The sequence below is a fragment of the Streptomyces sp. NPDC048411 genome (assembly GCF_040704695.1).
GTDB lineage: Bacteria > Actinomycetota > Actinomycetes > Streptomycetales > Streptomycetaceae > Streptomyces.
Genome location: NZ_JBEZKL010000010.1, coordinates 1 through 104675 on the forward strand (window position 1 = coordinate 1; position 104675 = coordinate 104675).

General features: G+C 68.6%; 93 protein-coding genes and 5 pseudogenes. 70 read left to right on the top strand and 28 right to left on the bottom strand.

Annotation, left to right across the window (positions count from 1 at the left end; all coding sequences use genetic code 11):
• Positions 1-127: 127 nt before the first annotated feature.
• The gene (locus AB0915_RS05995; protein WP_366689981.1) at positions 128-610 is read right to left on the bottom strand and encodes a DUF6542 domain-containing protein; all 483 of its coding nucleotides are present in this window, start codon (positions 608-610) and stop codon (positions 128-130) included.
• 291 nt (positions 611-901) lie between these two features.
• Here AB0915_RS05995 and ychF point away from each other — a divergent pair, with 291 nt between their 5' ends.
• From ychF to AB0915_RS06015, 4 genes are all read left to right on the top strand, one after another.
• On the top strand, positions 902-1990 hold the full coding sequence (gene ychF, locus AB0915_RS06000) for a redox-regulated ATPase YchF (protein ID WP_358861420.1): 1089 nt from the start codon (positions 902-904) through the stop codon (positions 1988-1990).
• A 398-nt stretch (positions 1991-2388) separates the two neighbouring features.
• Positions 2389-3303 (top strand): hypothetical protein, encoded by a 915-nt coding sequence (locus AB0915_RS06005; protein ID WP_366689900.1) that lies wholly within the window; start codon positions 2389-2391, stop codon positions 3301-3303.
• Positions 3304-3349: 46 nt separating this feature from the next.
• The gene (locus AB0915_RS06010; RefSeq protein ID WP_366689901.1) at positions 3350-4117 is read left to right on the top strand and encodes a hypothetical protein; all 768 of its coding nucleotides are present in this window, start codon (positions 3350-3352) and stop codon (positions 4115-4117) included.
• A 319-nt stretch (positions 4118-4436) separates the two neighbouring features.
• On the top strand, positions 4437-4838 hold the full coding sequence (locus AB0915_RS06015; RefSeq protein ID WP_366689902.1) for a hypothetical protein: 402 nt from the start codon (positions 4437-4439) through the stop codon (positions 4836-4838).
• An 11-nt stretch (positions 4839-4849) separates the two neighbouring features.
• Here the strand turns inward: AB0915_RS06015 and AB0915_RS06020 are convergent, their stop codons facing one another.
• The gene (locus AB0915_RS06020; protein WP_366689903.1) at positions 4850-8116 is read right to left on the bottom strand and encodes a type ISP restriction/modification enzyme; all 3267 of its coding nucleotides are present in this window, start codon (positions 8114-8116) and stop codon (positions 4850-4852) included.
• Positions 8117-9274: 1158 nt separating this feature from the next.
• Positions 9275-9460: a hypothetical protein gene (locus AB0915_RS06025; protein ID WP_366689904.1), complete on the bottom strand. Its 186-nt coding sequence runs from the start codon at positions 9458-9460 to the stop codon at positions 9275-9277.
• Between the two features lie 798 nt (positions 9461-10258).
• On the opposite strand from AB0915_RS06025, the gene AB0915_RS06030 reads away from it, so the two are divergent.
• From AB0915_RS06030 to AB0915_RS06055, 6 genes are all read left to right on the top strand, one after another.
• The gene (locus tag AB0915_RS06030) at positions 10259-10597 is read left to right on the top strand and encodes a hypothetical protein (RefSeq protein ID WP_366689905.1); all 339 of its coding nucleotides are present in this window, start codon (positions 10259-10261) and stop codon (positions 10595-10597) included.
• Between the two features lie 1589 nt (positions 10598-12186).
• Entirely contained in the window at positions 12187-12375 is a 189-nt protein-coding gene (locus tag AB0915_RS06035; RefSeq protein ID WP_366689906.1) for a helix-turn-helix transcriptional regulator, read from the top strand.
• Positions 12376-12462: 87 nt separating this feature from the next.
• Positions 12463-13260: a hypothetical protein gene (locus tag AB0915_RS06040; protein WP_366689907.1), complete on the top strand. Its 798-nt coding sequence runs from the start codon at positions 12463-12465 to the stop codon at positions 13258-13260.
• 244 nt (positions 13261-13504) lie between these two features.
• Positions 13505-14032 (top strand): NUMOD4 domain-containing protein, encoded by a 528-nt coding sequence (locus tag AB0915_RS06045; RefSeq protein ID WP_366689982.1) that lies wholly within the window; start codon positions 13505-13507, stop codon positions 14030-14032.
• Between the two features lie 43 nt (positions 14033-14075).
• Positions 14076-14234, top strand: coding sequence for a helix-turn-helix domain-containing protein (locus tag AB0915_RS06050; RefSeq protein ID WP_366689983.1), 159 nt, complete (start codon positions 14076-14078; stop codon positions 14232-14234).
• 97 nt (positions 14235-14331) lie between these two features.
• A complete protein-coding gene (locus AB0915_RS06055; protein WP_366689908.1) occupies positions 14332-15540 on the top strand; it encodes a tyrosine-type recombinase/integrase in 1209 nt (402 codons plus the stop codon).
• A 229-nt stretch (positions 15541-15769) separates the two neighbouring features.
• Here the strand turns inward: AB0915_RS06055 and AB0915_RS06060 are convergent, their stop codons facing one another.
• Together AB0915_RS06060 and AB0915_RS06065 are read right to left on the bottom strand one after the other, a co-directional pair.
• Complete coding sequence (locus AB0915_RS06060; RefSeq protein ID WP_366689909.1) at positions 15770-16162, bottom strand: DNA-binding protein; 393 nt, start codon at positions 16160-16162, stop codon at positions 15770-15772.
• Complete coding sequence (locus tag AB0915_RS06065; protein ID WP_366689910.1) at positions 16162-16413, bottom strand: hypothetical protein; 252 nt, start codon at positions 16411-16413, stop codon at positions 16162-16164. The genes AB0915_RS06060 and AB0915_RS06065 overlap by 1 nt, the downstream gene beginning before the upstream one ends.
• 140 nt (positions 16414-16553) lie before the next feature.
• Between AB0915_RS06065 and AB0915_RS06070 the strand changes: the two are divergent.
• Together AB0915_RS06070 and AB0915_RS06075 are read left to right on the top strand one after the other, a co-directional pair.
• Positions 16554-16781, top strand: a pseudogene (locus AB0915_RS06070) (ATP-dependent helicase); the annotation flags it as partial.
• A 180-nt stretch (positions 16782-16961) separates the two neighbouring features.
• On the top strand, positions 16962-17666 hold the full coding sequence (locus tag AB0915_RS06075) for a Crp/Fnr family transcriptional regulator (RefSeq protein ID WP_366689911.1): 705 nt from the start codon (positions 16962-16964) through the stop codon (positions 17664-17666).
• Here AB0915_RS06075 and AB0915_RS06080 read toward each other — a convergent pair.
• On the bottom strand, positions 17646-18200 hold the full coding sequence (locus tag AB0915_RS06080) for a Pycsar system effector family protein (RefSeq protein WP_366689912.1): 555 nt from the start codon (positions 18198-18200) through the stop codon (positions 17646-17648). The two genes, AB0915_RS06075 and AB0915_RS06080, sit on opposite strands and share 21 nt — an antisense overlap.
• A gap of 241 nt (positions 18201-18441) precedes the next feature.
• Here AB0915_RS06080 and AB0915_RS06085 point away from each other — a divergent pair, with 241 nt between their 5' ends.
• The 7 genes from AB0915_RS06085 to AB0915_RS06115 all read left to right on the top strand — a co-directional run bounded on the left by AB0915_RS06085 (position 18442) and on the right by AB0915_RS06115 (position 26183).
• On the top strand, positions 18442-19260 hold the full coding sequence (locus AB0915_RS06085) for a hypothetical protein (protein WP_366689913.1): 819 nt from the start codon (positions 18442-18444) through the stop codon (positions 19258-19260).
• Between the two features lie 88 nt (positions 19261-19348).
• Positions 19349-21562, top strand: a complete 2214-nt coding sequence (locus tag AB0915_RS06090) for a hypothetical protein (RefSeq protein ID WP_366689914.1) — start codon at positions 19349-19351, stop codon at positions 21560-21562.
• The gene (locus tag AB0915_RS06095) at positions 21559-23313 is read left to right on the top strand and encodes a hypothetical protein (RefSeq protein WP_366689915.1); all 1755 of its coding nucleotides are present in this window, start codon (positions 21559-21561) and stop codon (positions 23311-23313) included. The genes AB0915_RS06090 and AB0915_RS06095 overlap by 4 nt, the downstream gene beginning before the upstream one ends.
• Positions 23303-24652 (top strand): DUF4407 domain-containing protein, encoded by a 1350-nt coding sequence (locus AB0915_RS06100; protein ID WP_366689916.1) that lies wholly within the window; start codon positions 23303-23305, stop codon positions 24650-24652. Before AB0915_RS06095 ends, AB0915_RS06100 begins: the two co-directional genes overlap by 11 nt.
• A 240-nt stretch (positions 24653-24892) precedes the next feature.
• Complete coding sequence (locus AB0915_RS06105; RefSeq protein ID WP_366689917.1) at positions 24893-25105, top strand: hypothetical protein; 213 nt, start codon at positions 24893-24895, stop codon at positions 25103-25105.
• A 413-nt stretch (positions 25106-25518) separates the two neighbouring features.
• The gene (locus AB0915_RS06110; protein ID WP_366689918.1) at positions 25519-25770 is read left to right on the top strand and encodes a type II toxin-antitoxin system VapB family antitoxin; all 252 of its coding nucleotides are present in this window, start codon (positions 25519-25521) and stop codon (positions 25768-25770) included.
• Positions 25767-26183, top strand: a complete 417-nt coding sequence (locus AB0915_RS06115) for a PIN domain nuclease (RefSeq protein ID WP_366689919.1) — start codon at positions 25767-25769, stop codon at positions 26181-26183. Before AB0915_RS06110 ends, AB0915_RS06115 begins: the two co-directional genes overlap by 4 nt.
• 402 nt (positions 26184-26585) lie before the next feature.
• On the opposite strand, the gene AB0915_RS06120 is transcribed toward AB0915_RS06115, so the two are convergent.
• Positions 26586-27167 carry a Uma2 family endonuclease gene (locus tag AB0915_RS06120; RefSeq protein WP_366689920.1) on the bottom strand — a complete coding sequence of 194 codons (582 nt, stop codon included), beginning with the start codon at positions 27165-27167 and terminating at the stop codon, positions 26586-26588.
• Positions 27168-27253: 86 nt separating this feature from the next.
• Between AB0915_RS06120 and AB0915_RS06125 the strand changes: the two are divergent.
• From AB0915_RS06125 to AB0915_RS06135, 3 genes and pseudogenes are all read left to right on the top strand, one after another.
• A pseudogene (locus tag AB0915_RS06125) lies at positions 27254-27384 on the top strand (tetratricopeptide repeat protein); the annotation flags it as partial.
• A 174-nt stretch (positions 27385-27558) separates the two neighbouring features.
• A complete protein-coding gene (locus AB0915_RS06130; RefSeq protein WP_366689921.1) occupies positions 27559-27906 on the top strand; it encodes a CU044_2847 family protein in 348 nt (115 codons plus the stop codon).
• Positions 27903-32297, top strand: coding sequence for a trypsin-like peptidase domain-containing protein (locus tag AB0915_RS06135; RefSeq protein ID WP_366689922.1), 4395 nt, complete (start codon positions 27903-27905; stop codon positions 32295-32297). Before AB0915_RS06130 ends, AB0915_RS06135 begins: the two co-directional genes overlap by 4 nt.
• A gap of 201 nt (positions 32298-32498) precedes the next feature.
• Here AB0915_RS06135 and AB0915_RS06140 read toward each other — a convergent pair.
• Together AB0915_RS06140 and AB0915_RS06145 are read right to left on the bottom strand one after the other, a co-directional pair.
• Positions 32499-32795, bottom strand: a pseudogene (locus AB0915_RS06140) (DNA-binding protein); the annotation flags it as partial.
• 97 nt (positions 32796-32892) lie between these two features.
• Positions 32893-33624 (bottom strand): carbonic anhydrase, encoded by a 732-nt coding sequence (locus AB0915_RS06145; RefSeq protein ID WP_366689923.1) that lies wholly within the window; start codon positions 33622-33624, stop codon positions 32893-32895.
• Between the two features lie 467 nt (positions 33625-34091).
• Between AB0915_RS06145 and AB0915_RS06150 the strand changes: the two genes are divergently transcribed.
• The gene (locus AB0915_RS06150) at positions 34092-34574 is read left to right on the top strand and encodes a cupin domain-containing protein (protein WP_366689924.1); all 483 of its coding nucleotides are present in this window, start codon (positions 34092-34094) and stop codon (positions 34572-34574) included.
• 34 nt (positions 34575-34608) lie between these two features.
• Here AB0915_RS06150 and AB0915_RS06155 read toward each other — a convergent pair whose 3' ends face one another.
• Positions 34609-35709: a threonine synthase gene (locus AB0915_RS06155; protein ID WP_366689925.1), complete on the bottom strand. Its 1101-nt coding sequence runs from the start codon at positions 35707-35709 to the stop codon at positions 34609-34611.
• Positions 35710-35877: 168 nt separating this feature from the next.
• On the opposite strand from AB0915_RS06155, the gene AB0915_RS06160 reads away from it, so the two are divergent.
• From AB0915_RS06160 to AB0915_RS06180, 5 genes are all read left to right on the top strand, one after another.
• Positions 35878-36630 carry a GntR family transcriptional regulator gene (locus tag AB0915_RS06160; RefSeq protein ID WP_366689926.1) on the top strand — a complete coding sequence of 251 codons (753 nt, stop codon included), beginning with the start codon at positions 35878-35880 and terminating at the stop codon, positions 36628-36630.
• Between the two features lie 838 nt (positions 36631-37468).
• On the top strand, positions 37469-37669 hold the full coding sequence (locus AB0915_RS06165; protein WP_366689927.1) for an SPOR domain-containing protein: 201 nt from the start codon (positions 37469-37471) through the stop codon (positions 37667-37669).
• A 68-nt stretch (positions 37670-37737) separates the two neighbouring features.
• On the top strand, positions 37738-38187 hold the full coding sequence (locus AB0915_RS06170; RefSeq protein WP_366689928.1) for a (deoxy)nucleoside triphosphate pyrophosphohydrolase: 450 nt from the start codon (positions 37738-37740) through the stop codon (positions 38185-38187).
• Between the two features lie 140 nt (positions 38188-38327).
• Positions 38328-38756, top strand: coding sequence for an ATP-binding protein (locus AB0915_RS06175; RefSeq protein ID WP_358861431.1), 429 nt, complete (start codon positions 38328-38330; stop codon positions 38754-38756).
• Positions 38757-38950: 194 nt separating this feature from the next.
• A complete protein-coding gene (locus AB0915_RS06180; RefSeq protein ID WP_366689984.1) occupies positions 38951-41509 on the top strand; it encodes a SpoIIE family protein phosphatase in 2559 nt (852 codons plus the stop codon).
• Between the two features lie 51 nt (positions 41510-41560).
• Here the strand turns inward: AB0915_RS06180 and AB0915_RS06185 are convergent.
• From AB0915_RS06185 to AB0915_RS06205, 5 genes and pseudogenes are all read right to left on the bottom strand, one after another.
• Positions 41561-41704: pseudogene (locus tag AB0915_RS06185) on the bottom strand (PspA/IM30 family protein); the annotation flags it as partial.
• Between the two features lie 153 nt (positions 41705-41857).
• Positions 41858-42631 carry a succinate dehydrogenase/fumarate reductase iron-sulfur subunit gene (locus tag AB0915_RS06190; RefSeq protein WP_366689929.1) on the bottom strand — a complete coding sequence of 258 codons (774 nt, stop codon included), beginning with the start codon at positions 42629-42631 and terminating at the stop codon, positions 41858-41860.
• Entirely contained in the window at positions 42628-44544 is a 1917-nt protein-coding gene (locus AB0915_RS06195) for a fumarate reductase/succinate dehydrogenase flavoprotein subunit (protein WP_366689930.1), read from the bottom strand. The genes AB0915_RS06190 and AB0915_RS06195 overlap by 4 nt, the downstream gene beginning before the upstream one ends.
• On the bottom strand, positions 44545-45327 hold the full coding sequence (locus tag AB0915_RS06200; RefSeq protein WP_366689931.1) for a hypothetical protein: 783 nt from the start codon (positions 45325-45327) through the stop codon (positions 44545-44547).
• Positions 45328-45530: 203 nt separating this feature from the next.
• A complete protein-coding gene (locus AB0915_RS06205; RefSeq protein WP_366689932.1) occupies positions 45531-45779 on the bottom strand; it encodes a hypothetical protein in 249 nt (82 codons plus the stop codon).
• 284 nt (positions 45780-46063) lie between these two features.
• Between AB0915_RS06205 and AB0915_RS06210 the strand changes: the two genes are divergently transcribed.
• From AB0915_RS06210 to AB0915_RS06265, 12 genes are all read left to right on the top strand, one after another.
• On the top strand, positions 46064-48418 hold the full coding sequence (locus AB0915_RS06210) for an ABC transporter family substrate-binding protein (protein WP_366689933.1): 2355 nt from the start codon (positions 46064-46066) through the stop codon (positions 48416-48418).
• A gap of 692 nt (positions 48419-49110) precedes the next feature.
• A complete protein-coding gene (typA, locus tag AB0915_RS06215; protein WP_366689934.1) occupies positions 49111-50982 on the top strand; it encodes a translational GTPase TypA in 1872 nt (623 codons plus the stop codon).
• Positions 50983-51387: 405 nt separating this feature from the next.
• A complete protein-coding gene (locus AB0915_RS06220; RefSeq protein WP_366689935.1) occupies positions 51388-53028 on the top strand; it encodes an ABC transporter substrate-binding protein in 1641 nt (546 codons plus the stop codon).
• 167 nt (positions 53029-53195) lie between these two features.
• Positions 53196-54128: an ABC transporter permease gene (locus tag AB0915_RS06225; protein WP_366689985.1), complete on the top strand. Its 933-nt coding sequence runs from the start codon at positions 53196-53198 to the stop codon at positions 54126-54128.
• A complete protein-coding gene (locus AB0915_RS06230) occupies positions 54121-55065 on the top strand; it encodes an ABC transporter permease (RefSeq protein ID WP_366689936.1) in 945 nt (314 codons plus the stop codon). The genes AB0915_RS06225 and AB0915_RS06230 overlap by 8 nt, the downstream gene beginning before the upstream one ends.
• A gap of 11 nt (positions 55066-55076) precedes the next feature.
• Complete coding sequence (locus AB0915_RS06235; RefSeq protein WP_366689937.1) at positions 55077-56135, top strand: ABC transporter ATP-binding protein; 1059 nt, start codon at positions 55077-55079, stop codon at positions 56133-56135.
• Positions 56128-57270, top strand: coding sequence for a dipeptide ABC transporter ATP-binding protein (locus AB0915_RS06240; protein WP_366689938.1), 1143 nt, complete (start codon positions 56128-56130; stop codon positions 57268-57270). Before AB0915_RS06235 ends, AB0915_RS06240 begins: the two co-directional genes overlap by 8 nt.
• 243 nt (positions 57271-57513) lie before the next feature.
• A complete protein-coding gene (locus AB0915_RS06245; protein ID WP_366689939.1) occupies positions 57514-59145 on the top strand; it encodes an ABC transporter substrate-binding protein in 1632 nt (543 codons plus the stop codon).
• Positions 59146-59237: 92 nt separating this feature from the next.
• Positions 59238-60161 carry an ABC transporter permease gene (locus tag AB0915_RS06250; RefSeq protein WP_366689940.1) on the top strand — a complete coding sequence of 308 codons (924 nt, stop codon included), beginning with the start codon at positions 59238-59240 and terminating at the stop codon, positions 60159-60161.
• A complete protein-coding gene (locus tag AB0915_RS06255) occupies positions 60154-61128 on the top strand; it encodes an ABC transporter permease (protein WP_366689941.1) in 975 nt (324 codons plus the stop codon). Before AB0915_RS06250 ends, AB0915_RS06255 begins: the two co-directional genes overlap by 8 nt.
• A gap of 13 nt (positions 61129-61141) precedes the next feature.
• Entirely contained in the window at positions 61142-62119 is a 978-nt protein-coding gene (locus AB0915_RS06260) for an ABC transporter ATP-binding protein (RefSeq protein WP_366689942.1), read from the top strand.
• Positions 62109-63284, top strand: a complete 1176-nt coding sequence (locus AB0915_RS06265; RefSeq protein WP_366689943.1) for a dipeptide ABC transporter ATP-binding protein — start codon at positions 62109-62111, stop codon at positions 63282-63284. The genes AB0915_RS06260 and AB0915_RS06265 overlap by 11 nt, the downstream gene beginning before the upstream one ends.
• A gap of 79 nt (positions 63285-63363) precedes the next feature.
• Here the strand turns inward: AB0915_RS06265 and AB0915_RS06270 are convergent, their stop codons facing one another.
• Complete coding sequence (locus AB0915_RS06270; RefSeq protein ID WP_366689944.1) at positions 63364-65496, bottom strand: alpha/beta fold hydrolase; 2133 nt, start codon at positions 65494-65496, stop codon at positions 63364-63366.
• A gap of 204 nt (positions 65497-65700) precedes the next feature.
• Here AB0915_RS06270 and AB0915_RS06275 point away from each other — a divergent pair, with 204 nt between their 5' ends.
• The 9 genes from AB0915_RS06275 to AB0915_RS06315 all read left to right on the top strand — a co-directional run bounded on the left by AB0915_RS06275 (position 65701) and on the right by AB0915_RS06315 (position 73857).
• A complete protein-coding gene (locus tag AB0915_RS06275) occupies positions 65701-65895 on the top strand; it encodes a hypothetical protein (RefSeq protein WP_358861943.1) in 195 nt (64 codons plus the stop codon).
• A 121-nt stretch (positions 65896-66016) separates the two neighbouring features.
• Positions 66017-66955 carry an N-acetyl-1-D-myo-inositol-2-amino-2-deoxy-alpha-D-glucopyranoside deacetylase gene (gene mshB / locus AB0915_RS06280; protein ID WP_366689945.1) on the top strand — a complete coding sequence of 313 codons (939 nt, stop codon included), beginning with the start codon at positions 66017-66019 and terminating at the stop codon, positions 66953-66955.
• The gene (locus tag AB0915_RS06285; RefSeq protein ID WP_366689946.1) at positions 66952-67398 is read left to right on the top strand and encodes a DUF6113 family protein; all 447 of its coding nucleotides are present in this window, start codon (positions 66952-66954) and stop codon (positions 67396-67398) included. The genes mshB and AB0915_RS06285 overlap by 4 nt, the downstream gene beginning before the upstream one ends.
• Before the next feature lie 175 nt (positions 67399-67573).
• Positions 67574-69697, top strand: a complete 2124-nt coding sequence (locus AB0915_RS06290; RefSeq protein ID WP_366689947.1) for a hypothetical protein — start codon at positions 67574-67576, stop codon at positions 69695-69697.
• A 139-nt stretch (positions 69698-69836) separates the two neighbouring features.
• Complete coding sequence (locus AB0915_RS06295) at positions 69837-70775, top strand: ABC transporter ATP-binding protein (RefSeq protein WP_366689948.1); 939 nt, start codon at positions 69837-69839, stop codon at positions 70773-70775.
• Positions 70769-71524, top strand: coding sequence for an ABC transporter permease (locus AB0915_RS06300; protein ID WP_366689949.1), 756 nt, complete (start codon positions 70769-70771; stop codon positions 71522-71524). Before AB0915_RS06295 ends, AB0915_RS06300 begins: the two co-directional genes overlap by 7 nt.
• Positions 71521-72699 (top strand): sensor histidine kinase, encoded by a 1179-nt coding sequence (locus AB0915_RS06305; protein WP_366689950.1) that lies wholly within the window; start codon positions 71521-71523, stop codon positions 72697-72699. The genes AB0915_RS06300 and AB0915_RS06305 overlap by 4 nt, the downstream gene beginning before the upstream one ends.
• Positions 72696-73307 carry a response regulator transcription factor gene (locus AB0915_RS06310; protein ID WP_366689951.1) on the top strand — a complete coding sequence of 204 codons (612 nt, stop codon included), beginning with the start codon at positions 72696-72698 and terminating at the stop codon, positions 73305-73307. Before AB0915_RS06305 ends, AB0915_RS06310 begins: the two co-directional genes overlap by 4 nt.
• Before the next feature lie 94 nt (positions 73308-73401).
• Positions 73402-73857, top strand: a complete 456-nt coding sequence (locus AB0915_RS06315) for a GNAT family N-acetyltransferase (protein WP_366689952.1) — start codon at positions 73402-73404, stop codon at positions 73855-73857.
• Positions 73858-73870: 13 nt separating this feature from the next.
• On the opposite strand, the gene AB0915_RS06320 is transcribed toward AB0915_RS06315, so the two are convergent.
• Entirely contained in the window at positions 73871-74623 is a 753-nt protein-coding gene (locus AB0915_RS06320; RefSeq protein ID WP_366689953.1) for a class F sortase, read from the bottom strand.
• A 151-nt stretch (positions 74624-74774) separates the two neighbouring features.
• Complete coding sequence (locus tag AB0915_RS06325) at positions 74775-75944, bottom strand: hypothetical protein (protein WP_366689954.1); 1170 nt, start codon at positions 75942-75944, stop codon at positions 74775-74777.
• Positions 75945-76314: 370 nt separating this feature from the next.
• On the opposite strand from AB0915_RS06325, the pseudogene AB0915_RS06330 reads away from it, so the two are divergent.
• The 8 genes and pseudogenes from AB0915_RS06330 to AB0915_RS06365 form a co-directional block, all read left to right on the top strand.
• Positions 76315-76869: pseudogene (locus AB0915_RS06330) on the top strand (aminotransferase class III-fold pyridoxal phosphate-dependent enzyme); the annotation flags it as partial.
• A 20-nt stretch (positions 76870-76889) separates the two neighbouring features.
• Positions 76890-78116: an ATP-grasp domain-containing protein gene (locus AB0915_RS06335; protein WP_366689955.1), complete on the top strand. Its 1227-nt coding sequence runs from the start codon at positions 76890-76892 to the stop codon at positions 78114-78116.
• Positions 78117-78328: 212 nt separating this feature from the next.
• Entirely contained in the window at positions 78329-79624 is a 1296-nt protein-coding gene (locus tag AB0915_RS06340; RefSeq protein ID WP_366689956.1) for an MFS transporter, read from the top strand.
• On the top strand, positions 79621-80877 hold the full coding sequence (locus AB0915_RS06345; RefSeq protein WP_366689957.1) for an ATP-grasp domain-containing protein: 1257 nt from the start codon (positions 79621-79623) through the stop codon (positions 80875-80877). The genes AB0915_RS06340 and AB0915_RS06345 overlap by 4 nt, the downstream gene beginning before the upstream one ends.
• Positions 80867-81217: a hypothetical protein gene (locus AB0915_RS06350; RefSeq protein WP_366689958.1), complete on the top strand. Its 351-nt coding sequence runs from the start codon at positions 80867-80869 to the stop codon at positions 81215-81217. The genes AB0915_RS06345 and AB0915_RS06350 overlap by 11 nt, the downstream gene beginning before the upstream one ends.
• 33 nt (positions 81218-81250) lie before the next feature.
• A complete protein-coding gene (nudC, locus tag AB0915_RS06355) occupies positions 81251-82147 on the top strand; it encodes an NAD(+) diphosphatase (RefSeq protein WP_366689959.1) in 897 nt (298 codons plus the stop codon).
• Between the two features lie 5 nt (positions 82148-82152).
• Positions 82153-82593: a rhodanese-like domain-containing protein gene (locus tag AB0915_RS06360; protein ID WP_366689960.1), complete on the top strand. Its 441-nt coding sequence runs from the start codon at positions 82153-82155 to the stop codon at positions 82591-82593.
• 245 nt (positions 82594-82838) lie between these two features.
• Positions 82839-83015 carry a hypothetical protein gene (locus AB0915_RS06365; RefSeq protein ID WP_366689986.1) on the top strand — a complete coding sequence of 59 codons (177 nt, stop codon included), beginning with the start codon at positions 82839-82841 and terminating at the stop codon, positions 83013-83015.
• On the opposite strand, the gene AB0915_RS06370 is transcribed toward AB0915_RS06365, so the two are convergent.
• Positions 83012-83848, bottom strand: coding sequence for a transglutaminase-like domain-containing protein (locus tag AB0915_RS06370; RefSeq protein WP_366689961.1), 837 nt, complete (start codon positions 83846-83848; stop codon positions 83012-83014). The genes AB0915_RS06365 and AB0915_RS06370 overlap by 4 nt on opposite strands.
• A 10-nt stretch (positions 83849-83858) precedes the next feature.
• Positions 83859-84860 carry a GNAT family N-acetyltransferase gene (locus tag AB0915_RS06375; RefSeq protein WP_366689962.1) on the bottom strand — a complete coding sequence of 334 codons (1002 nt, stop codon included), beginning with the start codon at positions 84858-84860 and terminating at the stop codon, positions 83859-83861.
• Positions 84861-84977: 117 nt separating this feature from the next.
• On the opposite strand from AB0915_RS06375, the gene fdxA reads away from it, so the two are divergent.
• Together fdxA and dapC are read left to right on the top strand one after the other, a co-directional pair.
• Positions 84978-85298 (top strand): ferredoxin, encoded by a 321-nt coding sequence (fdxA, locus tag AB0915_RS06380; RefSeq protein WP_037688837.1) that lies wholly within the window; start codon positions 84978-84980, stop codon positions 85296-85298.
• A 150-nt stretch (positions 85299-85448) separates the two neighbouring features.
• On the top strand, positions 85449-86546 hold the full coding sequence (gene dapC, locus AB0915_RS06385; protein ID WP_366689963.1) for a succinyldiaminopimelate transaminase: 1098 nt from the start codon (positions 85449-85451) through the stop codon (positions 86544-86546).
• 72 nt (positions 86547-86618) lie between these two features.
• Here the strand turns inward: dapC and AB0915_RS06390 are convergent, their stop codons facing one another.
• On the bottom strand, positions 86619-87044 hold the full coding sequence (locus AB0915_RS06390) for an ATP-binding protein (RefSeq protein ID WP_366689964.1): 426 nt from the start codon (positions 87042-87044) through the stop codon (positions 86619-86621).
• Between the two features lie 474 nt (positions 87045-87518).
• Positions 87519-88460 (bottom strand): hypothetical protein, encoded by a 942-nt coding sequence (locus AB0915_RS06395; RefSeq protein WP_366689965.1) that lies wholly within the window; start codon positions 88458-88460, stop codon positions 87519-87521.
• Positions 88461-88627: 167 nt separating this feature from the next.
• Here AB0915_RS06395 and dapE point away from each other — a divergent pair, with 167 nt between their 5' ends.
• A complete protein-coding gene (gene dapE, locus AB0915_RS06400) occupies positions 88628-89707 on the top strand; it encodes a succinyl-diaminopimelate desuccinylase (protein ID WP_366689966.1) in 1080 nt (359 codons plus the stop codon).
• Between the two features lie 85 nt (positions 89708-89792).
• The gene (locus tag AB0915_RS06405) at positions 89793-90551 is read left to right on the top strand and encodes a TIGR00730 family Rossman fold protein (RefSeq protein WP_366689967.1); all 759 of its coding nucleotides are present in this window, start codon (positions 89793-89795) and stop codon (positions 90549-90551) included.
• Positions 90552-90677: 126 nt separating this feature from the next.
• Here the strand turns inward: AB0915_RS06405 and folP are convergent, their stop codons facing one another.
• The gene (gene folP, locus AB0915_RS06410; protein WP_366689968.1) at positions 90678-91550 is read right to left on the bottom strand and encodes a dihydropteroate synthase; all 873 of its coding nucleotides are present in this window, start codon (positions 91548-91550) and stop codon (positions 90678-90680) included.
• Positions 91551-91653: 103 nt separating this feature from the next.
• Between folP and AB0915_RS06415 the strand changes: the two genes are divergently transcribed.
• Positions 91654-92163 (top strand): hypothetical protein, encoded by a 510-nt coding sequence (locus AB0915_RS06415; protein WP_366689969.1) that lies wholly within the window; start codon positions 91654-91656, stop codon positions 92161-92163.
• On the top strand, positions 92160-92747 hold the full coding sequence (locus tag AB0915_RS06420; protein ID WP_366689970.1) for a DNA-3-methyladenine glycosylase I: 588 nt from the start codon (positions 92160-92162) through the stop codon (positions 92745-92747). Before AB0915_RS06415 ends, AB0915_RS06420 begins: the two co-directional genes overlap by 4 nt.
• 269 nt (positions 92748-93016) lie before the next feature.
• Here AB0915_RS06420 and AB0915_RS06425 read toward each other — a convergent pair whose 3' ends face one another.
• The gene (locus AB0915_RS06425; RefSeq protein WP_366689971.1) at positions 93017-93832 is read right to left on the bottom strand and encodes an enoyl-CoA hydratase-related protein; all 816 of its coding nucleotides are present in this window, start codon (positions 93830-93832) and stop codon (positions 93017-93019) included.
• A gap of 312 nt (positions 93833-94144) precedes the next feature.
• Here AB0915_RS06425 and AB0915_RS06430 point away from each other — a divergent pair, with 312 nt between their 5' ends.
• Complete coding sequence (locus AB0915_RS06430) at positions 94145-94312, top strand: DUF3117 domain-containing protein (protein ID WP_003966491.1); 168 nt, start codon at positions 94145-94147, stop codon at positions 94310-94312.
• Between the two features lie 159 nt (positions 94313-94471).
• Here the strand turns inward: AB0915_RS06430 and AB0915_RS06435 are convergent, their stop codons facing one another.
• Entirely contained in the window at positions 94472-95137 is a 666-nt protein-coding gene (locus AB0915_RS06435; RefSeq protein WP_345510608.1) for an O-methyltransferase, read from the bottom strand.
• A gap of 184 nt (positions 95138-95321) precedes the next feature.
• On the opposite strand from AB0915_RS06435, the gene sigE reads away from it, so the two are divergent.
• The 5 genes from sigE (at position 95322) to AB0915_RS06460 (ending at position 100274) form a co-directional block, all read left to right on the top strand.
• Complete coding sequence (gene sigE, locus AB0915_RS06440; RefSeq protein ID WP_366689972.1) at positions 95322-96083, top strand: RNA polymerase sigma factor SigE; 762 nt, start codon at positions 95322-95324, stop codon at positions 96081-96083.
• Entirely contained in the window at positions 96080-97075 is a 996-nt protein-coding gene (locus AB0915_RS06445) for a zf-HC2 domain-containing protein (RefSeq protein WP_366689973.1), read from the top strand. Before sigE ends, AB0915_RS06445 begins: the two co-directional genes overlap by 4 nt.
• 110 nt (positions 97076-97185) lie before the next feature.
• Positions 97186-98919, top strand: a complete 1734-nt coding sequence (locus tag AB0915_RS06450; protein ID WP_366689974.1) for a trypsin-like peptidase domain-containing protein — start codon at positions 97186-97188, stop codon at positions 98917-98919.
• Positions 98920-99018: 99 nt separating this feature from the next.
• Positions 99019-99495, top strand: coding sequence for a sec-independent translocase (locus AB0915_RS06455; RefSeq protein WP_366689975.1), 477 nt, complete (start codon positions 99019-99021; stop codon positions 99493-99495).
• A 119-nt stretch (positions 99496-99614) separates the two neighbouring features.
• Entirely contained in the window at positions 99615-100274 is a 660-nt protein-coding gene (locus tag AB0915_RS06460) for a hypothetical protein (protein WP_366689976.1), read from the top strand.
• Positions 100275-100558: 284 nt separating this feature from the next.
• Here the strand turns inward: AB0915_RS06460 and AB0915_RS06465 are convergent, their stop codons facing one another.
• From AB0915_RS06465 to AB0915_RS06475, 3 genes are read right to left on the bottom strand one after another with little or no spacing between them, the layout of a single operon-like run.
• Positions 100559-101692 carry an Mrp/NBP35 family ATP-binding protein gene (locus AB0915_RS06465; RefSeq protein ID WP_366689977.1) on the bottom strand — a complete coding sequence of 378 codons (1134 nt, stop codon included), beginning with the start codon at positions 101690-101692 and terminating at the stop codon, positions 100559-100561.
• Between the two features lie 44 nt (positions 101693-101736).
• Entirely contained in the window at positions 101737-102294 is a 558-nt protein-coding gene (locus AB0915_RS06470; protein WP_366689978.1) for a DUF1003 domain-containing protein, read from the bottom strand.
• Positions 102284-103558 carry a CBS domain-containing protein gene (locus AB0915_RS06475; RefSeq protein ID WP_366689979.1) on the bottom strand — a complete coding sequence of 425 codons (1275 nt, stop codon included), beginning with the start codon at positions 103556-103558 and terminating at the stop codon, positions 102284-102286. Before AB0915_RS06475 ends, AB0915_RS06470 begins: the two co-directional genes overlap by 11 nt.
• 201 nt (positions 103559-103759) lie before the next feature.
• Between AB0915_RS06475 and AB0915_RS06480 the strand changes: the two genes are divergently transcribed.
• Positions 103760-104524, top strand: a complete 765-nt coding sequence (locus AB0915_RS06480) for a hypothetical protein (RefSeq protein WP_366689980.1) — start codon at positions 103760-103762, stop codon at positions 104522-104524.
• The last annotated feature ends 151 nt before the right edge of the window (positions 104525-104675 follow it).

A 104675-nucleotide genomic window follows, 5' to 3' on the forward strand; every position in this document is an offset into this window, starting at 1 on the left:
GCTCGTCGCACGGCACCGCAGGACAGGTGGCTCCGCCACATGACCTGCGACGCCGCACGCCGATCGCACGCACCGACCACCGCTGCGCCCGCGCTGCGCGCGGACGACGGGGAACTCAGAACAGGCCCTAGCCCTTCGGACGACGGGTCCGCGCCGCCCGTGCGGCCAGCAGCATCCGCCGCCGGCGCTGCCGCATCAGCCGGACCTTGCGCACGGTGGCGATGAGCCCCGCGACGAGCGTGCCGCCGTACAGCCAGCCGGCATGGACGGCGAGCGCGGTGACGACCGCCATCGTCTGCCCGCCGAAGCCGCCCGTGCCGCCGGAGATCGGAATCACACCGACGGCGAACGCGATCGGCACGCTGATCGGTGCGGTCACCAGATCCGCCGGCCGCACCCACAGTGCGGTCAGCGCGCTGACCGGCAGGAACAGAACCCCGTACACCACCGGCGAACCATCGAACAGCAGCCAGTCGAGGCACGCCAGCGAGAACATGGCGGCGGCGGCGAACAATCCGGCACCGATGCCGGTGAGCCGAGGACTGGGCAGCCGACGCAGCGCGAGCACGGCGGGCGGCACCGGGCGTGCCCGCGGGCCTGGCGAGCCCACAGCCCGATAGACGGTGTCGGCCTCGTCGAGGGTGCCCTGCGGGAACTGCTGCGACGACTGCCGGTGCCGAGGGGGACGTGTTCTGGGCTGCTCCACCGGGACAACGTAGGTCGCGGAGCGGGAGGACGGACGCGTTGGACACGCCCTTTGGGTGACCTTGGCGATGAGTTCGATGCCACATGGCCGAACGGGAACCGGATCGCCCCCGCGCCAGACCTGTGATTACCCGCTTGCCCCCGCCCGTAAACTGGAGAATCGGCCCATCCATCCTTACTGCAGGAAGTCGCCAACGTGTCGCTCACGATCGGAATCGTCGGTCTGCCGAATGTCGGCAAGTCGACCCTGTTCAACGCCCTGACCAAGAACGACGTGCTGGCGGCCAACTACCCGTTCGCCACGATCGAGCCGAACGTCGGCGTGGTCGGCGTCCCCGACGCGCGTCTGAACAAGCTCGCGGAGATCTTCAACTCCCAGAAGCTGCTCCCGGCCACCGTCGACTTCGTGGACATCGCCGGCATCGTGCGCGGCGCGAGCGAGGGCGAGGGCCTCGGCAACAAGTTCCTCGCGAACATCCGCGAGTCCGACGCGATCTGCCAGGTCATCCGTGCCTTCAAGGACGAGAACGTCGTCCACGTCGACGGCAAGGTCTCGCCCAAGGACGACATCGAGACGATCAACACCGAGCTGATCCTCGCCGACCTCCAGTCCATCGAGAAGGCCGTCCCGCGTCTCACCAAGGAGTCCCGCCTCCAGAAGGAGAAGGTCGCGGTCCTCGCCACGGTCGAGGAGGCCCAGAAGATCCTGGAGTCCGGCCAGACCCTCTTCGCCGCGGGTATCACCGCAGGCACCGAGAAGGGCAAGCTCCTCCACGAGCTGCACCTCCTCACCACCAAGCCCTTCCTCTACGTCTTCAACGTCGACGAGGACGAGCTGGTCGACGAGGACTTCAAGAACGAACAGCGCACCCTGGTCGCCCCCGCCGAGGCGATCTTCCTCAACGCCAAGATCGAGTCCGAGCTCATCGAACTCGACGACGACGAGGCCCTCGAACTCCTCCAGTCCATGGGTCAGGAAGAGCCCGGCCTGGCCACCCTCGGCCGCGTCGGCTTCGACACCCTGGGCCTCCAGACCTACCTCACGGCAGGTCCGAAGGAAGCCCGCGCCTGGACGATCAAGAAGGGTGCCACGGCCCCCGAGGCGGCCGGTGTCATCCACACCGACTTCCAGAAGGGCTTCATCAAGGCGGAGATCATCTCCTTCGAGGACCTGGTCGAGACGGGCTCGGTCGCCGAGGCCCGCGCGAAGGGCAAGGCCCGCATGGAGGGCAAGGAGTACGTGATGCAGGACGGCGACGTGGTGGAGTTCCGCTTCAACGTGTAGGGCGATTTCCCTTGATCACTAAGAGGGCTGGTCAAGGCGCATAACCCCAGGTCAGAGGCCAGGTCTTCGGATCTGGCCTCTGCTCGTTCATCCCCGTTGAAACCCGTTGTTACGCGTTCCCGTAGTGACTTAGTGGTGACTCTTCGACGGAGCCCGGATAGCTCTGACCAGGGGTTTCTTCCGAAGGCGGTGCAGGCGTCGATGCGGTGTCCTCCGCGGCACCGACGCATCTTCGAGACTTCCGAGAATTATTACTGAGGGTGACAGTATTGGACGTTTGTCATAACGTCCTGTAAGTTTCCGGCTCGCAAACGAAAAACCCCCAGGGGGGCAACCCTGGGGGCACGCGCCCGGGGGCAACCGGGCGCTGACACACAACTGAAGGGTCAGCTTCAGCTATGCGCGTCCATCGTACGCGGCAGACTTCTGCCTATGTGCAAGTCTCCAACGCCATCGCTCGGCATGGCTCCCTGAGCCTTGAAGCGGTCGGCCTCCTCGTTCGTCTCCTCTCCCTCCCCGATGGTTCGGGCGCAACGGTCGAGAGGATCACTGATCTCGTTCCCAACGGCCGGCGTGCAGTCGCCAAGGCCATGAACGAGCTGATCGAGGCCAGCTATGTCTCCCGAACCAAGCTCCAGGACCCCGAGACCGGCAAGTGGGTCACCATCACGACCGTTACGGACACTCCGGAAGCTGCGGTCTCTCCGACTGACCACATGTCGGCGGTCGGTGAGTCGAAGGCCCGTACGTCGGCGGCTATCCCTAACGGGATAAAGAAAGAGAGCAAGAAAGACACCACCCCACCCCAGGAACCTGAGACTCAGGAAGTCGCTGAACGGCCGTCTGAGGACTCCGAGAAGGGTGGGGAGGGAGAAGCCTCCGAAGCCACTTTCCTGCACAAGATCGGCCGCGAGATGGCCCGTGAGGCCCGCCGAATCCTGGAGCGGCTGAGCCTTCACAAGAGCCTGCCCCTCTCAGACCAGGAGATAGCCCGCCTGACCCCGCGGGTGGTGCCATGGCTGCGTGAGGCGTACACCAGTGACGAAATCCTTCAGTGCCTCACTGCTGCCCTTCCTGAGCAGATCGACTCCGCTCCTGGCCTGATCTCTCACCGGCTGAAGCACTTCACTCCGGAACGCATGCCCAGTGCTGCGGTTCCGGCGCCCCGTCCTGTTGCCCCCGTGCGGGTCGAGTGCGGCGGGTGTCAACGGCCCATCAAGAACGGCGCCCCGGGCGACGTTTGCTCTGACTGCCGGGCCGAGATGACCCGTGCCGCCGATTTCCTCGGCGTTGAGCTTCAGCCCTCCCTCTGAGCTGAGAACCCACCCCCTTCATCTTCCCTCGGCTGAGAGGACACCCATGCCTACAACCGTCATGCCCTGGTATGTCAAGGCGATTCTGAGAGTCGCGCTGCCCGCGGCCTGCCTCGCGGCCCTGTACCTGTCCATTCCCGGTGAAATCTCCCTCGCTTCCACTGCGGGATGGTCAGCCAAGTACGCCCCTGCCATGCCGGTCTGCCTGAGCGTCTACGCGCTCTCGGCCGGCGCTATCGCCACGTACCGAAGGAAGATGAGACTCCCCGGACAGGCGACGGCCCTTGTAGGGGCTCTGGCTGCCCTGGTCTTGGCCATGAGCGCGCAGTCCATCTCTCACCTGATCGAGCAGACCTACATGGGGGGCTCTGCTCTCCTCACCGTGGCTGTCTCCTGTATCCCGCCTCTGGTGATCGGTCACCTGATCCACATGGCCGAGACTCCCTCGCAGGCCCGCTCAGCGTCGGAGGAGATAGGCGACCTGAGAGAGGTGAACTCTCACCTGCTCACGACCTTGATCGAGCATGAGGGGAAGGCTCTCATCTCCCGTACCGTCGCCCTCCTGGGTGTGGCCAAGCGCCTTGAATTGGAGGCCGGCGAGGCTGCCGAGGAAGCCGCGGCGACCGTCGACCGCATCGAGGCGGACATGACCCCGAAGAAGCGGGGCGGGGCCAGGGTGACCGTCCAGGACATCGAGGAAGCCCGCGAGAGGCTGGCCAGGGATAGCGGAGAGAAGCCGACCGTGGCCCGTGTCTGTGAGTTCCTGGGGATCTCTCCGGCCACCTACTACCGGCACCATCCCCGGACTGCCTGAGGCCCCCTCACAGGCCCGTGTACAGCCGTGTTTAGAGACAACGCGCATAGTCGCCAGAGTGCATAGACGGCCGTGCATAGGCCTCGTACCGTCGTACTCGACGGCCCAACCGGGGCAACGATTCTGGGGGTTTCGCATGGCACGCGAGAAACTGACTCGCCTCACCGGAAACGGGGAGTGCGGATGGACGGCCATAGGGAACGGCCGCCGATGATCAGTTGTGGCTGTATAGACCCCCATCGGTCGAACAAAGTAGCGAGATAGTCGACACGGAGCTCCGCTCAAGGCGGGACACCATATGACGTGCTAGGCATGGTGCATGGCTGTGCCACAGGTTGCTCTTACCGAGTCACAACATCGGCTGCTGGCCGAGCTGGTACTCGGCCCTCTTCCCATCTCCGCCAATGAGGAAGCTGCCGTAGCCCGTGGGCTTGCTCCGGATCAGATGCAGGCCGACATGCCGACCTTGCAGTGGATGGGATTGATCAAGGAATCAAGCCAGGCGATCGTGGCAACCGCCCAAGGATCGGCTGTGTTCCATCGCGCTGAGCAGGAGAAAGCCGAGGGCCGGTTGGCCGACGTGGCGGCGTTTGCCGACGCTGTCGAATCGGATCAAGGAGCCGAGATCGACCCGTGCCGTATTGCACCCGCCTTGCGTCGCCTAGCGCAGGGCACCTATTCCCTTGAAGAAGCCATCAGGCATGCTAGTTCGAATGCTTGACCTCGACCAACTCAACTGTCCAGGAAGAGGGCCTCTTCCTGGGCGCCGTTGCGCCGTGGATTTCGGGTGGCCTTCTGAACGGGAAGGATCCCCTCATTCCGTAGATTCTCTTCCGTAATGACAGGGTTAGCCAACACTTCGGCCAGCAGCTCTCTCTGAGCAGGGAGCAGGTTCACCAGACGCCGGAGCATGGAGAGCAACTTGATGAGTTCCTCCGTCCACTCACCAGGCCAGACATCAACGTGGCACTTATCCAGAGGGCTTGTCTTCTTGTTGTTGGGGGAATCCTTGCGGTACCCGAACCAATGGCGCAGGACCAGCATTCCTCCCACGTCGAAATTCCACACTTCCTGGGGAACCGGTCCGAACGAGCTTTCGCCCACATGCAATGTCTCGGTTGCGGCCTCGTACCACATCTTCTCCGGCAGCTTCGCGCCGATGTGAGTTAGGTACCGGACCTGACGAGGATCACCAACTGGGAACTCGACCTCCCCAACTGGCCAGGGGGCTTCCGGGGACGTCAAGTATTCGCCGTAGGTCATGACCCATAGGGCCTCAGAGCCGATAGTAACGGCCTTCTGCCAAATTTGCCGATCTCGCGTCAGCGGAAGTCGAACACCGGCAGTCAGGAGCTCCTCGGAGAAATGTTCAGTGAACAGAGTGTGCCCGGCTACACCAATCGTGTATGCGGCCATATCCTGGACGGTGACGGCATCTAGGCCAAGCACGGACGCCATGTAAGTGAGCAGGCCCTTTGGAACATTGGCGGTTCCGTCGGGGTGGAGCAAGGGCATGTTGCGGCCACCACGCCCATTGAAATGATCGGTGTCAGGTATCAGAGTCGTTGCCATGACAGCCGGCCCCGACTCGATCACATGCGTTGATTGCTGATTAAGGAAGAGTTGATTCTCCCGGAGGGCGGCCCACAGGTCGGGTCGCGGGAAGTCGATGACGCGGTTGTCTGCGATAAGCCACTGTCGATCGAAGCTCCGCCTAGCTATGCGCGCCATATCTGGCGAGGTGGAATTTTCCTCTCCGATCGGAAGGGCATGCGTTCGCCGCCCCGGCAACGAAGCCCTCTTCCGCTCGAGATCACGGTCTCGCGTCTTCTTGAATAGTTCTGCCTTCTCCGCTGGGTCACTTTCCCCGATCAAACGGGCCCATCGGTGCCGAAGAGTGTCGGCGGAGGGCGAGCTCACCCAGGAGCGATTCGACGTTACACCCAGACTCCCCCAGGGGAAGAGATCCCCCAGCTCAGGGAAGTCGTCCCATCCTGACTGAGTGGCTGGAGTGAACGGCCGAATGTCAGCATCGTGCGTGTCACGCCAGCCCTCGTCGTCTAGACGTATCTCCTTGAGTTGCCGAAACTTTTCCTGCTGTTTTCCGGAAACAGACCGGTAATGAATACGAGCGGGCCGTTCTGGATCTGTGTCTTTGCGCCGAACGAAGATGCAGATGGCCAACGGTTGGGCGACTTTGGGGAAGACTCTGGTGCCAACGTCGGGGCGCTGCCCCTCTGGAGTGAGATTGATGACCCAGCCCTCATCGCAGGTACGCCGCAGGTAGTCGCGCATGCCTCGGCCGCCTGGGCCAGTGGCGAACCCAGACGGGGTGATGAAGCAGATCACGCCATGCTGGTCGGCCTCATGGGCGTCGAACACTTTCCAGGTTGCCCAGCGCCAGAAGTACACGTACATGTTCTTCAGGAAGTGCTCGTACCGGCCGTTGCCTGGGTAGCGAAATCCGTCCAGCAGGGGCCGCTCCTTACCTCTGGGACGCTTCTCCACCCACCCGCCACGGTCTTCTGCCTTATGGTCGTACGGCGGGTTCCCGATCACTACGGTGACCGGGATCTTGCCTTTCACCTCGTTCGCACGTTTCCGTGAGGTTGACAACACCCCGTACGTCGAGAGCAGTTCCTGCTCCTCGACAAACGGGTTATCCAGAGTGTCGGTCACGAAGAGGTTGAGCCCGCCCTTGGGCAAGGTGGCGTCGTGGCGCTTCAGGAGGTCCGAAGCGCGCATCTCGGCGACAGCGAAGGGGCCCATCTGCAATTCGAAACCATACAGTCGCCGGGCGAGCCGGTTTATAGCGTCCTTGGCCATGGCAGGACCGCTCCGGTCCGCAGCCTGCGACGCGACTCTCTCGATGATCGTGTGGAGGAAGGTCCCAGTACCCATAGCGGGGTCGACTATGCGTACGTCATCCTCGGCGTAGCCCTGTGTCTTCGCCAGCCGCGTGCGCAGCACGTCGTCGGTGAGACGCACCATCTCCTCGACCACCTCACGGGGGGTGTAGTACGAGCCGCTCTTCTGGCGCAGGTTGGCGTCGTACACGGTGAGGAAGTTCTCATACAGGTGGAGGTAGGCGTCACGGTTGCCCTGCCGAATGGTCCGCCAGTCCACACAGCTGATAGTGCGGAGCAGCAGGTTGAGGGTTACTTCGAACCGCTGATTGACGTTGTCCGTGAGCAGTTGCAAGGCCTTACCCATGAGTGCGTGGCCCGCGTCCAATTTGCGGCCGACCTCGTGGAGGCTCACCTTCGTGAGGTCGATGTCCTCGGTACGGGCCAGGAGGAGGGCGAAGGTGACCGTCTGAGCGTATCCGTCGGCGAAGGTAGCGTCGTTCGCCGTGGGAAACAGGAGCTTCCGCCAGTCGCTCTTGAGTCCCGAGAACGGCCGCAGGTCATCGATGCCGTCTTTCGCTGGAGATTTGGCCTCGGCAGCAAGTTGCTCAAGAACGGCGCCGCGGAGCAGCCGACACAGAGGGGCGACATGTTGAACCAGCCGAGATACCTGGCGGATCGGGGGCGGAGCCCAGAGTAGGAACGCCTGCAGCAGCGCGTCGAGAGCCGAAGGATCTTGGGGTACGAGCTTGTCGCCAGCAACCTTCAGAGATCCCGTGAACCAGACCGTCTCACCGAGCTGGGTACCGTTGCGGAAGAGACGCCACTCGGTCCCGTTGGTGTACAGGAGGTTCGGCAGGTCTCGGAGTCGCTCCCACTGCGCCTTGTTACGGCCCGTGAACGATTCTGGATCGACGCTGAGACCCGGCTTCTTGATCTCAATGTAGCCGGAGACGAGACCGTCGATCTGGATCGCGTAGTCCGGGCGAACACCCAGTTCGGGGATCGACACTTCGTCATGCCAGGTGAATTCATCGAGGGAGTGATGGGTGCCCACAGCCGCGAGGAGGGCTTCCAGGGGGCTGCGTATCGCTGCTTCCGTTCCACCACCGCCAGCGAGCTTCGTCTTGCAGGACTTGCCGAACGCTGACACTGCCTCAAGTAGCCAGCTGTACACGCCGTTAGGCACGTTTCCCCCACAACGTCTAGGCTGCTGATCTTAGTCTTGTTGTATCAGCCAAGCTGATGGATCGTCACCCTCCTCGGGCAATGTAGATCTCCAAAGATCGTGTGTGGGCCCTCCCATACCGGCCGAAGGCGTGCGAGGGCCCTGCCGGGCACTCGATCCTCGCCGTGACCGCGTCGCTGGTCTGCGGCGCGGGCCCCGCGCGGACCGTTGGTGGACTGGGACCATGCGGCCGGCCCGTTGCAAGCCTCTGGACACCAGGTATCTGCGAGACGCACAGGCCCTCCGAAGCCGTGTGCGCGTGGCTTGGGTGAATGAAGGAGCATCGGGATGTGTTAAAGCCTCGCTACCCTGGCCCCCAGGGAGCACGTCATGGCTGGCTGTCTGCGACGGCAGTCGCGGTGACAAGGCAACGCCGCGGGGAAACCGCAGACCAGTGATGAAGGGGGAATGACCATGCCGGGCTGGGTGCTTGCTTGGGATGGGAAGCCAGAGAACTTTCGTCCGGAAAGGGACGGTGTCCGCGGGCGCGAGTTCCGTTGGTCGATGGCCCAACACTTCCGAGGCGATAAGGCGCCGAAACCGGGGGAGCCGTTCCTGCTGTGGAAGGCGGACTACCAGGCGCGCCGACAGGTGGTGGTCGTGCGGGGGGAAGTCATCTCTACCAAGCCCTTTGAGGAGAAGGGGCAATGGTGGATGGGAGTCGTGACTCAAAACAACGATGAGGCCATTGTGAGTCGAGACGACTTGCGGAGTGATCCCGTGCTCACGAACGAGGGGACCTTCGTCGAGTGCGGGTTGTTCAACAGCCAGGGCAGCAATCGTTACAGGGGCCCGTACCGGCTCACGGACGAAGAGTGGCCGTGCCTGCTGCGATACTTGCCCTCTCCTGGCGTTTGATCGCCTAACAGTTCGTTGTCAAACGTCCCCTGACCGTCCTAATCCGCAACAGCGCCGTCGCCTGCTGGCAGCGCGGCCCTTCCGTTGCTCCTCTCGTGGCTGGCTCCTGCCCCCTACACAGTTCTCGACCACGTGAGGCCGGCGGCCCAGGAGTACTGGGCCGCCCTGTAGGCACAGGTTCTGACGCCCTCAATGGCTTTCTTGCCGTCTCCTTGTTCCCCGCACCTAGCGGTGATATTCCTCTACCAGCCGATTGATTTCTCTCGCGGCTTCGCGGGCATCAAAGGAATCATCCGGGGAATCTGCCCGTTCTGCGTAGGCCAACAGAGCGTCAGTGATCAGTGTCTGTGACCTCAATATCAGGCCGCCGAGGTTAATCAACGTCGCAGGCTTCGTCGGAAAGTCGTCCATCTCGCTCCTCGCAATAGCGCCATGGCGTGAACGTCGAATCACACTGCGCTGGACTGTACCCAGAAGCCTCCAGGAAAAGCAAGTGCGGTAGCCAAATATTTCCTTCAGGCCCCTGCGGGGGGAAATAATTAATTCCTCCCGCCCCGGAGGGGGCCCACTCCCGAACGTCAGCGCGTTCCCATCGCAGCGTAGCCTGCGTAAACACGAACACGGCACCTTAGCGGCAGAGAAAGGAATTAACTATTCTGGCTATTAATTCCTTCAGTTGCCACATGCGGCAGTGGGGGTAATATCTTGTTTCAATAAAACACGACCCACCGGGGGTATCTTCCTTCGATCGTGTACGGGTTTCAAATTATTCGGGAGTCCATCATTTCCTGCGGAAATGCCCTGGCCGGCAGTCGATCCTGGGCGCCCAGGGCCCCGGAAGTGCCCTGACCTGCGGTTTTGCTGGGGTTGTGTTCCCTTGGATGTGCCCTGGCCCTACCTTGAAGAGTGAAGGAAATAAACCGCCCCTGCCTTGGTGGAGCGGAAGTCATGAAGCCGGTGAAGCGTGAGCGTTCGCACAGGCACACGACGGCGACGAAACCCAGATCGCCGCATGACAAACCTGTTCGACGAACTGTCGCTCTACCGCCCGCTCCTGCGCGATCTCGCCTCCGACGATGAACCTATAGCCGACCTGATCCGACGACCACTACTCTTGACGCGTGGATCTGACGTCATTACAACCGGCTCTACTGACCAGTAATCGTTTCGATCCGCAACAAACCAACTCTGGACCGGAAAGGTATCGCCATGACCAAGCAGGACGCCTCGGAGGACGGCGAGACCACCTCCGTCGCCGAGGCCGTGAAGAGCCTGTTCAAGAAGAACAAAAAGGTCATCATCGGCGCCGTGGCCATCGTCGCGACCGGCCTGTTCATCAAGTTCAGAAGCATGGGAGAGCCCAACAAACGTGATGGCGACGAAGGATGGAGCAAGGAAGGAGCGGATTGGTTCAACAACCTGCCTTGGGAGGATGCTTTGTACCTCTTGACCCGACAGGAGGACGACGTCCGAGACGAAGAAGATGAACAGAGGCTAGGAAGGATAAGAGAAAGTTACGAGAAGGCAACGGGCTATAAATGGGAATGAACATGGTCAACTGCGTCTCGTGTGGATCGTCCGAACGCATGCGTGATGAGGCGATACTCTTTATTGTTCGCAGTGCATGGTGATCAGGGGTGGTCGCAGCCGTCTTTCCACCGGCCCCCATCGGCAAGATCGCGATCTATGGCTGGAGTAATAAGTAGTAACTAGAACATCTCACCAAGGAAACGAAAGAGAATATGGGTCCCCTACCCCCGTACTATTGTTTGGAGGTAGGAGACCCACACTCTTCGTTCCCTAGTGAGTATCTGACTCTCACCTGAGGTGTCCGCAGAGTCTCCGTTTAGGCATCGTGGCTACTTGCCTTGGTCTTGAGAGTGGGCCTGGACTCTCGTCCACGTCAGAGGGGCACCGACCGAGTGCCCATGACTCCAGAGAGAACGTCTCTCCACCCTTATTAAAAAACGGACGCCAGACCTCTGGCCAGCCTTACAGATCCATGACGAACGGTTCCATCGGTGCCAGTTCGTTCCTGTAGCACGTGGGCACGTCCCGGTGCGTCCGTACCGTGTTCCAGGGCTCGACTCCTCCAATGACGTCCAGGACCCGCTCTGAGGTCCGGCCCACGTCGCAACCCGAGAGCACCCCTGCACGGTGCTCAGACAGCCACCTCCGGGCCTCTCGCTCTTCCTCCGGGGTGAGGTACTGGATCTCCGCGGAGAGGGGTTCCGGTCGGCTTTGATCGAAGCCCCAGCCTCCGGCCGGAAGGTCCTGAACGCCAGTCAGCCACCAAGGCCGCTTGAGTGAGTCGGCCCGCTCTGCCAGCTCCTCAACTGTCAGGTCCTTGGCTTCCGTCGGCACCGGAATGTGCCAACGAAAAGATTCCTCCCCGTCCCTGGCCCTTGCCCTTGACCGGGCTCGGTTCTGGTTCTGCCTCTTCTTGGTGCACTCCGGGTGATCCGGATTGGTCGCAGGGTTCCGGCCCCTCACCCCCTTGGGTCGGTAGAACGTGAACGGCTCGCCGCACCAACAGATCAACTCAACTTCCTTGACGGCCTGAATGGTCCCCTCCCAGAGATATGAAAAAGCCCCCAAGTTGAGACCTGGGGGCCTACGACGTATGTGCGTTGAGCTATTGCACGGCATGCCTCGGGGCACCACAGGGCAAAGAGTGAACGGCCTTACGGTCCCTGCCGGTTCAGGGAACCGGGAAACGTCCTCTTGCGGCCTTCGTGGTAGGGCCCTGGTGGCTTGCTGTGTTTCAGCTCTGCTTCCAAGGTAGATCGCTCAGCCGCACGATGTCTATAGCCGCTATATGCCCTTCTGGGTGTCTATGGAGGGCTGTTGGCACTGGGAGACCAGGAAGGCTCTCCTGGGATCGCAGAAGGCCGTGCAGAACTTCTTGTACCTCCGCGGAGCTTCTGTCCTCCGATCCTCTGTGACCTCCGTCTCAATCTCCAGTGGTGGTGTCCCAGAACAAGGACTTTGACTCCGACATCCTTAGTGAGAGAGGGAGAAAATACCTCTCTTGTTGAGTCGTCATTCTCAGTCAGAGTTGCCCCCTTCCGAGGGGCCTTTATCTTTTTGAACTTAGACACACACCGCTCCCACCAACACGGAGGAAGAAGATGCAGGTGCAGTACGACGCCGTTCGCTTCAAGGAGGTCCGGAACGCTCAGGGATGGTCTCGTGTTCGGCTGTCCAAGGAGTGTGGAGTAAGCGTCCGCTCGATCGAGAGCTACGAGCAGGAGACCAGGATTCCCCCGGCTGCCAATGTCGAACTCATGGCCAAGGCTCTTGGCCTCGCCGAGGAGACCTACTGATGCTGACTCTGATTGAGGACGACTCAGAACGGCAGAACGTCGCCAAGACCATTGACTCGATGATTGACACTGACAAGGAGCACCGCCATGCCTAAGCCTTATAGCGCTAACTTTGAGACCGAGCCCCCGGCCGATCTCCCTCTCAGCCCTAAGGTCAAGAACCTCAGGAAGGCGTATCAGGACGCCCAGGAGTCTCACGAGAAGTACGTTCAGGAGAATTCTCGATACCGCACCATGGACGTAAGAGAGATGTGGGCCCCCAAGCCCGTGCATAGCTCTATCGCCCTGGAAGAGGCTGAGAGGGAACTTAAGGAAGCCGAGATTGCCGCCGTAGGGGCTGGCAAGCCGCTCCCTGATAAGGAGAAGTTCCTGGCCCCGGCCAAGGCCAAGATGGATGAATACATTCGGATGGTGGAGGCTCTGAAGGTTCTGGTCGAGCAGGCTAAGCAGACGTATTCAGACGCCCTGCTCAGTGAACTGAAGACCATGGGGCTCAAGGAGGCCGAGAAGGCAGCCAAGGCACGTGACGAGTGGGAGAAGGCTTATAGGGCCGTCATGGATGCCAGGGCGACTCTGGAGCTTCACGCCAGCCTCTTCACCTGGTGTGTCTCTGCCGGGAGCATGGATGCCTATCCGCGGCAGGGTCATAGCCAGGGCGAGAACCTGGAGTATTGGGAGCTGACCGAGGACGGTCGACTGAAGTTCGATGCAGCCGTGGCGCTCGAATACTACGACTTCATGGTGAAGGTTGAAGGTCTCATCGAGCCGGACCCGGACCCTATTGCCCCGGCAGCTTCTGAATGGGCTGAGGATCGCATCCCGGCACAGCACTACAGCAAGCCGGTGGGGCATGAGTACGCCAGTCACGTTGGAGAGATCTACTGAGGATCTCCACTGGTCTCGCGGGTACTCGATACTGCCCCGATCACTGGCTAGAGCTGTACGGGCGTCCCCTTCGCGTGGATGTACGGCCTGAAACAAAGTCTTGCCAGGCCTGCGGGGAAGAACTGCCAATCAGTTCCTTCCGTCGAAACATCGTCCAGCCTGATGGCTTTTCCGTCCGATGCTATCCGTGCTCTCAGGCCTGGCATCGGCGCCGTGCCGTTGAACGAGAGATGGGGGTCCGGTGATGGAAGAGGAGTGGAAGGAGATTCCTGGCTTTGATGGCTGGTACGACGTTTCAAACATGGGTCGTGTCCGGTCCTGGAAAGTTCGCGGCCGAACTCACCGCGCCACAGAGCCGGCGATCCTTCGGGACCAGGCGCACAAGAACGGAATGCGCTGCGTCGCACTGCGGAAAGACGGCAAGTATGTGCGGCACCTCGTACACCGCCTGGTGATGCTGACCTTTGTGGGCGAGCCCCCCGAGGGTGAGGCACTTGTGATCCATCTGAACAAGAACAATGACGATAACCGGCTGACGAATCTGGAGTATGTGTCTCCTGAGGTTGTTTCTGCTTTCTATCTGGAGGGGTATGCCCGCGGCGAGGAGCATCCAAATTCCAAGCTGACTGAGGGCATCGTTCGGTTCTGTCGAAGTGTCTACTCACCCGGTGATCCTCAGGTAGGTGCCTCTGCTCTGGCCGAAGGCTTCGGAGTGACACCGGCCGCGATGCATAACGCGGTGACTGGCAAAGCATGGCAACACGTCGAGTAAGGGAGAGGGAGAAGCTATGTCCGCTGGTGGATCGAACCGTCTTATGTCTCCGGAAGAGCTGGCAGAGTACCTTGCCATATCTAAGCGCTCTCTCCTGGGCTGCTATCGGGAATGGGGTATTCCGGTGCATCGTGTCGGCCGGCACCTGAGGTTTCGCGTCCGGGACGTTGAGTATTGGCTAGAGCAGCACAGAATCAAGTGACAAAACGGGTTGTGCGGGCTGAGGTTCCTGGTGTAGTAATTTCGACTGTTCCGAAGGAATCTTCCTTCGTTGTTCCTTGGGAGAGGAGAAGGCCGCGGTGGCGAGCATCTTCCAGAAGTGCAAGACCGACCGGCAGAGCAAGGATTTTCCGTGCGAGAAGACACGGTGCGGTCACTCCTGGACGGTTTCATATCGAGAGCCGGGCGGTAGGCAGGGCAGAAAGCGTGAGCGCTCTTTCAAGCTGAAGCGTGAGGCTGAGGGTTTCGCCGCCAAGGTCGAGAGCGAGAAGAACCAGGGCATCTACGTGGACCCGGACCGAGGGAAGGTTTCTCTCCGTGTCTGGGCTGAGGAGTGGCTTTCTCTTCACATCGTTCATGAATCGACGCGCCGGAACTATCAGGGGTTTATCACCAACCACCTGGTCCCGAACCTGTGCCGGAAGACAATAGCCGGCCTCACGGCCGCCGACGTGAAGGGGCTCCAGGCCGAGATGGTGAAAGGCGGCCTGGCTGCCGCCACGGTTAACGACCGCATGAACGTCCTTCGCTCCATGATGTCGGCGGCCGTGAAGGAACGGCGCATAGCGTTCAACCCCTGCGATGATGTGCCGCCCCTCAAGACCGCTACAGCCGCGGTGGACCAGGACGAGATCCCGACCCTGGCTGAGGTGAACGCTCTCTCAGAGGCCATCTCGCCTCAGTACCGGCTCACCATTTGGTTGATGGCCGGTGCCGGCCTCCGGATCAGTGAGGCCCTGGGCTTCTCCAAGGACTGTCGTAGGGACGGCTTCCTGCGGCTCCGTCGTCAGGTCAGTGCGAAGGCCAACCGCGGGGACTGTGTGACCCGTCTCGTCCCACTGAAGCACCGAACGGCCGAGGAGTACCGGGACGTACCCACGGCTCCCTTCCTCGAAGAGGAGATTGATGCTCACCTGGAGCGGTGGGGGACGATTGAGGTAGACGGCCTGGAAGTGCTGTTCTCGCCCCGTGAGCGGGGGAAGGGCACGATGCCAACGGCGTCGACCTACGGCTACCACTTCAAGAAGGCGTGCAAGGCGGCCGGCCTGGTGGATGGGCAGGGTGAGGCACGGTTCACCCCGCATTCACTGAGACACTTCTTCGCCTCAACGGCTCTGGCAAACGGCGTCAGCCTCCTGGAGGTCTCCCGGTGGCTCGGGCACAAGTCGATCAACGTCACGGCGAACACGTACGGTCACATCGTCCCCGAGGCTTGGGGCCGATGCCGGGACGTAATCCAGAGTGCGCTTCGCCCCACTTCGCCGGTTTCCCTGGCTGAGGCCGCCTGAGCGGCGGTTCGCCGAACGGTGGTGATTCGGTGGTGACTTGGCAGCCTGAGAGGGGGCAGAACCCTTGGGATCACTGGGCAGCATGGCCCTCGTTGGGAGTTCCGCTTCAACGTCTGATCGCCGCCACAGAGGGTGCCTGACCTGCGAAGACGTGGGTCAGGCCCGCTGGTTTTCCGCAGCAGTCCGCAGAACTCGAAGGGGGCGGGCCCCTCGGTGTTCGGTCGGCGTTTCAGACCTTGACGACCTCTACGGAAGGGCCACACAGGAGCGTCAGGTCCTCGGGGTCGGAGGGGAGGACGGTGACCGGCTGGGGTGCGGTGCGGGCGATGGCAGCGAAGGCGGCGTCGATGGCGTACTTGTGGCCGTGGAGATGCTGGGCGCGCAGGAGGGTCGCAGCCTGGTCGGTGATCTCCTTGGTGACGTCGTGAACATCGACGCGGGAGAGGACCCACTTGATGCGGGCGGGGTGGATGCGCTCATAGTCCGCCTCGAGGGTGGTCATGGCGCTTGTGGCCACGCGGACGCCCTCTTCTGATGCCGCTTGGACCAGGGCCACGACGGCACGGTCCTTGCGGTAGAGCTTCGAGAGGCCTTCGCTGTCGAGCAGCAGGGTGCCGGGCATCAGGCGGCGGCCCCGCCGACCTGTCGGTGGTCATGGCGCAGCAGCGCGCGGGCGGCCTCGACCTCCTCGCGGGTGAGCTCGTCATTGTCGGTCTCGAAGTCGGCGACGATCTCCCGGAGCTTGTCCATGGCGACCCGCTGCTCGAGGGCTTCGGCAACGTAGCCGGAGAAACCGCCGGGTCCGACGTGGGCGCGTACGGCCTCGGCGAGGTCCTCGGGCAGGCTGATCGAGTACTTCCTGCTACTGCTCATGGTGTTGATCCTACCGCTGGTCGTAAATCTCCGAGGGGTACTTGCGCACCACCGCGATGGACACCACGTCGGCGACCTGCTTGAGAGTTGTGTACCAAAGGAGCTGAGGGGGAGGGCGGCTGTACGAGGCGGCGCAGGCGGTGGTCGGTGACCACGGGCGGGCCGTCGAGGCGGTTTGGGCGGCTCTGAAGCCGATCCATGACACGGCGGCGGAACAGGCTCTGGACGCCATCCCCGTGGCCCGCCTGAAGGAGGTCACTGAAGGCCGGCTGAGGCTCGGGGAAGTAGAGAGAAGCGGGCTGCGGTCGGTCCGGCAGGTACTCGACGCCGGGTCCTACCGGTTGCGGCAGATTCCCGGTGTGGGGCAGGGGAAGCGGCGCCTCGATTCTGTCGAGTGAGGTCGAGAGGCACCCCGTTCCGCGCGGGTGGGCGCATTCGTGGGGGGAGGGCCTAGCCTGGGCGGGCGTGGGATGTGGGTGTCGAGAGGTGGAGGGGTGGGCGTGGGGCCGGGTGGGGAGTGGGGGTGGCCGGGTCGGAGTCTGCTCGGGGTGTTGTCCGCTCCCGCGCGGGCAGAATTTCTGGGGCTGGGGTCGGAGTTGACGCTCGGGTCCGGGGGTGTGCTGCTCACCGAGGGCGCTACGGATCGGCATCTGTACGTGATTCTCAGTGGGTTCGCCAAGGTCACCGCGACCGTGGAGAACGGGCAGGAGTCGCTGCTCGCCGTCCGGGTCGGGGGTGACAGTGTGGGGGAGATGGCCGCGCTCGACGGCGCGCCGCGGTCGGCCGGGGTGGTGGCCTGTGGGCCGTTGCGGGCGCGGGTGATCGGGCCCGGGGCCCTGCACGGGCTCATGGTGCGGCGGCCCGAGGTGGCGATGGCGCTGACCCGGATCGTGGCCGACCGGCTGCGCTGGGCCAACCGGCGGCGGCTCGAGTTCCGGGGCTATCCGGTCAAGGTGCGCCTCGCCCGGCTTCTGGTGGAGCTCGCCGTGGCGTACGGGCGGCCGGAGTCGGGTGGTGGTCATGTGATCGGCTTCCAGCTCACCCAGCCCGAACTCGCCGCGCTCACCGGCGCCGCAGAGACCACCGTGCACAAGGGGTTGCGCGAGCTACGGGACGAGGGACTGCTCGGCACCAGATACCGGACGACCACCGTGCACGACCTCGCCCGGCTCGCCCGGGTGGCCGAACTCGCCGAGCCCGTGGTGCCGCCCGCCCCGCGCCGACCCCGGGGGTCAGCTGAGGAGCGGCCGTAGCAGCAGACAGAGCCCGGCGGTGGTTCCCATCACCGCGGTGCACACCACGGCGGCCGTCACACAGCGGTACTTCCGCAGGGCCACGTCGGAGAGGAAGCGGATCATCGCGCGCAGCTGCCGCTCGTCCTCGTCGGACGGCGTGGGTACGGGAGTGGTGAGCAGCGACGGGTCCGAGGCGGCGGCCAGCCGGACGAAGCTGTAGTCGTTGGGGCCGGTGGGCCGCCAGACGCGCGGCCGGAGCGCCAGCGCGAGCGAGGCCGCGCCGCCGAAGAGGCCGCAGGCGAAGAGGACCAGCAGCCCCCCCGCCATCCAGCCGAGCGGGCCGCCGCGCCGCCAGCCGTCGAGCGCCGCCTCGCTCCACGCGCCCGCCGTCCCCACGAGCGCCGCCTGCACGGCGGAGAGGATGCCGGCCTTGGCGTCGGCGTGCTGGTGCGTCGTCTGCAGGACGGGCAGCATCGTGTGCGAGGCGGGGACGAGCGCACCCTCGGAGGGGGAGGGCGCCGCCGTGGGTGCGGTGGGCGGGGCGGATGTCACGGAACCTCCAACGCGGCTCGGATGGACTTTCATTGAGCCGCCGACGCGCTGGGCGGACCAGGCACTTCTACGGGATTGGGCGACTGCGCGAGATCCCGTACTTCCACGGGGTGCGGGTGCCCGGTTCCGGTGTACGACTGGCAGGGCGACCGGTGCTCCACGGGGGTGGGCAACGGTCCGGGAGCAGCGTGCCGCATTGCCTTGCACCTCGTAACTCTCCTGATTCGCAAGTGAGTTGGAGGTGCGGCATGCTGTCCTTCCCGATGTGACGGACGAGGAGGACGAGATGTCCGTAGGTGCGATGGGCGTGTTCGACAGACGGCTTCTGCTCGCCGTCGACGCGCGAGGATACGGCAGCGCGGACACCGCGCGACAGCGCGAGATTCAGACAGTGTTGCCCCGGCTTCTCTCCGAGGCGGCCGAGGCGGCCGGGCTCGACCGCGCCTCCTGGGTACGGCAGGCCGCCGGGGACTCCGAGTTCGCCGTGCTCCCGGCCGGTTCCGACGAGCAGGCGCTCGTCGAGCCGTTTATGCGCCGACTGGACGCCGGGCTGCGCGCCCACAACCGCGACCGGGTGCCCGGCGCGCGGCTCGCGCTGCGCGCCGCCGTGCACTTCGGTCCGGCCTCCGAGGCCCCCAACGGCTTCGTGGGCCCCGGGCCCGTCGAGGTCTCCCGCATCCTGGAGAGCGACCCCCTGCACCGGGCCCTCGCCGAGGCCCCGGACGCCGCGCTCGCCGTCGCGCTGACCGCGCCGGTCTTCACGGAGCTCGTCGCCCAGGGGTACACCAACTTCCGGCCGGAGGAGTTCCGCGAGGTCGTCGTCGAGAAGAAGGAGTACCGGGGCCGGGCATGGCTGTGGGTGCCGGGGTACGACGTCCACGCTCTGGGCCTCGGCGATGTCGACTCCGGTTCCGGCGCGGACTCCGGCTCCGGTTCCGCTGCGGGCTCCGGTGAGCCCGCAGCGCTCGCCGGGCCCGCTGCGAGCGGAGGCGACTCCGCCACCAACAACCTGTACGGAACCGTCATCAACGGGAACGTCGTCTTCGGCATCTCCAAGTGAGCGGAGCGGACGGGGAGACGAGGGTGCACACGTGAGGTCCACGGATTGGCCGACGGAGAGTCACGGAAGCGGTGGGGAAGGAGACGGTGTGTCCGGTGAGCCCCGGCAGTTGACCGACGAGGCGAACGGCACCGCCGATTCCCGCCCCGCCCCCGAGTCGCCCGCGACCCCGTCCACGTCCACGCCCCCGTCCCCGTCCTCCTCCGGAGCGAACTCCGGAGCCGATTCCTCCGATGGCGACTACCGCGTCTACAACAACTTCTACGGCCCTCAGTACCACGGTCGCGCCCACTTCGGCATCGCCACCGCCGCCGAGCGGTCCGGGCGGGCCCGCGCCACTGGTCTCCTTGAAGGCGACGAGATTGACGCGCTGCTGCGCTCCTACATCCGCCCCGACTGCTTCGACGACGCGGCCCGCGAGCTGTCCCGTACCGGCGTCGTCGTCCTGACCGGCCCCCAGGGCACGGGCAAGCGCTCCGGCGCGGTCGCCCTGCTCCGGGAGACCGTCGGACCCTCCGCCGACTACGTGGTGCTCTCGCCCGACATCGGCCTCGACCAGCTCGCGGAGCGCACCTTCGACGCGGGCGTCGGCTATGTCGTCCTCGACCGCACCGGGACCACCGGAGGCGCCGCCGGTCCGTCCTCGGACTTCGACTGGCGCCGGGTGCGCGACCAGCTGCGCCGCCACCGCGCCCATCTGGTGATCACCACCGTGCACGGGGTGGCCGGGCGCCCCCCGGAGGCCGTACGTCATCTGCCGTGGCGGCCCCCGGTCCTGGGCAAGGTGGTACGGGCCCGGCTGGTCCAGGCCCGTACCGCGCAGGAGACCGTCGACCGGGCCGTGGCCGGCATCCCGCCCCGCTGCCCCATCGCGGTCGTAGCCGATGCGGCGCAGCGGATCGCGGCGGGCGCCGACCCCGACCAGGCGTGGAAGGAGCACAGCGGCAGCGCGCCGCAGGCGGTCCAGGAGTGGTTCGGCCTCGAGGAGGAGCGGAGCCTGCGCGAGATTGCCGAGGTCACCACCCTCGCCTTCGCTCCAGGCATCGGACGGCGCGCTTTCGAATCGCTCCAGGATCTCCTCGAGCGGCTCCTCGAACCCGTCTATTTCACGCCGGAGGCCGCGCCGGCCTCTGCCGACGGCGCAGCCCCTGACACCACGGGGCAGGCCGCCACCCCCGACGGCCAGGACCCGCAGCAGCGCCGCCGCGCCCGCCCGGTGGACCGGCGCCGCTCACTCGCCCGCAACGCCCTGATCACCACCGAGGTGCAGACCTTTGGCGCGACCACCCGTGAGGTCATGGTCTTCGCCGACACCGAGCTGCGCCGCTGGGTGCTGCAGGCGCTGTGGCGTGATCACCCCACCGAGTACTGGGACGCGGTCCGCCACTGGCTGGGGGCGGTCGTCGACGCCGACCCCGACCCCGTCCTCCAGCTCTCCATCGCCTCCGGACTCACGCTGCTCGGGCACATCGCCTTCGACGAGGTCGTGCAGAGCTACCTCGACCCGTGGGCGCGCGGGGAGAGCGGCGAGATCGGGAAGACCCTCGCGGTGTACGTGCTGTGGTACATGTGCCTGGAGGAGACTCAGGCGGCCGCCGCACTCACGCTGGCCCGCACGTGGGCGCAGTCCGCCCACCCCACCCTGCGAAGCACCGCGCTCTTCGCCTTCAGCGGCCAGCTCGGCGTCACCTTCCCCACCGACGCGGTGAAGTGGATCTGGGCGGTGCTCCGCAGCGGCGTGCTCGACAAGCGGGAGGAACGCGAACTCGGGCTGCAGGCGTGGGCGCAGCTGTTCCTGACGCTCGTCGACTGCCAGGAGGACGCCAGCATCGTGCTCGACGCTCTGGCGCACCGGATCAGGAAGGAACAGCGCATCCGGTCCGCCGCCTACTCGGTGACCGGCCTGCTCGTCCTCGAAACCACCCTCTGGGTCTTCACCGCCACCGAGCGGCTCTCGGGCCGCCCCGCCGTCGCACGATACGTCGCCGACCGGCCCAAGGAGGCCGACGTCGTCGCCGAGCTGTGGGCGGCGATCCTCTGCTACCGGCCGCTGCGCCGGAACGCCCTGTCCGCTCTGCTCGTCACGGCCCGTGGCCTGCCCGCCGTGACCTCCGACCCCACCGCGGCGGCCGCGCGACTCGGTCACGCCCTCGCCGCCGCGCTTCCGCAGGTCGAACACTCCTTGCTGGCAAGCGAGTTGGGCCGACTCGCGGTTTCCCGTCCCGCTCGCGCCGCGGGTCCCGACTGCGTCGCGATCCTGCTCGGCGCCCTGAACCGTGTGAAGGACAGCCACCCACGATGACCACGATCCGCAGGACCTATCCCCTGGTCGAGGAGCGCGTGCTCGCCCCCGCGCCCCGCACCGGTCGCCGCTTCTGGAACCAGCCGACCCGCTCTCACGACGAGCTGCCCCGCGTCGCCGCCCACCAGGTGCTCGTCTACCGCACCGGCGACCAATACCTCACCGACCACGGCGTCCGCGGGCCCAAGGACGAGGCCGTCCTGAACGCCGGCTCGGTCACGGTCGTCGACTGCCGTACTGCCGTGCCCGTCACCGTCGGCACCGACGTACCGTCCGCCGAGACCGACGGCTTCACCGTCCAGGTCGCCTTCCACTGCACGGTCACCGACCCCGTGGCCGTGGTCCGCGAGGGTGTCACCGACGTGGAGTCCCGGCTGCTCGGCTACCTCCGGGCGCTGCCCGGACTCACCGACGTCACCCAGGAATGGCCGCTCGAAGCGGGCAAGGAGGTGTCCCGGCGGCTGACCGCCCGCCTGATCTCGTACCTGGAGATGGAACCGCCGCGGATCGCCGGACTCTCCGTCGGCGACCCGTACCTGACGGTGCTCACCCCGGAGGAGTTCGCCGCCCAGCAGCGCCGTGCCGACGAGGAGCGGCGCGAACGCGAGCAGGACCGCGTGAAGGAGGCGGTGCGCCGCGAGCGCGAGCTGATGGAGCACGAGCGCGAGAAGGAGCGGGAGCGGATGGACGCCGAGCGCAAGGCGCTCGAGATGCGGCACCAACAGGAACTCGAGGACCTCAGGCGGGCATACACCCACCGGACCGACGCCGAGGACCAGCACTACACCCAGAACCTCAAGCGCAAGGACAACGAGTTCGAGCGCACCGAGGCGCTCAAGGACATCGACGACTTCGGCACCGACCCGGCCAACACCGACATTCTCGCCCAGCGCAGGGGAGAGATCGCGTACTCCGAGCTGGCCGAGCGGCAGCGCGAGACCGACCGGCTGCGGCGCGAGCGGCAGCGCGAGGACGAGGAGCGTCACTGGGAGAACGCCGAACGGCGGCGCCACGCCGAACGGGAGGACCTCCGCTACAGCCTGGAGCGCGAGGACCGGCACCGGGAGGTCGACCGCCAGGATCAGCGCGCCGCGCTCGACGCCGCCCGGGAGGAGCAGCGCGAGCAGCGAGCCGCGGACCGCGACGACCGGCTGCGGCGGCGCGCGGAGCAGCGCGAGGACGTGCTGGCCGACCGGGCCGAGCGGCGTCACCGGGCCGACCGGCGCGACAACATCAACCAGGAGCTGGGCCGCCAGATGATCAACCGTGGCCTCCTCGACAACGCGCCGCTCGACGCTCGTGCCTTCGTCGAGCGCCTCAGCTCCGGGCAGGGTCTCCTCGACCAGGACCCGCCCGCCGCCGCGCAGGTGGCCGGCACCGCCGACACCCCGCAGTTGGAGGAGGGCGACGGCGCGTCGTCCCCGGACCGCTCGAACGAGCGCCGCCGGTCATACGACGAGGAGGCGTCGTATGAGGAGGCGTCGTACGAGAAGGGGGAGTACGGACGGGAGTACGCCCCGCGCGACGGCCGGCGTGACGATCCGTACGGGGGTGACCGCTACGGCGATGGGTACGACCGCACCGACCGGCCCGCTCGCGACGGCGACACCGACCGGGACCGCGACCGGGATCGCCACCGCGACCGCGACTGGGACCGCGACGGCGACATCGACGCCGCCCGCCCCACGCGCCGCCCCCTGATAGCCGACGACGACCTCGGTGAAGCGGGGAGGGAGGAGCGTGGCCGCTGACACCCCCGTACGCCCGCCCGAGGAGAGTTACGACGCGTGGGCCGCCGAGACCGGGCCCGCCCACCGTCCCCGGGGCGGCCGCGGCACCGCCGCGCTCTTCCGCCGTCTGATCGGCATCCGCGAGGAGATCCTCGACCGCGAGAGCGCCGAGCGCGCCCGCTACACATGGTACGGCGCCATCGTCCTCAACACCGCGCTGCTCGGCGGGGCCTCCATGGCCATGGCGATCAGCACGATCCGCGAGGGCACGCCGGTCGCGGTGGCGGTCGTCGTCGGCGTGGTGTGGGCGTGGATTGTGCTGGCCCTGGACAGCTGGCTGGTCTCCAGCACCCACGGCTACACCGGCGGACGGGCGGTCCGCATGCTGGTGCCCCGGCTGTTCCTCTCCGTGGTGCTCGGGCTCACCATCGCCGAGCCGCTGCTGTTCCAGATCTTCGATCGGGAGATACGCCAGGAGATGGCGGTCACCAGGGAGCGCGACCTCGCCGACTTCCGGGGCAGTCTCACCGCCTGCAACCCCCTCGACGGCAAGGACACGACGAGCCGCGCGGAGTGCGGCGACTTCCATCTGACGGTGAAGGGCGCGCCGGCCTCGATCAAGGAAGACATCGCCGACAACACCGCCGCCGTCGCCCGCCTCGACCAGCAGATCAAGAGCTACAACGACACCCTTGACAAGAAACTGGCCACCGAGCGCCGCGAGTGCGCCAAGGACCGGTGGATCTGGCGCGGCAACGGCTGGGACACCACCGAGACCTGCGAGCGCGCCCGCGCCGACACCAGCGCATACAAGCAGACGAGCAAGGTCGCCGAGTACGAGGTGAAGCGCGCTGAACTCGTCGCCAAGGGCAACGTCCTGTCCGAGCAGCTGATCAACACCGGCACCGCCTACCGCACGGACGTCAAGAAGGCGATCGACGCCAAGGTCGCCGAGCGGGAGAAGTCGCAGCAGCACGACGGACTGCTGCTGCGCGCCGACGCCCTGTCCACGGTGGCCTGGTCCGACGGTTTCGCGCTCTTCATGATGTTCCTGCTGCACGCCGTGCTGCTCCTGGTTGACGCCATGCCGGTGCTCGCCAAGCTGATGAGCGGCCCGTCCGAGTACGACCGCAGGCTCGGCGAGCGGCGCGAGGCCAACAAGCGCATCCACCTGGAGGACCAGGACGTGCAGCGCCAGGTCGCCGCCATCGACCACGAGGTCCGGCGGTACGCGGCCGAGGTATGGGCCGAGGAGGACAAGGCCCGGCTGGGGCACGCCCGCTACAAGGCGCGCGCCGAACACGCACGTATGGTCCGCGAGGAGCTCGACTCCCGTACCGCCCGGCTCCTGGGCGAGTGACGCCCGACGGTGACCGGTTTCACCGACCGCCCCGGTGGTGGGAGGAACGGGTCACCGTCGCATCCCCGGCCTCCCACTCCGACCGCCTAGCCTGGCGCGCTTTCCGGCCACCTTCCCGCTCCACGGCGTGTGCGCCGTGCGCCGTGCCCCGCGCATCCTCGGCTGCCGGTGAAGCAGGGAGCGCGGGGAAGAGGATCGCGGAGGTATCAGATAGAGTTCCGGCTGCTCGGCTCCGTTGCCGTGGCCACGGAGAACGGGGACGTCGGTCTGGGGCCCGCCAAGCGGTCCAGCCTGCTGGCGATGCTGCTGCGCCCCAACACCGCCGTGAACGTCACCCAGTTGATGGACGCGCTGTGGGAGGACACCACGCCGTTCATCTGGACCAAGACCGCCCAAGAAATCCTCAACTCCCTCGCCCGCTTCTGCCGACGGATCTCCGGCGCAGGACACTAGGGACTGGGGCGGTCAGGCTGCGATCTTCCGCGCCCTCATCGCTCACTCCGCTGAGGCCCCGGCGATATGGGCTGCCCCGCGAGTGCAACTTGCCGCAGCAACGGATGTGCCCGCCGCCGCCTCCTGCCTGCCCCAGGCCGGCAACAACGTCCCCGCTCTGATTTTCACGTACGCCCGCTGCACCGTGAGGGCGGATACGGGACTGTTCTACCCGGAGCGACACGACCCGTACGCCTTCGGGGTCCGAGTGGGGCGTTCGAACTGGAAGCTGAAACCTCCGGCTGGTGATCGATCTTTGGCGCCGTACCCCTGGCCCTGATTTAGGTGTCCTCGGGGGACCTCAGTATCCTGATGTCATTTCTGAGTCTGAATTGATATCATTGTTGGGGCGTCGGAATGTGGAGGGATAACTGATGGCCAGGACTGTGATCGATCTGGACGAGGAGATCGTCGAGCAGGCGATGCGGGTGTACGGGGTGAAGACGAAGGCCGCCGCAGTGCGGGCGGCCATGGAGGAGGGGGTGAGGCTGCGGCTGCGCCGGGAGCTGTTCGATGCCATTGACGATGGTGAGTTCGAGGACGCGTTCGCGGAAATCCGCTCGCAGACGGGGCCGCGGAATCCGGACGGCTCGCTGAGGCGCGAAGGCGGGGCCTCGGCGGCGTGAAGAGGCGCTACCTCATCGATAAGTCAGCGCTGGCCCGCCGGGGCAAACCGGCAGTGCGGGCGCGGCTGGATGCGCTGGACCGCGATGGGCTCCTAGCGGTGTGCGCCCCGACCGAGTATGAGGTTCTGTACTCGGCGCGCGGAAAGCCCGAGGCGCTGCGACTGCGTACCCTGCTCCGTGGATTCGACTACCTGCCCTGCAATGACGAGGAGTTCGAGCGGGCGCTCGAGATCCAGGCCCTGGCCCTAAACGCTGGCTTTCACCGGGCGCTGTCGCTGGCCGACGTCCTCATCGCGGCAACCGCCGAGCGGCATCGGGCCACGGTCCTGCACTACGACGGCGACTTCGACATGATTGCTTCGGTGAGCGGGCTGCAAGCCGAGTGGGTCGTGGAGCCCGGCACCGCCGACTGAAGCCGGGAACGTGCATGCCGTGCCAGGGCATGCCTCGACGGGTGAGGGCAGGGCCTGCTCGTCGTCGGCCGGATCGTTGTGGATCTGCTCAACGGCGTGGTTCGGGGGCTGCGGCTGAAACTCAGGCCAGAACTTTGAGCGTCCGTGCATCGGCGCCCGCAGATGTTGGAGCGTTCTCGGCGTCGAATCTTCTTGTGCGTTGTCGAGCATCCCATGCTGGGATGGTGCTGGGACGCGCCCACATACCCGCAGGTCAAACAGGTTGTGGTGGAGTTCCGCGTCAATGTGTGATCGCAGCGTTACTGCATGCTAGGTGATCCGTCGAGCCTGCAGGTCAGAAGGGGTCGGACTCTGCTGAGTCCGACCCCTTCTGCGTTCCCGTGCTGACGTGCTGCTGATTTTTCAGCTGCTTCGGGGCGGTGTGAGCTTGTCGAGGTCCAGGCTGATCTCGAACGGCACCGGGCGCTGGAGGGTGCCCCGGAAGATGCCGGCGGGCGCGTAGGCGCCGGTGGGTTCGTCGAGCTCGTAGACGTGCACGACGGGCGCCCCGTCCTCGTCCTCGATGCACCAGTAGTGCGGGATGCCGGCCTCCGCGTACTTGCGAAGTTTTACTGTGCGATCGCGGTGGGCGGATTCGGGGGATACGGCCTCCACGACGAGCTTCACGTCCTCTGGGGCGTACCAGGTGCGGTCGGGGTCATAGGACAGGTCCGTCAGCAAGAGGTCCGGCTCGGGGCGGTTGCGGGCATCGAGGCGGATCGTCATCTCCCGCTCGACCTCGAAGCCGGTCGGCGCCTGCGCCATGAGCGTGGTGGTCAGGGCGGTGACGAGGCGGCCATGCCAGGACCGCTGTGGCGACATCATGAAGACGAGGGCTCCGTCGATGAGCTCGGTGTGGCGGGGTGCCTCGGGGAGGCGGTCCAGGTCCTCCGCGAACCAGCCTTCCGCGCGCGGCGGGCGCATCCAGTCGGGCAGTGCGGTCATGGGACAACCCTAGCGATTGTGGCCGTCACGAGGGGAAGTTGTGCTGCTGATCCATCATCGGCGCATGGACGTCGTCGGGATAATCGAAGCCGCTCGACGTCGTACGACAGATCACGGCGGCCTTCAGCGCCGCTGACGAACGCCTCGGCGGCGGCCACGGCCGGGGTTTCGTTCCAGGCATCGATATGCACCCCGTCTGCTCGGCGAGATGCCGTCGTGGCCGTCCGCACGGCGGGTCCTGGACAGACGGGTGTCCGCGACGATGTCGGCGACGGACGGAGTGCTGGTCACCGGGCGTGACCGATCACTACGCGCCAACTCGACGCTGACCGGACAGCCGTGGCCGCCGTTCATCTATCGTGATGGGTGAACGCGGGGCGAGGGGGCGTGGATGCGCAGCTTAGCTCGGTTACCGCTGGAGGACGGCGGTTCCATCCTGTTCGAGGGCGTGCCGGAGGTGTCCGACGGGCCGGTGAAGGCCGGGCGGGTGGCCGACGCGATCCATGACCTGCCGTCGAGTCTCCAGTCGGCGCTGATCCCGGTGAGGGACACCGCCAGGGCCGTACTCGATCAGCTGCGGCAGGCAGGGCCGGAAGAGCTCGAAATCGAGTTCGGGGTCGATCTGGCCGCGCAGGCCGGGGCCGTCATCACCAAGACCGAGGCGAACTGCCACCTCGAGGTGCGGGCGTTGTGGCGGAAGGCGGAAGACGGCCAGGCCGCGGGGGCCGCGGGGTCATGACCGAGACGAGGGTTTCCGCCGCGGTCGCCCAGATTCTGAGTGGTGACGGCGAGGTGGCCGGAGCGGGCTTTCTGATCGCCGACGGCCTGGTCGTCACCTGCGCTCATGTCGTACGTGCCGCCGGCCGGGGCCCGGGTGACCAGGTGAGCGTCGCGTTCCCGAACGCCGACCGCTCGCCCCGGTTCACGGGAGCCGTCCTCACCGAACCCTGGCGGGCGCCGGAAGCGGAGGACATCGCCGTCCTGCGCCTGGACGGCACCCCGCCAGGTGTCGGTCCCCTGCCTCTTGGCTCGGCGAAGCGCTGTCGGGGCCACCAGGTGCGCGCCTTCGGGTTCCCCAGGCAGGCGCCTTCGACGGGGCACTTCGGGTACGCCACGGCCGGTGACCTGCTCACGACCGCCGCCGGTCCGCTTCTGCAACTGACCGGCGCCAACGACCTCACGGCGGGGTTCAGCGGTGGCCCGGTGTTCGACGAGATGACCGGCCGGGTCGTCGGCATGGTGACCGCCATCTCCGCACCCGATGAGCACCTCCGGGGCACCGGCATCGCCTATGCCACGCCCACTGCCGTGCTGCGCAAGGCATGGCCCGCACTCGTCACACAGGACGTGTCGCCGTACCGGCATCTCCAGCCGTTCACCGCGCAGGACGCCCGCTGGTTCTACGGGCGCGAGGCCGCGGTCGAGAGGGTGCTCACCGGATTGGCCGGACTCGGCACGCAGCGGCGCCTCCTGCTGTTGCTGGGGCCGTCCGGGGCGGGCAAGTCCTCACTGGTACAGGCGGGCGTGCTGCCCAAGCTCGCCGAAGGCGGACTGCCGGGCAGTGCCCGCTGGCTGCCGGTGGTCGCCCGACCAGGCCAGGACCTGGCGGGCGCGCTGGAGCAGGCAGGTCTGCCCGGGGCCGCGACCGTCGGGATCGCGGGCGCCGCCAGGCGCAGGCTCGCCGCCGACCCGCGCAGGGACCGGGTGCTCCTCGTCATCGACCAGTTCGAGGAACTGCTCGCCCAGAACCGCCCGCGTGGGGTGCTGAACCAGGTGCTGGAGGCGGCCCGCGCACCGGTGGCGCTCAGCCTGGTCCTGGTCATGCGGGACGACTTCTACTCGCGGCTGGCAGCCCTCGCCCCGGACCTGCTGGAGGCCGTCGGCCCGGGCTTGCTCAACGTGCCCGCCTCGCTGAGCCGTCAGGATCTGTACGCCATCATCACCCGGCCCGCCGAGGAGGCTGGAGCGCGCTTCGAGGACGGGCTGCCCGAACGGATCATCACCGACGTACTGGCCGCCGACCCGTCGGGCGCCACCACCGGGACTGCGCCGGTGACCCTGCTGGCCCCCTTGGAGTTGACGCTCACTCAGTTGTGGGACGACCCCGATAACGACAACGACAACGACAACGACGGACATCTGACCCATACGGCGTACCAGCGCCTCGGCGAAGTCGCCGGCGCCCTCGCCACCTGGTGCAACACCGCGCTCCATCAGCTGGATCCGGCCCGGCGACCGGTCGCCCAGCGCATCCTCACCGCCCTCGTACGGCCCGCGGACGACGCCCGCAACATTCCCGCAGCCCGCCAGCAGGTATCCCTGACGGTGCTGCGTGATCTGGCGGCCGGCACGCACGAACCGGACGGCCGGGTGATCGACGGTGTACTCGACCTGCTGATCCGGCAAAGGATCATCACCACAGGCAGGGCGCGCGACCCGGGCGGGCCGGCCGGTGCCTCGGGCGAGCCGGTCGCCGAGCTGGTCCACGACGCGCTCATCCGCGACTGGGCCGACCTGCGCAACTGGGTCGCTCAGGATCACCTGTTCCACGACTGGCTGCGCCGCGCCCAGGAACAGCGCACTCGCTGGACCGCGAGCGGGCTCCCCGGCGACCTGCTGGACGGGACCGACCTGGCCGCCGGCCTCGACTGGGCCGCACAGCGCCGACTGCCCGCCGACATCGCCGCGTTCCTGGTCGCCAGCGAGGCGGCCCAGCGGGCCGAACGGGAGCGGGAGCGGGTCAGCAACCGGCGGCTCAAGCGGCGGCTGACCGCGGCCGTGACGGCGCTGGCCCTCGCGCTGGTGGCAGGTGGGCTCGCCGTGCGGCTCAACGCCGCCGCCCAGGCCAAGAGCCGGGAGGCGCAGCGCAACAGCCGGGCCGCGCAGATCCGCCAGCTGGAGGAGGCGGCGCGAGCGGACCTCACGTCGGACCCGCAGGCGGCGCTGTACGTCGCGTTGGCGGCCTATCGTATGGCCCCTGACGACCCGACCACGCGCTCCACGCTGATCGACGTGCTGACTAGCACACAGTTCTCCGGCGCCGTGGACACGCGCATCACCAGCGGCGCGCCCCTGTCCTACAGCCCTGACGGCCGGACACTTGTCGTGGGCGGGGGCCAGGGCAACGCCGAACTGTTCGACGCCGGCGGGCCGGGGCTGCCGCGCAGGACGGCCGATGTGGCGACCCGCGAGGGGGCGTTCGGGTTCGTGGCGACCTGGACTGGGGACTCCGTCATGATGCTGACCGGGGCCGACGGTCATCTCGCCCGGTTCTCGCTCGCCGACCGAACCCGTCCCAAGCCGCTGGGCGACCAGTCACTCGCGCCGGGTCTGGAGCACGCCGGATTCAGTACGAGCGGCACTCTGCTGGTTACGGCACCCATGGGCAGCACGCGAGAGGGACCGCGGTTGTGGGCCGTGAGCCCGGATTCCCGCCCTGCCCGAACCCTCACCACATTCCCCCTGCGGCCCAGCAGCGCGGAGACGATGACGTTCTCGCCGGACGACCGGCTGCTCGCGCTGGGGTGGGAAGACGGCCTCGTGGAGCTGTGGAACGTAGCGGACCCCGCACAGCCACGGCGGCTCGCGGCGCTCCCGGGCACTGGAGGCCCACCGCGGGCCGCCGCGTTCAGCCCTGACGGGAAAACGCTCGCCGTGGCCTCGAACGATGCGCAGGCCCGCCTCTGGGACCTGGCCGACCCTTCGCGGCCCCGGCGCGCCGCGGTCATCAGCGGCCACGGCGGCCCGTTGACCTCGGTCGCGTACAGCCGTGACGGTCGCTATCTGGCGACCGGCAGCACTGATCGCACTGCGGTGCTCTGGGACGTGTCGGATCACGAACAGCCGGTACGCTCGGCTGTCCTGACCGGCGATGTGGTCGAGGGCATCGCGTTCTCACGGGACGGGCACACGGTGGTCACCGGGGCGCCGAACGGCAGGCTGTACTTCTGGGCGGTCTCGGATCGGGGGCTGACACCGGTGCGGCTCCGCCGAGTGACCCCGGTGCGGCCCTCCCACTACCGGGCCGGCTGGATGCCGGTGCCGACGCACGCCCTCGATCCCCACGGGCGCATGCTGGCGCTGCTCACAGGAGACCACGAACTGAGCCTGATCCCGCTCACGGGCAGTAGTGCGGGACGGACGGCCGCCGTGATTCCGGTGGACAGCAGGCATCTCTCGCCCGTAGGGCTGTTCTCACGTGACGGCAAGCGGCTGGCTCTCTCCGCGGACGACGGCACTGTGACAGTCTGGGACGTTTCCGACCCCGCCGAGCCGAGGCAGCACAACGTGCTGAAGACCGGCGTGCCCGACTCACTGCCCAGCCTGTCCTTCTCCCCGGACAACCGGCAGCTCGCCGTGCAGGTCGGCCGAAAGCCGCCTACCGTCTTGTGGGACGTCTCCCGGCCCGGCCACCCGGTGCGTCTGGCACGGATTCCGTACCAGAGCTTCACAGTCGGCGTGCTCTTCGCCCCGCGAGGAAATCTCCTTGCCGTAGGCGCGTCGCTCTACAGTACGGCCGATCCTCACTCACCCGAGCGGCTGGCCACTCTGCCCGCCCCCGAGGGTTCCACCTTCTTCATGGGCAGGCCCGAGGGGTTCACCGAGGACATGAAAACACTCCTGGTCGGCCGTGTCGCACAGCCCGGCCAGCTCTACGACGTGTCCTCACCGGCGCACCCCCACTCCTTGGCGCCACTCACCGACGGGGACGATATGAGCGACGCCTACGCGTTGAGCGGCGATGGCCGACTGCTGGCCGCAGCGGGCAGCAAGAACCAGGTCCTGCTGTGGGACATGTCCAACCCGTCCTCGCCGCATCAGATCGGCGGCCTCGATCTGGGCGACGGGCTGCGCGAACTCGCCATCTCGGCGGATGGCAGCACGCTGACCACCTACGACGACTCCCATTCCGTCACGGTCTGGAACACTGCCTCGCTCACCGCCGCCCTGCGCGACCCCGAACGTCGTGCCTGCCGTCTCGCGGGCGAGAACCCGGACAAGGAGCGGTGGGACGCGATCGCCCCCAACGTGCCGTTCATGCGAGTGTGCCGGGAACTGCCCCCGGCGCCCTCCCCGGAGCCGTTCCCACTTCCTGACCCCTTTCCGTCGGCGATTACCGCCGGGCCCTGACCGCTCCCCGCGAGGCCCGGGATACAACGCCCGGCGAGACCCGCAGTAGACGTTCCGCTTCGATGTCTCACGATCTATCAAAGAACGTGTCCGGCCCGCTTGTTCATGGGCTGCGCGCGGGTGTCTGTCCTGTGGAGTCCTCGCCCCGCGAGGAGCTGCGGCGTTGGCACGAGTCTGGTTGGCGCGACTGCGGTCGGCGTTTCAGACCTTGACGACCTCTATGGCGGGGCCGCACAGGAGCGTCAGGTCCTCGGGGCCGGAGGTGACGACGGTGACCGGCTGGGTTGCGGTGCGGGCGATGACAGCGAAGGCGGCGTCGATGGCGTACTTGTGGCCGTGGAGACGGTGGGTGCGCAGGAGGACGGCGGCCTGGTCGGTGATCTCCTTGGCGACGTCGTGAACGTCGACACGGGAGAGGACCCACTTGATGCGGGCGGGATGGACGCGCTCGCAGCCGGCCTCAAGGGTGGTCATGGCGCTTGTGGCCACGCGGACGCCGATGTTCCGCTGCAACGTGTGATCGGTTCGATGCCGCGCGTGGAGTTGCCGGTCGCGTGTGCGGGCGGGAAGGGCCGGCTGTGTTGAGCCCGGCCATTCAAGGCGCTCCCGCCAGGACTTCCACCGTGCCGGTGTCGAGCGAGTAGTAGGCGCCGACCACGGCAAGGACGCCCTTTCTCACCAGTGGGGCCAGGTCCTGGTTGGAGCGCAGGTCCCCCGCGGTCAGTTCGACCTGGGCGCGGGCCATGGTCTCGACGGGGTCGGCACCGCCCTTCCGGACCGCCTGCTCGTAGGCCGGCCGCAGAGCCTTGGCGATCGCCTGCAGGTTTCCCGGCAGCGGTTTGCCGTCGCGGATGGACTTGTACGCCGCCTCGACGGCGCCGCAACGCTGATGGCCGAGGACCACGATGAGCGGAGTGCCACTCGTCATGGGCCCGTACTCCACGGAACCCGTGACCACCGGGCCGACCGCCTCCCCGCCGGTGCGCATCACGTAAAGGTCGCCCAGCCCCGTATCGAAGAGGAGTTCGGGCGGCACCCGGGAGTCGATGCACGAGAGGATCGCCCCGAAAGGTTCCTGCGCCTGGGCCACGAGCTGGCGCCGGTCCGGATCCCGGTCGGGATGCCGAAGGTCTCCGCTCACCCAGCGCTTGTTGCCGTCCATCAGTCTCGCGAACGCCGCTGCAGGCGTGGTCGGCCGCCCTTCCGGCGAAGCGCTGGTAGCCGACGGGGCGGCGCTCGTCGATGAACACCCCGCGAGCGCGACCGTGGCGACCGCAAGTCCGCCGGTGAGCAGCGCTCTGCGATCTGTTGGTGCCGTTCTGCCCATCGGTCGTTCCCCTCAGTCCGCTGAGACACGTCCGTCCGTCCTGACCAGGGTGATTGTTCAGCGCGGCGTGGTAGCCCGAGGGCAGGCACAAGCGGACGTGGGCCGCATTGCCACCGACGGCCCACAGAATCGGCCCGGCGGTACTCTGCCCGCCGTGCCGCGTACGGGAGGGCGAGCGGCGCGGCCCGGCTCACCGTCCGTGCGGGGAAGCGGGTCCAGCCGCGGCCGAGTCGAGCATGTAGTGCATGAGCCGTCGGCGCGGGGGCGGTGGCGGGAGGGGGGAGCCGCCGCGTACGTCAGGGGCGTCGGCGAGGCGATCAGCGCCCCCGCGGCCGCGGCGGGGAGGACCGTGACGAGAGGGACGCGCAAGACGCTCACTGTGCGAACGTAAGGACGCCGGCGCCGCGGGCGGGCGGGCGACGCGCGGGGTGAACGGCCGACAGTTCGATCGACGGAGGAGAAACGGAATGTCGTACCCGGAACCGACATACACGGACGGCAAGGGCGAGATCAGCGCCACGTACCGGCCGGCGAGCACGGCGGCGAATCTGCTGACCCGCAGCGGCGGGAGCACCCACTACCTGGCGACCACGGAGACGACGCACGGCGAATTCGGGCTCTACCGGATGGACATGGCGCCCAGAGCCGGCGGCCCGGCCACACACTTCCACCGGTCCATCTCGGAGTCGTTCTTCATCCTCGACGGGACGGTGCGGATCTACGACGGTGAGCAGTGGGTCGACGCGACGCAGGGCGACTTCGTCTACGTACCACAGGGCGGACTGCACGCCTTCCGGAACGACTCCGAGGCCCCGGCGTCGATGCTGTTGCTGTTCACACCGGGTGCGCCGCGCGAGGAGTACTTCGAGAAGGTGGCGGAGGCCGCGCAATGGTCGGAGGAGGAGCGGGCCGAGTTCTTCATCAAGCACGACACGTACTGGACGGACTGACCCGGCCCACTTCCTCGCCTTCGGGGGCCTCTGATCAGGGGGCCAGGCCCGTCTTGAGTCCAGCGCCGCAGAGGGGTACGACCACACTGCGGTCCGTCCAGTCGCCCACCGCCGCCCAGCAGGCAACCCCGGTCGTCTCGACGTAGAAACCGCGGGCCGCCAGGTCCCTTTGCGCGGTACGGATCTGATTCTCCGTCACGGTGAGGAAGGTGCCGCCCGACTCCCGCACCGCCGCCAGGATCTGGCGGGCGCGCGGCGGGCGGGGGATGGCGATGCCCTCAGCGAGCGTGGGGGCGGAGGCGGCCCGGCCGGGATGGCCGGGCAGGCCGTCCGCGCCCCGGTGGAACGCGGCGGCCAGCGGCGGCACGGCCTCGGCCTGTACGCCGATCAGGGCGGGACGCACGTCGATCAGGCCCTGGGCGAGGAGTTCCGCGGTGGCCAGCGCCGCGCCGAGCAGCAGCGTGCCGTTGCCGACCGGTACGGCGATGGCGTCGGGGAGTTGGCCGCCGAGGTCTTCCCACATCTCGTACACGTACGTCTTCGTGCCGTGCAGGAAGTACGGGTTGAAGACGTGCGAGGCGTAGAAGGTGCCCGGGGAGTCGGCGGCGGCCCCGGCAGCCTGCGCGGTGGCCTCGCGGTCGCCGGGGACGACCTCCAGGCGGGCGCCGTGGGCCCGGATCTGCTCGGTCTTCTTGGGGGACGTGCCCTCGGGGACGTACACCGTGCAGGGCAGTCCGGCCCGCGCGCAGTACGCGGCGACGGCTGTTCCCGCGTTGCCACTGCTGTCAGCGACGACGCGATCGGGGGAGAGGCGGTGGGCCAGCTCGGCGAGCATCACGGCGCCGCGGTCCTTGAAGGAGAGCGTCGGCATCAGGAAGTCGAGCTTGGCGGAGACCGTGCCGGTGAGCGGCACGAGCGGTGTGCGGCCCTCGCCGAGGCTGGTGGTGGGCGAGGAGAGGGGGAGCACCTCTTCGTAACGCCACAGTGAATTGACGCGCCCGGCAAGCGCGTTGACGGAGAGCGGCGCGTCCGGCTCGAAGTCGAGGTCCCAGGGACCGCGGCAGACCGGACAGCACCAGGTCAGGGATGTGGTGTCGGCGCGGGTGCCGTCCTGCGGGCAGAGATACGTGGCCATGCCCGCCAGGATGTCAGCCGTGTGGCGGGTGAACGGCAAAGATATGGACGGCGCTACTTTCGACACACGCCCTGGTCATCACTTCGGGTGAAACTTTGGCCCGTGCTTGCGGTTCACAACCGACGGTTGCGAGGCTGTTGCAGACTGTCAACCTGTTGGGAGAGGCCTGTGACTTTCGGTGAGCAGCCCGCCTATCTGCGCGTTGCGAGCGATCTGAGAGAGAAGATCGCCAATGGTTCGCTGCCGCCGCATACGCGCCTGCCGTCGCAGGCCCGTATCCGCGAGGAGTACGGGGTCTCCGACACGGTCGCGCTGGAGGCGCGCAAGGTACTCATGGCCGAAGGGCTGGTCGAGGGACGCTCCGGCTCCGGCACGTATGTGCGCGAGCGCCCGGTCCCGCGTCGCATCGCCCGTTCCGGATACCGTCCGGGCGCCGGTGCCAGCCCGTTCCGCCAGGAACAGACGGCGGACGGGATGCGGGGGACGTGGGAGTCCCGCAGCGAGCAGGAAGGAGCGAGTCCGGAGATCGCCGAACGGCTCGGCATCGAGGCGCGTGACCGGGTGATGCGTACGAGATACATCTTCCGGGAAGCGGGGGAGCCGATGATGCTCTCCACCTCCTGGGAGCCCCTCGCCGTCACGGGGCGCACGCCGGTGATGCTGCCGGAGGAGGGCCCGTTGGGCGGCTGTGGGGTGGTCGAGCGGATGGCCGCGATCGATGTCGTCGTGGACAACATGGTCGAGCAGGTGGGTGCGCGCCCGGGGCTGGCGGAGGAGCTCCTGGCGCTGGGCGGTGTGCCGGGGCATGTGGTGATGGTGATCGGGCGTACGTACTACGCATCGGGGCGGGCGGTCGAGACGGCGGACGTGGTGGTGCCCGCCGACCGCTACCGGATCGCCTACCACCTTCCTGTCAGGTGAGCGGCGGTTCGCGCGCTGGTGGGCTTCGTCGCGGGCCCGCTGTCGAGCCCTCGGTCGAGCTCGGCGCCGGTCTCTTCGCGAAGCGCTCCCGCGGGACTTTTCCGGGCCCCGGCAGGCTCGCGGCCGGGATTTCTGTCGAGTGACCGATACCCGGACGGACCGTCCTGGGGCCGTGACGACGAGTTAACGCCCACTCGGTTCCCGCAGTCGAGGGGTCATCACTGACCGTAACGATTTGTCATGTCCTGCTCCTGTCTTCCCGTTCGTTTCCGCACGCCGGGCAGACGAACAGGAAGTCACCGATGACGGACACGGCCCTCCAGGGCGGCCGGGGTCCCGGAGGTGCAGCCCGACGGGGCCTCGGGATCCGACGGAGCCGCCGGGACGTCGGTCGCCGCCCCGCCGCCTCCCGGACGCGGCTCTGCCGAACTCGTCGCCGACGAGAGCCGGGAGGGTTACTCCCTCCGCTGCGCACCGAACTCCCCATTCAGTCGGGACCGAACTGTTCGCTGTGCTGCTCGCTGGACGCGGAGTGCGGGGATATCTGCCGCAAGGACCCGACCGCCGGCCCGGTCCTCATGCCGATGCCGATGCCGATGCCGACGCTGTGCGCGGCGCCGGGGCCGGCAGAGGTGGCGGAGGCGTAAGCGGCACAACCGATCCGCGAGGCACTGGGGGCGCATCTGAGTGGGTGCGCCCCTTCGCGCTGGCCGGATCGGTATCTCTTTGTGTAACTACATATCCGTTGCGTAAAGGTCAGGCGTACGCTCGGGCATATGCGTACTGCGGTTTCCTGGGGATCCTTAGAGACGTGCACGCCGTTCAGGGGAGGGGCTCAATGCTCGGGAGGGACACGATGAGCGACGGCGGTGCCGTGCTCCCTTGGCTGGTGATACGGCAGGACGACAACGGCAATCGGTACCGCGTCGGCAGGTATGCCACGCAGGTCGAAGCGCAGAAGATCGCCGACAATCTCGACAACCGCGGACCTGAGCGGCTCTATTGGGTGGAGCGCATCGGGCAGAGCGCCCGGCCGTGACCGACGGCCGACTACGGGGGACGGGGCGGGGCCTGTGAGAGGTGGAGCCGGGGACTACGCTCCGGGCTATGAGTGATCGCGTGGTGGTGGCCGGAGCCGTCTATGACCAGGGGCGCCTGCTGGCCGCGCGTCGCAGTGCCCCGCCCGAGCTGGCCGGCCGCTGGGAGCTGCCCGGTGGAAAGCTGGAGCCGGGGGAGAGCGGCGAACAGGCGCTCGTACGTGAACTCCGCGAGGAACTCGGCGTCGAGACCGAGCCGCTGGAGCGTATACCCGGCGAGTGGCCGCTGGGGCCCGGATACGTACTCCGGGTGTGGACCGCTCGGGTGGTGTCAGGCGTGCCGGCGCCGCTCCAGGACCACGACGAGCTGCGCTGGCTCGGGCCCGGCGAGGGCGACGAGGTCGACTGGCTGGATCAGGACCGGCCCGCCGTTGCCGAAGCCATGCGCCGCCTCCCGACCGGATCCGCGTCGACTGGTTCCGCGCCGACCCGGAGCCTGCCGGGCGGCGCGTGCCGCTGATCGGGCGCGCCCCTTTGCGCGCACGTCGCCGTACGCCCGCACGCCCTACGCGTCGATTCCGGCGATAGGCCGCCCCAAATATCGGGTATGTGCTGATTAGCCCCCATAAACAGGACGTTCCTCGCTGCTGGTCTTGGGAAGTGATCGGCGTGATCGATACCGAAGGCGACTGCGCCGAGTGGACCTTTCCGGCAGTGCCCGGCGCCGTGCGTACTGCTCGGCATGCGGTCCACGAGACGCTGCGGGGGTGGGGGCTCGACGCGGCCGTGGGTGATGTGACCGTCCTGCTGGTCAGCGAGCTGGTGACCAATTCCTTGCGCTACGCCTCGGGCCCCATCGGGGTGCGGCTGGTGCGCCCCCGCCTCGATGGCGAAGCTCCGGACGCCCGCCCCGGACTGCTTGTGGAAGTCTCCGATCCGCTTCCGGATCCGCCCACCGAACGTGCTGCCGCACCTGACGACGAAGGTGGCCGAGGACTGCAGCTGGTGGCCTGTTCCGCACGCCGCTGGGGGACCCGGCGCGGAAAGAGTGGCAAGACAGTGTGGTTCGAGCTGGCCCTCCCTGGTTAGGAGTGGAGTGGGACGCACAGCGATCACCAGAGGGCGGGCAGAACCTGGCTGGAAGGGACTGTGGCCGTGCTGTGATCGTGAACGCCGTGTCGGCAAGCGCCGTAGTGCTGAATACTGCGGGGCAGGACCGGTCCGGTGTGTGAGCTGGAGGGGACGGTCGCGTGAGCGAAATACCTGGGACAGCGGGCGACGTCGTGTGGCAGAGCAGCCCGCCTGGCTCGATCTATGACTACATCAGGGTCGCCTCCTTCTCGATCGGCCCCGACGGGCTGATCGAGCAGTGGAGCCGCCGGGCCGCCGGCCTCTTCGGCATTGCCGCGCACGAGGCGGTGGGCAGGGACCCGGTCGAGACCTTCATGCCCGCGGAGCTGCGCACCGGCGGTCATCGCCGGGTCGGCGAGATACTCGACGGCAAGGAGTGGACGGGCCTCGTCCCCTTCCGGATGCCGGGCGAGGACGCCGTGCACGGTCTCGCCGAGGTCTATGTCATGCCCAGTGAGACGGAGAGCGGGGCACCGGCCGCTCTCTGTATCGTCGTGGACGTCCGCGCCCTGCGGCGTATCGAGACGGACCTTGCGGCATCGCAGGCCATTTTCGGCCAATCTCCCTTCGGTTTCGTGCTGTTCGGCACAGACTTCACGGTCGTGCGCGCCAACCAGCGCTTCGCCACCGTCTTCGGCGGCCAGGCCGCCGACCACCGCGGCCGCACGGTCGACGACTATCTCGCCCGCCCCGAGGCCGAGCGGCTCACCGCCACACTCAGGCGGGTTCTGGAGACCGGGGACTCCGTCACCGATCTCCAACTCGTCGGCACCGCACCGGGCGACTCCGAGAGGCGCCACTGGTCGATGAACCTCTACCGCGTGCACAGCGGATCAGGCCGCGCCATCGGCATAGCCGGACTGGCCACCGATGTCACCCGACGGCACATCGCCGCCCGCGAGGCCGCCAGCGCCCGCCGCAACCTTGCCCTGCTCAACGAGGCCGGCGCCCGTATCGGCAACTCCCTGGACCTGGAGACCACCGCCCGCGAACTCCTCGGCGTCGCTGTGCCCGGCTTCTGTGACCTCGCCTCGGTCGACCTCTACCAGGGGCTGCTCACCGGCGACGAGGCAGCGCCCGGCAGTTGGGGCTCGCTCCACCACGAGTCCGTCGGCGGATCCGCGGAACTGCGCCGTGTCGCCTTCGCCAGCGCCGTGTCGGATGCCCTGCCGACCACCGCCCCGGACAGCGCCTCGACCGACGGTGCCACCGACCCGCCCGCCTTGGGCGCCGTCCACCGCTACTCCTTCAACTCCCCCTGTTCCATGGCCCTGCGGACCGGCCGCATCGAGGTCGTCCCCGGCGACGACCGCGGCTTCGTCCAGTCCACCCTTGCCGTTCCGATGGTCGCTCATGACACCGTCGTCGGCCTTGTCCAGTTCTCCCGTACCAAGGGCAGCGAACCCTTCGGCGAACGCGACCGGGCCCTCGCCACCGAGCTCGCCGCCCGTGCCGCCGTCTGTATCGACAACGCCCGCCTCTACCGGCGCGAGCACGAACGCGCGCTCATCCTCCAGCGCAGCCTGCTGCCACCGGGCGATCCCGAGGCCGCCGGTCTCGACATCGCCTGCCGTTATCTCCCCGGCAACACCGCGACCGAGGTCGGCGGCGACTGGTTCGACGTGATCGAACTCCCCGGACACCGCACCGCCCTGGTGGTCGGCGACGTCATGGGCCGTGGACTGCGAGCCGCCGTCGCCATGGGCGAACTGCGCACCGCAGTAAGGACCCTGGCCCTCCTCGACCTGGAACCAGCCGAGGTGCTCTCCGCCCTCGACGAGGTCGCCCGCGGTCTGGGCACCCCCGGTGTCAGCACCCCCTCCGACGGCCCCGGCGGCGCCCAGTGGCCGTCACGGGCCTCCCACAAGGCCCGGGATGCAGATCTCTCCGAGGTCTACCTGGCGACCTGTGTCTACGCCGTCTATGACCCGGTCACCCGGCGGTGCACCTTCGCCAACGCCGGACACCTCCCCCCTGTTGTGGTCGAGCCGGGCGAACCTGCCCTGCTGCTCGACGTCCCGCCCGGGATGCCGCTCGGCGTCGGCGGCGAACCCTTCGAGGAAGTCGAGGTCGAACTGAAGGAGGGCGCCCTCCTCGCCCTCTACACCGATGGTCTCGTCGAGTCCCGCGACCACCCGCTCGACGAAGGACTGCAGGCACTGCGCAACGCTCTCATCGAACCCGAGCTCCCGCTCGAGGACGTCTGCGACCACGTACTGAGCACCCTCGACACCCGGCACGGTGAGGACGACATCGCCCTGCTGATGGCCCGCATCCAGGGGCTGCCGGTCGACGCGGTCGGCGACTGGCGGCTGCCGCGCGAACCCCGCTCCGTCGGCCGAGCCCGCGAACTGGCCCGTCGACAACTGCTCGCCTGGGAACTCGATGACCTGGTGGACACCACCGAACTGCTCGTCAGTGAGCTGGTCACCAACGCTCTGCGCTACGGCGAGGGCGAGATCCGGCTCAGGCTGCTGCGCGACCGTACGCTCGTGTGCGAGGTATGGGACGCAGGTCTCGTCCAGCCGCGGCGACGCCGGGCACGCGACACGGACGAGGGCGGGCGCGGGCTTCAGCTGGTCGGACTGCTGAGTGCGGCCTGGGGTTCGAGGCGGACTCCGCGCGGCAAGACCGTCTGGTTCGAACTGCCGCTGCCCGACGGGGAACCGGCCGCAGAGCGCACGGTCGAGCAGTTGCTCAGCATGTTCTGAACGCGGGACCGGGACGTGGGGTCAGAACGGCCGCCGCTCCGGGTGCGGCGGTCATGATGCCGTTCTCAGAGCGGCGAGCCGGGCCTCGACCTCGCCGCTGTCGCCCGGGCTGTCCAGCCGCTCGAACCGGGCGTCCAACGACGATGCGGCGAGCTCCCGCTTGCCCATCTCCTTCGCCTTCTCGCGCCGCACCTTGCGTCGGCCGGCGAGGCGTCTTTGCCGTCAATGTGCCCGTCGCCCTCATCGCACCGGGCGTCGCGCTGCTCCGGATCCCGGCGGATCCGCCGCGCACACGCGCCGCGTGCGGCCGCGCGCCCCGCCTCGACCTGGATCCGCGGGGAATCGGCCTCAGGGAGTCTCCCGCCGACGGATCCTGTTCCCCAGCCACACCAGCGGGTCGTACTTGCGGTCCACCGCCCGCTCCTTCAGCGGGATCAGCGCGTTGTCCGTGATCTTGATGTGCTCGGGGCAGACCTCCGTACAGCATTTCGTGATGTTGCAGTAGCCCAGCCCGTGCTCCTCCTGCGCCGTCGCCTTCCGGTCGAGTCCCGACTCGGCGGCGGCGTCCAAGGGGTGCATGTCCAGCTCGGCGACCCGCATCAGGAAGCGCGGTCCGGCGAACGCGGCCTTGTTGTCCTCGTGGTCGCGGACCACATGGCAGGTGTCCTGGCAGAGAAAGCACTCGATGCATTTGCGGAACTCCTGCGAACGCTCCACATCGACCTGCTGCATCCGGTAGTCGCCCGCCTTCACCCCTTCCGGCGGTACGAAGGCGGGCACTTCCCGTGCCTTGGTGTAGTTGAAGGTCACGTCCGTCACCAGATCGCGGATCACCGGGAACGCCCGCAGCGGAGTGACGGTGATCGTCTCGTCCTGGTCGAACACCGACATGCGGGTCATGCACATCAGTCGTGGCCGTCCGTTGATCTCCGCGCTGCACGACCCGCACTTGCCCGCCTTGCAGTTCCAGCGCACCGCCAGATCGCCCGCCTGGCCGGACTGGATCCGGTGGATGATGTCGAGGACGACCTCGCCGTCGTTCACCTCGACCGAGAAGTCCTGCAGGTCACCGCCGTCGGTGTCGCCGCGCCAGACCCTGAACCGGGCTTCGTAGCTGCTCACTCGTACAGCTCCTCTTCGGCGAGGTACTTGACCAGCTCCTCCTTGTCGAAGAGGGAGAGCAGGTCCGGTCGGATGGGTTCGGTCGTCTTCCGTACGAGTTCGATTCGGCCGCCCAGCGGCAGCGCGCCGTCGTCGGACAGCCGGCAGAGCAGATTGACCGGCCGCCAGGAGCGCTCCATCGTCGGACAGTCCTCGCGGGTGTGACCGCCGCGGCTCTCCGTGCGTTCCAGCGCGGCCCGGGCGATGCACTCGCTGACCAGCAGCATGTTCCGCAGGTCCAGGGCGAGGTGCCAGCCCGGGTTGAACTGGCGGTGGCCCTCGACCCCGGCGCGGCGCGCCCGTATCCGCAGTTCGGCGAGGTTCTCCAGCGCCTGTTCCATCTCGGGTGCCCGGCGGATGATGCCGACCAGGTCGTTCATCGTCTGCTGGAGTTCCTGGTGGAGGGTGTACGGATTCTCCGCGGGCCCCCCGGCGGCGTCAGGCTCCCCGGCGCTGAACGGACGCAGTGCCTCCGCCGCCGCCGCGTCGATCTGTTCCTCGTCCACCACCGGCGGGTCACCGATCCCGCTCGCGTACTCGGCGGCGTGCAGCCCGGCGCGTCGACCGAAGACCAGCAGGTCGGAGAGGGAGTTCCCGCCGAGCCGGTTGGAGCCGTGCATGCCGCCCGCGACCTCGCCCGCCGCGAACAGACCGGGCACGGCGACGGTTGCCGCGGTGTCCGAGTCGACGGCGATTCCGCCCATCACGTAGTGGCAGGTCGGGCCGACCTCCATCGCCTCCGCCGTGATGTCGACATCCGCCAGTTCCTTGAACTGGTGGTACATCGACGGCAGCCGCCGCCTGATCGTCTCGGCCGGCATCCGGGTGGACACGTCCAGGAAGACGCCACCGTGCGGTGACCCGCGGCCTGCCTTCACCTCGGAGTTGATGGCGCGGGCGACCTCGTCGCGCGGCAGCAGCTCGGGCGGGCGGCGGTTGTGGTCCGGGTCCTCGTACCAGCGGTCGCCCTCCTCCTCCGACTGCGCGTACTTCTCCTTGAACACATCGGGGACGTAGTCGAACATGAACCGCTTGCCCTCGGAGTTGCGCAGCACCCCGCCGTCGCCGCGCACCGACTCGGTGACGAGGATCCCCTTCACCGACGGGGGCCAGACCATGCCGGTCGGATGGAACTGTACGAACTCCATGTTCAGCAGGGGCGCGCCCGCCAGCAGCGCGAGGCCGTGGCCGTCGCCGGTGTACTCCCAGGAGTTCGACGTGACCTTGAAGGACTTGCCGATGCCGCCGGTGGCGAGGACGACCGCGGGCGCCTCGAGGACGAAGAAGCGGCCGGACTCGCGCTCGTAGCAGAAGGTCCCGCTGACCCTCTCGCCGTCCTTGAGCACCCGCGTGACGGTGCACTCCTGGAAGACCTTCAACCGGGCTTCGTAGTCGCCGTGCTCGCGGTGGTCCTCCTGTTGCAGCGAGACGATCTTCTGCTGGAGGGTGCGGATCAGTTCGAGGCCGGTACGGTCCCCGACGTGGGCGAGCCGCGGGTACTCATGGCCGCCGAAGTTGCGCTGGGAGATCCTTCCGTCCGGCGTACGGTCGAAGAGCGCCCCCCAGGTCTCCAGCTCCCAGACCCGGTCCGGCGCCTCCTTGGCGTGCAGCTCCGCCATCCGCCACTGGTTGAGGAACTTCCCGCCGCGCATGGTGTCGCGGAAGTGCACCTGCCAGTTGTCCCCGGAGTTCACGTTGCCCATGGAGGCGGCAATTCCGCCCTCCGCCATGACCGTGTGTGCCTTGCCGAAGAGCGATTTGCAGATGACCGCGGTACGGGCCCCGCGCTCCCGCGCCTCGATGGCGGCGCGCAGCCCGGCGCCACCGGCACCGACCACGACGACGTCCCACTTCTGCCGTTCGAGCTCAGTCATTCAGAAAAACCTCGGATCGTCGAAGGCGCCGGAGGCGATGAGGTACACGTAGAAGTCGGCGAGCGCCACGCTGATCAGGGAGGCCCAGGCGAGGAGCATGTGCCGGGCGTTCAGCCGGCCCACCCAGCCCCACAGCCGATAGCGCACGGGGTGCTTGGAGAAGTGCCGCAGCCGGCCGCCGATGATGTGCCGGCAGGAGTGGCAGGACAGGGTGTACGCCCAGATCAGCGTGATGTTGATCAGGAAGATCAAGGAGCCGAGGCCCATGTGGCCCCAGGCGTAGTGCTCGTCGCGGAAGGAGAGCACGGTGTCGTACGTGAGGATCCCGGCGACCGGCATCGCGGCGTAGAAGAAGTACCGGTGGATGTTCTGCATGATCAGCGGGAAGCGGGTCTCGCCGGTGTACGTCGTGTGCGGCTCGGCGACCGCGCAGGCCGGGGGTGAGGCCCAGAAGCCCCGGTAATAGGCCTTGCGGTAGTAGTAGCAGGTCAGCCGGAAGCCGAGCGGGAAGACCAGGATCAGCAGGGCGGGGGAGAGGCCCCACCAGCTGCCGAAGATTTCCCAGTTCGGGCCGTGCCGCATGGGGGCGCAGTTCTCCGCCAGACAGGGCGAGTAGAACGGCGACACATAGGGGGCGGCGTAGTAGTCGGCGTTCGAGAAGGCCCGCCAGGTCGAGTAGACGATGAAGGCGAGGAGCCCGCCCGCGGTGACCGCGGGCGCCAGCCACCAGCGGTCGGTCCGCAGATGGCGGGCGGCGATGGCGGCCCGCGAGGTGTCGTGCACGCCGGACGGCCGGGTGGTACGTGCGCCGTGTCGCGCGGGGGCCTTGCGCCGAGATGGTTCCGTACCTGGTTCTGTGCCGGTGGCCAAGGAACTCTCCTAGGGCATGTTTCGAAAGTAGCGTCGTCCGCCCGTAGGGCGGGCCAGGCGGCGTCTGGAGCGTGCGGGCCAGGCGTCGCCTGGCAGGCGGGACTTTCGAAACACGCCTAGGGGGCGTGCCTGCCGCGGACGCCCAGACCCTCGTCGTCCGAGTCCGTCCACAGGGTGGCGTCGTACGGCGCCTCGGTGATCGTGATGACGCCGTCGACGGGGTGGGTGCCGGTGGCGGGCCCGGGTGGCTGCGGACCGGTGTCGGCCGTGCGCAGCTGCGCAAGGCTCCGCTCCAGTCGTCCGACGGTGCGGACCAGGTCGTCGAGGCAGTGCTGAACAGCAGTCAACTCGTCCTGCAGTGACATGACTTGCTCTCACCTCCGCGGTAGCGGGTGGCAATGCTCATGCGCATGCGAGTGTCGCGCGTCACATCCCCTTTGGGAAGGGAGCGGGACGCCCCGTCTTTGCCCGGTGCTCCGCCGCACAGGTGAGGTTCGCGGGCCGTGCGCCGTGTCTGCGCCGTCTCGCGCGCATGGGCACCTTCATTGGATGAGCGGAACCAGTGTGATCAAAAGCCAATGCCACCAATTACGCATCATCTGGCCCATTCGAGTACGGGTGGGCCGGGCCGGCCCCGGAGGTATCAGCCATGTCCCACGTCGGCGTCCCGCGCGAGATGGTCCGAAAGCGCCGCCCGCTCGCGCTCCTCGTCGCGGGTGTGCTCACGATCCCCGCGCTCGCCGGGTGCGGCAGCTCGGACGAGGAGGCCACCGCCGCCGTCGCCGTTCCTCAGGACGTAGCCCCCGCGGGCCGCGGCCAGGTCGCGGAGGGCGGCACGGTCAACTGGGCGATCGACGCGATGCCCGCGACCTTCAACGCCTTCCAGGCGGACGCCGACGCCACCACCACACGCATCACCGGGGCACTGCTGCCGACGCTCTTCCCGCTCGACGCCAAGGGCACCCCGCAGATGAACCGGGACTATCTGAAATCCGCAGAGGTTGTCGAGCGAGAGCCCAAGCAGGTCGTGCTCTACCGGCTCAGCCAGCAGGCGGTCTGGAGCGACGGCCGGGAGATCGGAGCCCCCGACTTCGTCGCCCAGTGGCGGGCGCTGAGCGGCAAGGACTCGGCGTTCTGGACCGCCCGCAACGCCGGCTACGAGCGGATCGAACGGATCGAGCGCGGCGCCAACGACCTGGAGGTCCGGGTCACCTTCGCCAAGCCGTACGCGGACTGGCGCTCCCTCTTCTCCCCGCTGTACCCCAAGGAGGTGACCGGCACCCCGAGCGCCTTCAACGACGGAGCGCGGACCACTCTGGGGGCCACCTCCGGACCCTTTCGGCTGCGCAGCGTGGACAAAGGGAAGGGCGCCATCACCCTGGTCCGCGACCCGCGCTGGTGGGGTGGCCAGGCGAAGCTCGATTCGATCGTCTTCCGTGCGGTCAAGCCGCAGGACCGCACCGCGGCGCTGGTCGAGGGCAAGGTCGATGTCGCCGATGTCGACGCGGCTGCGGCGCACAGGATCGTGGCGGCGGGACGGGACAAGGGCGGCAACGGGCAACCGCTCACCCACGGCCCTGGCTCGGAGACCAGCCCGGCCGCGGCGATGCGCTCCTGGGCCGTGGCGCACGGCTCGGACGAGAAGGCGGCGGCGGTCGCCCAGGCGGCCAGGGAGAAGGCCAGGGCAGCCGCCGAGGTGTACGCCTCCGAGCAGGACGGGCTGCGCGCCTACGTTCTCCGCAAGTCGCTGGAGCCCGCCTACACCCAGCTCGCGCTGAACGGCGAGTCCGGGCCACTGGCCGACAACCGGGTGCGCCGCGCGATCGCCCGGGCCCTGAACCGCCAGGAGCTCGCCGACGCCGTACTGAGTCCGCTCGGCCTGCCCGCTGCCCCGCTCGGCAGCCACCTGGCAGTGGCCGGACAGCCCGGCTATCACGACAGCAGTGGGGCGCTCGGCGACCAGGACACCGGGGCGGCGCAGGCGCTGCTGGCGGACGCCGGCTGGACCCGGGACGGCGCGGCGAAGAAGCCCGGCGACACGAAGGCGGGCAGCGAGGGCGAGAAGACCAAGGGCAAGGCGGCTGAGGAGAAGGCGGGCAAGGCCACGAAGGAAGAGACGGACAAGGCCACGAAGGAAGGGAAGGCCGCGAAGACCGACAGCGACAACAAGCCGGGTGACGGCGAAGGAGTCAGCCGCGTCCTCGCCCCCGCTCCGGCCGCCGCCGTCCAGAGCGCCGCGCTGCTGCGTCAGGCCGGAACCTTCTCGGACGCGTACGCCGACGCCCGTACCGTCACCGATACCCGCCGTGCCGAGGGCACCCGGGGGAAGGTCACCGCCCAGGAGCGCGGGCCGGGCGGCGCCGTCGGTGCCTACGCCCCCACGGGGACTGCGGCGCCGGCGGCCCCGGCCAAGGCCGCCGACTCCGTCCGCGGCCCCCTCAGCAAGGACGGTAAGTTGCTGACCTTGCGTTTCGTCCTGCCGTCCGGACCCGGCTCGGAGTCGCTGCGGACCGTGGGGGAAAAGATTTCGGCCATGCTCGATGCGATCGGCATCCGCACCGAGATCATCAAGGTCTCGGACGCCAGCTACTTCAAGGACCATGTCGCCTCCGGCGACTACGACCTGGCGCTGTACTCCTGGCCCGCCACCGCCTACCCGGCCACCGACGACCGGCCGATCTTCGCCAAGCCGGTCCCTGCCACCGACGGTTCGCTGCTCGTCGAGCAGAACTACACCCGCGTCGGTACGGACCACATCGACCAGCTCTTCGACCAGGCGGTCTCCGAACTCGACGAGGGGGCTGCCGAGGACCTGATGAAGCAGGCGGACGCCCGGATCTGGGCGGCTGCAGGATCGATTCCGCTGTATCAGCGCCCACAGCTCGTGGCCACCGGCAAGAAGCTTGCGAATGTCGGGGCCTTCGGCTTCGGACTCCCGCACTACCAGGACATCGGTTTCAAGAAGCCGCAAGCGGCAGGATCTCCCGCGAATCGTAAGAAGTAGCAGGTCAGGGCCGCAGTGGAAGCTCAGAAGTGACTCAATTCCCTTGCCCGCCGAGGCGCTCGGCGGGCAAGGTCGTGGCTACCTGTTGACCCGGGCAATCAATGCGCGGACACCCCCCCGCACTGCGCATCCTTTCTCCCCTCCGAAGTCGCTCAACCGCCGCGTCGAGGCGCCCCCGGCCGGGGAGTCCGTGGCGCCGGTGAAATTCACCGGAAGACACGACGACGGGGGCGGAAACACGAAGCGCGAGGGCGATGGGCTGCCATCGCGTCGAAGGGCAGGGAGGCGGCTCCGGTCCGGGAGGCGGCGGGCAGGGGCCCCGGACGCGCGGCCGGACGGTCGGCATGTGGCGAACAGCACCCTTCGGCTGGTCGAGGCCGATTTCCGTTCCTGCGCAGCGGGGGAGCGAAGGGCGAGCAGACCGTCGGACATGTGGCGAACTGAACTGTTTCGGGTGCCTGAGCAGTCGGCTGTGACGAGGCGTTCGGCGAGAACGGCCCGGCCGCGGCCCGCGCAGCCGGCGGCGTCGGTCGCCGTCTGTGAGCGGCCGGTACCCCTTGCCCAGGAAGCCGCTACGGCGCCAGCCCCGTACCATGGGGTTAGCCGTGGCGTGTCCGCCCGGCGGGCGTACGAGGACTTGAGACCGACTGAGACGCCTGATCCCACGATCCGAGAGAAGCGCAAGCCACCCAATGCCCACGCGCCACGACATCCGTAACGTAGCCATCGTCGCCCACGTCGACCACGGCAAGACCACGCTGGTCGACGCCATGCTGAGGCAGGCCGGCGCCTTCGCCGCGCACGCCGCCGAGAACCTCGACGAACGCATGATGGACTCGAACGACCTGGAGCGTGAGAAGGGCATCACGATCCTCGCCAAGAACACGGCGGTGAAGTATCACCCCAAGGACGGCGGGGAACCGATCACGATCAACATCATCGACACCCCCGGCCACGCCGACTTCGGCGGCGAGGTCGAGCGCGGTCTCTCGATGGTGGACGCGGTCGTGCTGCTCGTCGATGCCTCCGAGGGCCCGCTCCCGCAGACCCGCTTCGTGCTGCGCAAGGCGCTCGCCGCGAAGATGCCGGTCATCCTCTGCATCAACAAGACGGACCGTCCGGACTCGCGGATCGCCGAGGTCGTCGACGAGACGTACGACCTGTTCCTGGACCTGGACGCGGACGAGGACCAGATCGAGTTCCCGATCGTCTACGCCTGCGCCCGTGACGGCGTCGCCTCGCTGACCAAGCCGGAGGACGGCACCGTCCCGGCGGACAGCGAGAACCTGGAGCCGTTCTTCAGCACGATCCTGGCGCACGTCCCGGCTCCGGAGTACGACGACGAGGCGCCGCTGCAGGCCCACGTCACCAACCTGGACGCCGACAACTTCCTCGGTCGTATCGCGCTCTGCCGCGTCGAGCAGGGCGAGCTGCGCAAGGGGCAGACCGTCACCTGGATCAAGCGCGACGGCACGATGTCCAACGTTCGCATCACCGAGCTGCTGATGACCGAGGCGCTCACCCGCCAGCCGGCCGAGAAGGCGGGCCCGGGCGACATCTGCGCCATCGCCGGTATCCCGGACATCATGATCGGCGAGACGCTGGCCGACCCCGAGAACCCGGTCGCGCTGCCGCTGATCACGGTCGACGAGCCGGCCATCTCGATGACCATCGGGACGAACACCTCGCCGCTCGTCGGCAAGGGCGGCAAGGGCCACAAGGTCACCGCCCGCCAGGTGAAGGACCGCCTCGACCGCGAGCTGATCGGTAACGTGTCGCTCCGCGTCCTGGACACCGAGCGCCCCGACGCCTGGGAGGTCCAGGGCCGCGGCGAGCTCGCGCTGGCCATTCTCGTCGAGCAGATGCGCCGTGAGGGCTTCGAGCTCACGGTCGGCAAGCCGGAGGTCGTCACCAAGCAGGTCGACGGCAAGACGCACGAGCCGATCGAGCGCATGACGATCGACTCCCCCGAGGAGCACCTCGGCGCGATCACGCAGCTGATGGCGACCCGCAAGGGCCGCATGGAGACGATGACGAACCATGGTTCGGGCTGGGTCCGCATGGAGTGGATCGTCCCGTCCCGCGGCCTCATCGGCTTCCGTACGGAGTTCCTGACGCAGACCCGCGGTACGGGCATCGCGCACTCCATCTTCGAGGGCCACGAGCCGTGGTTCGGCGAGCTGCGCACCCGTCACAACGGCTCGCTGGTCGCCGACCGCGCGGGTTCCGTGACGCCGTTCGCGATGGTCAACCTCCAGGAGCGCGGTGTCATCTTCACCGAGGCCGGCACCGAGGTCTACGAGGGCATGATCATCGGCGAGAACTCCCGCGCCGACGACATGGACGTGAACATCACCAAGGAGAAGAAGCTCACCAACATGCGTGCCGCCTCCGCGGACACCACGGAGAACGTGGTGCCGGCCCGGAAGCTGTCGCTGGAGCAGTCCCTGGAGTTCTGCCGCGAGGACGAGTGCATCGAGGTGACCCCGGAGACCGTGCGTATCCGCAAGGTCGTCCTGGACCAGAAGGAGCGCGGCCGCGCCGCGTCGCGCGCCAAGCGCTGACCTCGTACAACCTTTTGACACCGGGCCCGGGCCCCCACAGACACTGTGGGGCCCGGGCTCTTCGTCAACTCCATTTCCTGCCCAGGGTGTCCGGATATCGGGCGTCGCTCTCCGGAACATGTGGTAACGGTCCGTTTCGCGGGTGTCTGTCTGGGATCACTTTGTCCGGATTTCGGTCAACCGAGCCCGGTCGATGTTGTCAAACCGAGACCCTTTAAGTGTGGTTTACAGCCCGGGCGTACTTAATAGTTGGCTCCATTGAGCTCGGGTCAATGGGTCACGCACTGTGGGGAGTGCCGACTCACGAGCACACTCGAGGCACTGAAACGATCACCGTCAGGGGTGTCGGTGTATCACGACAGTGCCTCTCTTGTAGTCAAAAGTGGACTCATGAGGAGGAAACCCATGCGTGGTGCCAAGAGCGCCAAGTGGGTCGCGGGAGCGGCCATCATCGCCCTGGCTGCGACCGCCTGTGGTGGCGGCGGCAGCGACAAGGGCAAGGGGGGTGACAACGCCAAGGGTGCTGTCAACCCGAACGGCATCTTCTCCATCGAGACCGGTGAGCCGCAGAACCCGCTGCAGCCGGCGAACACGATGGAGTCGAACGGCAGCATCGTCACCGACGCGATCTTCTCGCAGCTGGTCGACTACGACCCGGCCGGCAAGCTCATCATGGTCAACGCGGAGTCTGTCGACACCAAGGACAGCAAGCTCTGGACGGTCAAGCTCAAGAAGGGCTGGAAGTTCCACGACGGAACGCCGGTCACCGCCGAGTCCTACGTCAAGGCGTGGAACTGGGCCGCGAACATCAAGAACGCCCAGACCAACGCGTCCTGGTTCGGTGACATCAAGGGCTTCGCCGACGTCCACCCCGACGGCGAGAAGGCCAAGCCGAAGGCCGACGCCATGTCGGGTCTGAAGGTCGTCGACGACAGCACCTTCACCATCGAGCTCAACAACCCGCTGCCGTACTTCGCGTACAAGCTCGGCTACACGGTCTTCTCGCCCCTGCCCGAGTCCTTCTACAAGGACCCGAAGGCCGCCGGTGAGAAGCCGATCGGCAACGGTGCCTACAAGTTCGTCAGCTGGGACCACAAGAAGCAGATCAAGGTCGTCCGCTACGACGACTACCAGGGCCCCGACAAGGCGAAGAACGGTGGTGTGATCTTCAAGAACTACACCACCCTCGAGACCGCCTACGAGGACCTGAAGTCCGGCAACGTCGACGTGCTGCGCCAGCTCGCCCCGAAGGACCTCCCGGTCTACCGGGCCGACCTCGGTGACCGCGCGGTGGACAAGGCGTACTCCGCGGTCCAGACGCTCGGTGTCGCCATGTACACCAAGCAGTGGAAGGGCACCGACCCGAAGGTCCTCCAGGGCCTGTCGATGGCGATCGACCGCGCCACCATCACCAAGACGGTGCTCCAGGGCACCCGCGAGCCGGCCACGGGCTGGGTCGCCAAGGGTGTTCTCGGCTACCAGCCGAACGCCGCGGGTGACGTCACCACGTACAACCCGACGAAGGCCAAGGCTCTCATCAAGGAGGGCGGCGGTGTTCCCGGTAACAAGATCTACATCCAGTTCAACTCCGACGGCGGCCACAAGGAATGGGTCGAGGCTGTCTGCAACAGCATCACCCAGGCGACCGGCGTCGCGTGCGCCGGCGACGCGAAGGCCGACTTCCAGGCCGACCTGAACGCCCGTGACGCCAAGCAGGTCAAGTCGTTCTACCGCAGCGGCTGGGTGCTCGACTACCCGGTGAACGCGAACTTCATCAGCGACCTGTTCCGTACGGGCGCGGCCGGCAACAACGGCCGCTTCTCGAACAAGGACATCGACGCCAAGATCAAGGCCGCGGACTCCGCCGCCACGCTCGACGAGTCGGTCAAGGGGTACCAGGAGATCGAGAAGGACCTGGTGAACTACATGCCGACCATCCCGCTCTGGTACTACAAGGTCAACGCCGGCTACTCGGAGAAGGTCCAGAACGTTCAGTACGCCCAGGACGGCGACCCGATCCTGACTGAAGTTCAGGTCAAGAAGTAACCGACGACGTAGTCCGCGGGCCGGTGTGGGACCGACACTGACATCGGTCCCACACCATCCTGCACGCCGTGGCCGGGGGGCCCTTCCACGTCATCGATGACCCTACGAGGGTTCGATGACGGGGGAGGGCCCGTCGGCTGCTGCTTGCCTATTTACATGGAGGCATGATGGGGCGTTATGTCGCACGACGACTGCTCCAGATGATCCCGGTCTTCATCGGGACAACTCTGCTGATCTTCCTGATGGTCTACACCCTGCCCGGCGACCCCGTGCGGGGACTCTTCGGGGACAAGGGTGCCGACCCTGCCACCGTGGCCGCCATACGGCACCAACTGGGGCTGGACCAACCGATCCTGCAGCAGTACTGGAATTACATGTCAGGCATCGTCCTGCATGGTGATTTCGGCACTCAGATAGCGAGCGGTCGCCCGGTCACGGACGTACTCGGTGACGCGTTCCCGGTCACCCTGCGACTGGCCGCCATGGCGTTCCTCCTCGAGATCGTGCTCGGCATCGGCCTCGGCATGGTCGCCGGGCTGCGCGCCGGCCGCCTCGCGGACAACGTGATCCTGGTCTTCACCCTGCTGATCATCTCGATCCCGGTCTTCGTTCTCGGCTTCATCGTCAAGACGGTGTTCGCGTTCCAGCTCGACTGGATTGCCCCGAACGTCTCGAACGACGCGACGTGGAGCGAGCTGATAGCACCGGCCGTCGTGCTCGGATCTCTCTCCCTCGCCTACGTGGCGCGACTGACCCGTACGACGATGGCCGAGAACCTGCGCTCGGACTACATGCGTACCGCCGTGGCCAAGGGGCTCCCCAAGCGCCGCATCATCGGTGTGCACCTGATGCGCAACTCGCTGATCCCGGTCATCACCTTCCTCGGTACCGACCTGGGCGCCCTGATGGGCGGCGCGGTCGTGACCGAAGGCCTGTTCAACGTGAAGGGCATCGGCGGCACCATCTTCGAGTCGATCGTCCGACGCGAGGGCACCACCCTGGTCGGCCTGGTCACCATCCTGGTGCTCGTCTACCTCTTCATGAGTCTTATCGTCGACCTGCTGTACGCGGTCCTGGACCCGAGGATCCGTTATGCCTGACGTGACCAAGACCGCGCCCGCGCCCGAGGACGCCAAGGCTTCCGTCACGGCGCCGGTGGCCGTGAAGGCGGAGAAGGCCCGCAGCCTCTGGGGGGACGCGTGGGTCGACCTCCGCTCCAACTGGTATTTCATCGTCTCGTCCGTCCTCATCGTGATCCTGCTCGTGATGACGGCGTTCCCGGGCCTGTTCACCGATGCCTCGCCGACCACGGGCGACCTGGTGCACCACTTCCTGAGCAAGCCCGAGCTCGGCAAGGTCGGTTCGGCCGAGTGGCTCGGCTACGACGGTCAGGGCCGCAGTGTCTACGCGCGTGTCATCTACGGCACCCGGGCCTCGGTGATTGTCGGTGTCTCCGTCACCGCACTGGTGACCGTGTTCGGAGGCCTGATCGGCATGCTGGGCGGCTACTTCGGTGGCTGGATCGACGCCGTCCTGTCCGGCTTCACCAACGTCTTCCTCGGACTGCCGTTCCTGCTCGGCGCCATGGTGGTCCTGCAGGCGTTCAGCGAGCGCACCGTCTGGGTCGTGATCCTCGCCCTCGCGTTCCTCGGCTGGACACAGATCGCGCGTGTCATGCGCGGTGCCGTGATCACGATCAAGCAGTCGGACTACGTCCACGCGGCCAGGGCCCTGGGTGCGAGCACGCCCCGGATCCTGTTCAAGCACATCCTGCCGAACGCCATGGCCCCGGTGATCGTCGTCGCGACGATCTCGCTCGGTGTGTACATCTCGGCCGAGGCCACTCTGTCCTACCTGGGCCTGGGGCTCGCCGACCCGACGATCTCGTGGGGCATCGACATCTCCGGTGGCGCCAGCCAGATCCGCGTCGCACAGCACATCCTGCTGTACCCGTCGATCATGCTCAGCATCACCGTTCTGGCGTTCATCATGCTCGGCGAAGCCGTCCGTAACGCCCTCGACCCGAAGACGCGATAAGGAGGGCGTACGTGACTACCATCGACAAGACCGCCGAAGTCCCGGCCCCCCGCTCGGGTGACGACCACGTCGGCCCGCTGCTCGAAGTCCGTGACCTGCATGTGGAGTTCCACACCCGCGAAGGTGTGGTCAATGCCGTCAACGGCGTGAACTACAGCGTCAACGCAGGGGAGACGCTCGCCGTGCTCGGTGAGTCCGGCTCCGGCAAGTCCGTGACGGCGCAGGCCATCATGGGCATCCTCGACATGCCGCCGGGCAAGATCCCGCAGGGCGAGATCCTGTTCCGCGGCCAGGACATGCTGAAGATGTCCTACGAGGAGCGTCGGCAGATCCGCGGCCAGAAGATCGCGATGATCTTCCAGGACGCGCTTTCCTCGCTGAACCCGGTGCTCACCGTCGGCTACCAGCTCGGCGAGATGTTCCGGGTCCACCAGGGCCTGTCCAAGAAGGACGCGACGGCCAAGGCCGTCGACCTGATGGACCAGGTCAAGATCCCGGCCGCCAAGGCACGGGTCGCGGACTACCCGCACCAGTTCTCCGGCGGTATGCGCCAGCGCATCATGATCGCCATGGCGCTGGCCCTGGAGCCGGACCTGATCATCGCGGACGAGCCGACCACCGCGCTCGACGTGACCGTCCAGGCCCAGGTGATGGACCTCCTGGCGGAGCTCCAGCGCGAGTACAACATGGGTCTCATCCTGATCACGCACGACCTCGGTGTCGTCGCCGACGTCGCGGACAAGATCGCCGTGATGTACGCGGGCCGGATCGTCGAGAACGCCCCGGTCCACGAGATCTACAAGCGCCCCGCGCACCCCTACACCAAGGGTCTGCTGGAGTCGATCCCGCGGCTGGACCAGAAGGGCCAGGAGCTCTTCGCGATCAAGGGCCTGCCGCCCAACCTGCTGCACGTGCCCTCGGGTTGTGCCTTCAACCCGCGCTGCACGATGGCGCAGGACATCTGCCGTACGGACATCCCGGCCCTGAGCCCGGTGACCGAGCAGGACGGCACTGAGCTGGTCGGCCGCGGCAGCGCCTGCCACTTCTGGAAGGAGACGATCCATGGCTGACATCGACAAGAAGCCCGTGGACGCCACCCCGAACGTCACCGAAGTGGAGACGGTCGACGCCGCCACCGAGGCGGAGGCGGTTGCCGCCATCGACGCGCCGGTCTCGCAGGGCGAACCGATCCTCCAGGTCCGCAACCTGGTCAAGCACTTCCCGCTGACCCAGGGCATCCTGTTCAAGAAGCAGGTCGGCGCGGTCAAAGCCGTGGACGGCATCTCGTTCGACCTGTATCAGGGTGAGACGCTCGGCATCGTGGGCGAGTCCGGCTGTGGCAAGTCCACCGTCGCCAAGCTCCTGATGACGCTGGAGCGGGCCACTGCCGGTGAGGTCTTCTACAAGGGCCAGGACATCACCAAGCTGTCCGGCCGCGCGTTGAAGGCCGTACGCCGCAACATCCAGATGGTGTTCCAGGACCCGTACACCTCGCTGAACCCGCGCATGACGGTCGGCGACATCATCGGGGAGACCTTCGAGATCCATCCCGAGGTGGCTCCGAAGGGCGACCGGCGCCGGAAGGTGCAGGACCTCCTGGACGTCGTGGGTCTCAACCCGGAGTACATCAACCGGTACCCGCACCAGTTCTCCGGCGGTCAGCGCCAGCGCATCGGCATCGCCCGCGGCCTCGCGCTCAACCCGGAGATCATCATCTGCGACGAGCCGGTCTCCGCGCTCGACGTGTCGGTGCAAGCACAGGTCATCAACCTGATGGAGAAGCTCCAGGACGAGTTCAACCTCTCCTACCTCTTCATCGCGCACGACCTGTCGATCGTCCGGCACATCTCCGACCGGGTCGGCGTCATGTACCTCGGCAAGATGGCCGAGATCGGTACGGACACGCAGATCTACGACCACCCGACGCACCCCTACACCCAGGCGCTGCTGTCGGCGGTCCCGGTTCCGGACCCGGATGCCCGCGAGCGCCGCGAGCGGATCATCCTCAGCGGTGACGTCCCGTCGCCGGCGAACCCGCCGTCGGGCTGCCGCTTCCGCACCCGCTGCTGGAAGGCGGAGGACAAGTGCGCCACGGAGATGCCGCTGCTGGCGATCCCCGAGCGCTTCAAGTCCTCGGACACCCCGGCCGCGCATGAGTCGGCCTGCCACTTCGCCGAGGAGAAGGACGTCGTCGGCGCGGCGTGATCCTGCCTCGACAGGCATACATCGACAGGGCGCCCGGAACACCGTTCCGGGCGCCCTGTCGTGTGCCCGCGCAGTCGCTCCGGGCAGCCTGGGCAGGCGTCTGTCCAGGTCCGGACTTCGACCGGGTTGCTGCGGCCGTTCCGGTGACGGGGCAACACAGACGGCTGTCGTGCTGATGCGTTGATCTTTTGATGAGGTGATATTTGGCGCTACGTGCAATGAGGACCGATGAGGAGGCTTTCCATGCGCGGAGCCACGCAAGCCAAGTGGGCCGCCTGCGCGGTTGCCGTCGCCGTGATGGCGACGGCCTGCGGCGGGGGCGGCGGTGGCGGCGGGGGTGGCGGCGCCCATGGGATGGTGAGCTCCTCCTGGGGTGACCCGCAGAACCCGCTGGAGCCCGCCAACACCAATGAGGTGCAGGGCGGCAAAGTCCTCGACATGGTCTTCCGGGGGCTGAAGAAATACGACCCGAAGACCGGTGCGGCCACGAACATGCTGGCCGAAAAGATCGAGTCTCCCGACTCGCAGAACTTCACCATCACATTGAAGGACGGCTGGACCTTCAGCAACGGCGAGAAGATCACGGCGAACTCTTTCGTGGACGCCTGGAACTACGGTGCCCTGCTGAAGAACAACCAGAAGAACGCCTACTTCTTCGGCTACATCGACGGCTACGACAAGGTCCACCCGAACACCGGCACGTCCTCCGCGGCCACGCTCTCCGGCCTCAAGGTCGTCGACCCCAGGACCTTCACCGTCAAGCTGTCGCAGAAGTTCTCGCTCTGGCCGGACACCCTCGGCTACCCGGCCTTCGCGCCCCTGCCGAAGAGCTTCTTCACCGACCACGCCGCCTGGCTGTCCAAGCCCGTCGGCAACGGCCCGTACACCATCGAGACGTACACCAAGGGCTCCTCGATGAGCCTGCGCAAGTGGGACGGTTACCCCGGGGACGACAAGGCGCAGAACGGCGGCATCGACCTCAAGGTCTACACGGACAACAACACCGCCTACACCGACCTGGTCGCGGGCAATCTCGACCTCGTCGACGACGTGCCGGCCGCGCAGCTGAAGAACGTCAAGGCGGACCTCGGCGGCCGCTACATCAACGCCCCGGCCGGCATCATCCAGACGATCGCCTTCCCCTTCTACGACAAGAAGTGGGACACCCCCGGAGGCATCAAGGTCCGGCAGGGCCTGTCGAGGGCGATCAACCGGGACCAGATCACCAGCCAGATCTTCCAGAAGACCCGCACTCCCGCCTCCGACTGGACCTCCCCGGTCCTCGGCGAGGAGGGCGGCTTCAAGAAGGGGCTCTGCGGTGCCCCGTGCGAGTACAACGCGGCGGACGCCAAGAAGCTGGTCCAGGAGGGCGGCGGGATCCCCGGCGGCCAGCTGAAGATCTCGTACAACGCGGACACCGGCTCGCACAAGGAGTGGGTCGACGCCGTCTGCAACAGCATCAACAACGCGCTGGGCAACAACAAAGCCTGCGTCGGCGCCCCAATCGGCACCTTCGCCGACTTCCGCAGCCAGGTCTCCCAGCAGAAGCTGACCGGCCCCTGGCGTGCGGGCTGGCAGATGGACTACCCGCTGATCCAGAACTTCCTGCAGCCGACCTATTACACGAACGCCTCGTCCAACGACGGCAAGTGGAGCAGCAAGCAGTTCGACTCCCTGATCGACAAGGCCAACGCCGAGTCCGACAAGGCCAAGGCCGTCTCCACGTTCCAGGACGCGGAGAGGGTCCTCGCCGAACAGATGCCCGTCATCCCGCTCTGGTACCAGAACGGCAGCGCCGGCTACTCGGACCGGGTCACCAACGTCTCGCTGAACCAGTTCAGCGTCCCGGTGTACGAGCGGATCACGGTCAAGTAGGACCCGGAAGCCGGGTGGCCGGTGCACACCCCGCACCAGCCACCCGGCTTCCCCATCCCGAGCAACTGTCCCCGCGACCCCCGGAGCCCCTCATGGGACGTTATGTGATCCGGCGGCTGCTGCAGATGATCCCGGTCTTCTTCGGCACCACGCTGTTGATCTTCCTCATGGTGAACGTGATGGGTGACCCCATTGCGGGTCTCTGCGGCGAGCGCCAGTGCGATCCTGCGACCGCCGCCCGACTCCGCGCGGACTTCGGCCTCGATAAGCCGGTCTGGCAGCAGTACGTCACCTACATGGGCAATGTCTTCACCGGCGACTTCGGCACCGCGTTCAACGGCCAGAAGGTCACCGAGCTGATGGCCACCGCCTTCCCCATCACCCTCAGGCTCACCATCGTCGCGATCGTCTTCGAGATCGTCATCGGCATCAGCCTCGGCGTCGTCACCGGCCTGCGGCGCGGCCGGCCCGTCGACACCACCGTGCTGATCCTGACCCTCGTCGTGATCTCCATCCCGACGTTCGTCACCGGTCTGCTGCTCCAGCTCCTCCTCGGCGTCCAGTGGGGCATCATCAAGCCGTCCGTCTCCCCGGAGGCACCGGTCAACGAGCTGCTCGTCCCCGGACTCGTTCTCGCCTCCGTCTCCCTGGCGTACGTCACCCGGCTCACCCGCACCTCGATCGCCGAGAATGCCCGCGCCGACTATGTCCGTACCGCCGTCGCCAAGGGTCTCCCCAGGCGCCGGGTCGTCGTCCGGCACCTGCTGCGCAACTCGCTGATCCCCGTCGTCACCTTCATCGGTACGGACGTGGGCGCCCTGATGGGAGGGGCGATCGTCACCGAGCGCATCTTCAACATCCACGGCGTCGGCTACCAGCTCTACCAGGGCATCCTGCGCCAGAACTCCCAGACCGTCGTCGGGTTCGTCACCATCCTGGTCCTCGTCTTCCTGGCGGCCAACCTGGCCGTCGACCTCCTGTACGCCGTCCTCGACCCGAGGATCCGCTATGCCTGAGCAGACGCCGGACGAAGCGATTTCCGCGGGAGGAGCGGGTGCGGGGATGGGCCTTGCCATCGAGGAAGGGGAGACGCTGGAGAAGACCCCGGGCGGCCCCGAGGGGACCGGACCCGCGGAGAAGCCGCGCAGTCTCTGGTCGGACGCCTGGCGCGACCTGCGCCGCAAGCCGGTCTTCATCATCTCCGCCCTGATCATCCTCTTCCTGGTGATCATCTCGATCTGGCCGTCGCTGATCGCGGACCAGGACCCCCTCAACTGCGATCTGGGCAAGGCCCAGGAGGGCTCCCAGCCCGGCCATCCGTTCGGCTTCGACGGACAGGGCTGCGACGTCTACACCCGGACCGTCTACGGAGCCAGGGCCTCGGTCACCGTCGGCGTCTGCGCCACCCTCGGGGTCTCGCTCCTCGGCGGCATCCTGGGCGGGCTGGCCGGCTTCTTCGGCGGCTGGTGGGACTCGGTCCTCTCCCGTATCACCGACGTCTTCTTCGGTATCCCGGTCGTCCTCGGCGGTCTGGTCTTCCTCTCCGTGGTGACCGGCTCCACCGTCTGGCCGGTGATCGGCTTCATCGTCCTGCTGGGCTGGCCGCAGGTCGCCCGTATCGCCCGCGGCTCGGTCATCACCGCCAAACAGAACGACTACGTGCAGGCGGCCCGCGCGCTCGGCGCCTCCAACAGCCGGATGATGCTTCGCCACATCACCCCGAACGCCGTCGCCCCGGTCATCGTCGTCGCGACCATCGCCCTCGGTACGTACATCTCGCTGGAGGCGACCCTCTCGTACCTCGGTGTCGGACTGAAACCACCGGCGGTCTCCTGGGGCATCGACATCTCCGCAGCCTCCCCGTACATCCGCAACGCCCCGCACATGCTGCTCTGGCCCGCCGGGGCGCTGGCGATCACCGTGCTCGCGTTCATCATGCTCGGCGACGCGGTCCGCGACGCCCTCGACCCCAAGCTGCGCTGAGGAGCCCGCTGCGATGTTGCTCGAAGTGCGCGATCTGCACGTGGAGTTCCACACCCGGGACGGGGTGGCCAAGGCTGTCAACGGGGTCAACTACTCGGTGGCCGAAGGCGAGACGCTCGCCGTGCTTGGCGAGTCCGGCTCCGGCAAGTCGGTCACCGCGCAGGCGATCATGGGGATCCTCGACATGCCGCCGGGGAAGATCAGCGGTGGCGAGATCGTCTTCAAGGGCCGCGATCTGCTGAAACTGAAGGCGGAGGAGCGCCGGAAGGTCCGCGGTCAGCAGATGGCCATGATCTTCCAGGACGCCCTGTCCTCCCTCAACCCGGTGCTCAGCGTGGGGGAACAGCTCGGCGAGATGTTCGTGGTGCACCGCGGGGCGTCCCGCAAGGACGCCAGGCTGAAGGCCATCGAGCTGATGGACCGGGTCCGCATCCCCGCCGCGAAGGAACGGGCCGGGAACTACCCGCACCAGTTCTCCGGCGGTATGCGCCAGCGCATCATGATCGCCATGGCGCTGGCGCTGGAACCGTCGCTGATCATCGCGGACGAACCCACCACCGCCCTCGATGTGACCGTCCAGGCCCAGGTGATGGACCTCCTCGCCGAGCTCCAGCGCGAGCTCAAGATGGGCCTCATCCTGATCACCCACGACCTGGGCGTGGTCGCCGATGTCGCCGACTACATCGCCGTGATGTACGCGGGCCGGATCGTCGAGTCGGCCCCTGTCCACGAGATCTACAAGGCGCCCGCCCACCCGTACACCAAGGGCCTGCTCCAGTCGATTCCGCGGCTGGACCAGAAGGGCCAGGAGCTGTACGCCATCAAGGGGCTGCCGCCCAACCTGCTGCGCATCCCGCCCGGCTGCGCCTTCAACCCGCGCTGCCCGATGGCCCAGGAGATCTGCCGAGGCGAGGTGCCGCCGCTGTTCGAGGTGGCCGAACACCGCGAGAGCGCCTGCTACTTCTGGAGGGAGACGCTCGATGCGCGCTGAACAGGGAGGCATTCGCACGGGCGGCGAACCCATTCTGGAGGTCATCGACCTCGTCAAGCACTATCCTCTGACCCAGGGCGTCCTGTTCAAGAAGCAGGTCGGCGCGGTCAAGGCGGTCGACGGTGTCTCGTTCGAGCTGGCCGCGGGCGAGACCCTCGGCATCGTGGGGGAGTCCGGCTGCGGCAAGTCGACCGTCGCCAAGATGCTCGTCCATCTGGAACAGCCGACGTCCGGCGCGATCAAGTACAAGGGCGAGGACATCACCAAGCTGTCCGGGCGTGCGCTGAAGGCCGTGCGGCGCAACATCCAGATGGTGTTCCAGGACCCGTACACCTCGCTCAACCCGCGGATGACGGTCGGCGACATCATCGGGGAGCCGTACGAGATCCACCCCGAGGTCGCGCCCAAGGGCGCGCGGCGGCGCAAGGTGCAGGACCTGCTCGATGTCGTCGGCCTCAACCCGGAGTACATCAACCGCTATCCGCACCAGTTCTCCGGCGGCCAGCGCCAGCGCATCGGCATCGCCCGCGGGCTGGCCCTGAACCCCGAGATCATCGTCGCCGACGAACCGGTCTCGGCCCTCGACGTCTCCGTACAGGCCCAGGTCATCAACCTGCTCGACCGGCTGCAGGCGGAGTTCAACCTGAGTTACGTCTTCATCGCGCACGACCTCTCGATCGTCCGGCACATCTCCGACCGGGTGGGTGTGATGTATCTGGGCAGGCTCGCAGAGATCGGTACGGACGAGCAGATCTACGATCACCCCACGCACCCGTACACCCAGGCTCTGCTGTCCGCGGTGCCGGTGCCTGACCCGATGGCGCGCGAGTACCGCGAGCGGATCATCCTGCACGGCGACGTGCCGTCCCCGGCCAACCCACCGTCCGGCTGCCGTTTCCGTACCCGCTGCTGGAAGGCGCAGAAGCGGTGCGCAGTGGAGGTGCCGCTGCTCGCGGTCCCGGCCGCCTTCCGCCTGACGGACACTGCGGCAGCACACGATTCGGCGTGCCATTTCGCGGAGGAGAAGCAGCTGGTGCCGCCGGAGGAGCCGGGCGGGTCCGGTGAGCCGGCTGTACCCGACGACGGCATGGGCAAGGGCGACGGGCCGGCGCCCTCGTCCGGAGGCGCGCCCCCGCCGCCCTCCCAGCCCCCACCGGGCTGGTAGGCCCGCCCGGCCGTCGGAAGGCGTCGAGAGTCTCCCCCGGGCCTTTGAGCGCGGGGGAGACCGAGGACGGAGCGCCCGCCTACCTGTCCAGCCCCAGTGCCCGCTTCAGGAAGTCCACCTGCAACAGCAGCAGATTCTCCGCAACCTGCTCCTGCGGAGTCATGTGCGTGACCCCGCTCAGCGGCAGCACCTCATGCGGCCGCCCGGCCGAGAGCAGCGCCGACGACAGCCGCAGCGAGTGCGCGACCACCACGTTGTCGTCCGCCAGCCCGTGGATGATCATCATCGGCCGGACCTGGTCCGCGGCCTCGGACAGCCCGTCGTCGGTGAGGAGCGAGTTGTACGCGTACACCTCGGGCTGCTCGGCCGGATCGCCGAGATAGCGCTCGGTGTAGTGCGTGTCGTACAGCCGCAGGTCGGTCACCGGCGCACCCACCACTGCCGCATGGAAGACGTCCGGCCGCCGGAGCGCGGCCATGGCCGCCAGGTATCCGCCGTACGACCAGCCGCGGATCGCCACCCTGGAGAGATCCAGCGGGAACCTTCCGGCGAGCGCGTGCAGCGCGTCCACCTGGTCGTCGAGGCTGAGGGCGAAATTGTTCTTGACCGCCTTCTCCCAGCCGGGTGAGCGCCCCGGTGCGCCCCGGCCGTCCGCGACGACGACCGCGAAGCCCTGATCGGCGAACCACTGCGACGTCAGGTGCGGATTATGGGCGGCGAGGACCCGCCGCCCGTGCGGTCCACCGTACGGATCCATCAGGACCGGAAGCGGACCGTCCGACTCCTGATAGCCGGTGGGGAGCAGCACGGCGCACGGAATCCGCCGTGCGCCCCCCTCGGCGAACTGCACCCGGGCCGTCAGAACCGGCTCCTCCGCGTGGTTCGCGACCGTCGCGACCCGCTTGCCGCTCCGGAGCACCCGCACCTCCGTGCCGGGCCGCTCCGGCGACGCCGAGACCAGCACGGTCACCTCGCCCGCCCGGACCGCGGAGTGCACCCCCGCCCCCTCGGAGAGCCGCTCCACGCCCAGCTCATTGACCCGGTAGACATGGCTCTGCCCGATCTCCGGCTCCGCCGCGTCCTCGCCCGCCGAAGCCGACACCAGGACGTCCGACTCACCGATGTCCAGGACCGCCTGGATCTGCAACTGCGCCCCGGTCAGCGGCCGGTCGCCGACCGCGAGGACTCGCGCCCCGCCCTCGTCCACGATCCGCACGAGCCGCCCGTCCGGCGCCCACGCGGGCACCCCGGGGAACAGGTCCAGCCACACCGGGTCCTCGTCGACGTGAACCGTGCGCGTCGCACCGCTCTCCGTGTCCACCGCCAGGAAGAGCTGACTGCGCTGGTCACGGGCCTGCACCAGGATCAGCGGGGCGCCGTCCGACGACCAGTGCACCTGCGCCAGATACGGATACCGGGCCCGGTCCCACACCACCTCGGTACGGGCCCCGTCCAGGTCCGTCACCAGAAGCCGTACCTCCGCGTTGGGCGTCCCCGCCGCCGGGTACGCGACCTCGGCGGGCTTGCGGTCGGGGTGTGCCGGGTCGGCGATCCACCACCGCTTCACCGCACTGTCGTCGACCCTTGCCACCAGCAGCCGGTCCGACTCCGGCGACCACCAGAAGCCGCGCGAGCGCTGCATCTCCTCGGCCGCGATGAACTCCGCGAGACCGTACGAGATGTGTGCGTCCTCCGGCTCCGCGAGCGCCCGGTCCCCGTCACCCTCCGCCCCGACGACGCGCAATGCGCCCTTCGACACGTACGCGACATGGCGCCCGTCGGGCGACGGACGCGGGTCCAGCACCGGGCCCGGCACCGGCAGCGCGCGCGCCGTCCCGGCCCTCAACTCGGCGACGTACACCTTTCCGGAGAGCGCGAACGCCGCCAACTCGGCTGCGGAGTCGACCGCATAGCCGACGATCCCCGCAGACCCCTCGCGGCTTCGCTCGCGCCGCGCCCGCTCCTGCGGGGACAGCTTCTCCGCCGAACCGCCCAGCAGCGCCTCGGGGTCGGCGACGAGCCGCTCCTTCGGCGTGGAACCGTCCGCCAGGTCCAGCACCCACAGCCGGTTGGTGCGGTCCGTGCCGGAGGCCGACCGCAGGAAGATCACCCGCTCCCCGTCCGGTGAGACGGTGAACGCCCGCGGAGCACCGAGGGTGAACCGCTGTGTTCTGGCGTGCTGACGGGGAAACGAGAGCTTCTGCGAAGTCATACCCCCGAACCCTAGGGCCTGATCGGAGCGGGAACCACGGAACCGGATACAGCGCCCGACCGTCCGGTCGTGCGCCCCTCGTGCTGCTGTGCCCCGATCAATGCGATGGCACGGATAGTTATGATCCATAGCGCTCGGTGGGTATGAACCTGCTGGCTCCATGTGTGCTGCCCGTCCCGACCGTACTGATGGAGGTGAACCGCCGTGGCACTCTCGATTTCGGCGGTGGTGCTGCTGGCGATCGTCGTCTTCCTGCTGATCCGGAAAGCCGGACTGAAGGGCGGACATGCGGTGGTCTGCATGCTGCTCGGTTTCTATCTCGCGAGTTCGTCCATGGCGCCCACCATCTCGGAGCTGACCACGAATGTGGCCGGCATGATCGGCGACATCAGGTTCTGATCCGGGGCCCCTTCGGAATCATGATCATGCCGGGCGCGCGGGGCCCGGCAGACATGGCCACGACGGGCTCCGGCCCCTCCGTGGTCGGCCCGCAGGGCAGTCGGCTCGTAGGGTGGGTCCCATGACGGACCTTCCCGCCCGTCGTCTGCTCCTGGTGCATGCGCACCCCGACGACGAGTCGATCAACAATGCTGCCACCATGGCCCTGTACGCGGCCCGGGGTGCCCGGGTCACTCTGGTGACCTGCACGCGCGGCGAGGAGGGCGAGGTCATCCCGGCCGAACTCGCCCATCTCGTGGCCGGCCGGGACGACACCCTGGGCGACCACCGCACCGGTGAACTCGCTGCCGCGATGAAGGAGCTCGGGGTCACCGACCACCGTTTCCTCGGCGGACCCGGACGGTTCCGCGACTCCGGAATGATGGGTGCCGAGCAGAATCACCGCCCCGGCGCCTTCTGGAACACGGACGTGGACGAGGCTGCCGGGTACCTCGTGGAGGTGATCCGCTCGGTACGCCCGCAGGTCCTCGTCACGTACGACCCCGACGGCGGGTACGGGCACCCCGACCACATCCAGGCGCACCGCGTCGCGATGCGCGCCGCGGACCTGGCAGCCGACCCCGCGTACCGCGGCGGACTCGGCGCCCCGCACGCCATCGACAAGATCTACTGGAACCGGGTGCCGCGCTCCGTCGCCGAACAGGCCTTCGCGCGGCTGCGCTCGACGGCTCCCGAGGCCTTCCCGGGGATCGCCGCGATCGACGACGTACCGGGTGTGGTGAACGACATGCGGATCACCACGGAGATCGACGGTACCGCCCACGCGGGGGCCAAGACGGCTGCGATGCGGGCACACCGCACCCAGATCGCCGTGGACGGCCCGTTCTTCGCCCTCTCGAACGATCTGGGTCAGCCCGTGTTCACCACCGAGTACTACGAGTTGGTACGCGGACCGTCCGGAGCGCCCGCGGGCGCACGGGAATACGATCTCTTCGCAGGCGTACCGGGCGCATCGGGTGCGGAGGACGTGCCAGGGGCTGAGTCGGGAGCACGGTCATGAGCAGCGGCAAGCAGCGCCGGCCCCGCACCGGCACCCCGCCGCGGGAGCACGCGCCCACCGGTCTCGCCGCACCCCTGAACCCAGGCCGCATCGGGGCCTATCTGGGCCTCGCGGTCCTCGGTGCGCTCGTCGGGCTCGCGGGAGCGTTGGTCCAAGCCGCCTGGTTCCCGGGCGGTTTGCTGCTCGCACTGGTGGCCTGCGCCGGACTGTTCTACGGGGGCCGACTGCTCATCGGGACCCAGATCGGCGCCCTCGCGCCCGCCGCGGGCTGGCTGATTTCGGTCATCGTTCTGCTCGGCGGACGGCCGGAGGGCGACTACGTCTTCGGAGACGAACTGGGGCTCACCCTCTTCATGCTGGGAGGGATGGCCGTCGCTGTGATGTGTGCCACCATGTCGCGGTCGCCCCAACAGGGCGCCGACAACGGCCGACCTGGCAAGTAATGTGCCACGTCCGATCCCGTAATGCCCCCTGTCCATCCGGGAGGCGCACCGTCGTTTCCCCCGGTCGCGGGGTGTCTGTCGGTGGCGGCCAGTATGGTGGTTCGCGCGCCGAGCCGTCCCCTGGCCTGCGGCATGGGGGAAGTACGGGCGGCGGAGCCAATCGGGAGAACCTGCTTTGAGTCGTGAAACTGACAGTTCGTCCACCGGCGCCAAGGGGCGCGGGGGAGCCGCGTATCCCTCGGGTACGCCGCCGTACGGATCACGCCAGTATCCGTCGCTGCACCCTTCGCAGGACGCCCCGGAGGAGACCCCGGAGCCTGCGGATCAGCCTCAGTCCGAAGAGCCGAGGACCGAAACGACGCTGACGACGCGTATCCGGATCAACATCCCCGGCTCGCGGCCCATCCCGCCGGTCGTGATGCGTACGCCGATGAACGACGCCGACACGGACGCCACGCATGAGCGCACGGGCAGCACGCCGCGCCCAGGAGCACCCGCGTCCGGCGGTGCGCCCGGTGCGTCGGGCGGGCCGGGTGCGTCGGGCGGACCGGCCACCGACGTGAGAGATGGCTCCGCGAGCGCGGAGCCGAGCGCCGAGAAGCCGGCCAGGGAGAAGAGCGGCAGCGACTGGTTCGCCCCGCGCAAGGCACCGACGAACACGTCGGTGGTCGACGCTGCGGCCGGCCCGGCCGGCAGTGCCGCCGCTGCCGGATCCGCCGGTGCGGGCGGGGGGGCCGGGTCCGGTGCTCCCACCCCGCCGCGCGCCGATCTGCCGAACTTCTCGGACGGCCCGCAGCGCACCGGCGACCAGGGCGCACCCCGCCCCGGCGACGACTCCGCGGTCCCGGGCGGGCCGCGCGCCACGCCGAATCCCGGCGTGCGTACGCCGGGCCCGTCCGGCCCGACGACCGGCCCGGTCACCGGCACCTCGTCCCTGACTCCCCGCCTCGGCGGACCGGACGGCCCCGGCCCCGGTTCCGGCCCGGCAGGTCCGGGTGCAGGCCAGGCGCGTCCCGGCGGACCGTCCGCTCCCGGCGCCCCCGGTGGCGTACCCCCGCGGATGTCCGACGACACGGCCGTCCTCACACCGCAGTTCGCACGGCCCGGCCCCGGCGGCCATGTCTCGGGGGATACGCTCAACAGCGGTATCCCTGTCGTCCCGCCGGAGCACCGCTCGGCGTCCGCCCCGTCCCCGTTCTCGAACGCGGGCGGCCCGGGGGGTCCCGGTCCGCGCGCCGACCTGTCGCCCCGGATCCCGAACGACCCGATGGGCCGCGGCCCGGCGGGACCGGGCGGCTCCGCCGCCCGGACGCCCTCCCCCGCCCGTCCTGCCCCGGCCCCCGCGAAGAAGAAGGGCCGCTCGAAGCCGGTCCTGCTCGGCGCGGGCGTCGTTGTCCTGGCCGGTGTCGCCTACGGCGCGGGGCTGTTGATGAACCACTCCGAGGTTCCCAAGGGCACCACCGTCCTCGGCGTCGACATCGGCGGCGGCACGAAGGAGCAGGCCGTCGCCAAGCTGGACACGGCTCTCGGCGAGCGCGCCAAGACCCCTCTCCAGCTCTCCGTCGACGGCAAGAACGAGAAGCTCGCCCCGGAGAAGGCCGGTCTCACGCTGGACAGCGTGGAGACCGTGCGCGGCGCCGCGGGCAGCGACTACAACCCGGTCTCGGTGATCGGCTCCCTCTTCGGCGCCGAGCGCAAGGCCGACCCGGTGATCCCGGTCGACGAGGAGAAGCTCGGGGTCGCGCTGACGGACCTGGCGGGAGTGTCCGGCTCCGCCAACGACGGCACGATCAAGTTCGAGCCGGGCAGGGCCGTCGCGGTCCCCGGCAAGGTGGGCAAGACGCTGGACGTCAACAGGTCGATGATCTCGGTGCGGGACGCGTACCGCGCCCAGGTGCAGACGGGCAAGCCGGCCACGGTCCAACTGCCCGTCACCACCCGCCAGCCCACCATCGCCCAGGCCGAACTGGACCGGGCGATGAAGGACTTCGCGAAACCCGCGATGTCCGGCCTGATCACGATCAAGGCGGGGTCCAAGCAGATCCAGTTCGGACCGGCAAAGTCGCTGCCGCAGATCCTCTCCATGAAGGCGGTCAACGGCCGGCTGGTCGAGGTCTACGACAAGACCGCGATCGACACCCTCTGTGACGGCGTCTTCGACGGCATCATGATCACCAAGGGTGACGGCAAGAAGCACCAGCTCAGTGCGGACGACGTGGCACACGCCATGCAGACCGCGCTGCTCGGCAAAACCCCCGCCGAGCGCACCGCCACCATCGCCCTCGACGGCAACGGATAGCACCACCGAAGCGCGGATCCGCATGACGCCGTCCCCCGTCCCGGGGGGCGGCGTCATGCGTGGGGCATGACATCTGTCATCCCCGATTCACGACCCGTGACCCTGCCGGACGGACACCCCGCTCCGCCAGGCTGTGCGCATGACAACGACAGCCACCGAAGCCACCACCGCGCACGCCGCAGTGGTCAGCTTCGACCAGGTCAGCAAGACGTACGGAGACGTACGCGCCGTCGACGGGCTCACCCTCGACCTGCACCCCGGCGAGACCGTGGCGCTCCTGGGGCCCAACGGCGCCGGCAAGTCCTCCACTCTCGACCTGCTCCTCGGCCTGCGCACCGCGGACTCCGGCACGGTCCGGCTCTTCGGCGCGTCCCCGCAGGAGGCGATCGCCAAGGGCCGGGTCGGCGCGATGCTGCAGACCGGCGGCCTGATGGAGGACGTCACCGTCGAGGAGCTCGTCCGGCTCGTCTGCGATCTGCACCCGCGGTCGTACCCGGTCGGCGATGTGCTGGCCCGCGCGGGCATCGCGTCGATCGCCGACCGGATGGTCAACAAGCTCTCCGGCGGCCAGGAGCAGCGCGTACGGTTCGCGCTCGCCACCGCCGGGGCCAGTGACCTGATCGTCCTCGACGAGCCGACCACCGGCATGGACGTCACCGCCCGCCAGGCGTTCTGGGCCACCATGCGGGAACAGGCCGAGCAGGGCCGTACCGTCCTGTTCGCCACCCACTACCTCGAGGAGGCCGACGCGATCGCCGACCGCGTGCTCGTCCTCCACAAGGGCCGGCTCCTCACCGACGGCACCGCCGCCGAGATCAAGGCGAAGGCCGGAGCCCGCCGGGTCTCGTTCGAACTGGAGGGCGCGGTCGATGAATCGGCCCTGCGCGGCCTGCCGTTCCTGTCCGCGCTCGACGTCAGCGGCAACCGGGTCCGTATCCAGTCGCACAACGCCGACGCGACCGTCCACGCGGTCTACGCACTCGGCCTCTACCCGCGCGAACTCGAAGTCGCAGGACTCGGCCTGGAGCAGGCCTTCGTCGCCATCACCGAGGCCGAGGAGGCCAGGACCGCATGCTGAATTTCTTCTCGTGGGCGCTCATCAAACTCGAAGTGACCCGCACCCTGCGGAACAAGAAGTTCATGTTCTTCTCGATCATCTATCCGTCGTTCATCTACCTGCTGATCTCCGGCACCCGGAACACCACCGACAAGGTCCCGCACACCGATCTGACCATGCAGGCGTTCTTCATGGTCTCGATGGCCTCCTTCGGCGCGCTGACCGCCGTCCTCATGGGTAACAGCGAGCGCATCGCCAAGGAGCGCGAGAAGGGCTGGGTCCGCCAGCTGCGCCTCACTCCGCTGCCCAGCCGCGGCTACGTCCTGGCGAAGATCGCCAGTGCCGCGATGGTCACCCTGCCGTGCATCGTGGTCGTGTTCCTGGTCGCCGCCGTCGTCAAGCACGTACGGATGGAGACCTGGCAGTGGTTCGCGCTGATCGGGGTCATCTGGGCCGGATCGCTGGTCTTCGCCGCGCTCGGGGTCGCCATCGGTTACCTCGCCAGCGGGGACGCGGTCCGCCCGATCACCATGATCATCTATTTCGGTCTGTCGATCCTCGGCGGCCTGTGGATGCCGAGCGCGACCTTCCCGCAGTGGCTCCAGAACATTTCCGAGTGGCTGCCCACACACGCGTACGCTGCACTTGGGCAGGCAGTCGAGATGGGCGGCTCGCCGCATGCCAAGGACGTCGCCATCCTCTGCGCCTACTTCCTTCTCTTCGCGGGCGGCGCGGCCTGGCTCTACCGGAAGGACACCCTGAAGGCGTGAACGGCGACGAGACGTTCGTGGGGATCGGGCGCCCGCCGACCAACCGCCGTCAGGTGGGCGTCAAGCTGCTCTGGATCGGCGTCTGGCTCGCGTTCATGAGCGCCCCGGTCAAGGACCTCATCGACGGCAACCACACCCCGTGGGCCGCCGCGCTGGGCGCCCTCAGCCTGCTGGTCTTCGTCGGGACGTACCTGGTCCTGGTCTTCCGCCACACCTCGAAGGCGCTGGACCGCCGCCGGGTCGGGGCGACGGTCGCCTTCCTCGGCGCCCTGGCAGCCGTTCTCTCCCTGACGCTGGGCATCCCGTGGCTGGTCCTCTTCGTGTACGTCTCCGTCACCGTCGGGGCCACGCTGCCCCTGCGGACCGCCGGCTGGCTGATCCCCGTCGTCACCGCCGTACTCGTCGGCATCGGCCTGACCAGCGACCATCCGCGCGATGTCATCACCGCCCTGGTCTTCCCCGCTCTGCTCGGCGGGTTCGCCATGACCGGCGTACGGCAGATGATCCGCACGACGATCGAGCTGCGCGAGGCCCGCGCCACCGTCGCCCAGCTCGCCGCCAACGAGGAGCGGCTGCGGCTCGCCCGCGATCTTCACGACCTGCTCGGCCACTCCCTCTCCCTGATCACGCTCAAGAGCGAGCTGGCGGGGCGGATGCTTCCCGACCGCCCCGACCAGGCGGCGCTCCAGGTCGCCGACATCGAACAGGTCAGCCGCCAGGCGCTGGTGGACGTCCGCAGTGCGGTCACCGGCTACCGGCGTCCCACCCTCCCCGGCGAACTGGCCGGGGCCCGTACCGCACTCGCCGCCGCGGGCATCATCGCCGACATCCCGGCGGACGCCCCCGCCGAGCTCCCCGAGAAGCCGGAGGAGGTCCTCGCCTGGGCGCTGCGGGAAGCCGTCACCAATGTCGTACGCCACAGCGGCGCCCGCCGCTGCGCGGTCACGCTCACCCCCCGGCAGACGCTCGACGGCCGGGTCCTCGAACTCACGGTGGAGGACGACGGCCGGGGCGACTCCGGAACGAAGCCGGGCAACGGCCTCACCGGCATCAGCGAACGACTCGCCACTGTCGACGGCACGCTGACCACCCGGGCCACCAGCTCCGTTTCCGGCAAAGGCTTCACCCTCACCCTGAGTGTTCCGCTCGGATCCGCTCTAGGATCCGGTGAATGAGCATGATCAGACTCCTCCTTGCCGAGGACCAGTCCATGGTGCGCGAGGCCCTCGCGGCGCTGCTCGGCCTGGAACCCGACATCGAGGTGGTGGCTCAGGTCGCCCGCGGTGACGAGGTCCTCGCGGCGGCCCGCGAGAATGACGTCGATGTCGCCCTCCTCGACATCGAGATGCCGGGCATGACCGGCATCGAAGCGGCGGGCGTGCTGCGCCGGGAGCTCCCGGCCGTGAAGGTCGTCGTCGTCACGACGTTCGGCCGCCCCGGCTACCTGCGCCGGGCGATGGAGTCGGGCGCGGACGCGTTCCTGGTGAAGGACGCCCCGGCGTCCCAACTCGCGATAGCGGTACGGAAGGTGCTCGCCGGCGAACGCGTCATCGATCCGACCCTGGCGGCCGCCGCTCTTGCCGACGGCGCGAGCCCACTGACCGAGCGCGAACGCGACGTGCTGCGCACGGCGGCCGACGGTTCCACCAACGCGGAGATCGCCACAGCCCTCCATCTCTCGCAGGGCACGGTCCGCAACTACCTGTCCACGGCGATCCAGAAGACGGCGGCACGCAACCGGGCGGAAGCGGTGCGCGTCGCGAGCGAGAAGGGCTGGCTGTAGCGTCCGCCCCGGGCGTGCGGCAGCCTTCGGCGCCTTGCTGATCTGGAGAAATTCCGTTTTCGCAGGATCGGTGGAGCTGGCACACTCCTGCTTCATGACGACTGGACGGAGCGCGGGCGTGAACCTGCGCGTCGGTACGGAGGACACGGAGCTCTCCGCCCGGCTGAGCGAAGAGCTGACCGCCTTCAACAACCATGCGACGGGCGCCCACGACGACCGGGGCCTCTCGGTGCGGGTCACCGACGACGTGGGTGACCTGGTGGCGGGGCTGGTCGGCTGGACCTGGGGCGGGTGCGCCGGGATCTCCGAGGTGTGGGTGCGGGCCGACCGGCGTCACGAGGGGTGGGGCGCCCGACTGGTGCGCGCCGCCGAGGAGGAGGCTCTGGCGCGCGGCTGTACCTCCGTGATCGTCTCGTCGATGTCCTTCCAGGCGCCCGGCTTCTACCGCCGACAGGGCTACCTGGAGACCGGCAGCGGCGGTGGGCTCCCGGGCGGCCACACCCGCCATCACTTCTTCAAGGAGTTGGAACGGACGGAGAACGCCGGCTGAGAGGCCGCGCGTTTCAGGCGCGCGTCTCCTTGTCGAGATGGGCGAACACCACCACGTTGTCCTTGTAGTCCTTGGCCTTCCTGTCGTAATTGCCGCCGCACGTGATCAGGCGGAGCTGGGCGGACGGGGTGTCGGCGTACACCCGCTTGTCGGGGAAGTTCGCCTTGCTGAAGGTCTCCACCGAGTCGACCTTGAACGAGGCGACGCTGCCGTCCGCCCGCGTGATGTCGACCGTGGCGCCCGGTTTCAGGAACCGAAGCTGCAGGAACACCGCCGGGCCGGTCGTCGTATCGACGTGACCTGCGACGATGGACGCGCCGGGCTCACCCGGCGTCGCGCCGTCCTTGAACCAGCCCACCAGGTTCTTGTCGTTGGGGGGCGGGGCGTTGAGCTGTCCGGTCGGGCCGATCGACAGGCGGGTGAAGGGGGCGTCGACGGCGATCGTCGGGATCCGGAGCCGCTTCGGCTCGGAGTGGGGCATGGACAGCCCCTGGCGGGAAGCGGAGGCCGAGGGGGTGACGGGGGCCGAGGGGGTGACGGGGGCCGAGGGGGCGGCTGCCGGGGCTCCGGGAACGCCGGGCCCGGGGACGGCGGGTGCGAGCACCGCGGGGGTGGTCAACGGCTTGTTGTCGTCCGAGACGCCGAGGGAGTTGTAGATCAGGAGCAGGCCCAGCCCTGTCGCTGCTGCGGGCCAGAGCAGGGCGCGGCCGATGGCGGGGGAGCCGGGCCGGGAGGGGGTGGAATCGGGCGACTGCGAGGCGGCCATGGGAGCGTGCCTTTCTTCTGTCCTTCTTCTGTGTGGCATCAGTCAGTTGGTGCTCGGTCAGCCGGCGGAACCGGGGAAACGCAGCCGCCGCGACCGCCGCCCCGGGGGACGGCGACCGCGACAGCTGCGCGAGATCAGCGGTTCAGTTCGTTCAGGCCACCGCGCCGCCCGTGGCCTGACGGCGGCGCATCTTGTATGCGCCGACGCCGAGCCCACCGATGAGCAATGCCGAACCGGCAGCCAGACCGCCACCGGTCACCGCGGTCCCGCCGCCTCCGGTGTGGACGCCGCCGCGGGGCTTGTCGCCTTGGCCGTAGCCGCCCTTTTCGCCCTTGCTGCCGCCGTAGCCGCCCTCGTCGCCGCCCTGGCCGCCTTCGTCGCCGCCCTGGCCGCCTTCGTTGCCGCCGCCGTCGCCGGAGTCGTTGCCGGGCTGCCACTCCTTGGCCACCGTCATGGCCATGGCGCCGCCACCGGTGTGGACGCCACCGCTGGGCTTGCTGCCGTAGCCGCCCTTTTCGCCCTTGCTGCCGTGGCCCCAGCCGCCCTTTTCGCCCTTGTCGCCCTTCTCGCCCCAGCCGCCCTTCTCGCCGTGGTGGCCCTTTTCGCCCTTGTCGCCCTTCTCGCCCCAGCCGCCCTTCTCGCCGTGGTGGCCCTTCTCGCCCTTGTCGCCCTTGTCGCCGTGGTCGCCCTCGTCGCCCTCGTCGCCCTTGTCGCCCTTGTCGCCCTCGTCGCCGTGGTCGCCCTTGTCGCCGTCGGTCCAGTCGCCGTCGCCCCAGGAGCTCTCGTCGCCGCCCTCGTCGCTGCCGTCGCCGGAGTCGTTGCCGGGCTGCCACTCCTTGGCCACCGTCATGGCCATGGCGCCGCCACCGGTGCGGACGCCACCGCTGGGCTTGTCGCCCTTGCCGCCCCAGCTGCCCTTCTCGCCGTGGTCGCCCTTCTCGCCCCAGCTGCCCTTCTCGCCGTGGTCGCCCTTCTCGCCCCAGCTGCCCTTCTCGCCGTGGTGGCCCTTCTTGCCGTGGTCGTCTTCGCGGTCGCCGTGCTCGTCGCCGTGGTCGTCTTCGCGGTCGCCGTGCTCGTCACCGCGGTCGTCTTCGCGGTCGCCCTTCTCGCCGTGGTGGCCCTTCTTGCCGTGCTCGTCGTCGCGGTCGCCGTGGTGGCCCTTCTTGCCGTGCTCGTCGCCGCGGTCGCCGTGGTCGTCGCTGCTGGAGGAGGAACCGCCGTCCCAGCCATCGGTCAGGGTGATGGCATGGGCAGCAGGAGTGGTGATGGCGAGGACCGCGGTGATCGCGGCCGAAGCGAACAGTGTGCGGGCAGAGCGCATCTGAACACATTCCTTTCGACGCGACTGCGATGAGTGACGGGCTGTCGACTCAAGGTGACGCAGTTGCGACGTGATCCACCGTTAACCGGAATGCGACTCGGCGCCATCGGGAAAATGTGCATTGGAGCTACGCCGTGAGCCCTTTGGGTGGCGAAATACCGATAATCACCCATCGGACTGCATATCGTGGCGTAACCAGGTTTGGCGCCGCAGGCCCACCCGTTTGCTGACACTTCCTCATGGTGACGCGCCGTGCGATCGGGCCGGCGAGACCCTCGCGGTCGGCTCGAACCACCTTGCAACGACGGCTGGTTGACGATGTCCTGTACGCAGGTGATCGCCCGGGGGTGCCCTCCGCGTCGAACGGGCCGGTATCCGGCCGGACCTGATCACGATCTCCAAGTCGATCAGCGGATACGGCCTGCCCATGGCCCTGCTGCTGGTGAAGCCCGAGTACGACGTGTGGAAGCCGGGCCAGCACAACGGCACCTTCCGCGGCAACCAGCTCGCGTTCGTCGCCGCCGCCGAGACTCTCCGCACGTACTGGTCCGACGGCGCCGGCCCGGCGTTCGGCGCCGAGGTGCGCCGCAAGGGCGAACTGGTCGCCGCGTACCTGGAACGGAACGTGACCGCGCGGTTCGCCACGACGGTCCGCGGGCTCGGACTGATCTGGGGCATCGACGTGAGCGCCGCCGGGATCTCCGGCGCGAAGGTGTCGCGCCGGTGCTTCGAGCGCGGGCTGATCGTGGAGACCTGCGGTCGGGACAGCGAAGTGATCAAGATCCTGCCGCCACTGATCCTGCAGGACAGCAGCCTGACGACCGGGCTGGACATCATCGTCGAGGCCCTCTACGACGAGGCCCGGGGCGACCGGAAGGCCACAGCGGGCGAGCCGCTCGCCCCGACGACACACGCCACACCGTGACGACCGGAGGAATTACCACAGTGAACACGATCCTGATCATCGGCGGGCGTCTGCAGGCCATCGAGAAGGCGAAGGCGCTCGGCCTGCGGGTCGTCCTGCTCCAGCACAAGGAACGGCTGCTGCCCGGGCAGGCGGAGGCGGCCGACGTGCTGCTCCTGGTCGACTACCTCGACTGGGAGGTGACCTGGCCGATCGTCCGCGCCGCCCACGAGGTGTACGGCTTCACGGCCGTCATGACCCTGGTGGAGCAGGCGACCGAGCTGGCCGGCCGGCTCAATGACCGGCTGGGGCTCATCGGCACCTCGTACGAGGTGGCGCACCGCTTCCACGACAAGCTCCGGATGCGCGAGTGGCTGCACCACAGCGGCTTCGAGTCGGTGGGGTGCGCGGAGGTCAAGAGCGCCGAGGACATCAGGGAGTTCGGGACCCGCCACGGCTACCCGGTGATCGTCAAGCCCCTCGACGGCACCGCGAGCCGCGGCATCGCCCGGATCGAGGGCCCGGACGAGGCCGACGCCGCCTGGGCGGAGCTGACCGGGCTGCGCGACCGCGGCGATCTGCCAATGGCCACGTTCTACCCGGTCACCTCGTTCATCGCCGAGGAGTTCATCGACGGCGTCGAGTACAGCGTGGAGTCCTTCTCCTTCGCAGGCCGCCACATCGTCGTCTCCGTCACCGGCAAGTTCCACGACGGCGTCGTCGAGATGGGCCACGCCCTGCCGGCCATCCTCGGCGAGGACGAGGAACGGACCGTCGTGGATCACGTGGTCGGCTTCCTGACGGCCATGGGGCTGAAGGACGGCGTGGGCCACACCGAGATCAAGCTGTCCTCCAAGGGCCCGCGGATCATCGAGGGCCACGACCGGGTGGCCGGCGACCGACTGCTCGATTTCATGGCGGTCACCCACGGCGTCGACCTGGAACAGTACGCCTCCGGCTGGCCCTTCCGGCTCGTGACCGAGCTGGCCGAGCGGCCGGCGCCGGTGCTCGGCGCGGTGACGAAGTGGGTGAACGGCGAGCCCGGAGTCGTCGAGGCCATCAAGGGCGTGGACGAGGTCCGCGGCCTGCCGGGGGTGCTCGGGGTCGACGTGTACCTGAACGTCGGCGACGTGATCACCCCGATGACCGACAACTACGGGCGCCATGTCCAGGTCCTCGTCACCGCCGAGGACACGGCGGCGGCCGTCGAACGGTGCGACGGGCTCCTCGACAGGATCCGGGTGGTCACACGGCCCCTGCAGGGCTGAGAGCCTGTCGGGTGACCTTCGATCGGAAAGCGGACGCGGTCTGGTGCGTGCGATTCCAAGGCGCCGGGATGGCCTTGCAGCGGAGCTACTAGGGCATTTCGGCAACGCGGGAAGCGTGCGTGCCAGGGCGTGGCCGCCCGATCAGAGGTCACCCGACAGGCTCTGAGCCGCACCCGTAGGTGTACGAAACCGAAGCGAGAGCGAGCCAGGACATGGCAACCACCGTCGAACCCGAGTCGATCGGCACGAAACTCGGCATCCCACGGCTGAAGGGACACGGCAAGTTCGTCTCCGCGAGTCTGATCGACAGCCTCGGCACCGGACTGATCCTGGCGTTCACGGTGGTGTTCTTCGCCCGGACGACGTCGGTGTCGCTGGCGGCGATCGGCGCCGCGATGACCGTCGCACGGCTCCTCGCGCTGCCGACGTCGATGGTCGTGGGCCCGCTGATCGACCGGTTCACCGCCCGGCGTACGGCCGCCTGGGGCAACCTGGTGTCCGTCGTGGGGTATCTCGGCTTCCTCCTGACGCACTCCGTCTGGCAGATCGTGGCCGTGGTGTTCCTGGTGCAGGTGGGACACACCACGTACTGGACGTCCAGCAGCGGCCTGGTGGTCCTGGCCTCGCCCGAGGACCGGCGCACCACCTGGTTCGGCTTCATGGCCGCGCTGCGCAACACGGCGATGGGCATCGGTGGAGCGCTGGCCGCCTTCGCGTTCACGCTGGGGGAGGAGACCGCGCTCCGCGCCATCGTCGTCGGCAACGCGGCCAGCTACGTCCTCGCCGCCACCTTGCTCTACGCATGGCGGCCCACCCCCCAGGACGTACCGCGCGAGCCCCCGGGCGACACCCCCGACGAGCGGAGCGAGCCGCAGGCGGAGAAGTCCGGCGCGGGCTACGGGATGGTCCTGCGCGACCTTCCCTACGCCCTCCTCATCGGCGTCAACGCCAGCATGGTGTTCGGCCAGATGCTCATCAAGGTGCTGCTGGCGATCTACATCGTCGACGCGCTGGACCTGCCGGCCTGGACCGCCGGCACCCTGATCGTGGTCAACGCGATCCAGGTCTCCCTCACCCAGACTCTGGTCGCCAAGAGGTCCGAGGGTTCGCGGATGACCCGTGTCGTCATGCTGGCCGCGGTCCTCAACGCGACGGCGTTCGTCCTGTTCGCCGTGTTGTACGTGACGCCGGACGCGGTGGCCTACGTCGGACTGTTCGTCGCGATGGTCGTCTTCACCCTCGGTGAGGTTATCGCCTTCCCCGCCCTCGACACCCTGAGCGTGTCGATGGCCCCCAGCACGATCCGCGGCCGCTACCTGGCCACCTACCAGCTGTCCTGGACCGTCGGCGAGGCCGCCGCGCCAGGCCTGCTCACCTTTCTGCTCGCCCGGGGCGAGGTCCTGCCGATGCTCTTCCTCGCCGGACTGAGCCTGCTGGCGATCCCGCTGCTCATCGCCCTGGAAGGGCGAGCGAAGAACAAGATGACGAGGACAGGAGAGAGCGCGTGAAGACGGTCGTCGTGATATCGACCCGGGGCTTCGGGGTGTTCCGCCACGATCTGCTGGTGGAGCCGGAGCAAGTGCGGTTCGTGGGCATCTTCTCCGAACAGGACAGCGCCAATGTCTCGGATGCCGAACGGGAGTACTTCCACGAGATCCATGTCGTACCGTGCGGGCTCGACGACCCCTCGTACACCGAGTCGTCGATCGCCGACCCGGCGTCCGTCCGGGCGCTCGTACGACAGCTGGCCGAGGAGTCGGGGCCCGGTGAACTCACGCTGCACTGCTTCGACGAGCGCAACCTGCTGCTGACCGGCGAGCTGCGCGAGGAGCTCGGTCTGCCGGGCCCGACCTACGACGAACTGCTGCCGTACCGGGACAAGTGCCTGATGAAGGAGCGGCTGGCCGGCACGGGCCTGCGCGTACCGAAGTTCGGCCGCTTCGACGCCGAGGCCCGCCACGCCGACCCGGCCGGCTATCTGGAGCGGATCACGGCGGACGTCGGCATGCCCTTCGTGCTCAAGCCCGTCGACGCCGCCTCCGCCGACGGCGTCCACAAGGTTTTCTCCCCGGAGGAGTTCTTCGCCCTGCCCGAGGACCTTGGACGCAGCTACGAGTACGAGGAGCACATCGACGGCACCATGTACAGCGTCAACCTCGTCACCCAGGACGGCGAGACCGTCTTCGGCGGGGTGACCGAGTACCTGGTCAACTCCACTGAGGTGCAGAAGGGCCGGGTCAACGCCGACATCAACCTGATCGACTCGGACCCCAGGGTGCCGCGCATGGTCGCCTTCGCCGAGACTGTCCTGGACGCGCTCGGCCGGCTCGACGGCGGAAGCCATCTGGAGCTGTTCCACACCCAGGACGACGAGCTGGTCTTCCTGGAGGTCGGTGCGCGCTTCAAGGGCCTGGCCGGGCTCGCCGCCATGCAGGAGAACTACGCGGTCGCGCTGCTCAACCTGGCCTTCGAGATCGAGGCGGGCGTGCGGAGCCACCCGTGGGACCAGGGGCAGAGGTACTGCTTCGACGCCGTCATCCCCAAGCGCCCCGGCGTCGTCGCCCGGCTCCTGGACCCCGATGTGGAGAGCGACTTCACCATGAAGTGGAAGGTGGAGATCGGCGAGGAGATCATGCAGGGCGCCTCGCTCATCGACAACGGCGGCACCTTCCTCGTACGCAACAAGGACTACGACACCCTCTACCGCGACTTCGAACGGCTGGCCCGGTACACACCGATCCGCTACGAGGATGAGGTCTGATGCCGTGCGCCGCAGACAGCGCGAGGCAGACACCGCCGACCTGCCGTCGCTGCGTAAGGCCGTCGCCCGGATCGTCGAGGCGAAGAGGTTCGACGGCTGGCTGGCCGAGATGCCGGACCACGTCCTGATCCAGGTCGCGGCACCTCTCGAAATGCTGGGTTTCCAGCACTATCTGACGCCACCTCAAGACGACTTGCTGGTGAGGGCGGCACGGGTGGTGTGGGACTCTGTGGCCGGTCTCCTGGACGACTGCCCGGCCGATCTGGCCGCCGAATTCGTTTCCCTCGGCGCCGCGGTCACCCCTCGTGAGGCCGGCAGTGCGCCGCCAGGGATGAGCTGAGCCGAACGCGACATGACAGACAGGAGTTCCTCCGTGCACTACACCGGACTTGAACTGGACCGGGCCGGCGACCGACGCTCCGACGCCGCATGGGTCGCCGCACAGGCCGGCCGTCCCGGCACCCAGGTGATCCCGCTCTGGCGCGACCAGTGCCTCACGCACGACAGGGTGCCGGTGGTACGGAGGGCGGGTGAGGCGGCCGCGCTGTTCGACGAGGCTGCCGAACCGGTGTTCCTCGGCCTCGACGGGGACGAGGCCGTCTTCGCGGCCGACCTTTCCGCCCTGGAGCAGCCCCGGGCGCTCGAACTGGCCGGGGGCGACGCCGTACAGGACGTACGGCAGCTGGTCGCCGGCATCAGTCCCGCCGAGGCGGGACTGCTCGCCTACGCCCGCGGCCTGCTGCACTGGCACCGCAACCAGCGGTTCTGTGGCGCCTGCGGCGGGCCCTCCGAAGTCCGGGACGGCGGGCACCTGCGGGTCTGCCGCTCCTGCGGGAAGCTCCTCTTCCCGCGCATCGAGCCCGCCGTGATCATGTTGATCGAGCTGGCGGGGGCGCCGAAGCGCTGCCTGCTGGCCCGGCACGCCCAGTCAGGACCGCAGTCCTTCAGCACCCTCGCCGGGTTCGTCGAGATCGGCGAGAGCCTGGAGGACGCCGTACGGCGCGAGGCCTTCGAGGAGGCCGGCGTCCAGGTGAAGTCCGTCGCCTACCAGGGCTCGCAGGCCTGGCCCTTCCCGGCGGGCCTCATGGCCGCGTTCCGCGCCGAGGCGTCGTCGGACGCCATCGCCGTCGACGGCGACGAGGTGGTGGACGCCCGCTGGTTCACCGCGGCCGAACTGCGCGCCCACATCGACGCCGGGCATGTCTACCGCCCGGATTCCATCGGAAAGTTCCTCATCGAGGGCTGGATCGCGGAGAACACAGATGGGTGAGATGCATGGGTGAGACACCCGCACCACCACGACGGCCACAGCCCGGGTCCCGGGTGCTGGCCGTCCCCGCCGCCGAGCCGGACCCGGCGCTCGAGTACTTCCTCAGGGCCCGGCTGTCGTGCGAGACCGACCCCTACGACGTCCACCACGACCTCTCCGACGGCGTGGCCGGCTTCCTCGTCATTGACGCCCGCCAGGCTTCCGCGTACCGGGAGGAATGCCTTCCCGGTGCGCTCGGCATCCCCCACACGGAGATGACCGCCGAGTCCCTGGGCGGACTCGATCCCGAACCGCTCTATGTGACCTACGGCTGGGGTCCCGCCTGCAACGCCGGCACGAAAGCCGCCGTGAAACTCGCGGCCGCCGGATTCCGGGTCAAGGAAATGATCGGCGGCCTCGAGTACTGGAAACGCCAGGGCTATCCCACGACGAGAAGAGGGAAGTAGCGTGCCCGAAGAGATCAAGCTGGTCATCGACGAGGTCGACGAGATACGGCGCCGCGGCCGGAGTGCACGGACCCCATCGTCACGGCGGTCCGCGCCGCCACGGCTGCGGTGGCCCTCCCGCTCGCCTGCTCGGGCTGAGCGCGGGGGCCGCAGGCGTTCGGAGCCGTGGCCGGGCCCCCGACAGGGTGATCCGCATGCGTGATTTCGGGGCGGGTTCCGGTTACCTGATGCGCGGCCAGAAGTAGGTGGGTGGGCACGGGCGGTGGTCCGGCTTCGGACTGCTGCCAGGGCTCGTGACGCTCGCGCTGTACGCGGGGGTGCCCATCGGCCTCGGCTACGGCGCCGACGACCTGACGGCCTGGGCCACCCCGTTCGCCGGCCCCCGCTCCTTCCCCCCACTCTCCTACTGCCGGTCGGTCTAATTCAGCAAGGCCCGCGCCGCCCGCGCCCGCCCCCGAACCATCTCCGCCGCCGTCGGCTCCACCGCTTCCACCAGCTCCGCGTACTCCTCCATCTCCTCCGCCCCGCGAAGGAACTCCCCGCTCTGTACGAGCAACTGCGCCCGCTCGTAGCGCAGCCGTGCCGGATGCGAGGGCAGCAGCAGCGACAGGTCCACCGCCCACAGCGCCACTCGCGTGCACTCCGGGCGGACCGCCGCCCATGCCCTGATGTTGTTGAGGATCCGCAGCACGATCTCCAGCGGCCGGGCCGGCACCAGCATCGACGGCTCGAGTGGTGCCCCGGTCGCCCCCGTCACGAGGAGTTGCGCGTCCTGGCCGGTCATCGGCCTGCCGCCGGCGAACGGGTCGGCCAGCACCTGTTCCGCCGGGTCGCCGAATCCGACGACGAAATGACCCGGCAGCGCCACCCCGTACACCGGAGCGCCCGCCCGCCGCGCCACCTCGATCCACACCACCGAGAGCAGGATCGGCAGCCCGCGCCGGCGCCGCAGCACCTCGTGCAGAAGCGAGGACTGCAGCCGCTGGTAGTCCGTCGACGAGCCCTCGAACCCGCACCGTTCGCCGAGCAGTTCGGCCAGCGCCGAGGCCCAGGCGCGCCCGCCCTGTACCCCGTACGGAAGCAGTCCCGCCAGCCGGTCCAGTTCGATCTGCGCAGCGTCGATCCCGTCCGCGTCCAGCGCCGGGTCGGCCTCCGCGGCCAGCAGCAGGCAGAGCAGCGCGAGGTCGGGGCGTTCGGTGCGGGCCTCCTCGGCGAACTGCCGGCGTGGGTTCAGCCCTGGGTTCATGGGGGACATGCTCCTGCCCCTACGCGGACCGGAAGTGGTGGTACAGGTGATGGGTCACGAAACCCATGCGGTCGTACAGCGCATGTGCCCCCTCATTGTCTGCCTCCACCTGCAGCCACGCCGCCGACGCACCCTCGTCCAGCGCCTGCCGGGCCAGTGCGGTCATGACGGCGGAGGCCAGGCCCCGCCGCCGGTACGCGGCGTCGACCTCGACGGCCATGAAGCCCGCCCAGCGCCCGTCCACGACGCACCGTCCGATCGCGGCAGGCGCCTCGCCCGCCGCGTCACCCGGCACGGTCGCGAACCACACCGAGGGCCCGCTGCCCAGCACCTTCCGCACATGCGGGCCCGGAGTGTCGAAGCGCTGGTACCGGGAGAGCCACGCCTCGTCGATCTCCCGGCTCAGCCGCACCCGTGCGACGTCCGCGTCCAGATCGCCGATCGGTGCCAGGGCCGCGATCCGCACCTGCGCCGTGACCTCGCGCCGCCACCCGTGCTCCTCCAGTTCAGCGCACAGATTCTCCTGTGTGCCCTCCGCGCCCGTCGCGGTCTGGATGTACGCGGGCAGCCCGCGGTCCTCGTACCAGCGCTCCACCCGCGCGAGCGCCTCGTCGAGCGGCACCCCCGGATCGCCGAGCGGCAGCACGGAGTTGGCGCGCCGGGTGAACCCCTCCGCCGCGCGCAGCTGCCAGTTGCCGAGGGGTTCGCTCTCCACCGGCTGCCAGGCGCGGGCACAGACGTGGGCGAGTTCGGCGAACGTGGCCGACGGACCCCGGCGCCGGGCCGGCGCGGAGGGGACGACCTTGCCCGCCACCAGCGAGGATTCCTCGATGTGGACGGATTCGCCGCTCTTCGGTGTGATTGACAGCACATGATTGTTCCAGGATGTGAGAACCCCGACGGTGTCGGTGAACTTCCAGCCCGCCGCGCCGCCCTCCGAACGACGTCGGACTGATACCCGTTTGCCCACGTCAGCCGGGGTGATCCGGACCTCAGCCTGTCCGCCGATGGTGAATTCCACAGCTCTCTCCGCCCCTCCTGTTCGGTTCGTGCCCAGGAACGGAGATACTAGGTGCGGGCATCGACGACGCCGCGCTCCCGCGCGAGAGCCAACGCCCTACCGAGGAGGAACGACAGCGTGACCTACGTCATCGCGCAGCCTTGTGTCGACGTAAAGGACAAGGCCTGCATTGAAGAGTGCCCCGTCGACTGCATCTACGAGGGCCAGCGGTCCTTGTACATCCACCCGGACGAATGCGTCGACTGTGGAGCCTGTGAGCCGGTCTGCCCGGTCGAGGCGATCTTCTACGAGGACGACACCCCGGAGGAGTGGAAGGACTACTACAAGGCGAACGTCGAGTTCTTCGACGACCTCGGTTCGCCGGGTGGTGCCTCCAAGCTGGGTCTGATCGAGCGCGACCACCCGTTCATCGCAGCGTTGCCGCCGCAGAACCAGTAACCAGCGGCCAGCACGTGCGCTGCCCCGGTCCCGTACGGCTCGTCACCGTGCGGGACCGAGGTGTTTTCCGGTCCGGGCCGTAGGCAGACCCGGCGCCGCACGAACCACCCGAACCATCCTCGTCACCCTCGTACGAGAAAGCAGAGAGCCGTGTCCGCAGCAGTCTCCTCCCGCCTCCCGGTCTTCCCCTGGGACAAGCTCGCGCCCTACAAGTCGACCGCTGCGGCCCACCCGGACGGCATCGTCGATCTTTCCGTCGGCACGCCCGTCGACCCGGTGCCGGAGCTGATCCAGCAGGCGCTCGTCGCCGCCGCGGACAGCTCCGGCTATCCGACGGTGTGGGGGACGACCGAACTCCGCGACGCCCTCACCGGCTGGGTGGAGCGGAGGCTCGGCGCGGTCTCGGTGGCGCACGAGAACGTGCTGCCGGTCGTCGGCTCCAAGGAACTCGTCGCCTGGCTGCCGACCCAGCTCGGCCTCGGCGCGGGCGACAGGGTGGCGTACCCGCGGCTCGCCTACCCGACGTACGAGGTGGGTGCCCGGCTCTGCGGCGCCGAGCCCGTCGTCTACGACGATCCCACCGAGCTCGACCCGGCAGGACTCGAGCTGCTCTGGCTGAACTCGCCGTCCAACCCCACCGGCCGGGTCCTGTCCAAGGACGAGCTGATCCGGATCGTGGCCTGGGGGCGCGAGCACGACGTGCTGGTCTTCAGTGACGAGTGCTACCTGGAGCTCGGCTGGGAGGCCGAACCGGTCTCCGTGCTCCACCCCGATGTCTGCGGCGGCACGTACGAGGGCATCGTCGCCGTCCACTCGCTCTCCAAGCGTTCCAACCTCGCCGGATACCGTGCGGCGTTCATCGCGGGCGACGCGGCCGTCCTCGGCGAACTGCTGCTGATCCGCAAGCACGGCGGGATGATGACGCCCGCCCCGGTCCAGGCCGCCACCGTCGCGGCGCTCGGAGACGACACGCACGTGGCGGAGCAGCGGACCCGGTACGCGGACCGGCGTACCGCGCTGCGGGCGGCGCTGGAGGCCCACGGCTTCCGGATCGAGCACAGCGAGGCGAGCCTCTACCTGTGGGCGACCCGCGACGAACCCTGCTGGGACACCGTGGCGTACCTTGCGGAGCTCGGCATCCTGGTGGCGCCGGGCGACTTCTACGGACCGGCGGGCGACCACTTCGTACGGGTGGCGTTCACGGCGACGGACGAACGTGTGGCAGCCGCGGTCAAGCGGCTGTCCTGACCCCGTACCGGACAGGCGCGAGGGCCTCGGGAGCACGCACTTCCGAGGCCCTCTTGCATGTCCGGTAGGGGGTCAGCCGATCGGCAGACCGTGGGTGGGCAGGCCCTGCGTCGTCGGCAGACCGCCACCGGCGAGACCGCCGGCCGGCAGACTGCCCTTGGCCGCCGCACGGGTGGCCCCGCCGACCAGCTCACCGGCGACCTTCCGCGCGGCGGGGGCGGCCTTGCTGCCCGTGCTGCCGACGGTCCTGCGCGCGGCCGGGACGGCCGTCCCGACGATCTTGCCGCCGGTGGCACCCGCGACCTTGGTGCCCTGCTCGGACGCGCCGTCGAGGGTCTTGCCGAGACCGGCACCGTCGACGGTCGTCAGACCGCCGAGCTCCGGGGCCTGCGGGAGCTCCGCGGCACCTGCGGCGCCGGCCGCACCGACCACGGGGGCTGCACCCGCCGCGATCAGCAGCGCGGCACGGGCGATCCGACGGGTCAGGGGGAGGGACATGATGCTCCTTCGACGGGATGGGGAATCTGTCTGTCCGTTGGCCGGACGCAGTGACAACCGTCGTGGGGGCGGGGGAGGTTGCGGTGGACCGAAGTAAAGAGTCGGTAATGCGTCACATAATCCACAACGGAGGAACCCGGGCAAACATTGCATTCCCCGAACGCCGGATGAGCCGCCACTTCCCTTTTGCCGCATGGGAAATGGCGTATGAAGGGGAGAGTTTCGGAGGCGTGTGGTGACGGCAGCTTCCGGACGGGCTGGATGGCCCCTGCGAGGGATCCTTCGTACTGATGTCTCTCCCGGCAGGCTTTGCCCCGGCGCACCGTCCGGCACGCCCGCTCGTAAGGCGGCCGGACGGCGCTCCTCATGGGGTAAACCTGCCGGTCACGGCACTGGGGCGCGTGTCGGAAGTCCCGCCTGCCAGGCGACGCATGGCCCGCCCTACGGGCGGACGGCGCTGCTTTCAGCACCCTCCTAGCGCACGAGCTGTATGCGGACCTGCGTGGTGCCCGATTCCTCACGGTCCGTCCGCCAGTCCGACCCGGTCCTCCACACCCGGCCCGCGTACGCGACCTCTTCGATGCCCAGCGATTCGGCCTGCGCCACCGCCCAGTGCGCGAGCTCCCAGCCGCGCTGCGCTCCGCCGCCGTCCCCGGTGGTCCGCGCCGCCTTCACCGGCACCGAGACCGTGCCCGCAGCCGCCGCCCCGCCCGCCGCCCCGCCGCCCGCCTGGCCCGAGGGGGGCAGCACACCCTTGCCGAAGGCCCGTACCAGCGCCGACCGCACCTGTGCCGCATCGGCGGGCCCCGCTGCCGTCCGCGTCGGCGTGCAGGTCAGCGCGGCGGGCGTACGGCCGGTCAGTGCGGCGGACAGCAGCGCGGCATCCGGCTCGTGCTTCGCGTACGCCTGCGGGAAACCACTGCGCTGCACCCGCTGCGCGGCGACCGTCAGCGGCAGCCGTGAGTAACCGGGGACCTCGGCCAGATGCTGGTAGAACATCCCGGCCGAGTAGACCGGGTCCAGGATCTGCTTCTCGGTGCCCCAGCCCTGCGAGGGGCGCTGCTGGAACAGTCCCAGCGAGTCCCGGTCGCCGTGCGAGATATTGCGCAGCCCGGACTCCTGCAATGCCGTCGCCAGCGCGATCGTCACCGCACGCTCAGGCATCCCGCGCGTGGTGCCGACCGCGGAGATCGTCGCGGCGTTCGCGGCCTGCTCCGTGCTCAGCCGGTACGTACGTCCCCGGCCCGTCGAGCCGTCGGCGGACTGCACGGTGCACCGCTCGACGCCCTTGTTGCCCGAGATGTACTGAATGGTCAGATAGCCGGCCAGGGCCACGAGCACGGTAAAGGCCGCTGCGATACGCAAGAGGCGGCTGCGGCCAGTGTGTCGGCGGGCGGAGGTGGGGGTCCGGGGCACGCGCCCACCGTACTGGAGGGCCCGGCCGGGGCCGACGGCGAAGTCCCTCAAGGGCTTTCCTTCCGGATCAGGCCGGGCCCGCGGGGTCCCCGATCCCGCCCGATCCGAAAGATAGCCCCCGGGCCCGCCCCGCGGATCAGGGCCGGACAGGCCTTAGGGTCGGGGCCATGCCCGAAAGCACCCTTGACCTCACCCTGGACGGCCCGGCCCTCACCGCCCGCCTCGTCGACTTCCCGTCGGTCAGCGGGGACGAGAAGGAGCTGGCCGACGCGATCGAGACGGCCCTGCGCACGCTCCCGCACCTGACCGTCGACCGGCACGGCAACAACGTCGTGGCCCGGACGAACCTCGGCCGCGACGAGCGCGTCGTACTCGCCGGACACATCGACACCGTGCCGATCGCCGACAACGTCCCGTCCCGGCTCGACGAGAACGGCGTGCTCTGGGGCTGCGGCACCTCCGACATGAAGTCGGGCGTCGCCGTCCAGCTGCGGATCGCCGCGACCGTGCCCGAGCCCAACCGCGACCTCACCTTCGTCTTCTACGACAACGAAGAGGTTGCCGCGCACCTCAACGGGCTCGGCCATGTCGCAGTCGCCCACCCCGACTGGCTGGCGGGCGACTTCGCCGTTCTCCTCGAAGGGTCCGACGCCCAGGTCGAGGGCGGCTGCCAGGGCACCCTGCGGGTCTTTCTCCGTACGGAAGGGGAGCGGGCGCACTCCGCGCGCAGCTGGATGGGTTCCAACGCCATTCACGCCGCCGCTCCGATCCTCACCCGCCTCGCCGCCTACGAACCGCGCCGGCCGGTCATCGACGGGCTGGAGTACCGCGAGGGCCTGAACGCCGTCCGCATCGATGCCGGCGTCGCCAACAACGTCATCCCGGACGCCTGCACCGTCGTCGTCAACTACCGGTACGCCCCCGACCGCAGCCCCGAGGACGCCCTCGCCCACGTCCACGAGGTCTTCGCGGACTGCGGCGTCGTCGAGTTCACCGTCGACGACCACTCCGGCGCGGCGATGCCCGGCCTCTCCCACCCGGCGGCCAGGGCGTTCGTGGAGGCCGTCGGCGGTACCGCGAAGCCGAAGTTCGGCTGGACGGACGTCTCCCGCTTCGGCGCGCTGGGCGTCCCCGCCGTGAACTACGGGCCCGGTGACCCGGTCCTCGCGCACAAGCGCAACGAGCACGTGGCGGTCGACCGGATCACCCACTGCGAGGACCGGCTACGCTCCTGGCTCACCAGCTGACGCACGGGATTCCTCTGCCCGTAACCTCCATGGATCTACCCTGACCTGACACAGCACGTCGTCACGTCGTCGGAGGGAGCAGGTCATGGGCAACCCCGAAGAAGCTCACGTCCCCGAGGAGCAGCGGCTCGGTCCGGTACTGCGCCGCAGGGAACAGGTACAGCCCGGTACCACCGATCAGCGGTTGCTGGACTCCGAGGGCGATTCCGAGTGGGTGCACACCGATCCCTGGCGGGTGATGCGCATCCAGTCGGAGTTCGTCGAGGGCTTCGGCGCGCTGGCCGAGCTGCCGAGCGCGATCAGTGTCTTCGGCTCGGCCCGCAGCCCGGCCGACGGCCCGGACTACGAGGCGGGCGTACAGATCGGCAAGGCGCTGGTCGAGGCCGGTTTCGCGGTGATCACCGGGGGCGGTCCCGGAGCGATGGAGGCGGCGAACAAGGGGGCGCGGGAGGCGAAGGGCATCTCGGTCGGCCTCGGTATCGAGCTGCCCTTCGAGTCCGGGCTCAACCCGCACGTCGACATCGGCGTGAACTTCCGCTACTTCTTCGTCCGCAAGACGATGTTCGTGAAGTACGCGCAGGGCTTCGTCGTCCTGCCCGGCGGCCTCGGCACACTCGACGAGCTCTTCGAGGCGCTCACCCTCGTCCAGACGGGCAAGGTGACCCGCTTCCCGATCGTGCTCTTCGGCACCGCGTACTGGGGCGGCCTGGTGGACTGGCTGCGGAACACGGTGGTGGCGCAGGGGAAGGCGTCCGAGAGAGACCTGCTGCTGTTCCACGTCACGGACGACGTGCACGAGGCGGTCGACCTGGTCACGAAGGAAGTCGGCCACTGGCCACGGTGAGTCCCTCCGGCGACTGAGCTTCCCGATCCGGGGCAGCGCCCCGGATCGGGAAGGGGCGGGCAGGGGGCACGTCTCGCGCAGCGGCCCCCGCCGCCCCGGGCCCGGCTCGCGCCCGCCCCGCCGCCGCTACACCAGCCCGCGCCGGGCCACCGCCGGCGCCCGGTGCCCCGCGATCGACGCCACCATGTCCAGCACCTGTCGTGTCTCCGCCACCTCGTGCACCCGGTAGACCTGCGCGCCCAGCCACGCCGAGACCGCGGTGGTCGCCAGCGTCCCGATCACCCGTTCCTTCACGGGCCGGTCGAGCGTCTCCCCGACGAAGTCCTTGTTGGACAGCGATACGAGGACGGGCCAGCCGGTCTCCGTCATCTCACCGAGGCGACGCGTCGCCTCCAGCGAGTGCCGGGTGTTCTTCCCGAAGTCATGACCGGGGTCGATCATGATGCCGTCCGGCCTGACCCCGAGCTCCACGGCCCGCTCGGCCAGCCCCACCGTCACCCGCAGGATGTCCGCCATCACGTCGTCGTACGCGATCCGGTGCGGCCGGGTCCGCGGTTCGGCTCCGCCCGCGTGCGTACACACCAGCCCCGCTCCGTACCGCGCGGCCACCTCCGCGAGCTTCGGGTCGACACCGCCCCACGCGTCGTTCAGCACATCGGCACCGGCCTCGCAGACCGCCTCACCGACCTCGTGGCGCCAGGTGTCGACGCTGATCACCACATCGGGGTGACGCCGCCGCACCTCGGCGACGAACCCGACGGTTCGGCGGGCCTCCTCCGCGGCGGTCACCTCATCGCCGGGACCGGCCTTCACTCCGCCGATGTCGATGATCGCGGCGCCGTCGGCGACAGCCTGCTCGACCCGGGCGAGCGCGGGCTCGTCGCGAAAGGTCGCGCCCTGGTCGTAGAAGGAGTCCGGAGTACGGTTCACGATCGCCATGATCACTGGCTCGTGCGCCCCGAATTCGCGCCGCCCCAGCCTGAGCGCACCGCTTCGCATCCTGTGTTTCTCCTCTGGATAGATCCCCCGCCGCCGCCTGCGACCCTAGCTGTCAGTACCGCATGGCACGATCGGAGCCGGACAGGTTTCCGCCTCAGGGGAGATGCGTGTGTTCTGGTTCTTGCTGCTGGCGATGGTGGTGGTCGTGGCCGCGGTCACCCTCGCGGTGGTCGGCGGAGGGAAGAGCGCTGTCCTGCAGGACGTGGCGCCCGAGCAGCTGACCGACCCGCTGCCCGCGACCCGTCCGGTCGGCCGCGCGGACGTCGAGGCGCTGCGGCTGCCGGTGACGGCACGCGGATACCGGATGGCCGACGTCGACGACGCGCTCGGCCGACTGGGAGCCGAGCTCGCCGAGCGGGACGCGCGGATCGCCGAGCTGGAGTCGGCGCTCGCCGGAGCGCAGGCGACGGCGGTGGGCGGTGTCGGGCTCCTCAAGGAGCCGCAGGACCGGCCGCGGCCCGAGCAGACACCCCGGTCGGCGCCGCAGTCCGAGGAGCAGCCCGACCGGCAGCCGGAGCCGCGCTCCTGGCCCCCGTCCGGCCCCCAGCCCGGCGAGGAGCCGCCGCCCGGTCCGGAGTCAGGTCCCCGGTCCGGCGAGGAGCCGCAGCGATGAGCGGCGGCGCCGAAGCGGGGGCGGACGGCCGGCTGCGCTGCCCGTGGGGACTGTCCACCGATGACTACCTCGCCTACCACGACACGGAATGGGGCCGCCCCGTCCACGGCGACGACGCCCTGTTCGAGCGACTCTGCCTGGAGGCGTTCCAGTCCGGGCTGTCCTGGCTGACGATCCTGCGCCGCCGGGAAGGATTCCGCAGCGCCTTCGCCGGATTCAAGATCCGTGCGGTGGCGGAGTTCACCGACGCCGACAAGGAACGCCTCCTTGCCGACGCAGGGATCATCCGCAACCGCGCGAAGATCGAGGCGACGCTCGCCAATGCCAAGGTGCTGGCCGCATGGCCGGACGGCGAGCTGGACGAACTCATCTGGTCGTACGCCCCGGACCCGGCCGGCCGGCCCGCCCCGCGCACCCTCGGCGACGTCCCGGCGGTCACGCCGGAGTCCACCGCGCTCGCCAAGGACCTCAAGAAGCGCGGCCTGCGCTTCATCGGCCCCACCACGGCCTACGCCCTGATGCAGGCGTGTGGCCTGGTCGACGACCACCTGGCCGACTGCGTGGCCCGCGGCACGGGGGCGTAGCCGCGCAGCGGGGTCGGCGGTGCCGTGGAGGAAGCCACCCACGGGTGTGCAACCGTCCACGCCCCCTGGCCCGGACCGACTCCCGCGAGGCCCTGGGGCGTGTTTCGGAAGTCCCGCCTGCCAGGCGGCGTCTGGCACGCACGCTCGCTGCATTGTCGGGCTCGCCCCGATACGCCCGGTATCGGGGCGACCCTCCGCCTTGCGATCGCACGCACCAGACGCCGCCAGGCCCGCCCTACGGGCGGACGACGCTACTTTCGAAACACGCCCTACCGGCCCAGGTACTTCGGCTTCGCCTTGTCCAGGAACGCCTGCACCGCGATGGTGTGGTCCTCGGAGGCGCCCGCCTTGGTCTGGAGTTCGTCCTCCTTCTCCAGCGTCTCGCTCAGCGTGTGGCCGGCGCCGTAGGCCAGCGACGCCTTGAGCGCGGCGTACGCCACCGTGGGGCCGCCCGCCAGCTTGCGGGCCACTGCCATGGCCTCCGCGGCGAGATCGGCCGCGGGCACCAGTCTGTTCACGATGCCCAGCTCATACGCGTCCTGTGCCGAGATCGAACGCGGGAAGAGCAGCAGGTCGGCTGCGCGGCTCTGGCCGATCAGCCGGGGCAGCGTCCACGAGACACCTGAGTCGGCGGTGAGGGCGACCCCGGCGAACGAGGTGTTGAACGACGCGCTGTCGGCGACCACCCGGTAGTCGCAGGCGAGCGCGAAGCCGAAGCCCGCGCCTGCGGCGACCCCGTTCACCCCGGCGACGACCGGCTTCTCCATCTCGGTGATCGCCCGCACGACGGGGTTGTAGTGCTCCTGCACGGTGCTCAGCGCATTGCCGGAACCCGACTCGCGGACGGCGGTCAGCGTGGCGACGTGTTCCTTGAGGTCCTGGCCGACACAGAAGGCGCGCGAGCCGGCCGCCGTGAGCAGAACCGCCCGGACAGCGGTATCGGCCGCGGCCGACTGCAGCGCGTCACGGAGGGCCACCTTGGCGGCTGTGTTCATGGCGTTCATCGCGTCGGGACGGTTGATCGTGATCGTCGCGAGTCCGTCCGTCACGTCGTAGAGCACGGTGTCGGCCACGTGGTCCGCCATTTGCTGTCCCCTTTGCGCCTCGGGCAATGCCTGTCCAGGCAAGCATGGCCGACATCACCGAGGGGGAGCATGTGACCTGCGTCTAACAATTGCGCCCCGATGGAGGGGCGAAGGCGACGGAGTATCGCAGTCGGATCGCCGAATTGGGTGGTTTTGCGAGAGCGCGTTGCGCAAGCGATGCAGACCGATGTTGGTCACGGGGGTCTGTGATGCGGGATAATGGCCTGGAAGCAATGTGTTCGATGCCGGTGAGACAGCGCCTGTCATGGGGCCGCCGGTTGTTATGAGCTGGTTTCAGGAAGGGGAACGAGCATGGCGGCCATGAAGCCGCGGACGGGCGACGGCCCGCTCGAGGTGACAAAGGAGGGGCGGGGCATCGTCATGCGCGTTCCGCTCGAAGGCGGCGGTCGGCTTGTTGTGGAGCTGACTCCGGACGAGGCCGATGCACTCGGCGACGCCCTCAAGAAGGTCGTCGGCTGACGCAGAGGCGCCCACACTTCATCACTGCCCCGGCACGGGTCCGTGCCGGGGCAGTGATGCATTCGGAACAAGTCCGTCGAAGGGGTTCCCGGTCCTTCGAGGCCGGGGGAGACCGACGACGACCGGCCGTTTTGTCGAGGGGCGCGGAACGGCGAACGGTCACCCACGCCGGACGGCGCAGAGCAACCCGTCGCCCACCGGCAACAATGTAGCCATCAGCTCCTGGCTCTCCCGCACCGCCCGCAACAGCTCCCGCAGCCGCAGTACCTCCGCCGGCTGCGCCGCGGAGTCGACCGTACGGCCGTCCGCGAAGACGCCCTCGAAGCAGACCAGACCGCCAGGTCGCAGCAGGCGCAACGATTCAGCGAGGCAGTCCAGGCTCTCCAGCCGGTCGCCGTCGCAGAACACGAGGTCGTATCCGCCGTCCGCGAGCCGCGGAAGTACGTCGAGGGCGCGGCCGGGGATGAAACGGGCCCGATTGGCCGCGAACCCCGACGCCCGGAAGGCCTGGCGGGCGAACTGCTGCCGCTCCGGCTCCGGATCGACCGTGGTCAGCACCCCGTCCGGCCGCATCCCGTGCAGCAGATAGATGCCGGACACGCCGGTTCCGGTGCCGATTTCGGCCACCGCCTTGGCGTCGGTCGTGGCAGCGAGCAAGCGCAGCGCGGCGCCGGTGCCCGGTGACACCGAGCGGAGCCCTGCCTCCCGGGCCCGGTCTCTGGCCCAGCGCAGTGCTTCGTCCTCGGCGACAAAGGCGTCGGCGAACGCCCAGCTCGTCTGCCGGTTGGCGGTAATGACCCTCTCCTGTCCCCGTAGTTGGCGCAACGGTGACTGTATCCGCTGCACCCGGGAACCCGCAGATGGGACCGGGCGTTAGGAAAGGGCAGGGGAAAGCCCATGGATCCGGCCCGCAGACCGGGCCCCGGATCATGGGCCGACGGGTTCCCGGGGATGATCCCGGACCCCAGCAGAAAAAAAGGTTTATCCGGAGCTAACGGGCGAGGTGGCTATGGTAGGGGCTCCACTGGACACCACCAGAGCCGACAGGGGAGGTGCGGCTGCGCCTGTGGATCGGGGACGAGTGCTGCGGCGCTTTCTCAGGTCGGCGGGTGAGCCGAAATCCGTGACCAACATTGCTGACCGTTCTTCCAACGACTCCGCACCGACCGCGACCTTCGCCTCAGATGCGGACTCCCAGGCGTGGATGCCGCCCTCATGGGAAGAGATCGTCAGCACGCACAGCGGTCGTGTCTACCGCCTTGCCTACCGTCTGACGGGAAACCAGCACGATGCCGAGGACCTCACTCAGGAGGTCTTCGTCCGGGTGTTCCGTTCGCTGTCGACCTACACACCCGGCACCTTCGAGGGCTGGCTGCACCGCATCACGACCAACCTGTTCCTGGACATGGTCCGCCGTAAGCAGCGGATCCGTTTCGACTCCCTCGGTGACGACGCCGCCGAGCGGCTTCCGAGCCGTGAGCCGTCCCCGCAGCAGGCCTTCAACGACACCCACTTCGACGCGGACGTACAGCAGGCGCTGGACACCCTTGCGCCCGAATTCCGTGCCGCGGTCGTGCTCTGCGACATCGAGGGACTTTCGTACGAGGAGATCGCCGCGACCCTCGGCGTGAAGCTCGGTACCGTGCGCAGCCGTATTCACCGCGGCCGCTCGCATCTGCGCAAGGCTCTGCAGCACCGCTCTCCCGAGGCCCGCGCCGAGCAGCGCTCGCTGGCGGGAGCCGTGGTGGCAGTGGAGGGCGGGCCGGCGTGAGTGGCACAGGTCCGACCCCTGCGGAACAGCACTTGGGGGACCGCCTTGCCGCGCTCGTCGACGGTGAGCTCAAACATGACGCCCGCGAGCGGGTGCTCGCCCATCTCGCGACCTGCGTGAAGTGCAAGGCCGAGGTTGTCGCCCAGCGGCGGCTGAAGAGTGTCTTCGCACAGTCCGCCCCGCCGTCGCCGTCCGAGGGGTTCCTCGCCCGGCTGCAGGGCCTTCCCGGGGGGCCGGGCGGTGACGACGACCGCCAAGGAAGACCATTTGGCGGCTCCGGGCGGTTCGCCGACGGACTTTTCCCGGTGATGCAGCCCCCCGGAAGCCGCACCGATTCGCCTTCGGGAAAGTCGCCGCTGGACCGTTTCGGCTACTTCGGGACGCCGCACGGCTCGACGGCTGTGCTTCCGGCCGGCGGATCGCGTTCGGCGTTCCGGATCCATGAGGTGGGCCGGGAGGGGGACCGGTCGCCGTGGCGCGGCCGCAGGTTCGCCTTCGCGGCTGCCAGCGCCGTCTCGCTGGCAGCCATCGCGCTGGGTGGCGCCCTGCCGACAGGAGCGGCTCCCGGCGCCGTGACCCGCGCCGAGGGCACCGGAAACAACGTGACCCCGCTCGATGCCGCCGAGCGGGCCGAGAGCGGCAGCGTGACCAGCCGTCGCGGTGGCAGCAGCCTCGGCACGTCCGGCGTGCCCGGCGATGGTTCCGTGAGCGGTCCCCCGGCCCAGCCGCCGAATACCGCGGCACCCGTCCCCGCCCTGTTCGGCACCGGCCGGCTCACGGCCAACCCTTTCGCCGCGGCGGTACTGACGGATGTGTCCACGTCCCCCCTGATACGACCGACCGCCACCAGTCCGCTGTTCACGCACGCGCTCGGAAGCGGCCGGAACCCCGTTTCCCCCACGCCCTCGCCGACCGCGTCCTGGACACCCACGTCGGCGGCCGCCCTGCCCACCTCCGTCGATCGCCGTCTGCCGCTTTCCGCCCAGCGCTGACGGGGGTCTGCGCAGCGATTCGTAAACCTGGTTGAATCCACGGAGGAATTCCGGGAGGGACGTCCTTTCGGGCGCGTGCAGAGGCCAGTTGTGGCGGTTGCGGGGAGAGCATGGACGACGGGAAGCCCACCGGGCCGAAGGCGAAGTGGTGGAGCCGCCCCACGGCGGGGCGCGCCACCGCATCAGCGCCGCAGGAGGCTCCCGCCTCGGCGGTGGCACCGGCGGAGGACGTGCGGTCCGTGGGCACACCGGCCGGTGACCCGGACACCGCGGTCGTCGCAGACGCGAGCCCGGCGCCCGTACTCCCCGCCCAGCCTGCACCGCCCGAGCCCGAGCCCGTGGCACCCGCGCCGGTGACGCCCGAGCCCGGGGTGCACGCACCCGCGGCGACGGCCCAGGCGCCGGTGCCTGCGGTGAAGCCGTTGCACGAGCCCGATGAGTACAGCACCCCGCCGTACGGCGGCCCCGGCCCCTGGGCACCGGCACCACCCGTACAGCGGCCGGTGCCGACACCGGCGCACGGCACTCCCGTACCGCCGCCGTACGCAGGCACCGGCACGAACGGCGCAGGGATGCCCACGGCCCCCGCGCCCCTCCCGGGCCCTGCCCCGGCCTTCACACCCCCGCCCCACCCGCCACAGTCCTCGCAGTGGTCGCAGTACGACCCCTGGGGTGCGCCCCGGCAGCCGCTGACCCACCCCGGCCCCCCGCTCGGGTCGGACGGCGGGCGCAGGAAGAGCCGACGCGGCTCCCTGCTCGTCGGCGCACTGCTGCTCGCCCTGGTGGCGGGCGGCATGGGCGGCGGCATCGGTGCCTACGTCGAGCGCAACGGCGGTCTGACCACGGTCGAGCTTCCGCAGGCCGCGAGGAACAGCGGTGGCCGCGCCCCCGACAGCGTCGCGGGCATCGCCGCCAGCGCCCTGCCCAGCGTGGTCACCCTCCATGTCAGCGGCACCACCGAATCCGGCACCGGCACCGGCTTCGTCCTCGACAAGTCGGGCCACATCCTCACCAACAACCATGTTGTCGCCCCGGCCGGCTCCTCCGGTTCCATCACGGTGACGTTCAGCGGCGGCGAGACCGCGCGCGCCAAGGTCGTCGGCAAGGACAGCGGCTACGACCTGGCTGTGGTCAAGGTCACCGGCGTCTCCGGACTCAAGCCACTACCGCTGGGCAATTCCGACAATGTGCAGGTCGGCGACCCGGTGGTGGCCATCGGTGCCCCCTTCGACCTGTCCAACACCGTCACCTCCGGCATCATCAGCGCCAAGGACCGGCCGATCACCGCGGGTGGCGAGAAGGGCGACGGCAGCGACATCAGCTACGTCGACGCGCTGCAGACCGACGCCCCGATCAACCCGGGCAACTCCGGGGGCCCGCTCGTCGACACCGACGCCCATGTCATAGGCATCAACAGCGCCATCCGCGCCGCCGACAACAGTTCGTCGACCGAGGGCGGCCAGGCAGGTTCCATCGGCCTCGGCTTCGCCATCCCGATCAACCAGGGCAAGCGGGTCGCCGAGGAGCTGATCAACACCGGTAGAGCCACGCATCCGGTGATCGGTGTGACCTTGGACATGAAGTACACCGGTGACGGCGCCAAGGTCGGTGCGAAGGGCGCCGCGGGCAAGCCCGCGGTGACGCCCGGCGGTCCCGGAGCGAAGGCCGGCATCAAGCCGGGCGACATCATCACCGAGGTGGACGGGCAGCGGGTGCACAGCGGCGAGGAGTTGATCGTGAAGATCCGTGCGCACCGTCCGGGTGACCGACTGGACCTCGGTCTGACCCGCGGTGGTAAAGACCTGTCCATGACTTTGGTCCTGGGGTCGGCAACCGGCACCTGACGGCCGTGGGACGCTACCGTGCGGACAGTTCGGCCGGGTACCGTTGGCCGGGTCCGGACCTCATCCGACCTGGGCTCGGGGAACACGAGGAGCAACTAGGTGTTCAATGACATAGGCGCACTAGAGCTGGTGACGCTCGTGGTCCTCGGCGTGCTGATCTTCGGCCCGGACAAGCTGCCCAAGGTCATCCAGGACGCCTCACGCTTCATCCGCAAGGTCCGTGAGTTCTCCGAGAGCGCCAAGGAAGACATCCGTACGGAGCTCGGCCCGGAGTTCAAGGACTTCGAGTTCGAGGACCTCAACCCGAAGACGTTCGTCCGTAAGCAGCTCATGGACGGAAACGACGATCTCGGGCTGAAGGAGATCCGCGAGAGCTTCGACCTCCGTAAGGAGATGGCCGAGGTCACCGACGCGGTCAACGGTCGCGAGAGCGCGTCCACGGACTCCGCGGGCGGCGTGTCGGGCGGCGCGGCGGTCACTGCGGCGAACGGCTCCCCGGGCGCCCCCGACCTGCTGAAGAAGCGCGAGCAGCCCACCAAGGACGATCGTCCGCCCTTCGACGCAGACGCCACCTGACGCCGGTCAATCCCGGCTCGTCCGGGCGGTATCGCTATTCTCCATCTGTCCGGTTGCGAGGACGCCCGAGGGGGGCGGGCCGCTGCGGACCCCTAGGGATCGAGGAGGCGGCCGGGCAGATGGAGACGACGAGTCGGGCAGGCGCGGAAGGTGCGCCCAGCACAGTCACCGCAGAGGGCGTGCCGGCGACCCGGCGTACGGTCGACGGCTATCTGCAGGCGTCGTTCCCCTGGTACGGACTGGACGAGGCCTTCACCGGGCCGCGCTGGCTGATGCAGGTCGGCACGGCGGCGGACGGCACGGTGCAGCACGGTTCGACCGGGCACGGTGAGGAGCCTGTGGTACGGGGTGACTCCGGCGGCGAGAAGCAGCGGTTCGCGGTCGTGGTGACGGTGGCGAGCAGCCCCGTACGGCGCAGTGGCGACGGTACGGGGGTGCTGGAGGCGACCACGGTGTCGTCGGCGGCGTGGCTGGCGGGCTCGGGTCTGCTGGCGTACACGTGGCCCTCGCAGCTGGACCATATGCTGCGGGACGACTGGATGGACCAGCAGACGGAGACGGCGTTCGAACTCGCCGACGATCTGGACGGGCCCGCGTGGTCGGTGCTGTCCCTGCCGGTGGACGGTGTTCCGGTGCCGTTCCACTACCGGGAGTCCGAGTTCGGGTGGGTGCTGGCGGGGTCTGCGCCGGGCGGGGTGCACATCGGGGCGTACGGGCGGGGGATGAGCGCGTACGGGCTGGGGTTCTCCGTGGTCGAGGACATCGCGACGTACGTCTAGGAGAACGCTGAAGATCTTGCTCTGGCCGCCCGGCTCACCCCGGATTGCCGGTAAATGTCAATCGCCATGAACCGGGGCAAGCTGGGCGTGATTTCAAGATCTTCAGGACACTTCCAGGAGGGCACGGTGGCCGGGGTGCCCGGCTGCCGCTCCGTCCTCGATCGCCGGACGGACTCGACGGCGCCACCGCGCCCCCTGCTCGCCGAACGGGATCGACAGTGCCGCCGGGCGGGGCCTGTGCCCTGCCCGGCGGCTGTGCTGTGGCCCCGCCAGGGGGCCGCGGTTCAGAACTTGTTGCGAGGGGTGATGCCCAGCGACATGCCCGACAGACCGCGCTGGCGGCCACCCAGCCTGTCGGCGATCGTGCGCAGGGCCTTGCCGGCCGGGGAGTCCGGATCCGAGAGGACCACCGGCTTGCCCTCGTCGCCGCCCTCGCGCAGGCGTACGTCGATCGGAATGGAGCCGAGCACCGGGACCTCCGCGCCGACCGTCTTCGTCAGGCCCTCGGCGACCTTCTTGCCGCCACCGGTGCCGAACACGTCGACCATCTCGTCGCAGTGCGGGCACGGCATGCCCGACATGTTCTCGACGACGCCGACGATCTTCTGATGGGTCTGCACGGCGATCGCGCCGGCCCGCTCGGCCACCTCGGCCGCGGCCTGCTGCGGGGTCGTGACGACGAGGATCTCGGCGTTCGGGACGAGCTGGGCCACGGAGATCGCGATGTCACCGGTGCCCGGCGGCAGGTCGAGCAGCAGGACGTCCAGGTCGCCCCAGTACACATCCGCGAGGAACTGCTGCAGTGCGCGGTGCAGCATCGGTCCGCGCCACACCACCGGGGTGTTGCCCGGGGTGAACATGCCGATGGAGATGACCTTCACGCCGTGCGCCGACGGAGGCATGATCATGTTCTCGACCTGGGTCGGCTTGCCGTCCGCGCCGAGCATCCGCGGCACGCTGTGCCCGTAGATGTCCGCGTCCACGACGCCGACCTTGAGGCCGTCGGCCGCCATCGCCGCTGCCAGGTTCACCGTCACCGACGACTTGCCGACGCCGCCCTTGCCGGACGCCACCGCGTACACCCGGGTCAGCGAGCCGGGCTTGGCGAACGGCACCTCGCGCTCCGCCATACCGCCGCGCAGCGAGGACGTGAGCTCCTTGCGCTGTTCGTCGCTCATGACGTCGAGCGTGACGTCGACCCGTGTGACGCCTTCGACCTTCGCCACCGCGTCGGTCACGTTCTTGGTGATGGTCTCGCGCATCGGGCAGCCGGAGACAGTGAGATACACCGTGACAGCGACCGCACCGTCAGCTGCGATCTCGACCGACTTGACCATGCCGAGTTCGGTGATCGGTCGGTGGATCTCCGGGTCGTTCACTGTCGCCAGTGCTTCGCGCACCGCGTCTTCGGTAGCCATACCGACGATGTTACGGCGCCTGTCCCTACGCGCGAGTAGCCCTGTCAGCGGTCTTCGTCACTCTCGGCCGGGTACAGGGCCTGCTGGTCCTGCAGGTCCCTCGCGAGGTCGTCCAGTTCGGAGCGGATCCAGTCGCGCGTAGCGACCTCGCCGAGCCCCATCCGCAGCGACGCGATCTCCCGCGTGAGGTACTCGGTATCCGCGATGGAGCGCTCGTTCTGCTTGCGGTCCTGCTCGTAGGTGACCCGGTCGCGGTCGGCCTGCCGGTTCTGCGCGAGAAGGATCAGCGGGGCCGCGTACGAGGCCTGGAGCGACAGGACCAGAGTCAGGAAGATGAACGGGTACCCGTCGAACCGCCACCCCACGGGCGCGAAGGCGTTCCACAGCACCCAGACGATGATGACCAGTGTCATCCAGGCGATGAAGCGCCAGGTGCCCAGGAATCGGGCGATCCGTTCGGAGAGCCGGCCGAACGACTCGGGGTCGTATTCGGGCAGCAGCCGACGACGCGGGGACTTCGGCTGGTCCAGCCGGGAACGGGGCGGGCGCGCGATGCCCGAGGCCCCCGCCGGCGCCCCCTTCGAGCGGTCCTCACCGGCCACGCGCGATCTCCTCCCCACCGTGGAAGTCGGTCTCCCGCCAGTCCTCGGGCAGCAGGTGGTCGAGGACGTCGTCGACGGTCACCGCGCCGAGCAGTGATCCGCTCTCGTCCACGACCGGCACGGAGACCAGGTTGTACGCGGCCAGATAGCTCGTCACGTCCGGCAGCGGAGTGTCCGGTGTGAGGGGGACGAGATCGCTGTCGACGATCGAGCTGACCAGGGCGTACGGCGGATCCCGCAGCAGCCGCTGAAAGTGCACGGTGCCCAGGTACTTGCCGGTCGGTGTCTCGTCGGGGGAGCGGCACACGTACACCTGGGCGGCGAGCGCCGGGGACAGATCCGCCTGCCGAACCCGCGCGAGTGCGTCGGCGACCGTCGCGTCCGGCCGCAGAATGATCGGCTCGGTGGTCATCAGACCGCCCGCGGTCCGCTCCTCGTACGACATGAGGCGCCGCACATCCGCCGCGTCGTCCGGCCGCATCAGGGTCAGCAGCCGCTCCTTGTCCGCCTCGGGCAGTTCGGAGAGCAGGTCGGCCGCGTCGTCCGGGTCCATGGCCTCCAGGACATCGGCGGCGCGCTCCTCCTGGAGCTTGCCGATGATCTCCACCTGGTCGTCCTCGGGCAGCTCCTCCAGGACGTCGGCGAGCCGGTCGTCGTCGAGCGCGGCCGCGACCTCGGCCCGACGCTTCGGCGACAGATGGTGCAGCGCGTTGGCCACGTCGGTCGGCCGGAGCTGCTCGAACGTGGCGACCAGTGATTCGGCGCCCTGCCCGTCCTCCTCCAGTGAGAATCCGCTGACCGCCGACCATTCGACCGTCAGGGTCTCGCCCTTGCGCCGCAGTGCCCCGCCCTTGCCCTTGCGTACGAAGTACTTGTCGATCTCCCAGTCGCGGCGGGCCGGGAGCTGCGACACGGAGACATCGAGGATGGTGACCTCCTCGCCGGTCTCCACGAGGCGGACCCGCCGGTCGAGGAACTCGCCGAGCACCAGGCGTTCGGTGGGCCGCTGTTCGAAGCGCCGCATGTTGACCACGCCGGTGGTGATGACCTGACCGGACTCGATACCCGTCACCCGGGTCATCGGGAGGAAGATGCGGCGGCGGCTGAGCACCTCGACGACCAGGCCGAGCAGCCGGGGCGGCCGGCCGCCGACCCGCAGCATCGCGACCAGATCACGGACCCGGCCCACCTGGTCCCCGGTGGGGTCGAAGACCGGCACGCCGGAGAGGTGCGAGACGAAGACCCGGGGTGCACCTGCCGCCATGCTCTGCGCCTCCTTCCGTCCCGTGGAGAGGGGTGGTCCGTTCAGGGATGAATTGCACCGTTATGACGGGATCAGGCTAGCCCGTACCGCTCCGGGTCGGCCCGGTGAGCAGTCCGTACGGCTCTGCGCCGGACGGCGTACGCGACACGGGTACGCTGCGGTCTGCCAGCCCCCGACATGCAGATGAGAGGCAGTGCGCCAGTGACCTCTTTTGTCCCGCCCGTCCGGACCCGCCGCCGGACCTCTCTTGCTGTCGTGCTCTGTGCGGGGCTGACCGCAGCCCTGGCGGGGTGCGGCGACGAGGATCCGGACAAGGGAACCAACGGCGTCGGCAGACTCTCGGCGACCCTGATCGAGAAGAGGGCGCAGGCGGCAGCCGACTCCGCGGACGCGGTGCGGCTGGCCGGGACCCTGGTCAGCAAGGGCGGCACGTACAAGCTCGACATGCGGCTCAAGGAGGACGGCGGCACGGGCTCCGTCACCTCGAAGACCAGCACGTTCGAGCTGCTGCGGATCGATGACCAGGTCTATCTGAAGGCCGACTCCGGCTTCTGGAGCCATGAGGACAAGGACAAACACGGCAGCGATTCCGGTGCGGCGGCGGGGGACAAGCTCCAGGACAAGTATGTGAAGGTCCCGCAGGACGACCCGACGTACAAGCAGTTGCGCGGCTTCACGGACATGAAGACCCTGCTCGACGGCATGCTCACGCTGCACGGCAAGGTCAACAAGGGCGACCGCGGCAAGGTCGGCTCAGTCCGCACCATCCAGATCCTGGGCGGCAAGGGTGAGGGCGGGGCGCTCGACGTCTCGCTGAAGGGCACGCCGTATCCGCTGCGGTTCGCCCGTGCCGGCGGCGGGGGCACCATCACGCTCGCCGACTGGGGCAAGGACTTCACGCTGGAAGCCCCGGCCAAGGACGACACCGTCGACTACGGGCAGCAGCTCCCCAAGTCGACCTCGTGACGCCACGGCGACAGCCCTTACGCCCTCCCCCACTCCCTGTCGCGGGGGAGGGCGTCAGGGCCTGTTCTGAGTTCCCCGCCTGCGCCCCGACGCCCGGCACGCACGCTCGCCGCACGGTGTCGCAGGACAGGTGGCTCCGCCACATGACCTG

What these genes read in the sequence shown, in the direction of transcription:
- AB0915_RS06350 (WP_366689958.1), top strand. Translation starts at nt 80,867, where the DNA reads ATGAGGTCTGATGCCGTGCGCCGCAGACAGCGCGAGGCAGACACCGCC.
- AB0915_RS06015 (WP_366689902.1), top strand. Translation starts at nt 4,437, where the DNA reads ATGGCTGTGCCACAGGTTGCTCTTACCGAGTCACAACATCGGCTGCTG.
- dapE (WP_366689966.1), top strand. Translation starts at nt 88,628, where the DNA reads ATGCCCGAAAGCACCCTTGACCTCACCCTGGACGGCCCGGCCCTCACC.
- AB0915_RS06050 (WP_366689983.1), top strand. Translation starts at nt 14,076, where the DNA reads ATGTCTCCGGAAGAGCTGGCAGAGTACCTTGCCATATCTAAGCGCTCT.
- AB0915_RS06065 (WP_366689910.1), bottom strand. Translation starts at nt 16,413, where the DNA reads ATGAGCAGTAGCAGGAAGTACTCGATCAGCCTGCCCGAGGACCTCGCC.
- AB0915_RS06475 (WP_366689979.1), bottom strand. Translation starts at nt 103,558, where the DNA reads ATGGCGGCAGGTGCACCCCGGGTCTTCGTCTCGCACCTCTCCGGCGTG.
- AB0915_RS06025 (WP_366689904.1), bottom strand. Translation starts at nt 9,460, where the DNA reads ATGGACGACTTTCCGACGAAGCCTGCGACGTTGATTAACCTCGGCGGC.
- AB0915_RS06010 (WP_366689901.1), top strand. Translation starts at nt 3,350, where the DNA reads ATGCCTACAACCGTCATGCCCTGGTATGTCAAGGCGATTCTGAGAGTC.
- AB0915_RS06130 (WP_366689921.1), top strand. Translation starts at nt 27,559, where the DNA reads ATGCGCAGCTTAGCTCGGTTACCGCTGGAGGACGGCGGTTCCATCCTG.
- AB0915_RS06095 (WP_366689915.1), top strand. Translation starts at nt 21,559, where the DNA reads ATGACCACGATCCGCAGGACCTATCCCCTGGTCGAGGAGCGCGTGCTC.
- AB0915_RS06155 (WP_366689925.1), bottom strand. Translation starts at nt 35,709, where the DNA reads ATGGCCACGTATCTCTGCCCGCAGGACGGCACCCGCGCCGACACCACA.
- AB0915_RS06110 (WP_366689918.1), top strand. Translation starts at nt 25,519, where the DNA reads ATGGCCAGGACTGTGATCGATCTGGACGAGGAGATCGTCGAGCAGGCG.
- AB0915_RS06240 (WP_366689938.1), top strand. Translation starts at nt 56,128, where the DNA reads ATGGCTGACATCGACAAGAAGCCCGTGGACGCCACCCCGAACGTCACC.
- AB0915_RS06060 (WP_366689909.1), bottom strand. Translation starts at nt 16,162, where the DNA reads ATGCCCGGCACCCTGCTGCTCGACAGCGAAGGCCTCTCGAAGCTCTAC.
- AB0915_RS06360 (WP_366689960.1), top strand. Translation starts at nt 82,153, where the DNA reads ATGGGTGAGACACCCGCACCACCACGACGGCCACAGCCCGGGTCCCGG.
- mshB (WP_366689945.1), top strand. Translation starts at nt 66,017, where the DNA reads ATGACGGACCTTCCCGCCCGTCGTCTGCTCCTGGTGCATGCGCACCCC.
- AB0915_RS06325 (WP_366689954.1), bottom strand. Translation starts at nt 75,944, where the DNA reads ATGCGCTCTGCCCGCACACTGTTCGCTTCGGCCGCGATCACCGCGGTC.
- AB0915_RS06195 (WP_366689930.1), bottom strand. Translation starts at nt 44,544, where the DNA reads ATGACTGAGCTCGAACGGCAGAAGTGGGACGTCGTCGTGGTCGGTGCC.
- AB0915_RS06145 (WP_366689923.1), bottom strand. Translation starts at nt 33,624, where the DNA reads ATGGGCAGAACGGCACCAACAGATCGCAGAGCGCTGCTCACCGGCGGA.
- AB0915_RS06415 (WP_366689969.1), top strand. Translation starts at nt 91,654, where the DNA reads ATGCGTGTGTTCTGGTTCTTGCTGCTGGCGATGGTGGTGGTCGTGGCC.
- sigE (WP_366689972.1), top strand. Translation starts at nt 95,322, where the DNA reads ATGGTAGGGGCTCCACTGGACACCACCAGAGCCGACAGGGGAGGTGCG.
- AB0915_RS06250 (WP_366689940.1), top strand. Translation starts at nt 59,238, where the DNA reads ATGGGACGTTATGTGATCCGGCGGCTGCTGCAGATGATCCCGGTCTTC.
- AB0915_RS06265 (WP_366689943.1), top strand. Translation starts at nt 62,109, where the DNA reads ATGCGCGCTGAACAGGGAGGCATTCGCACGGGCGGCGAACCCATTCTG.
- AB0915_RS06165 (WP_366689927.1), top strand. Translation starts at nt 37,469, where the DNA reads ATGCTCGGGAGGGACACGATGAGCGACGGCGGTGCCGTGCTCCCTTGG.
- AB0915_RS06255 (WP_366689941.1), top strand. Translation starts at nt 60,154, where the DNA reads ATGCCTGAGCAGACGCCGGACGAAGCGATTTCCGCGGGAGGAGCGGGT.
- AB0915_RS06340 (WP_366689956.1), top strand. Translation starts at nt 78,329, where the DNA reads ATGGCAACCACCGTCGAACCCGAGTCGATCGGCACGAAACTCGGCATC.
- AB0915_RS06045 (WP_366689982.1), top strand. Translation starts at nt 13,505, where the DNA reads ATGGAAGAGGAGTGGAAGGAGATTCCTGGCTTTGATGGCTGGTACGAC.
- AB0915_RS06420 (WP_366689970.1), top strand. Translation starts at nt 92,160, where the DNA reads ATGAGCGGCGGCGCCGAAGCGGGGGCGGACGGCCGGCTGCGCTGCCCG.
- AB0915_RS06465 (WP_366689977.1), bottom strand. Translation starts at nt 101,692, where the DNA reads ATGGCTACCGAAGACGCGGTGCGCGAAGCACTGGCGACAGTGAACGAC.
- AB0915_RS06210 (WP_366689933.1), top strand. Translation starts at nt 46,064, where the DNA reads ATGTCCCACGTCGGCGTCCCGCGCGAGATGGTCCGAAAGCGCCGCCCG.
- AB0915_RS06225 (WP_366689985.1), top strand. Translation starts at nt 53,196, where the DNA reads ATGGGGCGTTATGTCGCACGACGACTGCTCCAGATGATCCCGGTCTTC.
- AB0915_RS06135 (WP_366689922.1), top strand. Translation starts at nt 27,903, where the DNA reads ATGACCGAGACGAGGGTTTCCGCCGCGGTCGCCCAGATTCTGAGTGGT.
- AB0915_RS06405 (WP_366689967.1), top strand. Translation starts at nt 89,793, where the DNA reads ATGGGCAACCCCGAAGAAGCTCACGTCCCCGAGGAGCAGCGGCTCGGT.
- AB0915_RS06320 (WP_366689953.1), bottom strand. Translation starts at nt 74,623, where the DNA reads ATGGCCGCCTCGCAGTCGCCCGATTCCACCCCCTCCCGGCCCGGCTCC.
- AB0915_RS06270 (WP_366689944.1), bottom strand. Translation starts at nt 65,496, where the DNA reads ATGACTTCGCAGAAGCTCTCGTTTCCCCGTCAGCACGCCAGAACACAG.
- AB0915_RS06120 (WP_366689920.1), bottom strand. Translation starts at nt 27,167, where the DNA reads ATGACCGCACTGCCCGACTGGATGCGCCCGCCGCGCGCGGAAGGCTGG.
- AB0915_RS06430 (WP_003966491.1), top strand. Translation starts at nt 94,145, where the DNA reads ATGGCGGCCATGAAGCCGCGGACGGGCGACGGCCCGCTCGAGGTGACA.
- AB0915_RS06205 (WP_366689932.1), bottom strand. Translation starts at nt 45,779, where the DNA reads ATGTCACTGCAGGACGAGTTGACTGCTGTTCAGCACTGCCTCGACGAC.
- AB0915_RS06260 (WP_366689942.1), top strand. Translation starts at nt 61,142, where the DNA reads ATGTTGCTCGAAGTGCGCGATCTGCACGTGGAGTTCCACACCCGGGAC.
- AB0915_RS06005 (WP_366689900.1), top strand. Translation starts at nt 2,389, where the DNA reads ATGCGCGTCCATCGTACGCGGCAGACTTCTGCCTATGTGCAAGTCTCC.
- typA (WP_366689934.1), top strand. Translation starts at nt 49,111, where the DNA reads ATGCCCACGCGCCACGACATCCGTAACGTAGCCATCGTCGCCCACGTC.
- AB0915_RS06370 (WP_366689961.1), bottom strand. Translation starts at nt 83,848, where the DNA reads ATGTCCCCCATGAACCCAGGGCTGAACCCACGCCGGCAGTTCGCCGAG.
- AB0915_RS06150 (WP_366689924.1), top strand. Translation starts at nt 34,092, where the DNA reads ATGTCGTACCCGGAACCGACATACACGGACGGCAAGGGCGAGATCAGC.
- AB0915_RS06170 (WP_366689928.1), top strand. Translation starts at nt 37,738, where the DNA reads ATGAGTGATCGCGTGGTGGTGGCCGGAGCCGTCTATGACCAGGGGCGC.
- AB0915_RS06450 (WP_366689974.1), top strand. Translation starts at nt 97,186, where the DNA reads ATGGACGACGGGAAGCCCACCGGGCCGAAGGCGAAGTGGTGGAGCCGC.
- AB0915_RS06425 (WP_366689971.1), bottom strand. Translation starts at nt 93,832, where the DNA reads ATGGCGGACCACGTGGCCGACACCGTGCTCTACGACGTGACGGACGGA.
- AB0915_RS06245 (WP_366689939.1), top strand. Translation starts at nt 57,514, where the DNA reads ATGCGCGGAGCCACGCAAGCCAAGTGGGCCGCCTGCGCGGTTGCCGTC.
- AB0915_RS06310 (WP_366689951.1), top strand. Translation starts at nt 72,696, where the DNA reads ATGAGCATGATCAGACTCCTCCTTGCCGAGGACCAGTCCATGGTGCGC.
- AB0915_RS06460 (WP_366689976.1), top strand. Translation starts at nt 99,615, where the DNA reads ATGGAGACGACGAGTCGGGCAGGCGCGGAAGGTGCGCCCAGCACAGTC.
- AB0915_RS06315 (WP_366689952.1), top strand. Translation starts at nt 73,402, where the DNA reads ATGACGACTGGACGGAGCGCGGGCGTGAACCTGCGCGTCGGTACGGAG.
- AB0915_RS06220 (WP_366689935.1), top strand. Translation starts at nt 51,388, where the DNA reads ATGCGTGGTGCCAAGAGCGCCAAGTGGGTCGCGGGAGCGGCCATCATC.
- AB0915_RS06230 (WP_366689936.1), top strand. Translation starts at nt 54,121, where the DNA reads ATGCCTGACGTGACCAAGACCGCGCCCGCGCCCGAGGACGCCAAGGCT.
- AB0915_RS06285 (WP_366689946.1), top strand. Translation starts at nt 66,952, where the DNA reads ATGAGCAGCGGCAAGCAGCGCCGGCCCCGCACCGGCACCCCGCCGCGG.
- AB0915_RS06295 (WP_366689948.1), top strand. Translation starts at nt 69,837, where the DNA reads ATGACAACGACAGCCACCGAAGCCACCACCGCGCACGCCGCAGTGGTC.
- folP (WP_366689968.1), bottom strand. Translation starts at nt 91,550, where the DNA reads ATGCGAAGCGGTGCGCTCAGGCTGGGGCGGCGCGAATTCGGGGCGCAC.
- AB0915_RS06040 (WP_366689907.1), top strand. Translation starts at nt 12,463, where the DNA reads ATGCCTAAGCCTTATAGCGCTAACTTTGAGACCGAGCCCCCGGCCGAT.
- AB0915_RS06030 (WP_366689905.1), top strand. Translation starts at nt 10,259, where the DNA reads ATGACCAAGCAGGACGCCTCGGAGGACGGCGAGACCACCTCCGTCGCC.
- AB0915_RS06390 (WP_366689964.1), bottom strand. Translation starts at nt 87,044, where the DNA reads ATGTCCCTCCCCCTGACCCGTCGGATCGCCCGTGCCGCGCTGCTGATC.
- AB0915_RS06300 (WP_366689949.1), top strand. Translation starts at nt 70,769, where the DNA reads ATGCTGAATTTCTTCTCGTGGGCGCTCATCAAACTCGAAGTGACCCGC.